Here is a 115,343-nt window from a genome sequence, read left to right on the forward strand (position 1 = left end):
CGTGATCGTGGTGACCGCAGGCGTCGTGCTCGGCACCAGGTTTTCAAAGTTGCCGCCAGTCGCGCCGGTAATCGTAGTGCTGACGGTGGAACCGTTGTTGTAGACGTCGTTGGCCGGAGTATCCACGACCACGGTGCCGGTGGATTCGCCGGCCTTGATGGTGATCACCGAGCCGTTGCTCAAGGTGACGGTCACTGGCGTCTGCGCCGGGTTGGTCAGTGTGGCGGTGTAAGTGATGGCGCCGCCTTCCGTGACCGTGTTGCCCGCCGTCAATGTAACGGTGGTGGTGTCGATGGTGTCGGTGACTTGGGTCACCGCCGGCGTGGTATCGATGTTCAGCACCAGGTTATTGCCACCGGTGGTGCCGGTGACGTTGACGCTGATCTGGCTAGGATCGATGTACGGACTGTCATTCGCGGCCAGGGGCACGCTGACGGTACCGGTGAGTTGGCCCGACGGGATGGTGATTACCGCGCCATTGGACAAGGTAATGGTGAGGTTGCCGATTGGCGCCTGGGTCACGGTGGCGGTGTAGGTCAGCACGCCACCGGCTTCGGTGATGGTCGGCGTGGCGCCCAATGTCAGCGTGGCGGTTTGCAGAGCCAGGCCACCGCTATTGCCGCCAGGCTGAGCACCGACGTTCTGGGTCAGCGTCGAATTGGCCTGGCCCAGGCCAGCGGTTGGGAAGCCAATGGTCGGGTCAACGCGGCCGGCGGTCGCGTCCAGCACAACAAAACTGTGACCACCGCCTGCCGCGCCATTACCGGCAGCGGTTGGGCCTGCGGCAGTGGCTTCCAGGTCGGTGGTCGGGTCCGCGCCTGCGGCGATGGCTTGTTGCAACTCGGCAACCGACGGCGCCGCGTTCTGGGCGGCAGCTGCCAGGTCGAGGGTGGAGTCCGGCAGGTCGGCGCTCCATTGGGTATCCCGGCCCAGGTCCAGCGTGCGGCCATCGGCCAGTTCAAGGCTGACTGCACCCGACATGCCGGTGTCGACTTGGTCGCCCGCAAACAGGCGATCACCTTCTACCAGAACACGGCGCGTTCCTTCCGGAGAAATAACGAAAACTTGACCAACAATGCTTTTGACAATGGCAACAACACTGCTCATTAAATTTTCTCCGGCGATCCGTTTCTGATGAATTCCATGTGGCCGCTCGGAAGAGGGCCAAACAGGAGGGGCGTAGTCTGTAAGGGTGACTTCGTCAAATAATTGGCTAGATTTATTCGCTATCTAGTTTATGCCAAACTATTGACCTTATGGGCGCCATCCTAAACAATCGCCCCCATAATGTCACATTGATATTTACGCGGCGAACCGTCCTACATGTGTGAAGCAGTTCCGCTTTTTGAACTTTCCGACGTACGGTCATTACGGTAGCCATTATCCGACGCAGCGACGTGAATCGCTGTGATTTGAGACAAGAAGTCCTGGGGAATTTTTAAATGCGTCTGCACCTGTTCAAGGCAATACCGTTCGTTCTCGCCGCCGGTTTCGTTCAAGCCCAGACATTACCCCAAGCCATGCAGCAGGCATTGGATGTGCACCCTGAAATTCAGGCCGGTGTGAACAGCCGTATCGCCGCCGATTACCAACTGCGCGCCGCCCAGGGGGGTTACCTGCCACGCGTTGACCTGAATGCCGGCTATGGCCGCGAAGGTACCGACAACTCCACTACCCGCGCCGCCAACGGTCCGAATGGCAACCACTGGGACACTCTCAACCGCGGTGAGTCCAGCCTGCGCCTGCAACAGATGATTTTTGACGGCTTTGCCACTTCCAGCGAAGTCGGCCGCCAGCAAGCCAACGTCAACTCCCGCGCCTACTCCCTGCTCGGCACCTCCGAGCGCACTGCCTTGACCGTCGCTCAGGTGTACCTGGATGTACTGACCCGTCGTGAATTCGTGCGCCTGGCCGAAGAAAACCTGCGCAACCACGAACGCATCTACGATCAGATCAAATTGCGCACCCAGCGCGGCGTCGGCAACGGTGCCGACCAGGATCAGGCCGAAGCGCGTCTGGCCCAGGCTCGCAACAACCTGATCACCGAGCAGACCAACCTGGCCGACGCTCAGGTCAACTACCTCAGCGCCGTCGGCCAGATGCCCGACCAACTGGAGCGCCCGGCGCCGTTCATGGCCATGCTGCCGGCAGACCTGAATGAAGCGCGCCGCCAGATGCTCGACAACAGCCCGGTCCTGCGCTCGGCCGAATCGGACATCTCCGCCGCCGAGAAGCAGTACGAAGCCGCCAAGTCCACCTTCTACCCACGCTTTGATGCCGAGCTTGGCACCAACGCGGACAACAATGTCTCGGGTGACGCCAGCCACAATAATGGTTGGGAAGCCATGGTGCGTATGCGCTTCAACCTGTTTGCCGGTGGCAGCAATAAAGCCGACCTGCAGTCCAAGTCGTACCAGGCCAACCAGGCCCTGGACATCCGCAACAACGCCCTGCGCCAACTCAACGAAGAACTGGGCCTGGCCTGGAACGCCCTGAACAACGCCAGCGCGCAGTTGCCGGTGGCCCAGCAGTACGTGGATCACAGCACCCGCGTGCGCACTTCCTACCAGCAGCAGTTCAGCCTTGGCCAACGGACCCTGCTCGACTTGCTCGACAGTGAGAACGAATTGTTCACCGCTTCCCGTCGTCTGGAAGAGATCAAGAACATTCAGTTATTTACTCAGTATCGAATCAAGGCGACCATGGGCGAATTGCTCAAAAGCCAGGGAGTGGTCGCACCGATGGCCTCCGTCGTGCAAACCGACGTGAAGCCTAAAGTCCAACTGCCCGGGATGAATTGAGCCACCCCTATAGCCCCATCTGTTAGTCGAGAGTGCACCGCGTGGAATCCGAAGTCAGTCGAGTTCATCTCAGCCATGATCCCCGCACGCTGCACGACGACCCGTTACTTGACGGGCTGCTTGCGCTCTGCGCCCTGCATCAGAAGCCGGCCAGCGCGGCCATGCTCACCACTGGCCTGCCGCTGCCTTCGCAGCGGTTGAGTGCCGAGCTGCTGCCCCGTGCAGCTGCGCGGGCCGGGCTGCAAGGGCGGGTGCTGCAACGCAAACTGGAACAGATCCCCACGATAGCCCTGCCGGCGTTGCTGCTGCTCAAAGAGGGGCGCAGTGCCGTGCTGGTCGGCTGGCAGGGCGATGATGAAGCCCGCATCCTGCTCAGCGAAAGCGACGGCGGTGAAGTCATCGTCAAGCGCGAGTTGCTGGCTGACGACTATGTCGGCAAAGTTTTCTTCGCCCAACCGCAGCACAAATTCGACGTCAACCACGGCACCCTGATTCCCCGGGCGCGTTCGTGGTTCCGGGACACGCTCAAGCGTTCGCGCTGGCTCTATACCGACGCCATCGCCGCCAGCTTCCTGATCAATATCATCGCGATGGCCGCGCCGTTGTTCGTGATGAATGTGTACGACCGTGTGGTGCCGAACCAGGCCACCGCCACCCTTTGGGTGCTGGCAGTGGGCATCTGCGGTGCCTATCTGTTCGACCTGATCCTCAAAAGCCTGCGCAGCCTGTGCCTGGACCTGGCCGGTAAAAAGACCGACCTGATCATCTCGGCCACGCTGTTCGAGCGCATTGTTGGCATGTCCATGAAGTACCGCCCGGCACGGGTCGGCAGCTTCGCGCAGAACATCCACGAGTTTCAGAGCCTGCGTGACTTCCTTGCGTCGTTGACTCTCACCAGTCTGATCGACCTGCCATTTACCCTGCTGATATTCCTGGTCATCGCCATCCTCGGCGGGCACCTGGTGTGGATTCCGGTGCTGGCGTTCCCGATTGCCCTGGGCATCGGCTATGCCCTGCAGAAACCGCTCGTTGCGACCATGGAGCGCACCATGGCGCTGGCCGCCGAGCGCCAGTCGAGCCTGATCGAAACCCTCGCCGGCCTGGATGCGGTCAAGGTCAATAACGCCGAGAGCGAGCGCCAGTACGGTTGGGAACAGACCATCGGCACCTTGAGCCGCCTTGAGCTGCGGGTGAAGTTGCTGTCGGGCCTGTCGATGAACATGACCCTGCTTATCCAGCAACTGGCCGGCGTGATCATGATCGTGTTCGGTGTGTACCAGATCATCGACGGCAACCTCAGCATGGGTGGCCTGATCGCCTGCTACATGCTCAGTGGCCGCGCCTTGAGCCCACTGGCTTCGCTGTCGGGCCTGCTGACCCGTTACCAGCAAGCCAAGGTCACCATGATGTCGACGGACCAGATGATGGAGCTGCCCCAGGAGCGTAATTTCGAAGAACGCCCCATGAGCCGCCGCACCCTGCAAGGCGCCATCGAGTGCCGGGGCCTTAGCTTTACTTACCCCAATCAACAGAACGCCGCGCTGAAAAACATCAACCTGATGATCAAGCCCGGCGAGAAAATCGGCATCATCGGCCGCAGCGGCTCGGGCAAAAGCTCCCTTGCCAAACTGATCGTCGGCCTTTATCAGCCAGACTCCGGCGCCTTGCTGGTGGATGGCGTGGATGTGCGCCAGATCGATGTCAGTGAACTGCGCCACAACATCGGCTACGTTGCCCAGGACATTCAACTGCTCGCGGGTACGCTACGCGACAACCTGGTGTCCGGTGCGCGTTATGTCGAAGACGAAATGGTCCTGCAGGCCGCTGAACTGGCCGGCGTGCACGAATTCGCCCGCCTGCACCCGCAAGGCTATGAGCTGCAAGTCGGTGAACGTGGGCAGAACCTCTCCGGCGGCCAGCGCCAGAACGTCGCCCTGGCCCGCGCGCTGCTGCTCAACCCGCCTATCCTGCTGTTGGACGAACCCACCAGCGCCATGGACAACACGGGTGAAGAGCGCTTGAAACAACGCCTGCAGGCCGTGGTGCAAAACAAAACCATCGTGCTGGTCACCCACCGTGCCTCACTGCTCTCGCTGGTGGACCGCCTGCTGGTGGTCGACCGTGGGCAGATCCTAGCAGACGGCCCGAAAGCCGTGGTCATGGAAGCGTTGAAAAAGGGGCAGATCAGTGTTGCTTAACTCCATCAAAAGCGCGGTTGGCCGCTATTTCAAAGGTTCCGATTCGCTGCAGGGCCAGCCCCTGCCCGAGGTCAACAAAGCACTGATCGAAGATGCACCGCGGGTTATCCGCCTGACCATCTGGGCGATCATTGCGTTCTTCATATTCCTGGTGACGTGGGCGGGCTTCTCCAGCATCGACGAAGTCACCCGTGGCGACGGCAAGGCGATCCCTTCGTCCAAGCTGCAGAAAATCCAGAACCTGGAAGGCGGTATCGTCTCCGAGTTGTACGTCAAGGAAGGCCAGGTGGTGGAAGCCGGCGCGCCGTTGATTCGCCTCGACGACACACGTTTCGTTTCCAATGCCGGCGAAACCGAGGCCCTGCGCCTGGCCATGCAATTGCGTGTCGAGCGCCTCAGTGCCCAGGTGGATGACCGCCCGCTGAACATCCCCGACGACGTGCTAAAGGCCGCGCCGAGCCAAGCCGCCAGTGAGCGCTCGTTGTATGACAGCCGCCGCCAGCAGTTGAAAGACGAAGTCGGTGGCCTGCAGGAGCAACTGGTGCAGCGTCAGCAGGAACTGCGTGAGTTCACCTCTAAACAAAGCCAGTACCGCAGCCAGTTGTCCCTGCAACGCCAGGAAATCAACATGTCCGAACCACTGGTGGCCCAGGGTGCGGTGTCGCCTGTGGAAGTGTTGCGCCTCAAGCGGGCCGAGATGGAAACCCGTGGCCAATTGGACGCCACCACCCTGGCGATTCCCCGTGCCGAATCGGCGATCAAGGAAGTGCAACGCAAGATCGACGAAACCCGTGGCAAGTTCCGCAGCGAAGCGCTGACCCAGCTCAACGAAGCCCGCACTGAACTGAATAAGGCCGAGTCCACTGGCCGTGCCCTGGAAGACCGGGTCAGCCGTACACTGGTTACCTCGCCAGTGCGCGGGATCGTCAAGCAATTGCTGGTCAACACCGTCGGCGGTGTGATCCAGCCGGGCAGCGACATGGTAGAAATAGTGCCGCTGAACGACACCCTGCTGGTGGAAGCCAAGATCCGCCCGCAAGACATTGCCTTCCTGCACCCAGGTCAGGAAGCGATCGTCAAATTCACCGCCTATGACTACACCATCTACGGCGGCCTGAAAGCCAAGCTCGAACGCATCGGTGCCGACACCATCACCGACGAAGACAAAAAAACCACCTACTACATGATCACCCTGCGCACCGATCGCAGCCACTTGGGCACAGACGAGAAGCCGTTGCTGATCATCCCCGGCATGGTCGCCTCGGTGGATATCATCACCGGCAAGAAGAGCATCCTGAGCTACTTGCTCAAGCCGATCATCAAGGCACGCGCCGAGGCGTTGCACGAGCGGTAATCTTCAGTGCCTGTCCCGGCCTCATCGGGGCAAGTCTCCTCCCGCATTTTGAATGTATTCGCAGATCAAAATGTAGGAGAGGGCTTGCTCCCGATGGGGTCATCAGCCTCCCCACGGATTCCACTTTCAAAGCATATGTATATTCATTAACGGTATTTAATGGCCGGTTCTTATAGCTATAAAGTCACTCTCCTGTCCGACCGGGAGTGCCCAAATGTCCGTCACCTCTACTGTTCCAACAGCGACCTCATCCACCCAGGTCTTCGACGTTCGCCCACTCCCCGGCAGCGTCGGCGCCGAGATCATCGGCCTGGACTTGTCGCGTCCGGTCAACGACCACGACTTCGCCCGCATCCACCGTGCGCACCTGGACCATCACGTTGTGGTGTTCCGTGACCAACGCATCACCCCCGAGCAGCAGATCGCCTTCAGCCGCCGCTTCGGTGTGTTGCAGATCCATGTGCTCAAGCAGTTCCTGTTGGCCAACCACCCGGAAATCCTGATCGTCTCCAACATCATCGAAAACGGCCAATCCATCGGCCTGGGCGATGCGGGTAAGTTCTGGCACTCGGACCTGTCGTACAAAGAACTGCCCAGCCTGGGCTCTATGCTGCACGCCCAGGAGTTGCCCTCCGAAGGTGGCGACACGCTCTTTGCCGACATGCACAAAGCCTGGGACCAACTGCCTGAACACCTGCGCAAAGCCGTGGAAGGCCGCAGCGCCGCTCACTCATACACGGCGCGTTACAGCGAAACCAAATTCGAAGGCAACTGGCGCCCGACCCTGACCCCCGAGCAGCTCGCTCAGGTCGCCGAAGTGGTGCACCCCATTGTGCGCACCCACCCGGAAAACGGGCGCAAGGCGCTGTTTGTCAGCGAAGGCTTCACCACGCGCATTGTCGGCTTGCCGGAAGACGAAAGCCGCGATCTGCTGGCCCAGTTGTACGCCCACAGCGTGCTGCCGCAGAACATCTACCGCCACCAGTGGCAGCCTCACGACCTGGTGTTCTGGGACAACCGCTCGCTGATCCACCTGGCCGCCGGGTGCCCAAGCCACCTGCGACGCAAGCTGTTTCGCACCACCATCCAGGGCGATGCGCCGTTCTGAAACCCATACCCGGCAAGAGAGACGAAATGAACGCGCCCCTGCAAGGCCACGCGGCCAGCACCCAGAGTACGGCCCAACCGTTGTTGGCGGTGGACAACGTCAGCCTCGAATACCGCACGCCTGAACGTGTGGTGCGGGCCACTCACCAAGTCAGTTTCGAAATTGACCCGGCCGACCGCTACGTGCTGCTCGGCCCATCGGGTTGCGGTAAATCGACGTTGCTCAAGTCCATCGCCGGGTTTATCAAACCCTGCGAAGGCGAGATCCGCCTGTTGGGGCAGAGAGTCGAACAACCAGGCCCGGACCGTATCGTGGTGTTCCAGGAGTTCGACCAGTTGCCGCCCTGGAAAACCGTCAAGCAAAACGTGATGTTCCCGCTGCTGGCGTCGAAAACCCTGAAGCGCCGCGAAGCCGAAGCACGGGCCCTGCATTACCTCGACAAAGTCGGTCTCAGTGCCTTCGCCGATGTTTATCCGCACACCTTGTCCGGTGGCATGAAAGCCCGTGTGGCCATCGCTCGCGCCTTGGCCATGCAGCCGAAGATCCTGCTGATGGACGAACCCTTCGCCGCCCTCGACGCCCTGACCCGACGCAAGATGCAGGAGGAGCTGTTGCGGCTCTGGGAAGAGGTGCGCTTCACCCTGCTGTTCGTCACCCATTCCATCGAAGAAGCGTTGGTGCTGGGTAATCGCATCCTGTTGCTGTCGCCTCATCCCGGACGGGTGCGCGCTGAAATCCACAGCCATCAATACGACCTGCACAGCCTTGGCGGTACAGAGTTCCAGGCCTCGGCGCGGCGCATTCATCGCCTGCTGTTCGACGAAGCGCCTGAGGCCGAACGTGAGTTGGGTTTCGCCGATATCCGCATCGCTTATTGAAAGGGGCCGTTCATGCGCCAGGAATTTGAAGTCAACCTCGAACCGCTGCTCAGCGTCCCCGTGGAACGCGAGCTGCCCTTGCGCCACCGCCTTTGGCAACAAGGTTGGCTGCGCAAGGGCTTGATCCTGATCGTGCTCGCCATTCTCTGGGAAGCCGTTGCGCGCTATCAGAACAATGACTTGCTGCTGCCGAGCGTTCTGCAAACCGCTCAGGCGCTGTTCGACGGCCTGCTCAGCGGCGAACTGCTCAGTAAGGTCAGCATCTCGCTGGCGGTGCTGATCAAGGGGTACCTGATCGGCATCGTGCTGGCGTTTGCCCTGACCACGCTGGCGGTGTCGACCCAGCTGGGCCGCGACCTGCTGAGCACCCTGACCTCGATGTTCAACCCGCTGCCGGCGATTGCGCTGCTGCCGCTGGCGTTGCTGTGGTTCGGCCTGGGGCAGAACAGCCTGATTTTCGTACTGGTGCATTCGGTGTTGTGGGCCTTGGCGCTGAACACTTACTCCGGTTTTCTCGGGGTGTCCGAAACCCTGCGCATGGCCGGCCGCAACTATGGCCTCAAGGGCATGCGCTTCGTGCTGTTTATCCTGATCCCGGCGGCGCTCCCCTCGATCCTGGCCGGCCTGAAGATCGGCTGGGCATTTGCCTGGCGTACCCTGATCGCCGCCGAACTGGTGTTCGGCGCCACCAGCGGCAAGGGCGGGTTGGGGTGGTACATCTTCCAGAACCGCAATGAGCTGTACACCGACAAGGTGTTTGCCGGGCTGGCCGTGGTGATCCTGATTGGTTTGTTAGTGGAGAACCTGGTGTTCAACACCTTCGAACGGCTTACGGTGAAGCGCTGGGGCATGCAGCGTTCGTAACCCTGCTACGATTGCACCCCATTCACTCCCCACTGATCATGAGTGCTTGGCATGCAACTACCGGACATGAACCTGCTGGTCGCCCTCGACGCCTTGCTCGACGAGGGCAGTGTGGTCGGCGCTGCGCGACGCATGAATTTAAGCCCGGCGGCCATGAGCCGCACCCTCACGCGCATTCGCGAAGCGGTGGGCGATCCGATTCTGGTGCGCGCCGGCCGCGGCCTGGTGCCCACACCCAAGGCCCTTCAACTGCAAGGCCAAGTGCGCAATGTGGTCGAGCAGGCGGCGTTGCTGTTTCGTTCGGCGGATCAAGTGGATTTGAGTACCTTGCGCCGTCGTTTCAGTGTGCGGGCCAACGACTTCTTTATCGGTGTGTATGGCGGTCGCCTGTTCGACACCATGGAGCGCATGGCCCCGCTGTGCGAGCTGTGTTTCGTGCCCGAAGGCGACACCGACGACGAAGCGCTGCGTGAGGGGCGGTTGGATCTGCGCGTAAGCAACACCCAGCCCGCAAGCCCTGAAGTGAAAGTGCAGAACCTGTTTTCGACCACCTTCATCGGTCTGGCGCGCAAAGGCCATCCGTTGTTTGACGAAGACATCACCGCCGCGCGCTTTGCCAGTTATTCCCACATTAGTATTTCGCGGCGCGGTATCTCCCGTGGCCCGATCGATACAGCGCTGAATGCCCAGGGCCTGGAGCGACGCGTGGCGATGATCGCCCCAGGCTTTCACGGTGCAATGTTCATGTTGCCCGACTCCGACCTGATCCTGCCGGTACCCAAGGAAGCGCTCTACAGTGCCAATCGCTTGAACCTGCCGTTGCGTGCATTCCCGCTGCCGATTTCGCTCCCGACACTGGTGCTGGCCCAGTCCTGGCACCCGCGCTTCGACAAAGACCCCGCCCACAAGTGGCTGCGCGAGATCATGCGCGAGAGTTGCCACGCCACCTGGCTGGAAGCCCAGCCGACCTAGTTTCAACGCGCGCCACAATGTAGGACAGAGCTTGCTCCCGATGGCGGTAGGTCAGGTGCAAATTCATCGCTGACACAGTCGGGGAAGCTTCCACAGTGGATTGCGTTTGGCGCACTTATAACTTGCCGATAAGTAACTTTTTGTCATGGATATGCCTGATTAAACTGCTCGGGTACTTTCATTTTCGAGTTAAGTGTCCATGACTTCCCTCGCTGCCCCGGCTCTCCAGGCTGCAGCCAAACCTACTGCGCTCAACCCGCCGGTGTTCGGCCCGCGCATCGTCATTGGCCTGGTCGGCGTGTTGCTGGCGGTGCTGGTGTCGGGACTCAACGAAATGGTCACCAAAGTCGCACTCGCTGATATCCGCGGTGCGCTGTACATCGGTTTTGACGAAGGCACCTGGTTGGTGGCGGCCTACACCGCTACCTCCGTGGCGGCGATGGCCTTTGCACCTTGGTGTTCGGTGACCTTTTCCCTGCGCCGTTTCACGCTGTGTGCCATTGCGTTGTTCACCGTGTTGGGCATCCTGTGCCCGTTCGCGCCGAACTACGAAAGCCTGCTGCTGCTGCGCACTGTGCAAGGCCTGGCCGGTGGGGCGTTGCCGCCGATGTTGATGACCGTGGCGCTGCGTTTCCTGCCGGCCAACGTCAAGCTGTACGGCCTGGCCGGCTACGCGCTGACCGCCACTTTCGGTCCGAGCCTGGGCACGCCGCTGGCGGCGTTGTGGACCGAATATGTCGGCTGGCAGTGGGCGTTCTGGCAAATTGTTGCACCGTGCCTGTTGGCGATGGCGGCGGTGGCCTACGGCTTGCCGCAAGACCCGCTGCGCCTGGAGCGTTTCAAGCAGTTCAACTGGTGCGGTTTGCTGCTTGGGTTCCCGGCGATCTGCATGCTGGTGATCGGCCTGTTGCAGGGCAATCGCCTGGACTGGTTCGAGTCCGGCCTGATTACGTTCCTGCTGAGTGGCGGCAGCCTGTTACTGGTGCTGTTCATGCTCAACGAATGGTCGCACCCGCTGCCATTCTTCAAGTTGCAGATGCTTGGCCTGCGCAACCTGGCGTTTGCCCTCATCGTGCTGGCCGGCGTGCTGATGGTGCTGACCTCGGTGATCATCATCCCCTCGAGTTTCCTGGCTCAGGTCCAGGGTTATCGCCCTCTGCAGACCGCACCGGTGATGCTGCTGATGGCGCTGCCGCAACTGATCGCTCTGCCGTTGGTGGCGGCGCTGTGCAACTTGCGCTGGATCGACTGCCGTTGGGTGTTGGGCGTTGGTTTGAGCATGTTGGTGCTGTGTTGCATCGGCAGCTCGCACCTGACTTCAGCGTGGATTCGCGACGATTTCTTTGGTTGGTACCTGCTGCAAATCTTTGCTCAGCCGATGGCCGTATTGCCGCTGCTGATGCTCTCCACCGGCAGTATCCAGCCGACGGACGGGCCGTTCGCCTCGGCCTGGTTCAACACCGTCAAGGGCCTCGCCGCGGTGGTTGCCACCGCCGTGCTGGATACCCTGACCACCCAGCGCCTGCACTTTCACTCGACCATGCTGGTGGACCGCCTGGGCAATTCTCCCCTGGCCGACGCTGACGCGCCTGGCTTGGCCCGCCGCCTGCACGAGCAGGCGGTGGTACTCACTTCTGCGGATCTCTACTGCGTCATGGCAGGTATCGCGGTGGCGTTGATCCTGCTGATTTTCTGGATGCCCACGCGGATCTTTCCGCCTCGCGCACCGACATAGCCCAAGGACTTTTCATGAAACGCAAAGACAAAATTGCCGTCTCCGTTATTGCCGTGTTCGCCGTTGGCGTACTGGTATACCTGGTCGCGCCGGGTATGTTGGGCAGCAAGCGCCAGACCACCAACGACGCCTTCATCGCGGCCGACTTCACGTTGGTCGCGCCGCGTGTTGCCGGTTTTATCAAGGAAGTGCTGGTGGAGGACAACCAGCGCGTCAAGGCCGGCCAATTATTGGCATTGATCGACGACCGTGATTTTCGCGCCGCCGCCCAGGCTGCCGACGCTGACACCCTGGTGGCCCGGGCTCAATTGAAAAATGCCAATGCAACGCTGGAGCGCCAAAGCTCGGTGATCGCCCAGGCCCAGGCTACCGTAGCGGCGGATCGCGCCGAAATGGCCTTCGCCGAGCACGAACTGAACCGCTACAACCACCTTGCCGGTGTTGGCGCAGGCACGGTGCAGAACGCCCAGCAAGCCAAGACCCGCATTGACCAGGCCACTGCGCGCCTGGCCAATGCCACCGCCGTGCTGGCGGCCGAACGCAAGCAGGTGGAGATCCTCACCGCCCAACGCGACGCCGCCGAAGGTGGGCTCAAGCGCGCCCAGGCCGCGCTGGAAATGGCCAGTTATCAGCTGTCCTACACGCGCATCGTCGCGCCGGTAGATGGCATGGTCGGCGAGCGTGCGGTGCGCGTCGGCGCTTACGTGACGCCGGGCAGTAAGATCCTCGCGGTGGTGCCGCTGGCCGACGCCTATGTGGTGGCCAATTTCCAGGAAACCCAGCTGTCCCACATGCATGCCGGCCAAGCCGTGCAAGTGCGTGTGGACAGCTTCGATGGCGAATCGCTCAATGGTCATCTGGAAAGCCTGGCGCCAGCCACCGGAGTGACGTTTGCTTCGGTCAAGCCGGATAACGCCACCGGCAACTTCACCAAGGTGGTGCAGCGGATCCCGGTGAAGATCATCCTCGAACCCAACCAGCCGCTGACCGAGCGCCTGCGCGTCGGCATGTCGGTAGAGGCCAGCGTAGACACCCGGGCTATTGCGCCGCCGCGTGAGGTGGCCCAGCAATGAGAAAAATTGCCTGGCTCACCTTGAGCCTTATCAGCCTGAGCGCCTGTACCGTAGGCCCGGACTTTCAGCGGCCTCAGGGCTCGCAAGTCGCTCAATGGAACGAACCCCAAGGGCGCCAGGCTGCCAGCCGCGCTGTAAGCGAGCCCTTGCAGGAGCGCTGGTGGGACGTGTTCCACGACGCGCAACTGTCGGCGCTTACGCGCCGCGCTCTGACCGATAACCTCGACCTGAAACTCGCCAGCAGCCGCTTGCAACAAAGCCGCGCCGTGCGCCAGGTGAGTACTGCCGAGCGTTATCCGAACCTTGATGCAACGGGTGGCTACCAGCGCAAACGCAACAGCGGCAAAGGGTTGAACGACCCCTCCGGCGAGAATGGCCGCTCGGCTTACAGCCAATGGGACGTGGGCTTCTCTGCCGCGTGGGAGCTGGACTTCTGGGGCCGGGTCAGGCGTGAAACCGAAGCCGCCGACGCCACGTTGCAAGTCGCCGAAGACGACCGCCGTGCCGTGTTGTTGTCGGTGCTCGCCGAGACGGCTCAGGACTACATCCAACTGCGCGGCGTGCAGAACACCCGCGCCGTTACCGAGCAAAATCTCGAAGTCGCCCGTCACAGCCTCAAGCTCTCGCAACTGCGCCTGGCCGATGGCGTGGCCACGGACCTTGACGTGGCCGAAGCCGCGGCCCAGGTGGCGACCATCGAGGCGCGCCTGCCGGACTTGCAGCAACGCCAGGACCAATTGATCAACGCCCTGAGCCTGCTGGTGGGTGAGCCGCCCCAAGCGTTGCACGCGCAATTGTCCAAGGACGCCGCCGTGCCGCAAACCCAGCGCCAGGTTGCGATTGGCCTGCCGTCGCAACTGGCCGAGCGCCGCCCCGATATCCGTCGGGCCGAGGCACGTCTGCACGCGGCTACCGCCAGCATTGGCGTGGCCAAGGGCGACTTCTACCCGCGTATCACCCTGTCCGGCAGCGTCGGTTCCCAGGCCATGCAACTGTCGGATTTCGGTTCCTGGGGCTCCCGCGCGTTTTCCATCGGCCCGCAATTGAGCCTGCCGCTGTTCAATGGTGGGCGCCTGCAAGGCATGTTGAATTTGCGCGAGGCCCAGCAGCAGGAAGCGGCGCTGGCTTACCAGCAAACCGTGCTGCGCGCCTGGCATGAAATCGACGATCAGTTGACCCGCTACAACGCCAGCCAATTGCGTCGCGACAGCCTCGCCGAAGCGGTGCGCCAGAACCAGATCGCCCTGGCCACCGCGCAACATCAGTACGTGGAAGGGGTGGTGGATTTCGTCAATGTGCTCACCGTGCAAAGCGCGTTGCTGGCGACGCAGGAACAGTGGGTTGAAAGTTCCACGGGCGTGTCGTTGGCCATGGTGGGCTTGTACAAAGCCTTGGGCGGTGGCTGGGAATCGGTGTACCCGTTGCAAACCGCCGGGCGCTGAACCACAAAGAGTTTTGTCAGTCGCGAAATAAGGTGTAATGATAATTGCTCTCAATAGTGTATCTGAGCTTTTCATGGACACCGCGACTGACGGCCAGCAACAGCTTCACCTCCTGTACCGCGACCATCACGGCTGGCTGCAAGGCTGGCTGCGCAAGCGCCTGGGCGACCGCGAGCAGGCTGCTGACGTGGCCCAGGACACCTTTTTGCGTCTGTTGGTGTCCGGGCGCTTTCCTGGAGACAAGGAAAGTCGAAGTTATTTAGCGCAGATCGCACGCAACCTGGTGATCGACCAATGGCGCCGTCTGCGTATCGAGCGCGCCTATCTGGAGAGCATCGCGCATCTGCCTGAACCTGAATCGCCGTCACCGGAAACCCGCGCGCTGATCCTGGAAACCCTGTTGCACATCGACGCCATGCTCGACCGCATGCCCGACAACGTGCGCCGGGCGTTTCTGTTGTCGCAATTCGAAGGCTTGAGCTACGCGCAGATCGCTGAGCGCCTGGAGGTCACGGTCAGTTCGGTGCAGAAGTACATGACCCGCGCCATCGTCGCTTGTTACCAGGTGGCCTACGCCGAATGAAGCAGGACGCCCCGATTGCCGAGGAAGTTGTCGAGCAGGCCAGCGAGTGGCTGATGCTGCAGTGGGGCGGCGACCTGCACGGTGAGCAACACCAGGCATTTGCCCGATGGCAGGCCGCCGACCCGGAACACCGCCGCGCCTGGCAACGCTTGCAGCAACTGCAACAGACCCTCGGCGGCGTGCCTGCCGAGAGCGCTCGCGCGGTGCTGCGCGACACGCCGGATACCCAACGCCGTGCGGCCCTCAAGTTGCTCGGCTTGCTATTGGTCGCCGGTGGCAGCGGTTATCTGGTGCAGCGTAGCGAACCTTGGCAAGTGGCCTTCGCCGCGCACCGCACCACCACGGGCGAGATTCGCCGCGTGATCCTCAGCGACGGCACGCGGGTGGACCTCAACAGTGACAGTGCGTTTGACCTGCATTTCAACGGCAGTGAGCGGCGCATTCGCCTGATCCGTGGCGAGATCCTGCTGACCAGCGGCCATGACCCCTTGCGCCCGTTGATCGTCGAGACCCCGGCCGGTGACGTGCAGGCGCTGGGTACCCGCTTTGCGGTGCGCGAACTGCCCGATGGCAGCCGCGTCGACCTCTTCGAAGGCCGCGTGCGCGTCAGCCCGCTGCAGGGGGCGGCGGTGCAGATGAGTGCCGGCGAGAGTTTATGGTTCAACGCACGCGAAAGCTCGGCATTGCCTGCGGTAAACGCCAATGCCAGCAGTTGGACCGAGCACCGCCTGGTCGCCGAGCGCCAGCCGCTGGGTGAGTTTGTCGCGCAGTTGAGCCGCTATCGACCAGGCGTGCTGCGGTGCGACCCGGCAGTGGCCGACTTGCTGCTGACTGGTGTGTTTCCACTGCGCAACACCAACGCGATCCTCGCGGCACTGGAGCGTACGCTGCCGGTGCAGGTCCAGACGGTGACGCGCTTCTGGGTGACGATCAAGGCCAGGGTCTGAAAATATTTTTGCCGGTGCTTGTCGGTTTGCGCACTTCGCTCGGGTTAGCTCTTGAAAGCCAATCAAGAAGCGTTCTCACGGGGAGCCCAGCGATGTCGCACCACCCAATCCAACCCTTGGCCCGCGCTCTGCGCCGGGGCCTGTTCGTCAGCCTGTTGGCCACGGTACCGATGGTGCCGGCGCTGGTTCAGGCCCAAGAGAGCAGCGAGGCCCTGCGCGCCTACAGCATTCCTGCAGGCAGTCTCGATCAGGCATTGAACCGCTTTGCCAGCGCTTCCGGGATTTTGCTGTCGGTCGATGCCTCGCTCACTCAGGGTAAGCGCAGCGCGGGCCTGCAGGGCCGTTACGGCGTGGCGACCGGCCTGGAACGGCTGCTGGCGGGCAGCGGTTTGACGGCAGTGCAAGCCCAGGGTGGTTGGTCGTTGCAGGCAATGCCCGAGGGCGGCCCGTTGCAATTGGGCGCGACGCAAATCAGCGCCGAGCAGGCCCGGGAAAGTGCCTGGGGGCCTGTGGAGGGTATTGTCGCCACGCGCAGTGCGTCCGGCAGCAAGACCGATTCGGCACTGGTGGAGATCCCCCAGACCATCAACGTGATCAGCGCCGCCGAAATCAAGGCGCGCGGAGCCCAGAGCGTTACCCAGGCGTTGCTCTACACGCCGGGCATGACGGCGGGCGGTTTCTCTGACCGGGTCAAGTTGTTCGATGAACCGACCTCTCGCGGGTTCTCGCCCACGCCGCTGTACCTCGATGGTTTGCACCTGCCCTACGGTGGCGGCAGCACCGGCGGTGCGTTGCAGATCGAGCCTTATGGGCTGGAGCGCATCGAAGTGCTCAAGGGCCCGGCCTCGGTGCTGTATGGGCAGAATCAGCCCGGCGGTATCGTCAACATGGTCAGCAAGCGCCCCAGCGAAACGCCGATTCATCAGGTGGTGCTGGAGGCCGGTACTTACGAACATAAAAGCGCGGCCATCGACCTGGGTGGACCGCTGGATGAGCAAGGGCAATTTCTCTACCGCCTGACCGGCCTGGCCAATGACGGGCAGGACGAAATCAACTACGTCCAGAACAAACGTCAGTTCATCGCCCCCAGCCTCACCTGGCGCCCCGACGACGACACCCACGTGACCATGTTTGCCCAATACCAGAAAGACAAAGGCGTACCCGAAGCCCAAGGCTTGCCGGCGTCCGGCACGTTGTGGGCCAACCCCAACGGCAAGATCAAGCGCGACCTGTTCCTCGGCGAGCCCGGCGTGAACCAGTACAACCGCGAGCAATATGTGCTGGGCTACGAGGTCTCTCATCGCCTGAACGACACCTGGACGCTCAAGCAAAACGCACGCTACGCCGAAGTGGATGACCGCTACACCGCGCCTCTGCACGGCTACGCTTTCGTCGCCAACCCGGTGACCGGCGTGAAGGACCAACGCTACCTGCAACGCTTTGGCGTGGACTGGGCGCAAGACAACAAAGTGTTCGGCGTGGACAGCATCGCTCAGGCCGAATTCGACACCGGCGCGTTGGCCCACACCTTGATCGTCGGCCTGGATTACTACCATTCCAACTCACAGTTCCACGGCCTGTACGACCGTAACCCGCCGATCATCGACCTGTTCAAACCGGTCTACGGCCAGCGCCTGAATTTTGGTCAACCTTACCGTTGGGACCGCTCCATCACCCAGACCGGTTTATACCTGCAGGACCAGATCAAACTGGATAAATGGGCATTGGTACTGGGTGGGCGTTACGACTGGGCCACTGTGGTGAACAAGGAGCCGCTGGCCGATACCCGCTTTGCCAGCAAGGACCAGGCGTTCACCGGCCGTGCGGGGTTGGTGTACCTGTTCGATAGCGGTGTGGCGCCGTTTGTCAGTTATTCCGAATCCTTCCTGCCGCTGGCTGGCACCGACGCCAACAGCAAACCTTTTGAGCCGTCGACCGGCAAGCAGTACGAAGTCGGCGTGAAGTACCAGCCGCCGGGGCAGAAGAGTTTTGTGCAGGTCTCGGTGTACCAGTTGGATCAGGAAAACGTGCTGACCACCAACCCGGTGGACACCACGTTCAGCACACAAAGCGGCGCCATGCGTTCGCGAGGAGTAGAGCTGGAAGCCAAGGCCGCGCTCAGCGATGCTTGGGACGTTGTCGCCTCGGCTGCACGTAACGACATCAAATACACCAAGGACAACGACGGTCGCCAAGGCCGCCACCCCGCTGGCATCTCGCCGCTGACGGCGTCGATGTGGGTCAACTACACCGTGCTGGGCGATACGCCGCTGGTCGGCCTGGGCGCCGGCCTGGGTGTACGCTATGCGCGCCAGAGCCTGGGCGACTACTACGAGGGCGCCTTCAGCGTACCTTCGTACAGCGTCTACGACGCCAGCCTGAGCTATGACCTGGGCAAGTCGCCGCTGAAACTCAAGGGTGTGAAGCTGGCGATGAACGTGCAGAACCTCACCAACAAAACCTACGTATCGCAGTGCACCAGTAACCTGGACTGCTACTACGGGGCAGGGCGCACGGCGGTATCGAGCCTGACGTATGACTGGTAAGCGCAAAGCGGGCTGTTGTGGTGAGCGGGTTTGAGCCGCTCACTAAAGATCGGCCCGGCCTCTCAGGGGTTCTGCAAAAAAACCACATACCCCCGAAACCACTCACTCCCCTGCAGATACCCCGGCGCTTCCCAAGCCCCTCCCTGGATCAGCCCTACCTTGAACGGCAGCCCCAGCCGGTTCATCCGTGGCAGATACGCGGCGTAATCCGGGATGCTGTGGCGTCCTTGATAGGTCTGCACCACTACCTCGTCCACCACGCCCTTGAGCTGGGCGATGGCGGCCGGGTCGGCGTTGCTGCTCCAGTCCATCAGGCCGGTAATACTCAGGCGCAGGTCGGCGGGCAGGCGTTGGCGCAGGTCACGCAGGAAGGCGGTGTATTCGTGCAGGTATTGGGTGCGCGCATCGAAGTCGATCTGGATGCCCACCACCGGGTTGCCCGCGTCGCGCCAGCGTTGCACCTGGCCGAACACTTGGGCGTAGATTCGCTCCGGCCAGTGCAGGGTGTGGGCGCGGTAGACCACCCAGACCTCGCCCTGGGTCAGGCGCGGTACGCTGATGCCCTGGGCGATCAGTTGCACGCCGCGCTGGGGTGCGCGGCGGGTCGAGTTGATCTGTCCCTGGAGGATATACAGGGTTTTAGCCTGCTTGAGCACCGGCTGCGGCGAGACGCCGCTCCACAGCCAGAAGGCGTCATAGTCCCGGGCATCGACCGCGCCGAAGGCTGGGCTTGCCAACAACAGCAAACCGAGCCACAGGTGCTTCACCAGTAGTACTGCAACGACGTGCCCCATTGGGTGTCGGCGAAAGCGGTTTTCAGCTGGCGGAACCACGCCTTGCGCACGGCCGGTTCAACGTCATCGCCGCCGCAACTGTTATAGCCCGAGGGTGCATAGCAGTTGATGGCACGGAACAGGGCATAGGCCTTGTCGTTCTTCGGTGCCTTGGCGTTGGCGATAACGCGTTTGTAGCCCTCGAGCCGCGAGAAGGTTTCACCTTTGAAGTCCGACGCCGTGCTGCCCAGGCTACCGGCGGCACGCGCTTGTTCCAGCGGCATGCCGTCCAGGCCGTTACGCAGGATGAACTCACCGAAGCAGTTCAGGCCCTGTGGGTTTTTCGCGTCGTTTTGCAAGGTCGCGGCGGTTTGCGCGATGCTTGGGCACGCATAGCCGGATTCGGCTTTTTCACCATTCCACTGGAACAGTTTCAGGCTCTGACCGGAGCTATAGACATAGCCCAGGCTGGTGCCCAACTTGTCTTCGGGCGCCGGGGCCGGCAGTTGTTTGAGGTCGTCGGCGAAGTTGGCGAACTCGCTGTGCAGCAGGTCTTTGTAGAGCAGCACGAATTGTGCGGTGTTGCGCTCCACGGGGTCGTTGGCCTTGGCAAGTTGCTGGCGCAGCAAGTCCGGTCCGGCTACGTTGCGCAGCAGGATATAACGCACTTGCTGGGCGCTGATCGGCGAGTCGGCGGTAAACACCTTGGCCAGTTGGCCGCTGCGTTCGTAGTTCATGGCCAGGGCCAGTTCCAACTGGTCGCGTTGCAGTGGCAGCTTGGCCAGCGGCAGCAGTTTCAGCCACAACGCTTCGGCGGCTTGCCAGTCCTTTTTCTCTTCCAGGGCCAATGCGCGCAGGGTTTGTTGGCTGAAGGCGAAATAATCCAGGTTCGAGGGCACCTGCTCGGGCAACAGCTTCAAGGCGCTGTCTGGCTGATGTTCGACGTACAGCGCATAAGCGGCCTTTGCGTAGTCGAACAGTGCCGGTTCATTGGCAAATACGCTTTTTTGCTCGTCGAGGTCTTCGCGAGTGAGTTCCGGCGGGGTATGGGCACGCATCGACATCAGGTCGGTGACCAACTGGATCATCGGGTTTTGCACGGTGCTGCGATTGATCATCAACAGTTTGAGGTCAGCTTCTTCCACCAGCTCTTCTACCGACGCATTGCGCTGTGCATCCGTCGCCTGGGTCAGTTGCCAGGCGTAGGCCTGGGCCAGTTTATCGACGTCGTCCGCCAGCCAGTAAACCCGACGCAGCAGGCCATGGGCAGATGCTGCGTACGCGCCCTGTGGATAAGTTTTCAGGTAACCGAGGAAGCCTTCTTCGGCGCTGCTCAGGGCTGACTTATCCACACGCTCGAGTTTCGGCATGCCGTACTCGTCAAACGCCTCGGCCTGCGCCTGGTTCAGCGAAGTACGTGCAGTCATGTACAGCGCGGTTTCTTTGAGCCAGGGCTGGGCGCTGCTGCTTGCAGCGGCAAAGCCGCGTTCGGCGTCACTGAAGCGCCCGCTGTAGAAGTCGGCGGCGGCTTGCAGATAGGTGCGCAGCAGTTGGCCTTCGGGCGACTGAATCTGTTGCGCGTCCACGACTTGGCCATTCCAGTCGCACGTTGTGAGCAACTGCAAGCGGGCTTTTACCAGCAATTCGCGCTCAGCCGCCGGTATGTCGGCCTTGACGACCTGGGCGATAAACGCAGCGGCGCTGTCGTCATCATTGCTGCGGCAGCGGCTGCCTTCACCGCTGAGGAAGGCTTGGCCGGCGGTCTTGGTATCGCCGCGCGGGATGCCCAAGGGGGCGAGCAGTTCGTCAAGGCCGGGCGCCGATGAGTCGTCTACTTCTGCGGGCGGGGTGTCATTTGAGGTCAGGCGATACACCGGGAACGGCACTGGGCCGAAGCCTTGTTCCAGGTCGGTTTCATTCAGTGCGTTCGGTGTCAGGGGCGCTACCTGTTTGTCTGCCAGCAACAAGCGCAGGTTCACCCGGCTGTCATTGCCCGGGCTCAGGAAGGGCAGGTTGCTACAACTTTCAAGGCTGTCGCGTGATACCCGCCAGTCGGGGTAGCAAAAGTCATCACTGCTGGCCTGGGCTTGAAAGGAAAGGCCGGCGAGCAGCGCCAGTCCCAGAGGTTGCAGAAAGCCGATACGCATGACGTGTCCTTTGATCCTGGATCCTTGGAAGGTCGCAATCATAACGTACGTCTGCGAAGACGTCGGCAGCGCCCTACAATAAATTCAGATTTGTCCGTTTTGGGTAGTGGCATTTTGAATTCTCTGCCCTAGACTGCCGACACCATCAGGGAGTAGTCGTTATATGGAGCAGTTGCGTAGTTGGGTGTTTGGAGTTTCGTGCCTGATGGGCATGGCGCAACTGGCGATGGCCGATGACCCGTTGCTGGATCATCCTCCTGCGGCGGCCGCGAGTGCCAACGAGGCGCGCGGCGTGTTGCGCGCCCGCGACCAGGCGATGCTGGCCAGCGAGTTGTCAGGGCGAATCGTCGAGTTGCCTTTCAGCGAGGGTGAATCGTTCAAGAAGGGTGACACGCTGGCGCGCTTCGATTGTTCGGCCTACCAGGCCCAGTTGAATGCCGCCCAGGCCGCCAGTCGTGGCGCCGGTGAGGAGCTTGCGCACAACAAACAGCTGGCGGCACTCAACTCCGTCGGGCGTTTTGAAGTGGCCCGCGCTGAAGCCAAGCTCACTGAAACCCAGGCCCAGTCCCAGGTCTATCAAGTACAGGTCAAACGCTGCAGTGTGCTGGCGCCGTATGACGGCCAGGTGGTGCAGCGCAAGGTCCAGCGCTATGAAAGCGTCTCGGCCGGCGCGCCGTTGCTGGAGATCGTCGACAACCATAGCCTGGAAATCCACTTGCTGGTGCCGTCACGCTGGATGGGCAAGCTCAAGCCCGGTCAGACGTTCAACTTCACTCCCGACGAGACCGGCCAGGCGTTCACGGCCACGGTCAAACGCCTCGGGGCCCGTATCGATGAAGGCAGCCAGACGCTGCTGCTGGTCGCCACCTTGCCGAACGCCTCCGGGCTGCTGGCAGGCATGAGCGGTACCGCTCACTTTGCGCAATTGCAATGAACGCACCGATGCCGGGCCACGCCGAACGTGTGTTTGCGCAGTTTCTCGACCTTGAGCGTCAGATCCGTGCTGCGCGTACTACCGAACAACTGGCCTACAGCCTGGTCAACGATGGTCAACCGCTGTTCGGCTATCGTCATGCCGCACTGTTGATCGCCGGCAAGGTACGGGCGGTGACGGCGGTGAGCAGCGTCGACCCCAACGCGCCGTTCGTGGCCTTTGTCGAGCAAGCGGTGGCGCAGTTGCACAAGCTGGCGTTGAGCCAAACCGCACGCGCGGTGCCCGCTGAACAATTGAGTGGCGCGGTGCAGGCTGATTGGCAGAGCCTGTCCGCCGGGCACGTGTTCTGGTTGCCGCTGATCGATCCCCAAGGCCGAGTGTTCGGCGGCCTGTGGCTGGCACGAGATACGCCGTGGAATCCGGCCGAGCAAGTGCTGCTGGCGCAATTGGGCGACACCTGCAGCCATGCCTGGCATGCATTGCAACCGCGTCAGCCGTGGCGCTTGCGGCTGACCCGCAAGCGCCAGATAGCGGCGTTGGTGGCGTTGCTGCTGATGTTGCTGATCCCGGTGCGCCAATCGGTGCTGGCGCCGGCCGAAGTGGTGCCGCTGGCGGGGCAGGTCGTTGCGGCGCCGTTGGACGGGGTCATCGCCGAATTCCTGGTCAAACCCAACCAGACGGTGAAAACCGGCGATCTGTTGTTGCGCTTTGAGAGCACCACGCTGACGGCCCAGGCGGACGTGGCGGCGCGGGCTTTGGGCGTGGCCGAGGCCGAATTGAAGGCCAATTCCCAGCGTGCCTTTGCCGATGCCGAGTCCAATTCGAAGATTGACCTGCTGGCCGCGCGCGTCGAGCAAAAACGCGCTGAACGTGACTATGCGCGTGAGCTGCTCAAACGCAGCGAAGTGCGCGCCGAACGCGACGGTATTGCCGTTTTCGCTGACGCCGACCGCTGGACCGGCAAACCGGTGCAAACCGGCGAACGTTTGTTGCAGATCGCCGACCCCGCCCAGGCCGAGTTGCGCATTGAGCTGGCGGTGGGCGATGCGATTGCCCTGGAGCCCAACGCCCAAGTCGCAATGTTTCTCGACAGCGACCCGCTGCAACGCCACCTCGCCACCCTGCAGCGGGCTGCCTATGAAGCGCAACCTACGCCGGGTGGTCAGTTGGCCTATCGCCTGGATGCGCAATTCGATGATGCGCCGCCCCGTATCGGTTTGCGCGGCACGGCGAAGCTCTATGGCGACCGTGCACCGCTGGCCCTGTACCTGCTGCGCCGGCCGCTGGCGGGCCTGCGCCAGAGCGTTGGCCTCTGATGAGCCTGCCCAAGCTGCGCGAAGACCTGCAACTGTCGAATGCTGGCGCGGCGTTGGACGGCTCGCCACGCTGGACCCTGGCCGACCCCGTGCGTGGGCGCTATTTCAAGCTCGGCGCCACCGCGATTCGTTTGCTGCGCCACTGGTCACTGGGCGATCCGGAAAAAGTCCTGCAAGCCGCCAACCGAGAACCGGGTTTGCCCTTGGGCGGCAGTGAAGTTGAGGAGCTGCTGAGCTTCTTGCGCGCCCATGACCTGATCGCCGCCCTCGACCCGCAGCAGCGCGCGAGCTATCTCTATAAAGCGGCCGCGCAAAAGCAGAGCCTGTGGCAGGTGCTGCTGCATCAGTACCTGTTTTTCCGCATTCCGCTGTGGCGCCCGGATGCGTTTCTCAACCGCGTGTGGCCATGGCTGGCGCGCTTTGGCCCGGGGTTGCTGCGTTACGGCTTGCCGATCATCCTGGGCTTGGGCGTGTTTCTGGTCGCGCGCGACTGGCAGCGCTTTTTGGCGACGTTTCCGCACCTGTTCAGCCTCGGCGGCGCCTTGGCGTTTGGTGTGGCGCTGTTTTTCGCCAAACTGTGCCATGAGTTCGGCCATGCCTTCATGGCCAAGCGCGCCGGCTGCCGGGTGCAGAGCATGGGCGTGGCATTCATGGTGCTGCTGCCGATGTTCTACACCGACGTGAGCGATGCCTGGCGGGTCAATGACCGCCGTGCGCGGTTGATGATCGGCGCAGGTGGAGTGATGGCAGAGTTGCTGCTGGCATGCATCGCCTTGCTTGCGTGGTCATTGTTGCCGGATGGCCCGGCGCGCACGGCGGCGTTCATGTTGGCCAGCGCCACTTGGTTGACCACGTTGGCGATCAACCTCAACCCGTTCATGCGTTTTGATGGCTACTTTTTGATCAGCGATTGGTGGGGTGTGGATAACTTGCAAGGGCGCGCTTTTGCCCTGTGCCGCTGGCGCCTGCGCGAACTGTTGTTCGGCTATGGCGAGCCGGCGCCGGAGCCGTGGTCGCCGACAATGCAACGACGCTTGTTAGGGTGGGGTTACCTGGCGTGGTTATGGCGGGCGGCACTGTTCCTGGGGATTGCGTTGGCGGTGTATCACCTGTTCTTCAAGCTGCTCGGGATCTTCCTGATGCTGGTGGAGTTGGTGTGGTTCATCTTCTTGCCGATTTTCAAGGAGTGGCGCGAATGGTGGAGCCGCCGCGCCCAGGCCCATGGCTCGCGGGTGTTGCTCAGCGGTCTGGGCCTGCTGTTGATACTGCTGGCGCTGGTGGTGCCGTGGCGCAGTGCCGTGGAGTTGCCGGCCATGCTCGAAGCCGGACGTGCCAGTGCGCTGCATGCGCCGGTGGCGGCGCGGATCAAGCAGGTGCGGGTGGTCGATGGGCAGGCCGTCACTCAGGGCCAGGTAGTGTTCGAATTGGAGTCGCCGGATTTGGACGCGCGACAAAGCATCGTGCGCCGCGAAGTGGAGATTTTGCAGTTGCAGATGCGCCGTCAGGCCGGGCGCAGTGAAACGGCGGCGGATGCGGGGATCAACGATCAGCGTCTGGCCCAGGCCCTGGCCGAATACCGGGGCCTGGCCGCCCAACGTGAGCGGCTGCTGTTGCGTGCACCTCATGCCGGCACGGTGCGCGACGTGTTACCGCAATTGAGTGCAGGTCGTTGGCTGTCGCCCAAGGACGCGCTGGCACAAGTAGTGGAAGAGGGGGCACGTCTGCGTGGTTACCTGGCCGAGGCAGAGTTGTGGCGGGTGGCACCGGGCTCTACCGGACGCTTTATTGCCGACGACCCGATGCATGCGGCTGTCCCCGTTGAATTAACCGATATCGATGCCAACGGCGTGGCCTACCTGGACCAGGAGGCGCTGACCTCCGACCACCATGGGCCAATCGCCGTGCGCCGTGATGAAAACCAGCGCCCGGAGCCGGTTCAGGCCCAGTACGGCGCGCGGTTGAAAACTGCGCAACCGATCGAGACACCTCGTCAGCCCCTGCGCGGCGTGGTGGTGTTGCAAGGGCGCAGCGAGTCGGTACTGGGTGTTGCCTGGCGTCGGGCGGCAGCGTTGGGGGTACGGGAAAGCGGGTTCTGACAGGAGTTGGATATGTTGAACAAGGATGGCGCCTTGGCGCAGGGCTTGGTGGTGCGCCCGTCACGTGGCACTGATGGGCCGTTTTTGCAGAGCCTTTACCGTTCGGCGCGCGCGGATCTGCAGTGGATCGATGGCGAGCAGGCGCTGGTAGAGGCCGTGATTGCCCAGCAGTTCCAGATCCAGGAACAAGGCATGGACGAGCATTTTCCCGGCGCCCTGCATTACGTGATCGAAAAATTGGCCACGCCCATCGGTGCATTGAGTGCTGACTTCGGGCCTAACGAAATCCGAGTGTTGTACCTGGCATTTGTCCCCGCTGCCCGGGGTCAGGGTTTTGGGCGCGCGGTGTTGCAAGGGGTGCAGCAGGCCGCCGCCCAGGTGTGTTGCCCGGTGGCGACTGTGGTGTGGGCGAGCAACCCCCATGCGCGCCAGCATTACCTGGCGCTGGGGTTTCAGGTGGAAGAAGAGACGCCTGCCGCGCAGCGGTTGGTGTGGTACCCGTCTCAGTTGAACACGATGCAGAAGTAACCGCGCTGAGTGTCGCGGCCCATGGCCGGCTCGCGGGACACGAAGACGTTTTCAAGGCACGTGTCCGCCAGAGGCAGGCGGCACAAACCATCGACGAAATCGGTCGGTACAAGGCTTTCGAGCAGCACGCTGAACGCTGCGCGTGGGCTACCGGGCAGGCTGGCCTTGGGGGCGTAGGTGAGTTGTTGGATCTGGATTGGCAATGCGCAACCATCGGGCAGGTGAAGCACGCTGGTCTGGTTCAACAAGGGCTGGAAATGTTCGGGGGTTATCAGGTTCAACATAAGAAGAGGCTCCGTTTAAGCAAAGCCGAGGCCCGTGGGCCTCGGCCAGGGGCTTAGCTGCGAGATGGAAAGATGCCGTTCAGCGCTATGCTGAAGTTGATCACCAGGAACGGGTTCATTGTGGCCATGGCCTGGCCTTGGCCCGCGGGGTCGGTGGTGCCGGCCAGGGTGGTACTCACACCCTTGAGCGACACCGGGTTGGTACCCTGTTGGTCGGAGTAGATTGTCGCGCTGCCCGGGCCAGAGCCGGAAGCGCCGATAAACGAGTTGGCGGCGGTGGGTGCAGTGACTGGATTGCTGATGACGCTGGCCAGTTGCACCGTGGTGGTGGCGGTGAATGTTGTGGTGCCATGGGTGTGGATAGGCAGGTTGGCGAGGGTGGGCGTGACGCTCTCGGCGCCGGCGAACGCGCCGATGACCCGCTGCGACAAGTTGGCGCCGTTGCCTTGACCGATGGGCAGTCGTCCCTGCAAATCCGGCAGCTTGAAGGACTGCACCCCGTCGCCGCCGTACGTGGTTGTAATCAGGGCGAACAGCGCCTGGTACTGGTTGACGGACAAGGTCTGACCGGCGCACAAGGCCCAGTCTCTGGGGGCGAAATTAAACGCGAACGGTTGAATAGTGCCGATGAATACTTCCATGGATCGTTCATCCTTGCTGATGGCTCTATGGGGTGTGACGCAAATTGATCTGGCGTCATCGCAGAGCGTAGACGCTGCTTTTGTGCTGTGTCTGGCAGTTGCGAAACCGCGGGCGAAACCATGGCTTTTGGCCTAGAGTGACGCATGTTGACGCCGGTGCGGGGTTTGCCCGGGAAGCCGGCAGTTTCAGGGGAATTGAGGTGCGACGGTCTGTGGTAGAGCAAGACGATAAAGTTGGGGTTTTTCCCGCAGTCAATCGCCTCTCGGCGGCCTGGGAAGGTGCCGGTTGGCTCAGCCGTTTATGGTGGGTGCCGATTCTGGCGCTGGCCATGGCCGTGCGCTTTTATGGCCTCACAGCCTCGGCGATCTGGGGCGACGAAGGTTCGAGCCTGCTGCTCAGTGAATACGCCATCGACGACCTGTGGTTTCACGCGGCCCATGATGTGCACCCGCCCCTGTACTTTTTCATGTTGCGCGGCTGGATCGGGCTGTTCGGCGACGGCATCTGGTCGATTCGTGGCATGAGTGCGATTCCCGGCGTGGTCGCGGTGGGCCTGGGTATCTGGCTGACGCGGCAACTGTCCACCCGTCGCGCTGCCGTGCTGGCGGGTGTGCTGCTGGCGCTGTACCCCACTGCCGTGCGTTACAGCCAGGAAGTGCGCATGTACTCGCTGCTGGCCGTATGGCTGCTCGCCGCCACGCTGGCGCTGGTGTACTGGGTGCGCCGGCCCGAGCGCATGCGCTACCTGGCGGCCTACGTGCTGTTGATGGCGGCCGGTTTCTATACCCATTACTTCACAGCCTTGTGTGTGTTGGTGCATTGGGCCTACCTGGGGCTGTTGTGCACGTCCCAGGCGCCGGGCCGGCGTTTGATCCTGCGCCCCTCGTGGTGGTGCGCCAATGCTCTGATCGTGGCGTTGTACCTGCCCTGGCTGCCGAACCTGCTGGACCTGACCCAACATGTCGAACAGCTCAAAGTGGGCGGCGATATTGGCTGGGAAGACCCGGTCACGCTGATCTCCGTACCGTCGATGGTCTGGCAGTTCATGCTCCAGGATGAGGGCATCGGCTTCTGGATGCCGTTGTTCTGGCTGTTCCCGCTGTTGCTGATTGGCGTCGTGGGTGTGACCGCCTGGTATGACCGTGAGGCCCATCGGCCGGCCGGCATGCTGGCGCTGTTTTTCCTGTTGCCGCTGTTGCTGGTGTATGCGGTGTCGTTTATTTCGCCGGTATTCATCGAGCGCTACCTCACGGTGTATGCCCTTGGCCTGCCGATCCTGGTGGCCCTGGCCATTGACCGCCTGCCCAAACGCTTGTCGCGTTGGGGTACCGCATTCCTGGTGCTGTTCATCAGCGTGGAACTGCTGGGCGTGAAGAACAACGCCACCGTAGACGAGCACGACCAGTTCAACGTGCCGGTGGAGTTCGTCAACCGTAACTATCAGGAAGATGACCGCATCGTCCTCAGTGACATGCTGTGGTACCTCAGCTACGTCTATTACGACCAGACCGACGCCCAGCTACAGCTCTACACACCACCCAAACCCGACGGTACGCCGACCCGGCCGACCGCCTACGGCTTTGGCACCTTGGTGGACCAGGACGGTGGGCGCATTTATCTCGACCGCCTGTCGGCATTGCCCGCTGATACCCGCCGCGTCTGGTTGATCAGTGGCGCTGAACCGCCGGATGAGTTCGCACCGATACCTGCCGATTGGCGCGAGCTTTTACGTCAGGATGGCGGCGGGGCAAGAGCGCGTCTGTTTGTAGTGTGTCGCGGGCCAGAGCCTTTGCAGCCTGAGAGTTGCCGCTGAGTGTGAATAGACATCAAGAAAACGTTGAAATAGTGGCAAATAACCACTAGTCGCTCCTGCATTCCTCAGCTACGCTTTGTGCATAAATGGATTTGTCCTGCAAAGTGGTGAAGGGATTGCGGTATCACTTTATTTCCGGTCTGCCGCGTTCCGGCTCGACCTTGCTCTCTGCGATCCTGTTGCAGAACCCACGTTTTCGCGCGGGCATGAGCAGCCCCGTAGGGACGTTGTTCAATGGCGTGCTGGCGCAGTGCAGCGCCGGCAGCGAGTTTGGCTCGGTCATTGATCCGGACACCCGCCGCCGTCTTTTGCGCGGCCTGTTTGATGCTTACTACGGCGACAAGCCCTCCACCCCTGTGGTGTTCGACACCAATCGCCAGTGGTGCGCGCGCATGCCTGCACTGCACGACCTGTTCCCACAGGCCAAAGTCATTGCCTGTGTGCGTAACGTCGCGTGGATCATGGACAGCCTGGAGCGCCTTTACCGCGCCAACCCGTTTGAGAACACCAAGCTGTTCAACGACGATATCGAGCGCAACACCGTGTACAGCCGCGTCGAAACCCTCGGGCAGCGCAATCGCCTCGTGGGTTATGCCTGGTCGGCCCTCAAAGAGGCTTACTACGGCGAAAACGCCGGCTCCATGCTGATCGTCGACTATGACCTGCTGTCCCAGGCGCCCGAGCGCGTGATGCGGCTGATCTACGAATTTATCGGCGAACCGTGGTTCGAGCATGACTTCGACAACCTCAGCTATGACGCACCGGACTTCGACGAGGCGCTGGGCGTCAGCGGTTTGCATCGGGTCAAGCCAAAAGTCGCGCTGCAACCTCGGCGTACGATCCTGCCGCCGGACCTCTTCGAGCAATTTGCACAGATGGAATTCTGGCGGGATGGAACCCTGAGCGCCGCCAACGTGATTCGCACCAAAGCCGACGCCGTGATCAATTGATCGCGGTTTTTTCATAGCGGATATTTGCATTCGACAAGCGGGTGAGCAGCATGTGGTGGAGTAAAGGCAAGGCACGGCAGGCAGCGACAGGCGCCAACACTCTGGCGACGCCGATGATCATGTTCCTGGAACCACGCATGTTGTTTGACGGCGCGGTCGCCGCCACCGTGGTTGATGCCGCGCAGGTTGACAGCCACGCCACCGCCGATGCGGCAGCCAAGGCGCCCGCGGCCGAACATCCCTCCGCCAGTAAAGACACCCATGGGCAAACCGACGCGCCGGCGACATCGGCACCCGTGGCCGTACCGGGGCAGACCGTGGTGTTCGTCGACGCCCGGGTCAAAGACTCCGCCGAGCTGCTCAAGGGTGCAGCTCCCGGCACGCAGGTGGTGCAACTGGATGCCAGCAAGGACGGTCTGCAGCAGATTGCCGATTACCTGGGCAGCCATCAAGGCGTGAGCTCGGTGCAGCTCATCGCTCACGGCAACACCGGTGACTTGTGGCTGGGCAGTACCTATTTGTCGGCGGACAACGTCTCTGCCCGCAGCGAAGTGTTGGCGCAGATCGGCCAGGACATGAATGTGGGCGGCGACATTCTGATCTATGCCTGTAACACGGCAGAGGGCACCCGCGGATTGGCCTTTGTCGATTCCCTGGCGCAACTGACGGGCCGTGATATCGCCGCGTCGAGCAACCGCACCGGCGGGGGCGGCGACTGGACGCTGGAAATAGCCACGGGCTCCATCGAGAGCCATACCGCGTTGTCGTACCAGGCCATGTCGGCTTACCAGTACGGGCTGGCCACGATTACGGTGACCAATAACAGCGACATCGGCGCCGGCTCATTGCGCCAGGCCCTGAGCGATTCGGTAGCGGGTGACACCGTCACTTTCAGCTCAAGCATGACGGTGAACCTGAACTCACAACTGATCATCACGAAGAACGTCACGGTCGAAGGTGATCTGAACCGCGACGGCGCGGCGGACGTGACCCTCAGCGGGCAGTACAAAACCCAGGTACTGAGAGTGAACAGCGGGGTTACCGCGACACTGGATGGCCTGGTCATCACCCAGGGACTGGTGGCCGGTAATGGCGCCCAGGCCGGTGTCGACGGCACCGCGGCGATGGGCGGCGGTATCGCCAACTTCGGTAACCTGACCTTGAATAACGTCACGGTGACCAGCAACGCCGCCTCGGGTGGCGGTGGTGGCGGCGGGGTGACTGCGCCATACGCCGGTGGTGCCGTCGGCGGTGGTGGCGGCGGCGGTGGCGCTCTCGGCGGACAAAATGGTGGTCGTGGCGGTAGCTCCGGCATGGGCACAGGGGTGTATGCCGGTACTGCCGGCAGCTCCAACCACGGCGGCACGGGCGGCTCCTATAACCCCAGTTATATGGGCGGCAAGGGTGGCAGTAACGTGGGCGGCGCAGGCGGTATGGGGGTTGCTGGTTACAGTAACGGGGGGAGCGGCGGTACGGCGAACAACGGCATTATTGCCATTGGTGGCGGAGGTGGTGGTTCCGGATGGGACAGGCCCGGCCGTGCCGGTGCCTCCGCCAGCGGCGGGATCTACAACGCTACCACCGGCACCCTGACCGTTGTCGGCACCTCGGTGATCTCCAATAACATCGCGGCCGGTGGTGGTGGCGGCGGCGGCGGGGGAAGTGGTGGTGGGAGTGCCGACCCAGGCGGTGCGGCCGGCAAAGGCGTCGGCGCAATCTGGAACAAAGGCACGCTGTTGATGACCGCCGCCAACTTTGCGGCCATGAGCGGCAACATTGGCGGCAGCGGCTCCGGCGGCCAGGCGGCGGGCGGAGGTGCCACAGGTGCTTCCGTGGCGGCCACGAACAATATCTTCAACGACGGCGGCACATTGAACACCGCCTACGCGCCTGCGCCGACCGCGACCATCGTGGTGAGCAACGCTGCACAGCACCTCGGCAGCACCTCGCTGGTAACCATTACCTTTAACCAGGCGGTGACGGGTTTCACCAACGCCGACCTGACGGTCGCCAACGGTACCCTGTCTGCTGTCAGTTCCAGTGACGGTGGCACCACCTGGACCGCCACCTTCACCCCGAGCTCAAGCACTACCAGCGCGACCAACCATATCGTCCTCGACAACACCGGGGTGGCCAGTGTGTCGACAGGCACGGTGGGCAGCGGCACCACCGCATCGAATAACTACAGCATTGATACCGTGCGCCCCACCGCCACCGTCTCGGTGGTCGCGCCTACGCTGAGCACCACGGTCAACTCGACGGTGAACATCACTTTCAGCGAAGCGGTGAGCGGTTTCACCCTGTCCGACATGACGGCGTCCAATGGCACGCTCAGTAACCTGGCTACCAGCGACAATATCCACTGGACCGCGACCCTGACGCCGACGGCCTCTAATAGCAGCACTGGCAACGTCATCACCCTGGATAACACCCTCTATACCGATACCGCGACCAACACGGGTACCGGCACGACCACGTCCAATACCTATGCGATCGACACCCAACGGCCCACCGCGACCATCGTAGTCGCCGACCCCGTGCTGTCTGCCGGTGAAACCACCCTGGTGACTATCACCTTCAGTGAGGCGGTCACCGGTTTCACCAACAGCGACCTGAGTGTGCCCAATGGCATCCTGAGCACGGTGAGCAGCAGCGATGGTGGCGTCACCTGGACCGCTACCTTCACCCCGACAGCCGGCATCAACGATGCCACCAACGTCATTACCCTGGCCAACACTGGCGTCGCCGACCTGGCCGGCAACGCAGGTTCGGGCACCACCAGTTCAGCCAATTACACGATAGATACCGTGCAACCGACGGCGACCATCGTGGTCGGCGACAACGCGTTGAAAGTTGGCGAAACTTCGTTGGTGACCATAACGTTCAGCGAAGCGGTGTCAGGTTTTACCAATGCCGACCTGACGATTGCCAACGGCACATTGAGCGCGGTGAGCAGCAGCGATGGTGGCGTCACTTGGACGGCGACTTTCACGCCGACCAACAACATCACCGACGCCAGCAACCTGATCACGCTGGATAACGGCGGCGTACAGAATGCCTCGGGCAACACCGGCAGTGGCACCACCACGTCCAACAACTACGCCATCGACACCCAGCGGCCAACAGCGAACATTGTGGTGGCGGATACCGCGCTGGGCATCGGGCAGACTTCACTGGTCACCATTACCTTCTCCGAGGCGGTCACCGGTTTTACCAATGCCGACCTGACGATTGCCAACGGCACATTGAGCGCGGTGAGCAGCAGCGATGGTGGCATTACCTGGACAGCGACGTTTACACCAGCGGCCGGTATCACCGATACCAGCAATGTCATCACCCTGGATAACACCGGCACCACCGATTTGGCTGGTAACGCCGGCAGCGGCACCACCGACTCCAATAACTACGCCGTCGACAGCCAACGCCCGACCGCGACCATCGTGGTGGCTGATTCGGCGCTGACAGCCGGTGAAACGTCACTGGTGACTATTACCTTCAGTGAAGCCGTGACCGGCTTCACTAACGCCGACCTGACTGTCGCCAACGGCACTTTGACAGCGGTGAGCAGCAGCGATGGCGGCATCACCTGGACCGCTACCTTCACCCCGACAGCCGGCATCAACGATGCCACCAACGTCATTACCCTGGCGAACACTGGCGTCGCCGACCTGGCCGGCAATGCAGGTTCGGGCACCACCAATTCAGCCAATTACACGATAGATACCGTGCAACCGACGGCGACCATTGTGGTCGGCGACAACGCATTGAAAGCTGGCGAAACTTCGTTGGTGACCATAACGTTCAGCGAAGCGGTGACAGGTTTTACCAATGCCGACTTGACGATTGCCAACGGCACATTGAGCGCGGTGAGCAGCAGCGATGGTGGCGTCACCTGGACGGCGACTTTCACGCCGACCAACAACATCACCGACTCCAGCAACCTGATCACGCTGGATAACGGCGGCGTACAGAATGCCTCGGGCAACACCGGCAGTGGTACCACCACGTCCAACAATTACGCCATCGACACCCAGCGGCCTACAGCGACCATTGTTGTGGCGGATACCGCCCTGGGTATCGGCCAGACCTCGCTGGTGACGGTGACGTTTTCCGAAGCGGTGAGCGGCTTCAGCAACGCCGACCTGATTGTCGCCAACGGCACCTTGAGCGGGCTGGGCAGCAGTGATGGTGGCATTACCTGGACAGCGACGTTTACACCGGAGGCCGGTATCACTGATACCAGCAATACCGTGCGTCTGAACAATAGCGGTGTTCAGGATGCCGCCGGCAACAGCGGTATAGGTACGACTGATTCCAACAGCTACGCCATCGACACGCAACGCCCGACGGCGACCATTGTGATTGCCAACCCTGATTTGAACGTTGGTAGAACCAGCCTGGTGACGGTTACTTTTTCGGAGCCGGTGACGGGGTTCGACAATCGCGACTTGCTAATCAGCAATGGGACGCTCACTGCCTTGGCCTCCGCCGATGGTGGACGCACCTGGACCGGTGTGCTTACGCCCTATGCTGGCTTCGATACAACCGACAATGTCATTTCTCTCAATAACGGAGGTATTCAAGACCTTGCGGGGAATACAGGGGTTGGTTCGACCCTTTCAAATACGTACGACGTCCACACCTCAAGGCCCATTGCAACGATCGAGATCAGTGACCCGGTGCTGGGCAAATTCGAGCGGCAGTTTGTCACGATTAGGTTCTCTACGCCGGTGTTCGGGTTCAACCTCGCCAGCTTGCAAGCCGCCAATGGCACGTTCAGCGAACTGACCCAATATGGCTCCACGCTGTATTCGGTGTTGTTCACGCCCAACGCTGATACAACCGTCGCTAACAATGTAATCACCCTGGACACCAGCACTGTTCGTGATGCCCACGGTAATGCAGGCGTCGGCACAGCGGTGTCGCCAGCTTTCGCAGTGGACACAGTACTGCCCACCGCCACCCTGACGCTTTCCGATACCTTGCTGGAACCTGGTGAAACCGCCATTGTGACCGTGACGTTCTCGGAGCAGGTCACCGGGTTCGACAACAATGCGATCATCAATTTGCGGTCAGCCACGCTGAGTACGTTTTATAGCCCGGATGGCGGCATGACGTGGCGAGCAACGCTTACACCTACTCCGGGGGCTGGTTCTTCGGGAAGCTACCTGATCGGCTTGTCTATGGCATATGTCCAGGACTTGGCCGGCAACTCCAACTACGGCCTCCCTATGCCGATGGTCTCCTACCAGGTCGACCATGCGCCGCTGACGTCCAGCGTCTACGTGGACTCCCAACGTTTGACGAGCAACGGACCGACCACTGTTCACATCTACTTCAACAAGCCCGTGACTAACTTTGACCTGAGCGATCTCAGCGCGGATAACGGTGTGCTCTCCAACCTTCGCAGCAGCGATGGTGGTGTCAGTTGGCAGGCAACGTTGACCCCGTTCGCGAACATCACCAGTGATCAGAACGTAGTTCGGCTCAACAACGTGGGCGTGACCTATAACGGCGGCAGCATCGGCTTGGGCATTACCACTTCGGGCAACTACACGGTCGACACCCAGCGCCCTACCTCAACCATTGTCATCGACAAAACAAGCCTGGCCCTTGGAGACCAGGCGACGGTGACCATCACCTTCAGTGAGGCGGTTGAGTTCTATAACAACCCGCAAGCCCAGAACGCTTGGCTGAGTGGCCTGAAAACCGTTGACGGCGGCATCACCTGGACCGCGACCCTCACGCCTCAGGGCTACATCGAAGACACCAGCAATATCGTGACCCTGGACAATACCCGCGTTCATGATCTCAACGGCAACGCGGGGCTGGGTACCAGCACGTCAAACAACTACACCATCGACACCCGACCACCCACCGCGACGATTGTGGTCGATAAAGACACGCTCGCCGGCGGCGACACGGCCAACGTCACCATCACCTTCAGTGAGGCGGTTTCCGGCCTGAAGCTGGATAACCTGCGGGTCTCCAGCGGTGTTCTGAGCAACTTGAAAAGCGTCGATGGTGGTGTGACCTGGACAGCCACCTTGACTCCAGAGGCTCATCTGCAGAGTTGGATGGACCTGGTGGTGTTGGATGGTCAAGGGGTGAAGGATGCTGCCGGCAATACAGGCCAGTCGTATACGTACTCCAATTATTTTCATGTCGATACCCAAGGCCCACAGGTCTACATCGAGGTGTCGGATACCCAGCTCAAGGCCGGGCAGGGTACCGAGGTGTTTATCTGGTTCAGTGAGCCCGTGCGCGGCTTCGACCTGTCCAGCCTGAGAGTACAGAACGGCACCTTGTCCAACCTGCAAAGTGGCGAGGGCGGCTATTACTGGACCGCGACCTTGACGCCGAACAACAACGTGAATGCCGGCAGCAACGTCATCTCCGTCGATAACAGCACGATTCGCGACCTGGCCGGCAACGCCGGCGCAGGCGTCAGCGAGTCCAACAGCTACGCCATCAACAGCATCAGTGTCACGGCCGATCCATTGACCCTTACCGGCGGTATTGCAAGGCCAGTGATCGACCCGCCGCACCTGCCATTGCAACCGGGTGTCTTTGCCCCGCCAACCGGCAACCTCGGTTCACCACTGACGTTCGCGCCGCTGTTTGAACAACGTGTCCTCGGCGACGGTATCCGCCCGCTGGGGGACATTTTCATTAACAACGGTGCTACCAGCCCAAGTTTTATCGCTCAGGTGTTTACCAGCAGCGATAACGTCGGGGACGGCTCCGGCGAAGGCTTCCTCGGTTTCGGCGGCGGCGATGGCGGGATCTTCGGCTCAAGCACCCTGTCGAGCCTGTTCAACCGTGAAACCCACGGCGATGACAGTGCCCTCAAAGCGTTCGACGGCAAGCCGATCAACGGCCAGGGCGACCCGGCCCAGGGGCTGCGCGGCGTGTTTGGCGCGCCGAGCCTCGGGCAGCAACTGCAGCAACTCAAAGACACAGAACAGCGCCAGGTGATGGACCTGGCGCACGCACTGCAACAAGTCGGCATCAGCGAAATGCAGGCTTGAATACACTTAACTCCAGGCGCAGTAACAGGGGCAGTCCAAGGATGAAAACAGGTCATAAGTTGTTCGGCGCCAGCTTGCTGGCGCTGGCGATCAGCGGTTGTGCGGTCACCAGTGAGCCGATTGAGCGCAGCGTCAGTGAGCAGCGAGCCCGTAGCGATCTGCAAGGGATGTACAAGGATCAGGAGCCGTTGAACGGCCCGTTGACACTGCACCAGGCCATGGCCCGCGCTGTCAAATACAACCTCGAAGGCCGCTTGAAGGTGATGGAAGAGGCGCTGGCCAAACGCCAATCGGACCTCTCCAGCTTCGACATGCTGCCGCGCATGGCCTTGTCCGCAGGCTATGCCGGGCGCAATAACACCAACGCTTCCAGCAGCCAGAGTGTGCGCACCGGCACCCAGTCCCTGGAGCCGTCGACCTCCCAGGACCGCGACCGCCGCGTAGCCGACCTGACCATGGTGTGGAACGTGCTCGACTTTGGCGTCAGCTACATCAGCGCCAAGCAGCAAGGCGACCAGCGCCTGATCATCCAGGAGCGTCGGCGCAAGGTAATCAACACCATCGTGCAGGACGTACGCTCGGCCTATTGGCGCGCGGTGGCGGCCGAACGCTTGCTGACCCAGATCGATAGCCTGATGGCCCGGGTCGACCAGGCCCAGACGAATAGCCAGAGCATGAGCGAACAACGCATCGGCGACCCGGTGCAGGCGCTGGGTTACCAACGCTCGCTGATCGAAGCCACGCGCCAGTTGCAAGAGCAGCGCCGCGCGTTGTCCCTGGCCAAGACCGAACTGGCCACGCTGATCAACCTGCCCATGGGCAGCGAACTCAAGCTGGCCACGCCGGATGACTACAGTGTGCCGCAGTTGAAGGTCAACCTGGCCAGTCTGGAACAGGAAGCCCTGGCGAACCGTCCGGAACTGCGCGAGCAGGACTATCAGACCCGCATCAGCGCCGCCGAAACCCGCAAAGCCATGCTGCGCTTGCTGCCCGGCCTGGAGTTTTCGGCCGGTGGGCATTACGACAGCAACTCGTTCCTGACCGACAACCGCTGGGCTGACTACGGCGCCAAGGTCACCTGGAACCTGTTCAATGTGATCTCCGCACCCGCCGCCATCGATGTGGCCAAGGCCGGTGAAGAAGTCGCCACTGCACGGCGCCAGGCGATGTCCATCGCGGTGCTGGCGCAGATCTACGTGGCCAATGCCAACTATCAGGACGCGGTACGCCAGTTCAAGACCAACGAACAGCTGGCCAATATCGACGGGCAAATCCTCACCCAACTGCGTAATCGGCACCAGGCCGCAGGGTTGGGTGAACTGGACCTGATCCAGGGTGAACTCAACACCTTGCAAGCGGACCTGCGCCGCGACCTGGCCTACGCTGACCTGCGCAACGCCTACGGCCAGATCTTCGCCAGCGCCGGGCTTGACCCGTTGCCTGAACAACTGGATTCCGACCGCGTGCAAGCCATCGCTACGGCGCTGGCCAGTCGTGAATCGGCGTGGGCTGCGGGCAATATCACGGCGCCGGTGCCGCGTGCCGTCGCTCAATAACCTGGTGGCGCCGACGGCGAGCATCACTCGTCGTCAGCGCGAGGCGCGTAATGGGCACCGAGGCGTAGCGATCCTGCTCACTGGCTTGCCTGCATCGGGTAAATCCACCCTGGCCCAGGGCCTGCAAGCGGCGCTGTTCGAACAAGGCAAGCAAAGCCTGGTGCTCGACGGCGATGCCTTGCGTGGTGGCCTCAACAAAGACCTGGGCTTTGCTGACAGCGACCGGCTGGAAAACATCCGCCGGGCCAGCGAACTCGCGGCATTGCTGGTGGAAAACGGGCAAATCGTGATCCTCGCGATGATCGCGCCGCTGGTCGAACTGCGCGCGGTGTTTGCCGAACGCCTGGCTGCCGACTATCGGGAAGTCTGGTGCAGCGCCTCGCTGGCGGTGTGCGAAGGGCGCGACCCCAAGGGGCATTACGCCCGTGCACGACGTGGGGAGTTGCCGGGGTTTACCGGGGTTGGCTCACCGTACGAACAACCGCTGCACGCATCCTTGGTGCTGGATACCGGCGTCCTGTCGGCGCATCAGTGCGTCGAGCGGTTATTGGTATGGCTTTCGCCTGAACTAGACTCTGGGGAGTGATCTTTTCAGGAGTCGCCCATGGAACCGCCTGTGCATAGTTTGCCTTCGTTGTTCAAACAGCTTGGGCTGCCGGATGACCCGGTGAGTATCGAGAAGTTCGTAGCGGTGCATTCGCCGCTCAAGCGCGACCAGAAGCTGGAAGAGGCGTTTTTCTGGACAGACAGCCAGAAGAAATTCTTGCGCAGTGAAATCCTCGAAGATGCGGATTGGGCCGAGGTGGTGGATGAGCTCAATCTGCTGCTGCACGGCTTGCCGCGATGATCGAGCCCGCCACCCATCCGCAAATTTGTATCAAAACTTGACGGCATTCGAATGATCCACCATATTGATAGTTAGCAAACTAACAGTATGCGAACTATCCCGTGTCCCAAGCCCTCGAACAACTCCAGATGAACCTCAGCAGCAGCATGGTGGTGGGCGCCCGTAATTGGCGCAAAATCTGCCAGACCACGCTGGTGAGCTATGGCATCTCCGAAGCCTGCGCCGTGCCACTGTTGATGATCGGCCGCCTGGGTGACGGTGTGCATCAGGTCAAAGTGGCCCAGGCTTCCGGGATGGAAAGCCCGTCGCTGGTGCGTCTGCTCGACCAGTTGTGCAGCGGCGGCTATGTGTGCCGCACCGAAGACATCCACGACCGCCGCGCCAAGGCGTTGAGCCTCACCGAGCGTGGCCGTGAGCTGGTAGAAGCGGTGGAAGTGCAACTGGTGCGCCTGCGCCGGGAAGTGCTGGCAGACATTCCCCACAGTGACTTGGAAGCCGCGCTGCGTGTGCTGCGCGCCTTCGAGGCGGCGTCGCTTTGAACGGATTTTTTTCCGGCATGCCGCCGGCCCGCGATTGGTTCTATGGGGTCCGTACGTTCGCGGCATCGATGATCGCGCTGTATATCGCCATGCTCATGCAAATGCCGCGTCCGTATTGGGCGATGGCTACCGTGTATATCGTCTCCAGCCCGTTTGTCGGCCCTACCAGCTCCAAAGCGTTGTACCGCGCCATCGGCACCTTTATGGGGGCGGCGGCGGCCGTGTTTTTTGTGCCGATGTTCGTGCAGTCGCCCTATGTGCTGGTAGTGGTGATTGCGTTGTGGACGGGCATTTTGCTGTTCCTGTCCATGCACCTGCGTACCGCGAATAACTACGCGTTGATGCTCGCCGGCTACACCTTGCCGCTGATCGCCTTGCCGGTGGTGGATAACCCGCTGGCGGTGTGGGACGTGGCCGAGGCGCGTACCGAAGAAATCTTCCTCGGTATCGCCGTGGCGGCGGTGGTGGGCGCGATGTTCTGGCCGCGCCGCCTGATGCCGGTGTTCGACGGCTCGGTGGCCAAGTGGTTTGCCGACGCCCAGGTCTACAGCCAGCGCTTTCTTGCGCGCAACGTCGACCCTGAGCAGATCAGCACATTGCGCAGCGGTATGGTCGCTACCTTCAACACCCTTGAGTTGATGATCGGCCAGTTGCCCCACGAAGGCGCGCGGCCGCAGACGGTGCGCAACACCAAGGAGCTGCGCGGGCGCATGATTCACCTGTTGCCGGTGGTGGATGCCCTGGACGACGCGCTGTATGCCATCGAACATCGCGCACCGGAGTTTCTCGACCGCATCACGCCCGTGCTTGAGGCTGCCCGCCAATGGCTGGAAAACACCCAGGAAAGCGCGCCCATGGAAAGCTGGCGTGCCCTGCGTGATCAGGTCGACGCCCAGCAACCTCAAGGCGAAGCCCTGGACGACCGTCACACGTTGTTGTTCTCCAACGCCCTGTATCGCCTGGCCGAGTGGATCGACCTGTGGCAGGACTGCCGCAGCCTGCAAGCCGCCATCCAGTGCGAAAGCCAGGACGCCTGGCGTGCCGTGTACCGCCATTGGCGCCTGGGCCGACTTACGCCGTTTCTCGACCGTGGCCTGATGTTCTACTCGGCATTCTCCACCGTCACCGCGATCATCGTCGCTTCGGTGCTGTGGATTCTGCTGGGTTGGACCGACGGCGGCAGCGCGGTGATTCTGGCCGCCGTGGCGTGCAGCTTTTTCGCCTCGATGGACGACCCCGCGCCGCAGATCTACCGGTTCTTTTTCTGGACGGCGATGTCGGTGTTGTTCGCCAGCCTCTATCTGTTTCTGGTACTGCCCAACCTGCACGATTTCCCGATGCTGGTGCTGGCGTTTGCCGTGCCGTTCATCTGCATCGGCACACTGACGGTGCAGCCGCGTTTTTACTTGGGCATGTTGCTGACGCTGGTGAACACCTCGTCGTTCATCAGTATCCAGGGTGCCTATGACGCAGACTTCCTCAACTTCGCCAACGTCAACCTGGCCGGGCCTGTGGGCCTGCTGTTCGCCTTTGTGTGGACGCTGATCGCACGGCCTTTCGGCGCCGAACTGGCGGCCAAACGCCTGACCCGTTTCAGCTGGCGCGATATTGTCAGCCTGACCGAGCCTGCGACCCTGGCCGAACACCGCCACATGGCCGTGCAAATGCTTGATCGCCTGATGCAGCACCTGCCACGCCTGGCCCTGATCAACCAGGACACCGGCACCGCCCTGCGCGATTTGCGCGTGGCCCTCAACCTGCTCGACCTGCTGGCCTACGCGCCGCGCATCTATGGTGTGCCCCGGGTGTTGCTCAACCAGGTGGTGGAAGGCGTGGGTGGTTACTTCAAGGCGTGCCTCAAGGCCGGTGAACGCTTGCCCGCGCCCAGCGGTCTGCTGATGACCCTGGACCGCACGCGCCGCGCCCTCAACGGCCAGGGCCTGCAAGACGAAGACGACACTCGCCTGCATCTGCTGCACGCACTGGCCGGCTTGCGCCTGTCGTTGCTGCCCGGCGTGGAATTTATTGGCGGCACCGAAATGGAAGCGCCGCTGCCTGATGGAGCGCCTTTATGATCGGTGATCTGGATATCAGCGGGGTGTTCCTGCCCACGCTGCTGGTGCTGATGGGCATTACGTATGTGTTGTTCCTGGTGGTGCACGGGCTGTTGACCCGCATCCACTTCTATCGCCTGGTCTGGCACCGGGCATTGTTCAATGTGGGGCTCTACGCGCTGTTGCTGGGCGCGGTGGACTCACTCAGTCGATACCTGATGACATGAAAAAACCTTTTTTGACCATCGGCCGTGTAGTCCTGACGTTGTTGATCGTATCGTTCGCGGTCGTCGTTGTGTGGCGTATGGTCATGTACTACATGTTTGCGCCCTGGACCCGTGACGGGCATATCCGTGCCGACATCGTGCAGATCGCGCCGGACGTGTCCGGGCTGATCCAGCAAGTCGACGTGCGCGACAACCAATTGGTGACCAAGGGCCAGGTGCTGTTCGCTGTCGACCAGGACCGCTTCAAGCTGGCTCTGCGCCAGGCCCAGGCAGCCGTGGCTGATCGCCAGGAGACCCTGGCCCAGGCCCAGCGTGAGTACAAGCGTAACCGGGGCCTGGGTAACCTGGTGCCGAGCGAGCAGTTGGAAGAAAGCCAGTCCCGCGTCGCCCGTGCCCAATCGGCCTTGGCCGAAGCACAGGTGACTGTGGACGCTGCCCAGCTCAACCTTGACCGCTCGGTGATCCGCAGCCCGGTGGACGGCTATGTCAACGACCGTGCGCCACGCACCCAAGAGTTCGTGACCGCCGGGCGCCCGGTGCTGTCGGTGGTGGACAGCAATTCCTTCCATATCGATGGCTATTTCGAAGAGACCAAGCTCGATGGCATTCACGTCGGCATGGGCGTGGATATCCGCGTGATCGGCGACAATGCCCGCCTGCACGGGCATGTTCAGAGCATTGTCGCCGGCATCGAGGACCGTGACCGTAGCAGCGGCTCCAACCTGCTGCCCAACGTCAACCCGGCGTTCAGCTGGGTGCGCCTGGCGCAGCGGATTCCGGTGCGGATCGCCTTTGATGACGTGCCGGCGGACTTTCGTATGATCGCCGGGCGCACGGCGACGGTGTCGATCATCGGTGACAAGCCTCAAGATCAAGATGGAGCCAAGCCATGAAGCAGCTTCTGGCAACCGCTGCGCTGGGGGTGCTGTTGTCGGCCTGCCAAGCGGTAGGCCCGGATTACAAGCTGCCGGAACAATCGGCGATCAACCGTAGCGACCTGCAAGGGACCCTCGCAGGAGAGGGGAGCAACGTGGTGTCGGCGCCGGTGCCGGCCGACTGGTGGAAGCTCTACAAAGACCCGCGTCTGGATGAGCTGGTGCGCCAGGCCATGGCCTCCAACACCGACCTGCGGGTGGCCGCCGCCAACCTGCAACGGGCGCGCTACCAGACCCAGGAGGCTGAGTCCGCCGGTGGCTGGAACGCCGGGGTCAAGGCCGAAGCGCAGCGCTTGCAGGAGTCCGGCGAGGCATTTCTGCTCACGGAAAAAGTCCCGGTGGCGAACATCGGCAGCGTCGGTATCACCACCTCGTATCAGTTCGATCTGTTCGGCACCTTGCAGCGCGGCATAGAAAGCGCCCAAGCCAGCGCCGACGCCGCGCAAGCTGCCGCCGATATCGCACGCATCACCCTGGTGGCCGATGTGGTGCGCTCCTACACCCAGGTGTGCGCCGCCAACGAAGAGCTGGCGATTGCCAACGAGTCTCTCGACCTGCAAGGCCAGAGCACCCGGCTGACCCAGCGCCTGCGCGATGCCGGGCGTGGCGATGAAACCCAGGTGACCCGTTCGCAAACCCAATACAAATCGTTGCGCGCTGACATGCCACGCTACACCGCCGCACGCCAGGCGGGCTTGTTCCGTTTGTCGATGTTGCTGGCCAAGCCGGTGGACCAACTCCCGGCCGGCACCGCCACGTGCGCCGAGCTGCCGCATATCGCCCAGTTACTGCCGGTAGGCGACGGCGCCGCGCTGCTCAAGCGTCGCCCCGACGTGCGCCAGGCCGAACGCCAGTTGGCCGCCGCCACCGCCCGGATCGGCGTGGCTACCGGCGCGCTGTACCCGGACATCAGCATCGGTGCCACCGTAGGTACCGTGGGTATTCTGGACGACCTGGGTACGGCGCCCACCAACCGCTGGGGGTTTGGCCCGCTGATCAGTTGGACGGTGCCGACCAACGGTGCGCGTGCGCGTATCCACGAAGCTGAAGCCGCGACCCAGGGCGCCCTGGCGCACTTCGACGGTGTGGTGCTTAACGCGATTCGCGAAACCCAGACGGGCCTCGCGCAATACACCGCACAGTTGCAACGCCGCGATGCGTTGGCCGATGCCGGCGCGTCGGCCAAGCAGGCTTCGGAGCAGACACACCGTTTCTTCCAGGCCGGCCGCGCGTCGTTCCTGGCCGATCTGCAAGCCACCCGTACCTACACCGATGTGCGTGCGCAACTGGCGGCGGCGAACACTCAGGTTGCCATGAGCCAGATCGACCTGTTCCTGGCCTTGGGCGGGGGTTGGGAAAGCGGACGAACGCAAGCGGCGCCAGCCAGCAAACCCTGAGCAAATAGCTATGCTTTGACAGGCGGGCTCCGGTGGTTTTCCAGCCACAGGTGCCCGCGAGTCACTGCTCGCGTTTGCTCATGGGGATTCCAATAATGAAAAACCCTTATGCTCCCGCTTTCTGGTGCGTGGTCTTCGCGCTGGTGCTGTTATCGGCTGCCTATTTCTACGGTGTCATGCTCGCTCATCAACTCGACAAGGCGATGGTGTTCCTCGACAGCGCCTGCCTGGTGATCGGCACCTTGTCCATCGGCGTGGTGGCCTGGGCGTCTTACCAGAACCAACGGGTGAAGCGAAAACTTCTCGAACAAGGCAAGACCCGCGTGGCGATCTGGGACACCAAAGTGGCCCTGCGTCGCGTCGAAACCGTGTTCGACCGCTATTTCTGGGGCAGCTACTGGCAACCTGGACGCACCTTCCAGGAAGTCATGGGCGAACTCACCGGCACGCCCCTGGAAAAAAGCCTCGAAGCCCTGAAAAAACAATGCGTGGTACTTGACCGGCAGGTCGCCGACGGCAGGCACTGGCTGAATAACGCGCGTGAGTTGTCGGATGTGGCCAACCAGATGGCCCGCGAACGCTACCAGTTGGACTTCTGTGATCCCAAGGCCGACACCCCGGGCAATGCCGTGATCCACCGAGAATTCGAGGTGTTGGTATACACCTGGACGGCGCGCCTGAAGAGTTTCGACCACCAGCTCGACGAGATCGACACGGAGTATTCCTGAACCAAGTGCTGACTTGATCGTTCTGAGAAAACTGGGCCGTACGCGGCCGCCAGTGCTAATCTTCCCCCGTTTTCGGCGGGCTTGAGCCAACCCTGCGGGGTTCAAGGAAGACAGCCCACTTCTCACAGGATTTGATCAGGTCACTTCATGAATAAGCCAGCTGTTGTTTTCTTGGGATTTGTTGTCGCTATTGGTGCTGTCAGTGCAGGCGGTGCCTGGTACACCGGTAAGCAATTGGAACCGGTGCTGCAAACCGCAATCCAGAACGCCAACAAGGAACTGCAGACCTCCATGGCCGGCGTCGACGGTAGCGTGAGCCTGGAGCTGGTGTCCCTGGAGCGCGGCGTGTTCAGCAGCACCGCGCATTACCGCCTCAAGGGGCAGGGCACGGTATTCGGCCAGGACAACCCGAACCCCGAGCTGCTGTTCGTCGACCATATCGAACACGGCCCGTTGCCGTTCTCGCGGCTGGTCACGCTGAAGTGGCTGCCGGTCATGGCGACCAGTCACTACATGCTGGAAAAGAACGCCACCACTGAAAAATGGTTCGCTGCCAGCAAAGACGTGTCGCCGCTCAAAGGTGTGGCCAATATCGGCTACAGCCGCTCGGTCAACGGCAACGTTGAGTTGCTGCCGCTGGAGCTCAAGGACGACAAATCCTCGGTGAGCTTCTCCGGCGCCAACCTGGACTTCGACAGCACTGCCGAAGGGCAGAAGGTCAAGGCCAACGGCTACATGAACAGCCTCAAGGTCAGCGCCATCGATGGTAATGGCGAGGCGTTCGAAGCCGAGCTGGCTGGCCTGACTGTGGCCAGTAACCTGGCAAAGTCCACCTTCGGTTTCTACACCGGGCAAAACACCGTTGAGCTGACCGATGCCAAAGTCACCTTCGGCCCGCAGAAAGCCGTGCTGACCCTCAAGGGTTTCGAGCAGAAAGACACCAGCGAGGCCAAGGACAACAACCTGGCAGGCCGTGTCGACTACAAGATCGACGAGATCGGTTACCAGGGTAAACCGGTGGGTTCGGCGGCCATGGCGCTGAGTATGAAGAACGTCGATATCCCGGCGATGCTGGTACTGACCAAGCTTTACCAGGACAAGATGCAACCGGTACAAGCCGCAGCCGCCACCGGCCAGCCAGTGCCTGAGCTGCAGTTGACCGAAGCCGAGCAGACCTTGGCTGAAACCAACGTCAACCAGGTATTGGCTGCCAAGCCACAGTTGGCGGTGGAAAACCTGTCGCTGAAAACCACCCACGGCGAAAGCAAATTCAATCTGGTCCTGGACCTGACCAAACCGACCTCCATGGAGTTGCCGCCGGTTGAGCTGGGCAAGCAAATGGTTGCCTTGCTGGATGCCAATCTGACCCTGTCCAAGCCGATGATCAGCGATGTCGCGGCGTTGCAGGCCCAGGTGAGCGGGGTCACTGATCCGAAAGCCATCGAGCAGCAATCTCAGATGGAGGCCGAAATGGTCAGCGGCATGGGCGTTGGCACTCAGTTGGCGACCCTGGTCGGTACCGATGTAGTCTCCAAGCTGCATTACGCCAACAATGAAGTGACCTTCAACGGCCAGAAGATGACCGTCGAGCAGTTCATTGGTTTTGTCATGGCTAAGGTCGGGACCGTCAGCCACGCGCAGTAAGACTGCTGACATCAGCAACACATAAATAGGGGGAGCGAGGCTGCGCGGGATAAGCGTCAAACTCTCGGCGTAGCCGCCGTAGAGCGCTCGTTATCGCGGTAACCCCTTTCCCCCGTTGGTTTTTGGCGGTCAGGGCAATTCTGAACAATTGTTCCTGATTGCCCTTTCTCCTACATTCCTAATGGATAGTTCCTACAGGAAAGCTAGGTCGGGTCACTAGACGCCGACACCCCTGATGCAAACTGCTCAGGACCACCTATCGTTGTAGCTTTCCGTGTGTAAGGAAGCTCACGACATGCTGCGAACCCTCCCTCTCAGTGCGCCAGGCCGGCTGCGCCTGCTCATCGGTGCCGCTCTGTGCAGCCAGTTGCTGATCCCGGCCTTCGCTTTGGCCGATCCAGCCTACGACGCCCTGATCATCCAGGCGCGTAACGGCAACTTCGCGCCCGCCCTGACCCAACTGCGCCAACTGCCCGCCGAGCGCCAGACGCCTGGGCAGATCAGCGATCACTTGGTAATAGCCGGTTGGGCCGGGCAAGACGCCGAAGTGCTGAAGGTGTACGAAGCCCAAGGCAAACATCGCAACCTGACGACCCAGGCGCTGGCCACGGTGGCCCGTACTTATCGCAACCAGAAGCAGTGGCCGCAGGCCTTGGCGGTCTACCGGCAGGCGCTGCTGCGGGAGCCGAATAACGTCGACCTGCAACTGGGCGAGGCCCTGACCCAGGCTGACGGTGGCCAAATCAACGAAGCGGTGTCGCGCACCCGCGCGCTGGTGGCCGCCAAGCCGGATGACGCCAACCGGCGCATGGCCTTGGGCTACGCGTTGACCCGCGCCGGCTTGAACTACGATGCCCTGAATGAATTCGACAAGGCATTTGTGCTGGCAGGCGACAAGCCTGAGGTAGTGCGCGAGTACATTGTCGCCCTGCAAAAGGCCCGTCTGCCGGAGCCTGCGTTGCGCCTGTCGGCCAAACATCCGGGTGCGCTGGACGCCGTGACCCAGCGCCGCCTGGAAGGCGATCTTGCGGCCGAGCGCGTGCGTATGGCCGAGTTCGCCACGCGCAGCGAGAAAGAGCGCTATGTGATCGCCGACCGCGCGCTCAACGACTACGACCAACTGCTTGCCCGCTGGACGCCGGACGCAAGCGCCCATGATGACGTGGTGCGCTGGCGCATCGACCGCCTGGGCGCCCTCAAGGCGCGGGCACGCACCGCCGAGGTGATCCGCGAGTACCAGACCCTGCAAGGTGAAGGCGTGCAGTTGCCGACGTACGCCATCCGGTGGGTCGCCGCCGCTTACCTTGACCAGCGCCTGCCGGAAAAAGCCGAGCCGCTCTACCGACAAGCGCTGGCCGCGCCGGATGCCGACCCAGCCGACCGTGTGGAAGACAGCACCGCGCTGTTCTATGCCCTGGTGGAAAGTGACAAAGCCCTGGATGCCCGCGAGGTCGCCAGCAATCTGGCCAAGAGCCAGAACCCCCGCGAAGAACTCAAGGGCTTGCCCATCGGCAACCCCAACGACAACTGGATGGACGCGCAACTGCTGGCCGCCCAGGCCGACACCTTCGCCGGCGACCTGCCAGGCAGCGAAGCCGGCCTTGAAGCGCTGGTGCGCAAAGCCCCGGGCAATGTCGGCCTGCAACTGGCCCAAGCCAATATGTACCGCGCCCGCGATTGGCCGCGCCGCTCCGAGGGCGCGCTCAAGGAAACCGAAGCCCAGGCGCCGCGGGATATCAGCCTGGAAGTGTCCCAGGCCTATACCGCCATGGACCTGCAAGAGTGGCGGCAGATGGACACGCTCACCGACGACGTGTTGGCCCGCAACCCGGACAACCGCCAGGTACAACGCCTTAACCGCCTGCGTAATGTGCATGACATGGCCGAACTGCGGGTCGAAGCCTACACCGGTAAAAGCTATGGCGGCGGCAACAATGGCGACGTCGGCGCCGTGGCCGGCAGCCGCGACTGGGGCATCGAAAGCGTGCTCTACAGCCCGCCCATCGACGAAGATTGGCGCGTGTTCGCCGGCCTTGGCTACGCCACTGCCGACTTCAGCGAAGGCACCGGCCAGCACCGTTGGCAACGTGTCGGCGTGGAGCGGCGCACGCGCGACATGACCCTGCAGGCCGAAGTCTCCAACCACTCCTACGGTTTTGGCTCCAAGCAAGGGGCGAGCGTGTCGATCGCTCGCGACATCAACGACAACTGGCAATACGGCGGCAGCCTCGGCTACCTCCTGGCCACTACGCCGCTGCGGGCGCTGAATGCCGACATTACGGCCAATGGCGGCAGCGGTTTCATTCGCTGGCGCGCCAATGAAAGCCGTGAGTGGAAGCTGGCATTGAGCCCGTCCCATTTCAGCGACGGCAATGATCGTCTCGAAGCGTTGCTCACCGGCCGCGAGGGCATCTACAGCTCGCCCCATGTGCAAGTCGACCTGGGCCTGGAAGTCGGCGCCAGCCGCAACACCAAGAACGACACGGTGTACTTCAACCCCAAGTCGGACTTCACCGTGTTGCCCACCGTCACGGTCAATCACGTGCTCTACCACCGCTACGAGACCCAGTGGAGTCAGCAGTTCCAGCTCGGTGCCGGTACCTACAGCCAGCGGGATTATTCCACGGGCGGTATCGGTTTGATCGGCTACGGCCAGCGCCTGCTCTGGAACGATGTGCTGGAGGTGGGTGCCAACCTGAGCCTGATCAGCCGCCCTTACGACGGCGACCGAGAGCGCGATCTGCGTCTGCTCGTCGACCTCACTTACCGATTCTAAAAAGAGCCTGACCATGACTGTCCTCCGCCATTGCTTGTTGGTCCTGGGTGTAGTGCTGGCCGGCGCCTGCGCCCAGCAACCCGCGCCCTATACCCCACCCGCCGAGCGGCCGACGCCGCTCAACGAAGCGCCGTGGCCGAAAAACCACTTCCTGGGCATTGCCTACCACGACGTGGAGGACCGTGACCCCGACCAGGCCGTGGTGGCGGTGCGTACCGAGCGTTTGATCGAACAGTTGGCGTGGTTGCGTGAGAACGGCTACCAGCCGGTTTCCGTCGACCAGATCCTGGCGGCGCGTCGGGGCGGCCCCGAGTTGCCGCCCAAGGCCATCATGCTCAGCTTCGATGATGGTTATTCCAGCTTTTACACGCGGGTGATGCCGATACTGCGCGCCTACCATTGGCCGGCGTTGCTGGCACCGGTGGGCAGTTGGATCGATACCCCGCTCAACCAACCGGTGGACTTCGCCGGGATGCCGCGGCCGCGTGGGGAATTCCTCACCTGGCAGCAGATTCGCGAAGTGTCCCAATCCGGCTTGGTGGAGATTGCCGCGCACACCGATGCCAGCCACAAAGGCGTGCTGGCCAACCCTCAAGGCAACCTGGAGCCGGCCGCGACCAGCCTGCGTTTTGATCCGGCCACCGGCCGCTATGAGAGCCAGGCGCAGTTCGATGCGCGGATGCGTGCCGATGTCGCGTCGATCTCGAAGAAAATCCAGGCCGTCACCGGCAAGGCGCCACGGGTATGGGTGTGGCCGTACGGTGCGGCCAAAGGCACCAGTTTGGCGATCGTCGGCGAGCAGGGTTACCAGATGGCGCTGACCCTGGACGACGGCATTGATGACCTCGGCAAGCTGATGAACAGCCCGCGCTTCCTGGTGGCCTCCGACCCCGATGGCGAACATTTCGCCAACAGCATCGTCGCGGTGCAAACCCCGGCGCCGCTGCGCGTGCTGCATGTGGACCTGGATAACGTTTATGACCCGGACCCGGCGCAGCAAGCGCGCAACCTCGACCAGTTGGTGCAGCGCGTGGTGGACATGGGCGCGGGCACCGTCTTCCTGCAAGCCTTTGCCGACCCCAAGGGAGACGGCCTGGTGCATTCGCTGTACTTCCCCAACCGTCACCTGCCGGTGCGCGCCGACTTGTTCAACCGCGTTTCCTGGCAACTGCACACCCGTGCCCACGCGAGCGTCTACGCGTGGATGCCGGTACTCAGCTTCGCCCTTGACCCCAAGCTGCCTCGCGTAACGCGGTGGGACCCACAGACCGGCAAGGTCGCGCTCGACCCGGATCAATACCAACGCCTGTCGCCGTTTGACCCCCAGGTGCGCAAGATCATCGGTGAGATCTACGAAGACCTGGCGCGCAACAGTGCCATCGACGGCGTGCTGTACCACGATGATGCTGTGCTGTCGGATTTCGAAGACGCCGGTCCCGTTGCGCTCAAGGCCTACGCCGCCAATGGCTTGCCCGGCAGCATCGCGGCCCTGCGCGCCGATCCTGCGGTGATGCAACGCTGGACCCGTTTCAAGAGCCGCTACCTGATCGACTTCACCCATGAGTTGACTGCCAAGGTCCGCGCCATCGGCGGCCCGCAGGTGCTGACGGCGCGCAATATCTTTGCCGAGCCGATGCTCAACCCGGGCAGCGAAGCCTGGTTTGCGCAGAACCTCGACGACTTCCTCCAGAGCTATGACTGGACCGCGCCAATGGCCATGCCGTTGATGGAAGGCGAAACGCTGAAAAACTCCAATGCCTGGTTGGAGAAACTGGTCGCCAAGGTCAAAGCCCGCCCCGGCGCGCTTGAACACACGGTGTTCGAGCTGCAAGCCAAAGACTGGCGCACTAAAGAAGCGACCGATATCAACGGTGCGCAGATGGCTGAATGGATGGGGGTACTCAAACGCCAGGGGGTCAAGAGCTTCGGCTACTACCCGGACAACTTCCTGGAAAACTCACCGGACCTGAACACCGTGCGTCCGGCCCTTTCCAACCAGTGGAACCCTTGATCATGTTCGACAGAATCCTGGCTCTATTCGTCCTGGCACTGGTATTGGGCGTGCCCCTGGGCCTGATCTTCCTGGTCACCGGGCAGTTCCTGATGGACTTTGTGTTTTTCTACCCCTTGTTTATGTCGGGCCTGTGGATTGCCGGCGGCCTGTACTTCTGGCTGCATTGGGAACGCCACTGGCCGTGGGAAGAAGACACCCCGGCGCCGACCCTGGCGGGCAACCCGATGATCTCGATCATCATCCCTTGCTACAACGAAGGCGATAACGCTGCCGAGACCATTCACGCGGCGCTGAACCAGTTGTACCCGAATATCGAAGTGATCGCGGTCAACGACGGCTCCTCAGACAACACCGCCGCTGTGCTTGACGCCCTCGCCCTGGAAAACCCGCGCCTGCGCGTGCTGCACCTGGCGCAGAACCAGGGCAAGGCCGTGGCCCTGCGCATGGGCGCCGTGGCCGCCCGCAGTGAATACCTGGTGTGCATCGACGGCGATGCGTTGCTCGACAAAAACGCCGCCGCCTACATGGTTGCGCCGATGCTCGACAACCCGCGTCTGGGCGCCGTGACCGGCAACCCACGCATCCGCACACGCTCCACCTTGATTGGCCGGGTGCAGGTGGGCGAGTTTTCTTCGATCATCGGCTTGATCAAGCGCACCCAGCGTGTGTTCGGCCGGATCTTCACTGTGTCGGGGGTGGTGGTGGCGTTCCGTAAAAAGGCGCTGGACCGCATCGACTATTGGAGCACCGACATGATCACCGAAGACATCGATGTCAGTTGGAAGCTGCAACTCGATCACTGGGCCATCTTCTACGAACCCCGTGCCCTGTGCTGGATCTTGATGCCTGAAACCGTCGGCGGCCTGTGGAAACAGCGTTTGCGCTGGGCCCAGGGCGGTGCCGAAGTGCTGTTCAAGAACATCCGTGGCATCTGGCAATGGCGCCATCGTTACCTGTGGCCACTGCTGTTCGAATACTGCCTGTCCACCGGTTGGGCCTTTACTTTCCTGTTGTCGGTGATCTTCTGGGCCGTGGGCAAGTTCATCGTGCTGCCACCGGCGATTGCCGTGGACTCCCTGGTGCCACCGGCGTTTACCGGCCTGGTGCTGGCGATGGTGTGCCTGTTGCAGTTTGCGGTGAGCATCCTGATCGACCGGCGTTATGAAAAAGACCTGTGGAAAACCCTGTTCTGGACCGTGTGGTACCCGATGGTGTTTTGGCTGGTCAGCTTGTTTACCACCTTGGTCAGCTTCCCCAGGGTGCTGTTCAAGCAACATCAGAAGCGCGCACGCTGGGTCAGCCCGGATCGCGGTATCAAACCAAGCGAAGAGGAGGCGTGATCATGAAACTGGTCAGAACTCGTCAAAACGCCGTGATGTGGATCATCGATGTGCTGCTGACCCTGTTGGCCTGGTTCGGGCTGATCTGGCTGCTGGCGCGCGGCATGAGCGCGATGCTCGAAACCCATGGCGGTCCACGCCTGGAGGCGCCGATCTTTGCCGCACTCAACACCCTGCAGACATACCTCTGGATCGCCGTGTTCAACGCGGTGATCCTGATCGGTTGGGCGCGTTACCAACAACGCAAAGGCCGCAAGTTCGCCCAGCGCCGCGCCGAGGCCAATGCCCTCAGCGATAAGCGCCTGAGTGAGAGTTTCAACTTGGGCGAAGGCGACCTGGAGCAATTGCGCCGGCCGGGTGTGCTGGTGATCCACAACGACGAAGAGGGCGGGGTGGGGGAAGTGAAGTCCCATGTGTCCCGGGACGTGGAGCGCCCGCCGCTGACCCTGGTGCCCGGCCAGCCAAAAGGCAACGACGCCGGCAGCCTGTAGGCGCGGGCTCGCTCGTGAAAGCGTCAACGATAACGCGTGCTACCTGAACGGGCGCGGCGCCTGTGAGTTTTTCGCGAGCCAGCTCGCTTCTACAGAGAATTAACCGACGGGTACCGGGGCCAGTCGGTGGATGGATCCGATAAATGGGATCCAATTCACACAATACCTGCGAACTTTTCCCCGATCCCCGGTACTAACCTAACTCGGCAAGAGCTTGATGGCCTAATAATGGCCCTTGAGCCGTACTTAGCCTTATTGCCGTCAAAAATGTCGCCACCTGTCGGAATAATCATGCATGACATCGGCGTACTTTATTTTTGATGGTTTTTAATTGTTATTAATCAATGGGTTATTGGTTTAACTAGTCCGAACGCGCAACTAAGCCAGTTTCTTTGAACGCTGGAAGTTCGATGTTAGTTTGCCGCCCTTGATTTTTCGATGGATCGAACATGTCTTTGTTATCACGGACTCGGTATTTACTGTGCACTGTCCTGCTCGCATACCTGGGCCTGAACAGCGCCATCGCTGCGCCTACGCCAGGGGATCAGGACTTGATCCGCGACCGGCAGAACCGCCTGCTCGAAGAGCAGCAGCGACGCCTTGAAGAGCTCAAGGACCTGCCCGGCAAAGAGGCCAAGCCCCAGGCCCCGGCCACGCCGGCGGACACCCGTTGCTTCCCGATCAAAGACATCGAACTCAAGGGTGCCGACAGCCTGCCGGCCTCCGACCGCGAACGCCTGCTCAAGCCGTATGTAGGCCAATGCCTGGGCGTCTCGCAGCTCAATGAACTGCTCAAGGTCATCACCGATTACTACATCGCCAAAGGCCGCGTCACCAGCCGTGCCTACTTGCCGCAGCAGGACCTTTCCAGCGGCCATCTCCAAGTATTGGTGGTAGAAGGCAAACTCGAAGCGGTGAGAAGCGCAGAAGGCGGCAACGTCACCGATCGCGAACTGGCCATGGCATTTCCCGGCAAGGTCGGCGAAGCGCTGAACCTGCGTGAAGTCGAGCAACTGGTGGACCAGCTCAACCGCCTGCCGTCGAAACAGGCGCAAATGGAGCTGACCCCCGGCCAGCAGATCGGCGGCAGCGACGTGGTGGTCAAGAACACCCCGCAAAAGCCCTGGCGCGCCAGCCTGTCGCGCAATAACGACGGGCAACGCAGCACCGGTGAACAGCAATGGGGCGCGGGTCTGGAGTGGGACAGCCCGCTGGGCCTGGCTGACCAACTGGTGCTGCGCGGTGGCCACGACGCCATCAGCGACCACCAGAAAACCTCGAAAAACAGCATGCTTTATTACAACGTGCCGTGGGGATGGTGGAACTTCAGTTACACCTATAGCGAGAGTGATTACCGCACGCTGGGCTACACCGACACCTTCAAGTTCAAGCAGTCGGGCGACAACCAGAACCATCAGTTGCGGGCCGAGCGTGTGATCCACCGCGATGACGTCAGCAAGACCTCGCTCAACGTCGGCCTGGCCCACCTGCGCACCAACAACTACGTCCTCGACAGCCGTGTCGACGTCAGCAGCAACCGCCTCAGTGAGTTGCAGTTTGGCATCAACCACGGTCGCCGTATCGGCAGTGCTTTCGTCAACGTCGACTTGGGCGTGCAGAACGGTATCGGCGCCTTTGATGCTCAGCGCGACGACCAGCATCGCGATCAGTTCGGCAACCTGACGCCCACCCCGGATTACCGTAAATACACCGCCACCGTCAGCTATCTGCAGCCATTCACCCTGTGGGGCGAGTCGTTCAGCTTCACCAGCCTGGCCACCGGGCAGCGCAGTGAAGACGTGCTGTTCTCGCCGCAACGCATCAGCCTCGGCGGCTCATCGTCGGTGCGCGGTTTCAAGGACCAGCAACTGTCCGGCGACAGCGGCGGCTACTGGCGCAACGAAGTGCGCTGGGCGCGCCCGGTCACCCTGGAATGGTTGCGCCCAGCCTTCGCCGAATACGGCACCAGCCTTGGTTACGACCAGGGTGTGATTCGCAACGACCGTTACAACGGCGACAACCACGGCCGAGTCTCAAGCAACTCCGTAGAACTGTTCGCCCGCGGCAAATACGTCAGCACCAGCGTGACCTTTGCCCATTCGTTGGAAAGACCGGGGGTGGTGACCGAGCGCGAAGCGCCGATCTACTTCCGCATGGATTTCTTCCTGTAATTCAACGCCCGTTACATCGAGAATTTGACAATGGATGTTCGCCAATTTGCCTTTCTGGCCCGTCAACCTTCCGCTGCGCTGAAGCCACGGGACTCGTTCTTCGGCCTGCCTAAGCGCGGCCTGGTACTGATCCTGGCCAACGCACTGTTCTGGCAGCCGCTGCTGGCCCAGGCCGAAGGCATTGTGGTCAGCAACCCGGCCACCACCGTCGGCCAGGCCGGCAATGGCGTGCCTGTGGTGAACATCGCCACGCCCAATGGCGCAGGCTTGTCGCATAACCAATTCAAGGACTACAACGTCGGCCCCAACGGCGTGATCCTCAACAACGCCACCGGCGCGGTGCAAAACACCCAACTGGGCGGCTACATCGTCGGCAACCCCAACCTCAAGGGCGGCGCGGCGAACGTCATCCTCAACGAAGTCAACGGCGGCAGCCCGAGCCAGTTGCGCGGTTATACCGAAGTGGCGGGGCAGTCGGCCAAGGTCATCGTGGCCAACCCGTACGGTATTACGTGCAGCGGTTGCGGCTTTATCAACACGCCCAACGTTACGCTGACTACCGGCAAACCCGTGCTCGACGCGAGCGGTCAGCTGCAGCGCTACCAGGTCGACGGCGGCGCCGTGACCATCGACGGCCAGGGCCTGAATGCCAGTAACGTCGACCGCTTCGAAATCATCACCCGCTCGGCCAAGATCAACGCGCAGATCAACGCCCGCGAACTGACCGTGATCGCCGGTCGCAACGACGTCGACGCCCAAAGCCTGAAAACCACCGCGCGTGCCGACGACGGCAGCGCCAAACCCGAGCTGGCGATTGACTCCTCGGCCCTGGGCGGCATGTACGCCGGCGCGATCAAACTGGTGGGCACCGAAGCCGGTGTGGGCGTGAAGCTGGACGGCACGTTGGCGGCCAGTGGTGGGGATATTCAGCTGGATGCCAATGGGCATTTGAGCATGGCGCAGACCGCTGCCAGCGGCGCCGTCAACGTCAAAGCCGCAAGCCTCGACGCTAAGGGGCCGGTGTATGCCGGTACCACCCTGGACGTACAAACCCAAGGTGATCTCACCAACCGTCAAAGCCTGGCCGCCCGTGACCGCATCGCGCTGTCCAGCGGCGGTACCTTGACCAATGGCGACATCATCGAAGCTGGCGTCAACACCGATAACACCCGTAACGCGACGGGTGATGTCAGCCTGCGCGGCAAGGCCGTCAACAACACCGGCACCAGTGTCATCGCCAGCCGCACCTTGAGCGTTGATGCCCAAGCCCTGAACAACCAGGGCGGCACCCTGAGTGCCAAACAACGCACCCAGATTACCGCCGCCACGATCGACAACCAGAACAAAGGCCGCATCCTCAGCAATGCCGGCTTGACCCTCACGGCTGATCGCCTGCAGAACACCCAGGGTGGGCTAGTCACCGGTAATGGCGCGCTGACCGCTTCCGTAGGTGATTTGCAGAACCAAGGGGGTGAAGTCTCCAGCCTGGACACCGCCACGTTGACGGTCGCCACCCTCGACAACGTCGCGGGGCTGGTCACGGCCGGCAAGACGCTGAGCCTGAATATTGGCGCGCTCAACAATCAGAATGGGCTGATCACCAGCCAAGGCAACGTCACCCTCACCGGGAACAGCCTGGATAACCGCCAGAAAGGTCTGGTCGCGGGTATCGGTGGTGTACAGCTGAATGTCGTCAACATCGACAACCGCAACGGCGAACTGTCCAGCCGTGCGGGTGTGCAGGTCACTGGTACGCAACTGGATAACAGCGATGGCGGCCTGGTCATTGCTGGCAGCAGTGCAGGTCTGAATGTCGATCAGTTGCTCAACGGCAACCAAGGGCTGATCAGCAGCGAAGGGCCTCTGAGCGTCATGGCGCGCACCCTGGCCAACAACGGCGGCACGCTTTCCAGCGCCGGCCCGCTGACCCTCAACGCGCTTGGCGCGGTAAACAACCAGGGCGGTCGCGTGGTGACTGACGGCAGCCTGATCCTCAACAGCGCGAGTCTCGACAACAGTCAGAAAGGCACTCTGAGCGCACGCCAGGCCGCGCAGATCGGCACCTCCGACCTGAACAATCAGCAAGGCGGCCAGATCACCAGCGCCGAAGCGCTGACCCTGGACCTCAACCGTGGCCAGTTCAACAACCAGGGCGGGCTGATTAACGCGCCGCTGTTGATGCTCAACAATCTCAAGGATGTGAATAACCAAGGCGGCGAGATCTCCAGCAGCCAAGCGTTCACACTTACCGCCGACAACCTGGACAACAGCGGCGGCAAGCTGCTGAGCAACACCGCGCTGACCTTGCGCATCGGCCAGGCCCTGGCGAACGTCAAAGGTATGATTGCCGCAGCGTCGGTCGACGCTCACGCCGCCAGCCTCGACAACAGTGGCGGCACGCTCACCAGTCGTGGCGACACCCTGCTCAACGTTGATGGCCGCCTGACCAATCGCGACCAAGGCCTGCTCAATGCGGGCACTACCCTGACGCTCAACAGTGCCGAACTGGACAATCAGAACGGCTCACTGCTGGGCAGTGCGATTGCCTTGGACTTCGGCAGCGCCACCGGCGACCTGAACAACACCGGTGGCCTGATCACCACCGCCGGCAACCTGAGCATCAATCATCTGCGCGACCTGAACAACCAGGGTGGCGAACTCTCCAGCGCGCAAACCGTGAACCTCAGCGGCCGCACGCTGAATAACAGCAACGGCAAGCTGATCAGCAATAACCTGCTGGTGCTCAATGCCGACAACCTGGTCAACCAGAATGGCCTGATGTCCGGCTGGCAGGGCCTGACCGTCAGCGGTGCGAACCTCGACAACCGCAACGGCGGCACCTTGTCGAGCCGTTACGGCGACCTGAATGCCACATTAAGCGCCAGCCTGCTCAACATTGGGGGCGGTGCGCTGGTCAGCCAGAAAGCGCTGACCGTCAGCGCCGGCGAACTGGACAACAGCAATAAGGGCGTACTCTCCAGCGCAGCCGGCCAGAACCTCACCGTAGGTGGGTTGTTGAACAACACCCAAGGCGGCGTGATCGACAGCGGCGCAGCCCTGAATCTGAATGCGCAAAACCTGGATAACAGCACCGGCAGCATCAGTGGCGGCACCGCCACCACCCTCGACTTGCTGGCGGCCTTGACCAACACCAACGGTAAATTGGCCAGCGGCGGCCCGCTGTTGATCCGCCGTGCCGCGCAGGTCAACAACCAGGGCGGCCAGATTGCCAGCCAAGGCCTGTTGACCCTGCTGACCGGCGGCCTGGACAACCGCAACCGTGGCACGCTGGCCGCCAACGACCACTTGAGCGTCACCGCCAGCGGCCTGGTGCAGAACGGCAACGACGGTTTGATCTACAGCCAGAACGCTGACCTCAAGCTCAGCGCCAACCGGCTGGACAACGGCCAAGGCGTCGTGCAAAGCCAGACCGGCCTGACCCTCGACGTGGCCGACGCCATCGACAATCAGAGCGGCAAACTGATCGCCCAGAATGGCGACCTGAATGTCAACGCCGCTAGCCTCGACAGCCGGGGCGGCACCCTCGCCAGCCTCAAGGCCTTGCTCCAGACCCGCATCGTCGGCGTGCTGCGCAACGGCTATGACCTCAACAACAATCGCCAGGGCGGCGTGATGCAGGGGCAAACCTTGGATCTGCAAGCCGGCGCCGTGGACAACTATGGTGGACGCATTTCCGCGCAGGGCGGCAACGGCCTGGTCACCACCGGTAATTTCGACAACCGCAATGGCGGGCTGTACGCCAAAGGCCTGATGCGCGTGGTTGGGCACGACTTCGATAACAGCGGCGACAATGATGGCCAAATCGCCGCCCATCAGATTGACCTCGGCCTGAGCGGCGCACTGAACAACCGCCTCGGCATCATCGAAAGCGAATCCACGCTCAAGGTGCGCGCGGCCAGCCTCGACAATCAGACCGGACGCCTGCGTGCACTGGGCGCCGACGGCAGCACGGAGTTCGCCATCGGTGGCGTGTTCGACAACCGCAACGGCGTGCTGGAAACCGCCAACACCAACCTGACTCTCGACGCTGGCAGCCTGCAAAACCTCGGCGGTAATGTATTGCACGTGGGCACCGGTACCTTCGGTATTGCGCCCGCCAACCTCAACGACGTCGGCGGCAGCCTGGTGACGCGGGGTGACCTGACCATCACCCAGGACAACTGGACCAACAGCAGCGTGATCCAGGCCGGGCAACTGACGGTCAACGTCAACACGCTCGGCCAGACAAGCACCGGCCAACTGCTCGGCGCCCGACGCTTCATCGGCAGCGGCGCCAACTGGAACACCCAAGGCCTGATCGCCAGCGACGGCACGCTCGACCTGACATTGAGCGGTGCCCTCAACAGCAGCGGGCGCATCAGCAGCCTGGGCAACCTCAACCTCAGCGCGGCACAGGCCACCCTGAGCGACACGGCAAGCATCGCCGGCGGCGGCATCACCACCGCCAACATCGCCGGCACGCTCAACAACCGTGGGCGCATTACCGCCGCCACCGACCTGGTGCTTAACGCGGGCGCGATCAACAACTACGCGACCCTGGGCAGTGGCCAGCGCCTGACCGCTACCACCGGCACGTTACTCAACGACCATGGCCTGATCTTCAGCGGCGGCGACATGAGCTTGCGTGTCGACGCGTTGAACAACAGCTACGCCGACCTCTACAGCATGGGCAACCTGAGCGTCGATCGCGACGGCAAGGGTGGCCTGGCCAGCAGCATCCTCAACAGTTCATCGACGATCCAGAGTGACGGCAACCTCAGCCTGTCCGCCAACTCGATCAAAAACGAACGGGCGGTACTGACCGTCAACGACGCAGGTGTCTATACCGCGTCCGCCACCGAAGGCACATGCATCAAGTACGTCAATGCCGGTGACTGCCACGCCGGTGGCACGGGGCGCAACTACGTGTGGGAGCTGGTAACCCGCGACAAACTGGAAGTGACCGCCGCCAGTGCCGGCTCGAGCATCACCTCGGGCGGCAACATGACCTTGGCCGGCGGCGACCTGCTCAACAGCAGCAGCTCGATTGCGGCCGGTGGCAACTTCACCGCGCGCCTGAACAACCTGGTCAACACCGGCATCGAAACCGGCGAGACCGAGACCTACCGGCTCTTTACATCTGCGCGCACCGAGCACCCAAGCGGCTGGTTCAATGCGGCGCGCGCACTGACCAATAAATACTGGTATCAAAGCCCTGGCTACAACCCCAATGACCTCGGTGGCCTGGAGGCTGCCGTAGCCAACTTCATCGGGATCATGGAGATCGAGCGCACTCAGTTCGGCAAAGTCACCAAAATCGCCAGTGATGACCAACGCTACGCCGCGGTGATTCAGGCTGCCGGCGCGGTGGACGTCAAGGCGCAAGCCGGTATCGACAACAGCGTGGTGCGCCTGGGCTACAACTACATCGGTGCGGGCGCCAAAACCACGACAGATGCCACGGGCGCCAGTGGCGCCGCCGGTTACTCGACCCGCGTCACCCTCAACCAGCAACTGCCGCCTGACCTGGCCCAACAGCAGATCAACCCGTTGAGCCTGCCCGGCTTCACCTTGCCCAGCGGGCAGGGCGGGCTGTTCCGCCTCAGTGGCGAAAGCGCCAGCGCACCAGCCAACACCGGCCCGCAAGGCTGGACCCTGGGTGGCGGCACCGTAGACCGCGCGCCGGTTTCCGGCCCGGCCGTACCCGGCAGTGGTACCTCGGCAGATGGCGTGGTGGTCAACCGCGTGCAAGGCCTGCCAGACAGCCAGTTCGTCTCCAATCCACAGAAATACCTGATTGAAACCAACCCACTGCTGACCAACCTCAGCCAGTTTTTAAGCTCTGATTATATGCTGTCCAAACTGGGCTTCGACCCGGACCAGGCCCAGAAGCGCCTGGGTGATGGCCTGTATGAACAACGCCTGATCCAGCAGGCCGTGATCGCGCGCACCGGCCAGCGCTTCATCGATGGCCAGACCAGCGATACGGCCATGTTCAAGTACTTGATGGACAACGCCATCGGCACCAAGCAAGCGCTCAACCTCTCGGTAGGCGTGAGCCTCACCGCTGAGCAAGTCGCGGCCCTGACCCACGACATCGTGTGGATGGAAAACGCCACCGTCGCCGGCCAGCAAGTGCTGGTGCCCGTGCTCTACCTGGCCCAGGCCAACAACCGCCTGGCGCCCAACGGCGCACTCATCACCGGCAGCGACCTGAACCTGGTCAGCGGCGCCGACCTCAATAACGTCGGCACCCTGCGCGCCACCAATAACCTGGCTGCCAGCGCCGGGCGCAACATGGTCAACAGCGGCCTCGTTCAAGCCGGCAACCGCCTCGACCTGCTCGCCGGTAACAACCTCACCAACCGCGCCGGCGGCATCATCGCCGGGCGCGACGTGAGCATCAGCGCGGTAAATGGCGATGTGCTCAATGAACGCACCGTCACCAGCCACCAAAGCAGCAGCGGCTATCGCACCGAACGCACCGACTTCGTCGACAACGCCGCCCGCATCGAAGCCGCCAACACCCTGACCCTGCAAGCCGGGCGCGACGTCAACAGCACCGGCGGCGCCTTCAAAAGCGGCGCCGACATGGGCGTTCAAGCCGGGCGCGATGTAAACCTGGCCACCGCCGAACAGCGCAATGCCAACACCGTCAGCACCTACATGCGCAGCAGCAGCGCAAACCAGTACGGCACCGTGATCGAGGCTGGCCGCGACTTCCAATTGGTGGCTGCGCGGGATATCAGCGCCATCGGTAGCCAACTGAATGCCACGCGTGATCTGGCGCTGGCGGCCAAGGGCAATGTGAACCTGGCGTCGGCGGCGAATGAACAGCATTCGGCGTTTAATTCGAAGAAGGTCACCAGCCAGGAGGATCATGTACAACAAGTGGGCACCTCGTTGGTGGCCGGTGACAACCTATCCTTGAGTGCGGGCAACGATCTCGTTGTCAGTGCCAGCCGCGCGAGTGCCGGCAAGGAAGCCTACCTTTACGCCGGCAACGACTTGGCGCTGAACGCCGCGCAGAATAGCGACTACAGCTACTACCGCAAAACAAAGACCAGCAGCGGGCTGCTGTCCAGCAGCCAGAAAACGCGCATCGACAGCAGTAACCAGATCAGCCAGCAGGGTTCTTCCATTAGCGCTGACACCGTGGTTGTGCGTGCTGGTCGGGACATCGGCACTACCGCCAGTGACGTTGTTTCCACCAACGCCACCAGCCTAATTGCCGGGCGCAATGTGGTGATTGATGGGGCGACGGAGACCTTCGAGCAAAGTCATTCGTCCTCCGTCAAAAAGTCGGGCTTGATGAGCAGCGGCGGCATCGGCGTGACGTTGGGCTCAAGCAGCAACCAGAACACCTTTACCAGCAGCACCGAAACCACCCGGGCCAGCAACATCGGCAGTGTGCTGGGCAGTGTGGATATTCAGGCTGGCAAGGACCTGACCATTCGCGGTTCTGACGTGGTTGCCGGTAAGGACATCAGCCTGGTAGGGCAAAATGTCAGCATCCTGGCTTCCGAGAACAACAACCGTAGCGAGCAGACCTCCAAGAGCAAAACCAGTGGTTTGACCCTGGCGCTATCTGGCACCGTGGGTAGTGCGGTGGACGCCGCTTACCGGACTGCCAAGCAAGCCAAGAACGAGGACGACAGTCGTCTCTCGGCGTTGCAAGGTGTTAAGGCGGGTTTGACGGGTGTCCAGGCGTGGCAGGCGGCGCAAAAAGATGGCGGTATGAACAGCGGGAATATTTCGCAGTTTGTGGGTATCAGCCTCTCCCTGGGTTCGCAGAAATCCGACTCCAAACAGACTCAGGAGCAGACACTCAGCCAGGGTAGCAGCCTGACGGCCGGTAACAACCTCACCATCGTGGCAGACGGCAACGGTACGCCCGGAGCCGCAGGTGATATCCATGTTCAAGGCAGCAAGCTGCAGGCCGGCAACGAAATACAGCTGGCGGCGGAGCGCGATATTCGTTTGGAAGCTGCGGCGAATAATCAAAAACTCGATGGCAAAAACAACAGCAGTGGTGGTGCGATAGGCATCAGCATAGGCGTGGGTTCCCAAGAAAGTGGCCTGAGCATTTTCGCCAATGCGAACAAGGGCACTGGCAAGGAGAAGGGCACCGGCACCACTTGGACGGAAACGACCCTAGACGCAGGCAAGCAGGTCAGCCTGGTCAGCGGGCGAGACACCGCCCTGAAGGGCGCGCAGGTCAGCGCAGACAAAATTACCGCCAATGTGGGGCGTGACCTTACGCTGCAAAGTCTGCAAGACACCGATGACTACAAATCCAAGCAGACGGACGTCAGCGGCGGCATCAGCTTCGCCATCATCGGCAGCGGTGGCAGTGCAAACCTGAGCATCAGCAAAAGCAAGATCGACTCCACCTATAAGAGTGTGCAGGAGCAAACCGGGCTGTTCGGCGGTAAGGGCGGCTACCAGATTGAAGTGGGCAACCACACGCAACTCGATGGCAGCGTGATCGCCAGCACGGCCACGCCGGACAAAAACCGCCTGAGCACCGGCACGCTTGGCTGGAGCGTTTTAAAGAACAAGGCTGAGTACACAAGCCAGTTGCAGAGCGCGAGCGTGAGCAGTGGTAGTGGCAGCAATGCCGCCAGTGCTTTCATCAGCAACATGCCCAGCGGCAGCTTGATCGCATTCAATCATGGCGACAGTGACAGCGGCACCACCTCATCGGCGATTTCCAACGGCACCCTCGACATCCGCGACCCCGCCAAACAGCAGCAGGACGTCGCGACGCTGAGCCACGATGTTGAACACGCCAACGGCAGCATCAGCCCCATCTTCGATAAGGAGAAAGAGCAGAAGCGCCTGCGGCAGGTGCAGTTGATTGCGGATATTGGTACTCAGGCAGTAGACATCGTCCGAACCCAAGGCCAGATCGATGCCGATAGAGAGGCACGTGCTGAACTTGATAAGCGTGGCATCAAGGAACCTGGAAAAGATGCCACAACCAAGGATGTCGAAGCTTACAAGGACAAACTGATTGCCACTGACGCTTATCAACGGATCATGGCTGACTACGGGGTCGGCGGCAATTACCCGCGTGTAGCACAGGCGGTGACAGCAGCACTGCAAGGGTTGGTGGGGGGCGATATCGGTTCCGCTATTGCGGGCGCGTCGGCGCCGTACCTGGCACAAGTCATCAAGAAAACCACCGGAAATGACGCTGCACTCAACACCATGGCGCATGCCGTGTTGGGTGCGGTGGTGGCGCAAGTGCAGGGGAACTCGGCGCTGGCAGGCGGTGCTGGGGCTGCGACGGGCGAACTGATCGCCCGCCAGCTCTACCCAGGTAAGGCAACGGCGGATCTGACGCAGGAGCAGAAAGAGACGGTCTCAGCGTTGTCTGGTTTAGCCGCAGGGCTGGCGGGTGGGATTGCTGGCGGTGGCCTGAGCGGGGTAGTGACGGGGGCGCAGGCGGGGACTAATGCTGTTCAGAACAACCTGCTGTCGAACACCTACGGTGTTGATCGATTGGATGAAAAGAGTCTGGTGCTTTATGAAAAGCTTAAAGCCGCCGGAATCGGAAGCATTGATGAGCTGCAGAAGCGGTTTACAGGGTGTGCTGGCAACGGTGAGTGCGAGCGCGGTATTCGCAATGAATATCGACAGCAGGAGAAACAGGCAGGCGAAACGCTGGTAGAGCTCTATAAAACCGGCAAATTGAGTCAGGAAGAATTTGGTGTTCTGGTTACAGACTATTCCATCGCCATGATGGAGGGCGTTAAGAAAGGACAACTGAGTTCCGACTCTTCAGGCTATGGCGATATTTATTCCCTGTCCGGAATCGATTGGACTCCGCTGGGTATGATCAGCAATCCCTATGTTGACGCAATAAAAAACAGTGGGCAAATTGCGGAGTGGAGAAGACAGGGGTTAAGCGACGAAAAAATCAATGAGCTTGCCCTTAAGAGTGGTGTGGTCGACTCGGTTTTAGCGCCGGTGGATGTAGCTGGCGTTTTGAATCTCGTGGACAATGGCGCCTCGAAGGAAGATGTTCTACGATTTGCTGCAGCTATGGCGTTGGGTAGACTTGCGAAAGGGGGCGGTGCAAAAGCAACTGGAGCTGCGTTAGAGAGCGAGGCGACGGGCTTCTTTGGTCAGCAAAGAAAGTATTGGTCTCAAGAGCCAATACAGTTCAATGGTAATAAAGTTTATCAGAGGAACGATTTGGTTGATCCAAGTAGGGTGGATAGCCAAACTGGTCTTACAAATTTGGATCTCATGAAAAATGGATTGGCTCCATATGGACCTGATGGCAAGAAGGTCAATCTGCATCATATGTTGCAAACCCAAGACGGTCCAATTGCTGAGGTTACGCAAAGCTTTCACCAAAAAAACAGTGGCGCTATTCATATAAATTCGGGTTCTGATATTCCTTCTGGAATCAATAGGTCACAGTTTGAGAAGTGGAAAAAAGACTATTGGAGAAGCCGGGCAAATGATTTTTGAATTATGAATTTTAGTTTTGGAGATTGTTATGGATATCGACATAAAAGATGCTGTCGCAGAGCTGAAAAGCGTTCGTATGTCTCTTCCAAATGCACAGCGACTTCCTGATGATGCCTTAATTGTTGCATATGAGCGTGAACTCGGTATTTCATTTTCAGATGAGTATAAGATTTTTGCCAAGGAGGCAAGTGATAGTATCTTTAATGGCAAGGATGCGCTTCGATTAACCGTGGACAGAAATAGCCCGAGAGAGCTTCTGAACGTTGTTGCAGAGGCTCGAGAGCAGGGTGTTCCAAAATCGTGGCTCCCTATTTGCGAGGATAATGGGAACTACTATTGTCTTCTTGAGGATGGCTCTGTCAGTTACTGGGCGCATGATGGACGCTCCAATGAAACTTGGCCCAGTCTCGCTAGTTGGATAAAACATGCATGGATAGATGGTGAATAGCCTTTATAGGAATATTATTAACACCGGCCTTGCGCCGGTGTTTTTGCAACCTATCTGCACCCGTTTTGCTTCCTTTTTGCTATCTATTTGCTTCCTTTTTGCTCCTAGGTTGCATCCTATCTGCACCCACCCTGACGACCTGCGGTCTACCTGCTCAATACGCCCTTTTTCGGCATGATTTTTCGCTCCTTAACAGGAGCAAAATCTCAATACACATCATGCACCTCTCGCGAGGTGGGTATTTTCTATATGTATAAAATAGTTATCCGGTTTCGGGGAAAATAGGAAAATAGGGGTCAGACCAGAATGGCACTTACTTAACATTCTTCGGGTGTCCATTCTTCCTGACCTCGGCCCTTGCTGATCGACGTGTTTTCATCAGCATGGGGTAAGGCTTGGGTCTTCGTTTTATGGCGCGCGGCTCAATCCTGCCTGGACGCTTACCGACACGCTTCTGGGCAATCAGCTCAAGCAGATTCAGCATCTTGTCCTCTTGCTCTTGAGCCCCGAACTGCCTCCACGCAAGGCACAGCTGAAGGCTATGTTTGAAGCTCAGCCCGCGTGGCAGGCAGTCAGCTAACAGTGCGGTGGCGTGATTCGACAGCTCTCTGATCTAGAGACGCCTGGTGCTATCGCACACGTTCCGTCGAATAGTTGTGGGAGAAAATAAAGGTAATTGGCGGTTTGGGCCGGCAGCTGCAACGCAGCGCCAAGGTTGCATAGGCGACAGGCCACTTTACAGCCCAAGCGTGGCCCGTACCTACTCACTGCCTCACCGTTAACAGGGCAACTCGTCAGCCGCCCTGTCGCGGTCAGTTGACGCTGTTAAGCCTGCGAATGATGACATCCAGCAAATCACACCCATCACGCAGCGGAATAGCTAGCAATTGAGCGAAGTCTTGAAGCACCACAGCATCGCTGCTGAGCTGTTCGCGGAAGGTCAGGTTTTCCAGCAGTTGGGTGACGGCTCGAATCCGGTACACGGCGGCGTCGTGGAGGACGTCGAGGGGCGCATTGGTGTCGATGAGTAGAGCGGGGACGGTGGAATCATGGCCCGTGAGAGGCATGTATTGGTTCATTTTCAGTACTCTGTTGGTGGATTAAGCCGCCACTCACTCGTCGCCAAACGAATGGGTGACAGCTGTACGCAGGTTGGCGAACCGGAACAGAGTAACCGGCAGACCAGAAGGTCTCCCGCGCACAGCCGCCATAACATGCACAGCTTTGCGGGTGCAAAAACACCTGCATAGAAGCGGGTTGCTCTTGCACTCTATTGTCAGGTCGCCAAACCTGATCGCCATTTGGGCGACGGGACGGACTATAAGCCCCCCGCCCAAACCCACGCAAGGCACAGCGCCTGACTCAAACCCCGGCTTCATGTCCCCAACCCCAACGCTCCTGCCGTCTGCACGCGGGTATAACGCAAATCCCTAGTGGTTCGGGAATCTTCCTACCGCATAAGGAACCATTTCCTCTAAAATCGGGTCTTTACCCCGCCCACCCGCAACCGGTAGGGCTGCATGGACTGCAGCGTTTTCAAAATACATTAAGGACTAATGTGAACCTCGCCTCCCTATTCTCTTTTCTGCCACCACCGGCTGCGGTGCGTTTGCTCGTGCCTGCGTTTCAGGAAAGCACCTTGGGGGCATGCATACGGATCAAGTGATCCTCTCGCTCAGCACACCTACGGCCGCCGGGCTTATTGGCGGCTTTGACTGTAGTTCATGGAGTTGGAAATGAAGCGTAAGCCGTTCCAGAAAACCCTGTTGGCCCTGATGGTCAGCGCAGGCGCCGCGCACGTTGCTGCGGTGGAATTTGACGTCAGCAGCGGCCAGAACAAGTGGAAAGGCCAGGTGTTCAATGAGCCTGTGACCTTGGTCGGTTCGCGCAATGTGGTGGCCACCCAGCGTTATGTCGATGGGGCGAGTGTTGCCGAGACCGATATTCAGGGCTCGCTGATCAACCGCGCCGACTACACCATCGATGGCAGTGGCCTCAACATCCGCGGGTTCGTGGTGGATGGTGCGATTGACTCAGATCTCAGAGCCCGTGGCGGCATTATCAGCGGCGATGTGGTTCAGTCCGGTGTGATCAGGCTGACCAACCAGACCTGGGCCGAAGGGTTTGAGGTAGGCGCTGCCACCGTGGGTGGCAGCGTGATCAACACTGGCACCATCATCACCGTCGACGTGCCGGGTTCCGGCCCCGAGAGCGACGGCGAGGGGATCTACCTCAACGGCACCACCGTAGGCGGCGATGTCGTCAACTCCGGCCTGGTGGACGTCACGTCCTACTACGGCTTCGGCCTGATCCTGGATACCCACAACAATTTGCCGGTGACCATCGGCGGCAAGATTCTCAACTCCGGTACCATTCGCGTCACCGGTGAAGAGGCGCTGGGCATTGAGGTTGAAACCGACACCAGTGACCTGCGCATTGAAAACAGCGGGTTGGTGACGGTCAATGGCGGCCTTGCCAGAGCGGTTCGGTTCGACTCCGGTACTTACGACTATCTGCTCAACACCGGCACCCTCGAAGCCAATGGCACCAACGCGGTCGCTGTCAGCCTGCGGGGCGCGACCTTCACCCTGAACCCACAGACGGGCGCGCGCGGCATCGTCAACCGTGGCCTGATCAAGGCCGACAGTACGGCGATCCTGGTGGACGCGAAGTACCAAACCTCGCCTTTCGAAATCAACCAGCAAGCCGGCGAAATCCGCAGCAACAGCGGCACCGCCATCGACGCCGCCAACCTCGCCACGCTGAACTGGACCGGCGGCAAAATCACCGGCGACCTGCTCAACCTGAGCGCGGTGAATGTGGCAGGCCAAGCTGATTTCACCGGCAATCGCATCATCGCACCGGTCTCGATCAACTCCGGCTCGCTGAACCTTTCCGCGCCGGGCACTGCCATCACTGGCAACCTCAACGTCGCCAGTGGCGCAGGCATTGATATGCACCTGGCCGACAGCGTGGTGCCGACCACGCCGTACCTGACCGTGAACGGTGCAGCGAATTTCGCCCAGGCCTCGAAGCTGACCGTGAGCGCCAAACCGGGCGACTTCGCCAGCACCAACAGCGGCACGCAGTACACCCTGTTGCAAGCCACCAGCGTGCAAAACAACGGCCTGTCTGTGGCCAGTTCGTCCTCTCTGCTGAACGTGCTGAGCTACTCGGCCGACGCGCAAACGGTCAAGGCCGTGGTGGCGGTTAAAGACAACCAGCAAGTGCAGCAGGAACTCGCGGCAGTGGGCGCAGGCGCCGCTTCAGCGACGGCAGTGAACACTTTCAAGAACGACGTACTGAGCGGTCTCAATCAGAACGACGCGGTGTTCCAGGCCCTGGCTAACACCGGCACGGCGCAGCAGCTTGCCCAGGTCAGCGACCAGCTCAAGCCAGACGTAAACCGTGGTGCCCTGGATGTGGCGTTGTCTGGCCAGAGTGTCGTCAACAGCGCGATCTTCAACCGCCTCACTGGCCAGCGCGACAGCCATCAAACCGGCGGCGTGTGGGTGCAGGGCCTGAGCAGCAACATGGATCAGGATGGGCGCGGCGGCAACAACGGCTATTCGGCCAACAGCAGCGGCATGGCGGTGGGTGTGGATGGTCGCGTGAATGAAACGACCACCTTGGGCGTGGCCTACAGCTACCTCAATTCCAACATCCATTCGGACCTTGGCAACAAGACCGACGTCGAGGGCCATGCGCTGTCGCTTTATGGCAACTGGGCGCTGCAGAACTGGTTCGTCGACGGCAGCCTCAGCTACGGCCATAACGACAACGACAGCAAACGCCATATCGCCGGCACCACGGCCAAGGGCAGCTACGACAGCAATGTGTTGTCGGCCAGTGTAATTGGCGGCTACAGCTTCAAGCCGTCCCAGGCCGTGGTGATCGAACCGCGGGTGGCCGCGCGTTATTCCAACGTGCGCATGGATGGCTATACCGAGAAAGGTTCTTCGGCGGCCCTTAGCGCTTCGTCGCAGCGTTATGAAGTGGGCGAGCTGGGTGCGGGCGTACGCCTGGCCGGCAACTTGCCGATGGGCACCGGCAACCTGCAGCCGGAGGCAACCTTGATGGCCTACCACGACCTGATGGGCGATCGCGTGGCGCAAACCTCCAGCTATGTGCTGGGCGGTTCGGCGTTCACCGTCACCGGTGCTTCGGTGGCGCGTGACAGTTATGAAGCGAGTGTGGGAGTGAATTACCAGGTATCGGACTTCACCGTCGGTGCCAGCTACACCCGCCAGGCGCGTAGTGGTTTCGATGCGGACGGCGTGATGCTCAAGGCGCGCTACGCCTTCTGAGGCATACGACAAAAAAGTGTGGGAGGGGGCAAGCCCCCTCCCACATTTGGTTTGTGTGAAGCCGGAACGTTTGGATCAGAACAACTTGCGCTGCACGGCCTCATCCAGCGTGCTGCGCGTCAGCGCTTCCACCACATCCCGGGTGTTCGCCTGGAACGGAATGCCCACGATCAGCACCAAATGCATCCAGGTGCGTACCGACTCGCTCTTCTTGACCCGACCCAATTCCTTGCCGTCTTTGTCCTTGAACACCGTTTCCAGGGTGAAGGTGTTTTTCGCCGTGGACGGAATGATGAAGAAGGTCGCACCGGTAATGATCGCCGAGGCCATGCTGAACTGTTCGTTGTTGTACAAGGTGGCGTCGGCGTAGATGTCCGAGTCGACCTTGTCGGTGCTCACTCGCGTAAAGCGATTGGACTGGCGGAACCCATCGGCCACGGCCTTTTCCCACAGCGCGGCGGCAGCGCCGGCAGCGGCATTGCCGGGGCCGCCGTTGGTTTGGTTCAGCCCGGTGGTTCGCACGTAAGCGGTAGGCTTTTGCGCAGGCGCGTTGGCGGTCGGTGGCCAGGTTTGAACCGGTGGCAGTTCGTGTTGTGAGTAGGACACGCAGCCGGTCAACAAGACCGCCGCTAGTACCAGGCTGTGTTTGATCAATCCTTTCATGTGTTGCTCCCTGAAACTATGGTTTGGCCAGTTTTGCGGTGGCGGTGTCGAGCAGTTGCGCGACCAGTTCGTTCAGTTGCTTGGCGCCCATGGTCGGGGCCCAGTATTCGCGACCGTATAGGCCGACGTTGCGCTCGAACTTGACCTCTTGTTTGCTGCTGGCCAGCTCCTTGCCGTCACGGTCGACGATCACCAGGTCGCCGGCCAGGTCGAAGGTGTCGACGTAGATCGGGCCGTTGACCCAGATCCAGATCGTCAATGTCAGCAAGGCGCCGGGCACATAACCCGGATGCACGCCGCGGTGGCCCTTGAGGGACGTCATGTTGAATTTGAGCGAAACATCCTGCTCACCCAGGCGTACCGGGTACTCGGTCACCTGCTTGAAGTAACCCGCCGTGCGTACGTACTCGTTGAGCTGGAGTGTCAGCGAACGGCTGATCGCGGTTTTGTTGGCATCGTTGACATCGGCGGCGTTTACCGTCACATCAGCGATTTGCGCGCTGCGTGGGCTGCTGACAGAAGCTGGGTGGAGCGGGGCGCCGATAGGGCCGGTGACGGTGTAGGACACACAGCCTGTCATCGACAGAGCGGCGATCAGGGCCGCAGCCCGCAAGAGGATTTTCAACACGCAATATCCCTATTAATGAATGAACCAGGCAGTGTCTCGACCGATTGGCCGCGAACTTGAGGTGCTTGGATAAATTGAGGCGTCAGGTGCAGTACTGTTTCTCGTACGTCACCTTCATGCATCTGCGGCGATTGCCGGCACGATGGTGGCTTGATGATATCATTTTACCTGGCGTGTATTCGCTGGTCTTTAAGCCCACGCCGGTCCAAATTGCACATTTATGGCCGGCGCGCGCGAATTAACCCGAACCACTATTAACTCGCGTCTGACCTTGTGAACGGATCATTCATTCACGAGGTTCAGCCCATGTCCCACCCTCTGCTCTTCCTGCGCCCTACCGCCCAGGGCTTTGCCATTACCGTGCTGGTGACGCTGGCCGGGTGTGGGGCATCGTCGGCCCCGGAAGTTGCCAAACCGGATGCTTCGGCGCCCCTTTCCGAGTTGCAAAGCGTGGCGCCCCAAGGGGCTCTGGTGAAACACGCGATGGCGCGGGCGCCGATGACCGCCCGCTTGAAGGTGCTGGAGTCGGCGGTGACGGACTATCGCAGCGAACCCCGCGAGCAATACGAAAACCTGCCGCAGAACCCGGTGCATCGCGTCGCCGAAGCGCCGGTTTCCACCTTCAGTGTGGACGTCGATACCGGTAGCTACGCCAACGTACGACGTTTCCTCAACCAAGGCCGTCTGCCGCCCGAAGGCGCCGTGCGATTGGAGGAAATGCTCAATTACTTCCCTTACAACTATGCACTGCCCACCGACGACTCGCCCTTTGGTGTGACCACCGAAGTCGCCGCCACGCCATGGAACCCGCATACCCAACTGCTGCGCATTGGCATCAAAGCGTCCGATAAAGCCATGGCGGAACTGGCGCCCGCCAACCTGGTGTTCCTGGTCGATGTGTCCGGCTCCATGGACCGCCGCGAAGGGTTGCCGCTGGTGAAAAGCACGCTGAAATTATTAGTGGATCAACTGCGCGAGCAGGACCGCGTGTCCCTGGTGGTCTATGCCGGTGAGTCCCGTGTGGTACTCAAACCGACTTCGGGCCGCGACAAGGTGAAGATCCGCAACGCCATCGACCAGCTCACCGCCGGCGGCTCTACCGCAGGTGCCTCGGGTATTGAAATGGCCTACCAGATGGCCCGCGAAGGCTTTATCGACAAGGGCATCAATCGCATCCTGCTGGCCACCGACGGTGACTTCAACGTAGGCGTCAGCGACTTCGACAGCCTCAAGCAGATGGCGGCCGACCAGCGTAAAGGCGGTGTATCACTGACGACGCTCGGCTTTGGTGTGGATAACTACAACGAACACCTGATGGAACAACTGGCCGACGCGGGCGACGGTAACTACGCCTATATCGACAACCTGCGCGAAGCACGCAAGGTGCTGGTGGAGCAGCTCAGCTCGACCCTGGCGGTGGTGGCGCGTGATGTGAAGTTGCAAGTGGAATTCAACCCGGCCCGGGTCAGCGAATACCGTTTGCTTGGCTATGAAAACCGCACGCTCAAGCGTGAGGATTTCAACAACGACAAGGTGGATGCTGGCGAAATCGGTGCGGGGCATACCGTGACCGCGCTGTACGAAGTTGTGCCCAAGGGCGAGCAGGGTTGGCTGGAGCCGTTGCGTTACGCCGCTGCGCCTGCGGCTGAAAGCAAATCCGCTGAACTGGCGATGGTGCGTGTGCGCTATAAGCCTGCGGAGGGCGGTGAAAGCCGGTTGATTGAGCGGGCCGTCGATAGAACCTCCGCCATGCCCAGTGATGACCTGCGCTTCAGCGCCGCCGTGGCCGCGTTCGCGCAACAACTCAAGGGCGATGGCCGCTACACTGGCAGCATGAGTTTGCAAGACACGGCGGCACTGGCACGCTCGGCCCGGGGCGACGATCCGTTCGGACTGCGCAATGAATTCGTGCAACTCGTAGAGCTGGCCCAAAGCCTGAAACACTGATCTGGACCACCCCGACAATTCAATGTGGTAGGGGGCCGAACCCCTGCCACAGTTACCTGCTTCGGCTGACAGAAGGAGTTCGCCACCTACATGGCCGTTCCAGACGATCCCCCCAGCGACGAATCACTGCTGGCCCGCTACCGCGCCGGTGATGCCGCCGCATTCGAAGTGCTATATGCGCGGCACCGTCAAGGGCTGCACCGGTTCCTCGTGTCCTTGAGCAACAAGGCCGAATTGGCCGAAGAAATCTACCAGGACACATGGCTCAGCTTGATCCGCAGCACGACCCAGCCCCAGGGCCGGGCAAGTTTTCGTACGTGGTTGTTCCAGATCGCCCGCAACCGCTTGATCGATTACTGGCGCAAGCACGGCATCCACAACCCGTTGCACGACAGCTACGATGAACAGCTGCACGCCCAGGCCGACGACAGCGCCGGCCCTGAGCAGCAACTGAGCCTGAGCCGCGACCAGGCGCGCCTCGACGCCGCGTTGCAAGACCTGCCCGAAGACCAGCGCGAAGTTTTCCTGCTGCGCCTGCACGGCGACCTCGAGGTGCCGCAAATTGCGATCCTCACCGGCGCCCCGCTGGAAACCGTAAAAAGCCGCCTGCGTTACGCCCAGCAGAAATTGCGTCGGCTGCTGGCCGAGGAGATACCTGTATGACCGACTCCCGACATACCCCAGATTCCGACGACGCGCTGACCCGGCACTTTCGTCAGCACAGCACTGGCGAGCCGCCCGCATCGCTGGATGCCTTCATCCTGGCCACCGCCCGACGCGAGGCGCCTGCGCCCAGGCTCAGCCTATGGCAGCGCTGGGGGCGTGCATGCCGTCAGCCGCGCTGGCAAATGGCATTCGCCACGGTTGCCGGCGTGGCATTGATGCTGGGCGTGGTGATGCGTACCAACGAGCTCGACCCCGGACCACAAGGGCGTCTGGCTGCTCCGGCAACGTTTTCCGCGCCTGCGCCCATGAGCGCACCACCGCAGGCGGAGTCCTACAGTGCTCCGCTGCGCAGTGATGCGTTGCCCCAGGGCAAGTTCGCCAAGCGGGCTGCGCCGCAGTCGTTGGAGCAGGGGCTGCTGGAGGTGGTGCGCTTGCGTGCGGCAGGGGACGAAGCGGCGGCGGCGGCGAAACTGGCGGAGTTGAAGCAACGCTTTCCCTCGCAAAACATCGAGGAGCAGCTAAAGGCCCTGCCGCCTCGCTGAGCTTATGGCGATGGCATCTTTGCATGCCATCGCCGGCCTCCCGGCAACAGGTCATAAGCATATGAATTTATAATTAGTCGCTGCGCTTACAATTGCTGCTAGTTTAATCAGCGAAAGACGTCATTGTTCCTGCTGGCCAACAGAGCGGGTCATGTTTCATCGGATGAAAAGTTGCATGCGGACTTCAAGGGATTAAAGTCTTCTCAGCATTCGCTACATGGCCACTGGGAAATCGCTCTGCCTGTTAGAAGTCCATCAATTGGATTGATAAACGGTGCCTCACATGACGGCTACGCTGAATTACCCGCTGGCAAATACAGTTGTCCCCGAGATTCAACAACCCCTGGATATCTTCGAGCGCAAAGAGTCGAACGTGCGCTCTTATTGCCGGGACTTTACCGACACTTTCCATACGGCTGAAGGCTCGACCCTGACCAGTGAACAAGGTCAGGTATTCATCGATTTCTTCAGCGGTGCCGGGGCCCTGAACTACGGGCATAACAACCCGGTGCTGAAGGCCGCGCTGCTGGAGTACATCGCCGAGAATGGCATCACCCACGGCCTGGACTTCAAGACCACGGCCAAAAAGGCGTTCTTGACCGCGTTCGAGGAGCACATCCTGGCGCCGCGTAACCTGCGCTATAAAGTGCAGTTCCCCGGGCCGACCGGCACCAACTCGGTGGAGGCGGCCATCAAGCTGGCACGCAAGTACACCGGGCGCCAGAACGTCGTGGCGTTCACCAATGCGTTCCATGGCATGTCCCTGGGCAGCCTCGCCTTGACCAGCAACCCACGCAAGCGAGCCGGGGCCGGGGTTACCCTGAGCAACGTGACGTTCATGCCGTACGACCAGTATTTCGGCGACAGCGTGGACACTTCGCAGTACTTGGCCAACATGCTTCGCAGCGGCAGTGGCATCGACAAGCCGGCGGCGATCGTGCTGGAAACCGTGCAGGGCGAGGGCGGTGTGAACAGCGCGTCGGCCGCTTGGGTGCAGGCTGTACAGCATATCGCACGGGCCCACGACATCTTGCTGATCATCGATGACATCCAGGCCGGTTGTGGCCGTACCGGCGACTTTTTCAGTTTCGAAACCCTGGGAGTCACGCCGGATATCGTGACGTTGTCAAAATCCATCAGTGGCTACGGCTTGCCCATGTCCCTGGTGTTGCTGGCACCGCATCTGGACGTGTGGGAGCCCGGCGAGCACAACGGTACGTTCCGGGGCAACAACCTGGCCTTCGTCACGGGCAAGGCGGTGATCGAGCACTATTGGCGCGACACGGGTTTTACCCAGGCGTTGAAGGCCAAGGCTGACTTCCTGCAGGCGTCGCTGACGGCGCTTTCGCAGGATTTCGCCGCCAAGGCGCCCAACCGTCTCAAGGGGCGTGGTTTTTTCAGGGGCATCGAATTCGAAGACAAGACCCTGGCGCAAAGAATCGCGGCCCAGGCCTACCTGCGGGGCTTGATCATTGAAACCTCGGGCATCGACGATCAGGTGCTCAAGTTCCTCCCGGCGCTGACCATCACCCCCGCGCAGATCACCCAAGGGCTGCAGATACTGGAGCAAGCGTTCGCCGAGGTGACTGCATGAGCCAAGCGATTGTTACCCGACATGCGTCCCTGGATGACGCGCCGGCTATTGCGCCGCTGCTGGATAAATACCGTGAGTTTTATGGGGAGGCGCCCGATGTGTCGCGGTCACTGGCCTTTATTCAGCAACGGTTCTTTTTGGGCGAGTCGATCATTATTGTTGCCGAGATAAATAACGAAGTGATTGGTTTTACACAACTCTTCCCGAGTTTTTCCAGTGTGACGCTGGAGCGTCTCTGGATATTGAATGACTTATATGTAGAAGCCTCCAAGCGCAGTGCGGGAGTAGGGTTGGCATTGTTGACGGCGGCGCGCAAGTTCGCGCTGACAACTAACGCCAAACAACTGTTTATCGAAGGTGCTGAGGATAATCCGCGGGCCAGAAACTTATACACGCGCTTTGGCTTTATCGAGAACACGGACTACCACTATTACCATCTTCCACTGGCCCATGCCCAAGGATAGGAGCTTTCCATGTCAGAGACTATTTACGATATCGTCGGGATCGGCTTCGGCCCCTCCAACCTGGCGCTGGCCATCGCGCTGGAAGAAGCCGCGTCACCGTTGACCTACCGCTTCCTGGATGCCAAGCAGAAACCGGATTGGCAGGATGAGATGTTGCTCAGCGGCTCGGACATCCAGAACAACCCCTTGAGGGACCTGGTGACACCGCGCAACCCACGCAGCCGCTATGGCTTCGTCAATTACCTGAAAGAAACCGGCCGCCTGTTCGACTACCTCAACTTGCCGCTGACCTATCCGCTGCGGCGCGAATATGCCGAATACATCAAATGGGTGGCCGGGCATTTTCTGGGCAGTGTCGAGTCATCGGCGTTCGCCAGGCGCGTCGAACCGCTGAACGTCAAGGGCGAGCCGGTGTGGAAGGTCACCTATAACGATCAGCGGGTTATCTACGGGCGTAGCCTGGTGCTGGGCACAGGGCGCACGGCGAATATTCCGGCAGTGTTCGAGGGCCTGCCTGGCCCGCAGGTGTTCCACCTCAATCACTACCTGGAGCGTATTCATGCGCTGCCGCCGACAGCGCAACGTATCGGCGTGGTGGGTTCCAGCCAGAGCGCGGTGGAAATTGTCCTCGACCTGACCGCCAGGTTTCCGGACAAGGAAATCTATTCGTTGCACCGCAGCTTCAGCTTCCGCCTCAAGGACACCAGCCCATTCAGCGATAAGGTGTATTTTCCGGAGTTCATCGACTATTACTTCAACCTGCCGCCCGAAGCCAAGGCACGGGTGGACAAGCAATTGCGTGGGACCAACTACAGCTCGGCCGATGAGGATGTGATCAACGCGCTGTACGTGCGCATTCATGAAGAAAAACTGCAGGGCAAACAACGCATCCACATTCTCAACAATGTTGCTATCGAGCAGGTGTCCATAGCTGCTTCCGGGCAGGTGGAACTGGCGCTCACGGAGGTCAACCAGCTCACGCACTCGACCCTGGCACTGGATGCATTGGTGCTGGCCACCGGCTTCAAGGACATCGCCGCCAAGGAAAACGGCGAGCTTTACCCGCCGCTGCTGGCGCCTTATCACCGGCGGTTTCGCACCGATGCCCAGGGGGCGCTGGTGGTCAACCGCGATTACAGCCTGACCGCGTTGGACGACTTGCCCGCTGTGTACCTCAACGGGTTATGCGAAAGCTCCCACGGTCTGGGGGACGCCGGTTCGTTCAGCCTGATCTCCCTGCGGGTCGAGCATATCCTGTCGGCCCTGGAGGAAACGCTGGCGTTGACCGAGGCGCCGGAGCAGGCACTGGCCTGATCCGACCCGGCAGCAGCCGTTGCCGGCTGCTGCTTCATACAAGGAGTTCTCATGTTTACAGCCGCATTGATCTACATCCTGGCGGTGATCAGCCCCGGGCCCAACTTCATCATCGTCAGCCGGTTTGCGTCGCTGGGGTCAGTCTCCACCGGCATCGGCGCCACCTTGGGCATCTGTACCGTCGGCGTGTTCTTCTCGACCATTTCCCTGCTGGGCCTGGCGGCGTTGCTGCATCAGTATCCGGCGTTTTCCAAGGTGGCCACGCTGTGCGGTTCGGCCTACCTGCTGTACATCGCCTACAGCATTATCAAAAGCGTGCTGGCGAAAAACACCGGCACCGCCGAAAGCTCGGCGCCAGGTGTGACCAGCTTTGCCAAGGCTTATCGGGTGGGGGTCATCACCAACATCAGCAATATGAAAACCATCGCCTTCATGATCAGCATCTATGCGGGTTTTCTCTCTTCGCCGCGTTCGGACCTGGATAAAGTCCTGGTCGTCATGCTGTGTTCAAGCCTGGAAGTCATCTGGTACTCACTGGTGGCGCTGTTGTTTGGCCAAGGCCCGATCAAGGCACTGTTCCTCAAGTACACGCGGCAGATCGACGTTGGGCTCGCGGTATTCCTCGTCGCGTTTTCACTGAATAACGCCATCCCTGTACTGATTGCCAGTCGATGAGGCTTTGCCATGGAATGGAACGAAGTACTCAGGGAGGTGGGTGTGCGCTTCAAACACCGCAGCTGGCTGTTGATCGACCTGTCGCCGGATGAGCTGGCCGTGCGTGAACCCCTGGCCAAACCGGCCAGCGACTATTCGGGCATGGCCCTGCTGCTGGATTGCAGCCTGGAGGGCATGTTCCAGATAGTCGATGGCCTGGGACCAGGCATCAGCTATGCCGCCTCGTTGCAGGCCAGCAAGCGACCGGTGGTGGCGGTACCTGCAAGGAGCGTGCACTTTCAGGATTTTCGTTGGGCGTGCTGAACGGATGCAAAAAAGCCCCAGGTCTTTCGACCTGGGGCTTTTTTGTGTGTGTCTGGTGCACCCGGCGGGATTCGAACCCACGACCCCTGCCTTCGGAGGGCAGTACTCTATCCAGCTGAGCTACGGATGCTTGTGCGGGCGACATCATACCCATGTCGGCCAGATGCGTCCATGCCGGTGTTTTCGCTGGCGATAGTAGGCTGGGTTACCGCAAAAGCGGCTATTTGCCATTATCTTCACAACTCCTCATACCGTACGTCCCTTTGTTTGCTTTGCTCTGGTGGCGCCAGCACCGCTGTGACGCCGCAATTCCCTTCCCCTGGCCAGGTGAACGCATGCATTCCAAAGGAACCGTGATGCTCGATCTCCCGCTGAGACAAACCTTGCTCGCCCGCTCCGATTTATTCCGAGGACTGCCGGAGCCGCTCTTGCGCTACGTCGCCACGCATATGGTGGAGCGCACGCTGGATGATCGTGAACTGCTCTATTTCAAGGACGACTCCCTCGAATTTATCGCATTGGTGGTGGAGGGGCGGATCTATTCGGTGGTTCACGGGCCGGATGGCCGCGAGCAGATCATCGGCAGCATGGGCGCGGGGCAGGTCGTGGGAGAGACGGCGTTGATCGAGGACCATGGCCGTGAGTCTTCGACCTTTGCCGGCGGCCCGACCCGCTTGCTGCAACTGGGGCGTCGACATTTTGCGCTGCTGTTTGAAGAGCCGGTGTTTCTGCGGCGTTTGTTGATGTTGATGATGGTGCGCCTGCTCCATGCCATCGAATTGCTCGAATTGGTGTGCCTGCATCGGCTGGAGTCGCGGCTGGCGCGGTTCCTGCTGGCCAATATGGGCGAGATCGACCTGGCCCTTGCCATGCCCAGCGTCTCACTGCCCGCCAATCAGGGGGTGTTGGCGGCCATGCTCAACACCAGCCGCCCCAAGCTCAATGTTCAACTGCAGTTGTGGCGCCGCAGTGGCCTGATCAGCGGCAGTCTGGAGCGGATGGTGATCAACGATCTGGAGCATTTGCGGCGCAAGGCGTCTGCCTTGAATTAACTTTCACGGTGTTCCCCAGGTAACAGCGGGCGCCTGTTTGTGGCTCGCAAACTGGCCCTTCATCAAGGATGCACAGGAGTGCTTGCGATGGGGATGACTGTTCAGTTCAAGGACCAATGGGTGGCGGACGACCGCTTGTTTGAAGCCAGTTGGCGTGCGGTTCAGGGCGAGCTGAAGCGGCGCGCGCTGCGGCGTGCCAAAGGCAATCAGGATCAGGGCCAGGAGTGGTTATCGGCCACGGCGATCAAGGCCCTGCTGTTTTTTCGGCGCTCGCCCGAGCGTATCCGGGACCCCCAGGGGTTTCTGTTTCTTGTGCTCGACCATGTGTTTCTCGACAGCCTGCGCCGCGGTAAACGTGAGGGGCAGTTGTTCGATGACTCCATCGACCTTGAGCACGATCACCTGGCCGTGCTCGCCGCCCCCTGCGCATCAGTGCTGGAGTGGGTGGAGTGTTATGAGCGCCTGGAACAGCTGGAGGCGCATGTGGCGCGGTTGCCTGTCGCGCAACAGCGTTTGTTTGAGATGCGTTTTGTCGACGACCTGCCTTACCCCCAGATCGCGGCTGAGCTGCAGGTCAAGCTGCCACTGGTGCGTAAGCGGGTGCAATTGCTACGCAGCGCTTTGCGCTGAATTCCTTTCACAAACGTCGGCGCGAGGCGTTCTAGTTTAGGAGCGCGTCACGCCACCACCACCCTGATCGGGTGAATTCCATCAAGGAGAGATGTATGACAGAGGTCAACAGCCAGATCACCGACGCGGTGACCCAAACCAACGTCAAGGTGGTAGCGGAGGCACCGGCCCAGGCCATCGCGTCGTTGTATCAGGTGGCTAGCAGTGCGGCAGGCTTGTCGTTGCAGAACGCGGTCAACAGCCAGCAGGCCATGAACCAGATTTCCAACGCGGTGATCTCCAAGGCCGTTGCGTTGATCATGCAGATTGGCGAGAAGGGTTAAACCCTGGGGAGACTTGCCATGTCATGGTTCAGCAGAAAAAAGCCCAGCCCCGCTCCTGAAACACCCGCTGCGCAGCCCCCGGCGTCCGCCCCGGCAGCACCCCCCGCGCGCTCGATCATGGCGCGCATGAACGAGCATTTGCTCAACCAGGCGAGCACGCCCTCGTCTGACAGCACAGCGGCGCTCAACAGCCAGATTGTCCAGGCTGTGCAGTTCACCAATGCGCAGAATTTCGCCTATGCGCCGGCCCAGATCGCGGTGCCGGCCGACATGATGATCAGCCAAGCGGCAGGGTTGGTCGCGCAATCGGCGGCGGGGTATTTCGATGGGGTCAGCAAGATCGCATTGGCCGCCCAGGCTGTGCTGCTCCAGCAAATGACCGAGAACATCGTCAAGGACAACCTGCCGGCCGCCGCCGAGGATGCCTTGGGCGCCTTGGCCACCGACCTGTTGGTGGGCGCGGCAGCCGCGGTGGCCGCCGCCGCCGGTGCGATGGAAGCCGAGGCCGCCAGCGTGGCCATCGACAAGATCGACCAGAGCATCGCCAAGTACGCCGACACGTTGGCCAACCGGGCTGCGCCAGCGGCCTGAACCGAGCACGGCGTTCCAGCGTTCTGCTGGAACGGTGCAACAGCAACTTGAAAGCAACTTTTCTTAAGTGAGGAGCGACATCATGCAGCCTGGAGATATTGTTTTTTCAGTGGCACAAGTGGATGACAAAGTGTCCACCAGTATTCCCCGTGCGTTTATCCGTGCGGGGCAATGGCTTAAGGCCAAGATTTTTGGAACGGGCGATCCCAATGTGCCAGTGGTACACGCGGCCATTGCGGTGGATGCCACGCATGTCATCGAAAGTGTGGGGGAGGGTATTCAACTGACGGACCTGACCACCGAAGTACCTGCGCGCGGAGCCATGGTGTTCAGTTGCACCCAGGAAGACTTGGCTAATGCGGCAGCCTATGCCGCCGGTCAGTTCCTGGGGGACGTGGCCACCAAGGACATCAGCGGACGCTACAGTAAATGGAACGCGATGTTGTCGATCTTCAAAGTGTCGGCTTATGAGCCCGGCATCATGAGTCGTATCAATGAGTCGGTGTCTATCAGCAATGCCGCATTCTGTTCGCAGTTTGTCGCGAACGCTTATGAAGTCGGCAACCTATATAGCAACGCCAACTTGCTGCCTCCGCCAGCACCGATCTTCGACACTCGACCCACCGCGATGACCCCCTGGGAGCTGGCGTCCAGTTGCGATAACGCCACGGACTTCTATTTTGCCGGTTTCTGGCAGGACAACAATGAGGTGCGGCTTTAGCGGCCCTTCAGCCGGCTACGCAGTGCCCAAGGAGATCGACATGGCTCCCCCCTCCACACCCTCAGTGCTATCCAACGGTGACCGTCAACGGCTGGAAGCGATGCTGCGCAATCCGCAGATGTTCGCCGGAACACCCCAAGCCATCGTCGACGAAACCCTCAAGCGCGCCGCCCAGGTACTTGAGCAATCGAAGGCCAACGAGCAGGCCATCCGCAAGGCCGCCGAGCAGAGTGAAGAAGCGGTACGCAAGGCGTTGAGCGGCACGCCTGACGAAAGCGCCGATCGGGCGCAGCTCAAGCGTGAAGTAGACAGGGAGATCCAGAAGTTGATTGCGCAGATCGAGGCCGCCCTGGCCAAGTCTGCCGGATTCTGAAAGCGCTCACTTCACAGCGCTTGTTTCGCAACGTTCATTCATGAACACGGAATGCGCCGTGTACTAAATAAGGAAATTGATCATGCCACTTGTTAACGAACAAATTACCGACGCGGTCACCCAGACCAACGTCAAGGTCGTTGCCGAATCGCCAGCGATGGCGATGAGCACCATCTATCAATCGATGGCGCAGGCCACGGCGATTCTGTTCCAGAACGCCGTGTCCGCCCAGCAGCAGCAAAACACCCTGGCCCAGGCCGCCACCAACCAGGGCGTGATGCAGATCTACAGCGTCGACACCACTGCCGGCGCGGCGGCTACCGAGAAAGTCGCTCAGGGCGGCGTCTCGGATAACCTCACCAGCCTGTTGACCGTGCTCAAGTCTTTCCAGTCTTAAGCACTGAGCGATAACGGATGTTGTTCTTTCTCAACAAAGGAGTTTCACCCATGAGTACTGTCAGCCCGCAAATCACCGATGCCGTTACCCAGACCAACGTCAAGGTCGTTGCCGAGGCGCCAGCAATGGCGATGAGCACGATCTATCAATCGATGGGCCAGGCCACGGCGATCCTGTTCCAGAACTCGGTTTCGGCGCAGCAGCAGCAAAACACCCTGGCCCAGGCCGCCACCAACCAGGGCGTGATGCAGATCTACAGCGTCGACACCACCGCCGGCGCGTCGGCTACCGAGAAAGTCGCCCAGGGCGGTGTGGCCGACAACCTGACCAGCCTGTTGACCATCCTCAAATCGTTCCAATCCTAAATCGCAGTCGCCCCGACACCCCCGTCGCCCAAAAGGCGCCGGGGGTGTTGTCGTTTGGACGCTTGATCCGAAAGGTGAGCCAAATACGCCGGTTTTCGTTCTTTTTTTCGAACAGACTATTGCCCTGACCCCCCATTGATCCTAGGATTCGTTTGAGATTTCAAACGCTCTGTCTCCCGTGCGCTTTCGCCTATCCTGGCGTGCTGGACTGATTTCCCTGACGGCAGCCCCTGGCTGATGCCGTTCAGTGTAGGAGCGAGCTTGCTTGCGAAACTGTTAACGATGACGCAGCGTTTCTGGTTTTACGCGGCGCCTTTGAATTTTTCGCGAGCAAGCTCGCTCCTACATAAAACATGACTGAACGACATTGCCCACAAGGCGCCTTTCAACAACTCTAATTCGCTCCGCGTGCGCGCGGTGCTGTTAAGGAAAGCCGACATGCAGCTCAAAGATACCCAGTTGTTCCGCCAGCAAGCCTTTATCGATGGCGCTTGGGTCGATGCGGACAATGGCCAGACCATCAAGGTCAACAACCCTGCCACGGGCGAGATTCTCGGTACCGTGCCGAAGATGGGCGCCGCTGAAACCCGCCGCGCTATCGAAGCCGCCGACAAGGCCCTGCCGGCCTGGCGTGCACTGACTGCCAAGGAGCGCGCCAACAAGCTGCGCCGTTGGTTCGAACTGCTGATTGAAAACCAGGACGACCTTGGCCGCCTGATGACCCTCGAACAAGGCAAGCCGCTGGCCGAAGCCAAGGGCGAAATCGTCTACGCCGCGTCCTTTATCGAGTGGTTCGCCGAAGAAGCCAAACGCATCTACGGCGATGTGATTCCTGGCCACCAACCCGACAAGCGCCTGATCGTGATCAAGCAGCCCATCGGCGTGACGGCTGCCATCACCCCGTGGAACTTCCCGGCCGCCATGATCACCCGTAAAGCCGGCCCGGCCCTGGCCGCCGGCTGCACCATGGTGATCAAGCCGGCTTCGCAAACCCCGTTCTCGGCCCTGGCCCTGGTCGAGCTGGCGCACCGCGCCGGCATCCCGAAAGGCGTACTGAGCGTGGTCACCGGCAGCGCCGGCGATATCGGCGGCGAGCTGACCAGTAACCCGATCGTGCGTAAATTGTCTTTCACCGGCTCGACCGAAATCGGTCGCCAACTGATGGCCGAATGCGCCAAGGACATCAAGAAAGTTTCCCTGGAACTGGGCGGCAACGCGCCGTTCATCGTGTTCGACGACGCCGACCTGGATAAGGCCGTCGAAGGCGCGATCATCTCCAAGTACCGCAACAACGGCCAGACCTGCGTCTGCGCCAACCGCTTGTATATCCAGGACTCGGTGTACGACGCGTTCGCGGAAAAACTCAAGGTGGCCGTGGCCAAGCTCAAGATCGGCAACGGTCTCGAAGAAGGCACCACCACCGGCCCGTTGATCGACGAAAAAGCCGTGGCCAAGGTCCAGGAACACATTGCGGATGCCCTGAGCAAAGGCGCCAAGCTGCTGGCCGGTGGCAAGGTGATGGAAGGCAACTTCTTCGAACCGACCATTCTCACCAACGTGCCGAAAGACGCTGCCGTGGCCAAGGAAGAAACCTTCGGCCCGCTGGCGCCGTTGTTCCGCTTCAAAGACGAAGCCGAAGTGATTGCGATGTCCAACGACACCGAGTTCGGCCTGGCTTCCTACTTCTACGCTCGCGACCTGGGCCGTGTGTTCCGTGTGGCCGAGGCCCTGGAATACGGCATGGTCGGCGTGAATACCGGGTTGATCTCCAACGAAGTGGCGCCATTCGGCGGCATCAAGGCTTCGGGCCTGGGCCGCGAAGGCTCCAAGTACGGGATCGAGGATTACCTGGAAATCAAATACCTCTGCCTGGGCATCTAAGCTGCGCGGCAAGGCATTGCTGTAAACGCAAAGGGCACGAGAGCGCTGACCCTTTGCGTGTTTTACCCCGTTATTCGTAGTGGCCGGGAAAGCTGTGGCAGTCGATCATCGCATGCTGCCGTAGTTGCCTCCCGCCACGTATGCCTTGGACCACGCCACCCGATGAGTGGCGAATGAGGACTTTATGAGCAAGACCAACGCATCCCTGATGAAACGCCGCGAAGCCGCTGTACCCCGTGGCGTCGGCCAGATTCACCCGATCTTCGCCGAATTCGCGAAGAACGCCAGCGTGACCGACGTTGAAGGTCGCGAGTTCATCGACTTCGCCGGCGGTATCGCCGTGTTGAACACCGGTCACGTGCACCCGAAAATCATCGCGGCGGTGACCGAACAACTGAACAAGCTGACCCACACCTGCTTCCAGGTTCTGGCCTACGAGCCTTACGTAGAACTGTGTGAAAAAGTGAACGCCAAGGTACCAGGGGATTTCGCCAAGAAAACCCTGCTGGTCACCACCGGTTCCGAAGCCGTTGAGAACGCCGTGAAAATCGCCCGTGCCGCCACTGGCCGTGCCGGCGTGATCGCGTTCACCGGCGCTTACCACGGCCGCACCATGATGACCCTGGGCCTGACCGGCAAAGTCGTGCCGTACTCGGCCGGCATGGGCCTGATGCCAGGCGGTATCTTCCGTGCGCTGTACCCGAATGAACTGCACGGTGTGAGCATCGAGGACTCGATCGCCAGCATCGAACGCATCTTCAAGAACGATGCCGAGCCGCGTGATATCGCTGCCATCATCATCGAACCGGTCCAGGGCGAAGGCGGTTTCTACGTCGCGCCTAAAGCCTTCATGCAGCGCCTGCGCGAACTGTGCGACAAGCACGGCATCCTGCTGATCGCCGACGAAGTGCAAACCGGTGCCGGCCGTACCGGCACCTTCTTCGCCATGGAGCAGATGGGCGTTGCCGCCGACCTGACCACCTTTGCCAAATCCATCGCCGGCGGCTTCCCGCTGGCCGGTGTGTGCGGCAAGGCCGAATACATGGACGCCATCGCTCCAGGCGGCCTGGGCGGCACCTATGCCGGTAGCCCGATCGCATGCGCCGCGGCCCTGGCCGTGATGGAAGTGTTCGAAGAAGAGCACCTGCTGGACCGCTGCAAGGCAGTAGGCGAGCGCCTGGTGACTGGCCTCAAGGCGATCCAGGCCAAGTACCCGGTGATCGGCGAAGTGCGTGCCCTGGGCGCGATGATCGCGGTCGAGCTGTTCGAAGATGGCGACAGCCACAAGCCGAACGCCGCCGCCGTGGCTTCCATCGTGGCCAAGGCGCGTGACAAGGGCCTGATCCTGCTGTCCTGCGGTACCTACGGCAACGTGCTGCGCGTACTGGTCCCGCTGACCTCACCGGACGAGCAACTGGACAAAGGTCTGGCAATCATCGAAGAGTGCTTCTCCGAGCTGTAAGCGCAGGCTCAACTGAAAAGCCCGCTTCGGCGGGTTGATGAGATGGTCATCCCCAACACCCTGCGAGGGCTACGCTTTCGCAGGGTGTTTTGTTTTTGGAGGCCATTATCATGAGCGCGTCAGCACTGATCGGTATCGATCACGGCACACATGATTTCCACCTTCACGGTGAGGATAACTCGGGCTGTGAGGTGTTTCGCAAGAAGCTCTCGCGAGCGCAGACGATGCAGTTATTCGGCCACTTACCGAGCTGCACTGTGGTAATGGAAGCCTGTGCGGGAGCGCGGCTTTGTCGCGCGCCAGTTGGCCTCGGGGCACACGGCCGAACTGGTTTCACCGCAATTCGTTAAGCCTTTCGTCAAGGCAACAAAATGATTTTGTCGATGCTGAAGGGATCTGTGGGGAGTGGACCAGCTCGGTAGCTACCCCGTAACCACACGGTTCTTGCCCTGGCGTTTGGCCTCGTACATTGCGGCATCGGCCCGGGCGAACAGGCTGTCCAACGTTGAGTCGTCTTCGCGCAAGCCGGCCAGGCCCTGGCTGATAGTCACGGTAAACTCCCGGCCCTCATAGCTGAAACTCAACGCCTGGATTTCCTTGCCCAGCCGCTCGGCGACCTGCAACGCCATCTCCGGTGCGCATCCGGGCAGCACCGCAGCGAATTCTTCGCCGCCAATGCGCCCGAACAGATCACCACGGCGCAGTACGCTTCGGCCGCTCTCGGCAATACGCCTTAATACCTGATCGCCCTCCAGATGGCCGTAGGAGTCGTTGATGTCTTTGAAGTCATCAATATCCAGCAACAGGAACGCCAGCGGGGTGCCCTGGGCACAGGCGCTGTCGAACGCCTGGTTGGCACACTCGAAGAAGTGCCGGCGGTTGCTGCTTTGGGTCAGTACGTCGGTGGTGGCCAGGCGGTGCAGCTCCAGCTCCAACTGCTTTTTTTCGGTGATGTCCTCGGCCATGCCGACCACGATCACCGGCTTGCCGGGCTCGGCCTGCTGGTTGATGTAGCACTTGTCGCTCAGCCAGCGAATTTGCCCGTCGGCGGTGATGATGCGGTACTCGCGGTCCTCCACTGCGCCTTGTTCCAGCACACGCGCCAGGCTGTGCTCGGCGTAGTCGAGGTCTTCGGGATGGATGCTGTTGCGCCATTCACGTTGATCGGCCAGCAGCAGGACGGCGGAACGACCGAATATCCGTTCGTAGGCCGGGCTCACGTACAGCACGCGGCGGGTTTCCCAGTCGATGGCCCACAGCACGGCATTCACGCTGACCAGCAGCGAACTGAGCAGCTGCTCGCGCTCACTCAGCCGCTCGACTTCACCCTGGGCATGCATCAGTGCCAACAGGGTTGCCGCCGCAGCCGGGCGAGTGTGTTCGGTCGTCGGAAGGTCAGGTTGAAAGGGCTTTTCGTGAACCATCGGCACAACTCTCTCTGGGCTCGCCGCAAGGGTGGGGCGGCGGTCGCTACAAGGGCCACAATGATGGCGAAGTGTTCATTGAGAGAGGGGAATTGCGGTGAAGTTCCATGATCCGGCTGACTAAGAAATGACGTCAGAAACCGGTGGCGAGCTAAATCCGGGGTGCTGTTAAGTTAAAGGGAACGCTCTACCCGTGGCGAGCGAGCTTGCTCGCGTTGGACTGCGCAGCAGTCCCATTCAAACCAAAGGCTGGGGCCGCTTCGCGGCCCAGCGGGAGCAAGCGCCCTCGCCACAGGAGGGCTTTGAGCTCTGGTCAGGCCGTCGTCGGGCGCAACGAATAGGTCTTCAATTGGTGAGCAAAATCACGCAGGGACTGGATGCCGCTAGCCTCGGCCTCGTGGACCCATTCCTTGATCGCCGCCAGCATGTCGTGGCCATTGGAGCTGGTCTTCAGCCAGATCTGCTGCAACGCCAGGCGCTTTTCGTAGATCACGGTCAGTGCGTGGCTGTGTTCCAGCATGCTCTGGATACGCAGGTGGTGACGGTCGTCCAGCAAGCTGGTTTCCCGCGACAGCAGACGTTTGGCACGGCGGAACTGGTGACGCACCGAGTGATCGACCTTTTCCAGCTCCTGCTTGACCAGCGGGCCGATTACCAGCTTGCGGTACTGGGCCATGATCTGGAAGCGGTTATTGAGGATCGCCATGGCGGTGTCCATGTCCAGGTGGCCCTTGCCCTCGACGCGGTGCGCGATAGGCGCGACACGCTGCACCTTGGCCAGGCGCAGGAAGCTGAACACCTTGATCCACGCCCAGCCCAGGTCGAACTCCCACTTCTTCACCGACAGCTTGGCCGAGTTGGGGTAGGTGTGATGGTTGTTGTGCAGCTCTTCGCCGCCAACGATGATGCCCCACGGCAAAAGGTTGGTAGCCGCGTCACGGCATTCGAAGTTGCGGTAGCCCACGGCGTGCCCCAGACCGTTGATCACGCCGGCGGCCCAGAACGGGATCCACATCATCTGGATCGCCCAGATGGTGATACCGATCGTGCCGAACAGCAGCAGGTCGATCACGCCCATGATCGCCACACCCAGCAGCGGGTAAGGCGTGTAGAGCTTGCGTTCGATCCAGTCGTCCGGGCAGTTCTTGCCGTAGATGCGCAAGGTCTCGGGGTTTTCCGCCTCGGCGCGGTACAGCTCGGCACCTTTGCGCAGCACCGTGGACAAACCTTTGATAACTGGGCTGTGCGGGTCGTCGACGGTTTCGCATTTGGCGTGGTGTTTGCGGTGGATGGCGGTCCACTCGCGGGTGTTCTGCGCCGTGGTCAGCCACAGCCAGAAGCGGAAGAAGTGTTTCAGGCCGGCATTGAGCTCCAGGGAGCGATGGGCCGAATAACGGTGCAGATAGACGGTGACCCCAACAATGGTCACATGGGTCATCAACAGCGTGACTGCCACCAGTTGCCAGGCCGACAGATCAAGAAAACCGTTGTACCACATAGGCTGTATGGCCCTCAGATAAAGTAAAAAACAGCTCATGCATTATCACTAAGCCAACAGAGAAAACCAGCCACCGTTTCAGATAGGAGTGACTGGATGTTTCTTATTCTATAATCCGCAGCCTTTGTAGGGCGATTCTGTTTTTTTGGTAAGGATTACTGATCATATGCTGTTTTCATACCGAGGTGCCCTACGTGCGGGGCTGGTATACCTGCTGGTTTCCATTGTGTGGCTCCAGCTCAGCAACCATTTATTGATCAACTTTCTCGATGACCCTTGGGAGTTGGGACGTTGGCTGCAGGCGCGCGGCTATGTGTGGGTGGCCTTGAGTGCGCTGGCGATTTACCTGATTTGCCTGCGTTTTGCTCGTACGCACCAGGTGCAGCAGCCCTTGAAAGAGAACCGCGAGCGCCTGCAACAGGCTGCCGCGGTGTTCGATTGCACCCGCGAAGGGGTTCTGGTCACTGATGCCCAGGGGTTGATCGTGCACGTCAACCGGGCCTTTATGGCGATCACCGGCTATAGCCGCGAAGACGTCATGGGCAAGCAGCCTAGCCTGTTCAAGTCGGGGCGCCATTCATCGAATTTCTACCAGCAGATGTTCAAGACCCTGGAGCGCACCGACGAATGGAGCGGCGAAATCTGGAACCGGCGTAAAAGTGGTGAGATTTATCCACAGTGGCAAACCATCCGCGTGATCCGTGACGACCACGGCAAAGCCAGTCATTACGTGGCGGTATTTTCCGATATCAGCGCGATCAAGGATTCTGAGCACGAACTGGCCCATCTGGCCCATCACGATCCGCTGACCGGCCTGCCCAACCGCCTGCTCTTCACCGACCGCGCTGAACAGGCATTGGCTTCGGCGCAAATACACAAACGCGGCTGCGCGTTGCTGTTGATGGACCTGGACCACTTCAAAATCATCAACGACAGCCTCGGCCACACGACCGGCGATCAGTTGCTCAAGGCGGTGGGTGAGCGCCTGACAGGCCTGTTCGGCCCCGGCGTGACCTTGGCGCGCCTCGGCGGGGATGAGTTCGCCGTGTTGGCGGAGAGTTGTCCACAGGTGGTCCAGGCGGCTGCATTGGCCCAGAGAATGCTCGAGGCGATGAAAGAGCCGTTCGTGTTTGATGGCAACCAGCTGTTTATCAGTGCCAGCATCGGTATCAGCCTGTTTCCCAGCGACGCCCTCAGCGCCGAACAACTGCTGCGCAATGCCGATTCGGCACTGTTCAAGGCCAAAAGCATTGGGCGCGAAGGCTACGCGCTGTACACCGAAGAACTCACCGCCCACGCTCAGTATCGGGTGGAAATCGCCAGCGAATTGCGCCGCGCCCTTGATCAGCAAGAGTTGCGTGTCTACTACCAACCGGTGCATGACCTGCATAACGGCCGCCTGGTCGGTGTCGAGGCCCTGGTCCGCTGGCAGCATCCGGAGCGCGGCCTTGTGCCGCCGGGGGAGTTTATTCCCATCGCTGAACGTACCGGGCTGATTGCCGAGATCGACGCCTGGGTGATGCACCATGCCTGTCGCCAGATGTGCCAATGGCTGGCCGAGGGGGTGCCGCTGAGTTTTATTGCGGTCAACGTGTCCAGCCGCTTGTTCGCCCGACGCGAACTGTATGAACAAGTCGCCCAGGTCCTGCATACCACCGGCCTGGCCCCGGCGTTCCTGGAGCTGGAAGTCACGGAAAGTGCGGTGATGGATGACCCTGAAGTCGCCCTGGAGCAACTGCACCGCCTGCGCGAGCTGGGCTTGCGCCTGGCCATCGATGATTTTGGCACCGGCTACTCCTCGTTGCTGCGCCTCAAGCGCCTGCCGGTGCAGAAGCTCAAGATTGACCAAGGCTTTGTCGCCGGGTTGCCGTGGGATGAAGACGACGCGGCAATTGTGCGCGTGGTGATCGCCCTGGCGAAAAGCATGGGCATGCAAGTGCATGCCGAAGGGATTGAGCAGGTGGAGCAGGCAAGGTTCTTGTTGGAGCAGGCCTGCGATATGGGGCAGGGGTATTGGTTTGGCCGGCCGATGCCGGCGCAGGAGATTGATTGGGCGAGGGCGCCGACCATTCACATCTGAACTGCAATCAAAGGTGAGAGGGGGTAAGCCCCTCCCATGCTTGGAACTTTGCAGGGCCTTGTTTCGGCGCACAGGCACAAGAAAAACGCGCAACTGCGCGTATCGTCAGAAAATTCTTTCTAGTTATATAAACATTCTTAAATAGTATTTTTAAGAATATCCGCGCTTATCTACTATCGCTCTCACGCCGCAAGCAGTGCCGCCACTGCCAGGCACTATTTATTTCAGGAGCGAAATCATGAGCGCATCTCTACGTAGCGTCGACGGCCAGGACGAAGCAGCCATTTTGCGTGAGATCCAGAGCGCCCTGCGCGATCTGCGGTTTGGCGCGGTAGAAATCACCGTGCATAACGCCCAGGTGGTGCAGATCGAACGCAAGGAAAAATTCCGTCTGCAGAACCCGGGTAACAAACCGAGCTAAGCCAGAACGGCGATAGACCCCGCAACTATAAGAAAAAGCCAACACCCGAATTTCAGGAGCCTTCTATGTCGTCGATTCGCCGTTATGCCCTGGCCGCCTTGGCCAGTGCCGTATTTGCCGGTTCCGCTGTTGCCAAGGACTACGAGTTGCTCAACGTCTCGTACGATCCGACTCGTGAGCTGTACCAGGACTACAACGCTGAGTTCACCCAATTCTGGAAACAGTCCCACCCAGGTGACAACGTCAAGATCCAGCAATCCCACGGTGGTTCGGGCAAGCAAGGCCGGGCGGTGATCGACGGCCTGCGCGCCGACGTGGTGACCCTGGCCCTGGCCGGCGATATCGACGAAATTGCCAAGCTGGGCAAGACCCTGCCGGAGAACTGGCAAACCCGCCTGCCGAACGCCAGCACCCCGTACACCTCGACCATCGTGTTCCTGGTGCGCAAGGGCAACCCTAAAGGCATCAAGGACTGGGGCGACCTGATCAAGAAAGATGTCTCGGTGATCACCCCCAACCCGAAAACCTCCGGCGGTGCACGCTGGAACTTCCTCGCCGCCTGGGCCTACGGCCTCAAATCAGGCGGCAGTGAAGCCAAGGCCCAGGAATATGTGAAGGAGCTGTTCAAGCACGTGCCTGTGTTGGATACCGGCGCGCGCGGTTCGACCATTACCTTCGTCAACAACGGTCAGGGCGATGTGTTGTTGGCCTGGGAAAACGAGGCGTTCCTGGCGTTGAAAGAAGACGGCGGCGCCGACAAGTTCGATATCGTCGTGCCGTCCCTGTCGATCCTCGCGGAGCCGCCGGTGGCCGTGGTCGATAAGAACGCCGAGAAAAAGGGCAACACCGAGATTGCCACCGAGTACCTCAAACACCTGTACAGCCCGGCCGGCCAGGAGATTGCGGCGAAGAACTTCTACCGCCCACGCGATGAAAAAGTCGCCGCCAAATACGCCCAGCAGTTCCCGAAACTGGACCTGGTGACTATCGACAAAGACTTCGGCGGCTGGAAAACTGCCCAACCGAAATTCTTCAACGACGGTGGCGTGTTCGACCAGATCTACACGGCGCAGTAAGCCGAACTCCCCGTAGGAGCTCGCCTTTCCGGCAAGGTTTTTACTGTGGCGAGGGAGCTTGCTCCCGTTGGGTTGCGCAGCAGCCCCAAACCAGGCGACCGAGTTGCATCTGATGCAACGCGCAAACCGATTTGGGAGCGCTTCGCACTCCAACGGGAGCAAGCTCCCTCGCCACAGTTGGCTACTTTTGCAGGCCCGGCTAGCTTCTACAGTGGTTTTTACCCTTTAACCAAGGACTCTTATGTCGCGTCGTATCTCCCCCGTCATACCCGGCTTCGGGCTGACGCTGGGCTACACCGTGGTGTACCTCAGCCTGATCGTACTCATCCCCCTCGCGGCGATGTTTGTACACGCCGCTCAACTCACCTGGGATCAGTTCTGGAACATCATTTCCGCACCGCGCGTGCTGGCGGCGTTGCAACTCAGCTTCAGCACCGCGCTGTACGCCGCATTGATCAACGGCGTGATCGGCACGCTGCTGGCCTGGGTGCTGGTGCGTTACACCTTCCCCGGGCGCAAGATCATCGATGCGATGATCGACCTGCCATTCGCCCTGCCCACCGCCGTGGCCGGTATCGCGCTGACTGCGCTGTACACGCCTAATGGCCTGGTCGGCCAGTTCGCCGCGGACCTTGGCTTCAAGATCGCCTACACCCCGTTGGGTATCACCCTGGCGCTGACCTTCGTCACGTTGCCGTTCGTGGTGCGTACGGTGCAGCCGGTACTGGCCGATATCCCTCGGGAAGTCGAAGAAGCCGCTGCCTGCCTGGGGGCCAAGCCATTGCAGGTGTTCCGTCACATCCTGGTGCCCGCGTTGTTGCCGGCCTGGCTGACCGGTTTCGCGCTGGCGTTTGCCCGTGGCGTCGGCGAGTACGGTTCGGTGATCTTCATTGCCGGCAACATGCCGATGAAAACCGAGATCCTGCCCTTGCTGATCATGGTCAAGCTCGACCAGTACGACTACCGCGGCGCCACCTCCATCGGTGTGCTGATGCTGGTGGTTTCCTTTGTCCTGCTGCTGCTGATCAACTTGTTGCAGCGGCGCATCGAACGTCCATAAGGAGGCGCGGAACATGTCCCAATCGTCTATTTCCGCCGCGTCCTCGGCCAACGCTGCCCGTCGTGGCAGTGCTGCCTCGCGCCGTATCCTGATCGGCCTTGGCTGGCTGGTGTTCGCGCTGTTCTTGCTGTTGCCGCTGTTTATCGTGGTGACCCAGGGCCTGAAAAACGGCCTCGGCGCGTTCTTCACCGCCATCCTCGAACCCGACGCGCTGTCAGCCTTGAAACTCACGGTGATCGCCGTGGTGATTTCGGTGCCGCTCAACCTGGTGTTCGGCGTCAGCGCCGCGTGGTGCGTGAGCAAATACTCGTTCCGTGGCAAGAGCATCCTGGTGACGCTCATCGATTTGCCGTTCTCGGTGTCGCCGGTAATCGCGGGCCTGGTGTATGTGCTGATGTTCGGCGCCCAGGGCTTTTTTGGCCCGTGGTTGCAGGACCACGACATCCAGATTGTGTTCGCCTTGCCCGGCATCGTATTGGCGACCATCTTCGTCACCGTGCCCTTCGTGGCCCGTGAGCTGATCCCGCTGATGCAGGAGCAGGGCACCCAGGAAGAAGAAGCTGCGCGCCTGCTGGGCGCCAATGGCTGGCAGATGTTCTGGCATGTCACCGTGCCGAACATCAAGTGGGGCCTGATCTACGGCGTGGTGCTGTGTACCGCACGGGCCATGGGTGAGTTCGGCGCAGTGTCGGTGGTTTCCGGCCACATTCGCGGCGTGACCAACACCTTGCCGCTGCATGTCGAGATTCTCTACAACGAATACAACCATGTTGCCGCGTTTGCGGTGGCCAGCCTGTTGCTGATCCTGGCGCTCTTTATCCTGCTGCTCAAGCAGTGGAGCGAGAACCGTATCAACCGCCTGCGCAACAGCGCCGGTGAGGAATAAGTCATGTCGATCGAAGTCCGTAATGTCAGCAAGAACTTCAACGCCTTCAAGGCCCTGAACAGCATCAATCTGGACATCCAGAGTGGCGAGCTGGTGGCGTTGCTGGGCCCGTCCGGCTGCGGCAAGACCACCTTGTTGCGCATCATCGCCGGTCTCGAAACCCCGGACGCCGGCAATATCGTGTTTCACGGTGAAGACGTATCCGGCCACGACGTGCGTGATCGCAACGTCGGCTTCGTATTCCAGCACTACGCGTTGTTCCGCCACATGACCGTGTTCGACAACGTCGCCTTCGGCCTGCGCATGAAACCGAAAAACCAGCGCCCGACTGAAAGCCAGATCGCGAGCAAGGTGCACGAACTGCTGAACATGGTGCAGCTGGATTGGCTGTCCGATCGCTACCCGGAACAACTGTCCGGTGGCCAGCGCCAGCGTATCGCCCTGGCCCGCGCCCTGGCGGTGGAGCCCAAGGTGCTGCTGCTGGATGAACCTTTCGGCGCCCTCGACGCCAAGGTGCGCAAGGAGCTGCGCCGCTGGCTGGCGCGTCTGCACGAAGACATCAACCTGACGTCGGTGTTCGTGACCCACGACCAGGAAGAGGCCATGGAAGTCGCCGACCGTATCGTAGTGATGAACAAAGGCGTGATCGAGCAGATCGGCTCACCGGGTGACGTCTACGAAAACCCGGCCAGCGACTTTGTGTACCACTTCCTGGGGGATTCCAACCGCCTGCACCTGGGTGAGGACAAGCACGTGTTGTTCCGCCCGCATGAAGTGTCATTGTCGCGCCATGAACTGGAAGATCACCATGCGGCAGAAGTGCGGGATATCCGCCCGCTCGGCGCGACTACGCGGGTGACGCTGAAAGTGGAAGGCCAGAGTGAGCTGATCGAGGCCGAGGTGGTGAAGGACCACGACAGCCTGACCGGCCTGGCACGGGGCGAGACCTTGTTCTTCAAACCCAAGGTCTGGCAAAAGGCTTAAGCGCAACGCGAAACCCGATGTGAAGTGGAAACAATGTGGGAGGGGGCATGCTCGCCTCCCACATTCAGGCCTCGCCGGGCTTCAGATCACGGCGCGCTACGGGGCCTGAACGCTCTTCGATCTGTTGCTTGAGGCCATGGCGCAGCCCCAGCAGAAACGCCAGCTCCGCCACCACAAACAATGGCCCGACGATCAGCCCTGAAACGTCATCCACAAACGCGGGCTTGCGGCCTTCGTAGTAGTGCCCGACAAACTGAATCACCCAACCCACCACAAACATTCCGACGCCACTGCCCAGCCATACCGCCGTGCTTTGCGCGGCGAGTGCATGCCCGGCCCACACCGACAAGCCCATCAGCACCGTCATCAACAGCCCCAGCGCCAGTTCCAGGCGCAGGTAAAACCATGCCGAGAACAGCGCCAGCAACACGGCTGGCGATAGCCACAGCCCGCCCACGGCCCATTCGGGGCGTGACAGCAGCACGGCAACTGCCACCACAATCAGCGGGATGCCAATAAAGTGGCTGGCGATATTGCGCGGGTCGCGATGGTAGGCGGCGTATTGACTGAGGTGGTCGACGAGGCTTTTCATTATTGTTCCTCCTGTAGGATGTTTGATCATGCCCTGTCAGCCAGCGACTGACTGTCAGTTGGCCGACAATCTTCGGAGTTTGCATGGACACAGCGCAATGGCACTCACGGCTGGCCGGAGGGCATTGGTTCAGCCATCTGCCTGGGTCTTTTCAGCATAGCCTGCTGGCCCATGCCCGGCAGCGACAGCTGGAGGCCGGGCAATACCTGTTCAAGCGCGGCGACCCGCCTTGCGGCCTGTATGCGGTGCTCGATGGCAGCCTGCGCATCAGCGCGGTCAATGAACAGGGCAAGGAGGCCCTCTTGAGCCTGGTGGAGCCGCCCTACTGGTTCGGCGAAATTTGCCTGTTCGACGGCCTGCCGCGCACCCACGATGCCTGCGCCGTCGGGCCTTGCACACTGTTGCAGGTGCCGCAGCAGGCGCTGTTGAATATCCTCGATGAAACACCCCGGTACTGGCGCGACCTGGCCTTGTTGATGAGCCAGAAGCTGCGCCTGAGTTTTATCGGCCTCGAACAACTGAGCCTCATGCCGGCCTCGGTGCGCCTGGCCCACCGTTTATTGATGATCGTTGAAGGGTACGGTGACAACGAGCATTCACGGCGCGTGCTGCAACTGCCCCAGGAAGACCTCGCGGCGATGTTGAGCCTGTCGCGCCAGACGGCCAATGCGCTGCTCAAGGACTTGCAAGCTCAAGGTGTGGTGCGTTTGGGTTACGGTGAAATCGAGGTCCTCGATCTACAGCGGCTGCGTGAGGCAGCGCACACCTAGCGCAAGCTGTCGCGGAACTGCCCCGGCGTCATTCCCGTCCAGCGCTTGAACGCCCGATTGAAACTGCTGGTGTCGGCAAACCCCAGCAAATGGCTGATCTCCGCCAATGAACACTGCGGGTCGCGCAGGTGCAATAACGCCAGGTTCTCGCGGCACTCGTTGAGCAAGGTATCGAACCGACAGCCCTCATCCGCCAGATGGCGCTGCAAGCTGCGCAGGCTCAGGTGCAGCGCTTGGGCGACACGTTCGGCGCTGGGTTCACCGTCGGGCAGTTGCGCCTCGATGGACGCACGTACCTTGCGCTCCCAGGTCAGCGGTTGCAGTTGGGCGAGGGTTCGCTTGAGCACGGTTTCGTTATGCTCGGCCAGCTCGGGGTTGGCATCGTCCAGGTGGCTGTCGAAGTCCTGGGCGGCGAATTCCAGGCGATCTTCTGCTGCACCGAAAAACACCGGTGCGCGAAACACCGTATGCCATGGCTTGGCGTCGGCCGGCTCGGGTCGTCGCAGGTGCACCGCCAGTGGTGCGTATTCACGGCCCAGGCGATTGCGGCAGGTGCGCACGTAGATCGCCGCGAATGCATCAATGGCTTCGAACGCCGGCGCCGGGCTGCCTGGCGGTTGCAACAGACGGAAGCGGTAGCGCTCGCCATCGCCGCTTAACTCAAGCGTCAAGGCGTCGCTGACCACTTGGTGATAGCGCACGATGCGCTCGAATACCTCGCGCAAGCTGCCACTGGCCACCAGTGCATAACCCAGCGCATGAAATGTGGTGGGGCTGACAAACCGCGACACCCGCAAGCCAATCGCTGGGTCGCCGCTGGCCTGCACCGCCAGTTCCCACAAGCGGGTGGTGGCCGACAGTGGGTAGCGCGCATTGGGGTCGTCCATTTGCTGCGGGTCGAGCCCGGCTTCCACGCACAACGCGACGCTGTCGAGGCCCAATGCGTCGAGCTGCTTGCGCAGGGCGCGGATCCAGCTGGCGAGTGAGGTGGGTTCGGTCATGGCGATTGGCGCTTGCGGTCAACAAATTGGCGTGTGGGGCTGATGCCCTGGCGCACCGCTTGGGCCAGGATGCATCTATCCGTACACAAGAGGATGGAAGCATGGACGGTACTTCTGCAAGTCCCCAACAGATGAATGCACAGCAACGGTCGGCGCACATCCGTGAAGTCGTGCTGGCCGAAGGTGCGCGACTGCGTCAGCAGCACCCCTGGTTGCTGCATCAGGATGCACTGGGTGCAGGCATCCTGGCGTTTGCGCTGGTCGGCATGCTGGGTTCGGCGGCGCTCTATATCACCGGGCACATGGCCTGGTGGGTATGCCTGTTGCTCAATGCCTTTCTCGCCTCATTGACCCATGAGCTGGAACACGACCTGATCCACAGCATGTACTTTCGCAAGCAGCGCTTGCCCCACAACCTGATGATGGGCCTGGTGTGGCTGGCCCGGCCGAGCACGATCAACCCGTGGATACGCCGGCACCTGCACCTCAACCACCATAAGGTTTCCGGCACCGAAACCGATATGGAAGAACGCGCGATCACCAACGGCGAGCCCTGGGGACTGGCGCGGTTGCTGATGGTGGGCGATAACGTGATGTCAGCGTTTATCCGCATGCTGCGGGCCAAGACCTGGAGCCATAAACTCAAGATCCTGAAGCGCTCGCTGCTGGTTTACGCACCGCTGGCGCTGCTGCATTGGGGCGCGTGGTATGTGTTCCTGGGTTTCCATGCCGCCAACGGCATTGCCGGCCTGCTGGGCACGCCGATTGAGTGGTCCGGCGGTACTTTGCAGATGATGCAGGTGATCGACATCGCCGCTGTGGTGATCATCGGTCCCAATGTGCTGCGCACCTTCTGCCTGCACTTCGTCAGCTCTAACATGCACTACTACGGTGATGTGGAACTGGGCAATGTGATCCAGCAGACCCAGGTGTTGAACCCGTGGTGGTTATGGCCCTTGCAGGCGTTCTGCTTTAACTTCGGCAGCACCCATGGCATCCACCATTTCGTGGTGAAGGAGCCGTTTTACATCCGCCAGATGACGGCCAAAGTGGCGCACACAGTCATGGCCGAGATGGGCGTGCGCTTCAATGACTTCGGCACGTTTGCCCGGGCCAATCGTTTTGAGCGCCACGAGCAACCCGACGCCGCGCTGTCTTTCAGCAAGCAATAAAGGCCAGGGGCAGGTCGCGAATCTGTTCGCGCACGGGCGGCTGGTAGTGACCGTCGCTGGTCAGTTCATGCAACAGCTCTTCGCGCAGTTGGTGGAATTCGAAGCTGCTGCGCTGGCGTGGATGGGGCAGGGCGATGTCCACCACCCGCTTGATCCGCCCAGGTCGTGGCTCCATTACCACCACGCGGTCGGCGAGGAAAATCGCTTCTTCCACATCGTGGGTCACCAGCACCGTGGTGATTCTGGCGCGGCTGCGGATCGCCAGTAACTCGTCCTGCATCTGTTGGCGGGTCAGTGCATCCAGGGCGCCGAACGGTTCGTCCAGCAACAGGATGCGCGGGCTGGCCACCAGCCCGCGGGCGATGGCGACCCGTTGCGCCATGCCGCCGGACAACTGGTGGGGATAGGCCCGGCTGAAGTCAGCCAGGCCGACCAGCGCGATAAAGTCGCTGATGCGCCGGTTGCGCTCAGCCTCGCTGAGTGCCTCATTGACCAGGCCCAGGCCGATGTTTTGCGCCACGGTCAGCCAGGGGAACAGGCGGTGTTCCTGGAACACGATGCCGCGTTCACCTCCGATGCCGGTCACGGCTTTGCCGTCGACCTGGATCTCGCCGCGAAACTGTGTGTCGAGCCCTACCAGCAGGCGCAGCAGGGTGGACTTGCCGCAACCGCTGGAACCCACAATCGCCACAAACTCGCCTTCGGCAATGTCCAGGTTGAATTCGCGAATGGCTTCCAACTCGAAGCCGTCGACGTCAAAACTCTTGCCCACATGGTTGAAGCTGACGATAGGTGCGTTCATACGTGTCTCCAGCGGGTGGCGCGGGTTTCGATGCGTTGGCCGATCAGGTTGAGAGTGGCGCCGGTGAGGCCGACCAGCAGCATGCCGCTCATGATCAGGTCCATGCGCAGCAGTTGTTGGGCTCCGATCATCAGGCTGCCGATGCCGCCGTTGGAGGGCATGAAATACTCCGCGCCGATGGTGCCCAGCCAGGCGTAAATCAGGCTCAGGCGCAGGCCGGCGAAGATGCCCGTCGCCGCACCCGGCAATACCAGGCGGTGCAGGCGTTGGAACAGGTTCAGGCGCAGCACCTGTGCGGCTTCGCGCAGGTGCGGTGACAGGTTCAGGACGCTGCGTTGAGTGGCAATAAACAGTGGAAAAAATGCCGCCAGGGCGATAAATACCGATTTGGCCCATTCCCCCAGCCCGAACCAGGCGGTAATGAGCGGCACCCAGGCGAAAATCGCGATCTGGCGCAGCGCGGCCAAGGACGGGCCGAGCACCCGTTCACTGCGGTGCGACAAGCCCAGCCAAAGGCCCATTGCAAAGCCCAGTCCGCCGCCCAGCAGCAGCCCGCCCAGCGTGCGCCCCAGGCTTTTGCCCAAGGCTGCGCTCAAGCTGCCATCCAGCACCCCGGCGATTGCGCTGTGCAGCACGGTCCAGGGGCTGACCAGAATGTTCGGGTCTACCCACGCCTGTTGCGTCGCCACTTGCCACAACGCCAGTAACAGGAGCGGCAACAGCCACGGTTGCAAGCGTTGCCAGCCGGTATAACGTGGCCCGCGGCGGATCTGTGCGGTGGCCGGGTGGGGCCAGTGCACCCAGAGGCGGTCCAGCCAGCCGACGCCGCGGTCCATCGCCACGCCCAGCACGCCGATGACCACGATGCATACGAAGACGATATCGAGCATGAACAACTGGCGTGCCCACACCATCAGGTAGCCGATACCTTCGCTGGAGGCCAGTAGCTCTACCGCCAGCAACGACGTCCAGCCGGCGGCCAATGCCAGGCGCACCCCGGCCATGAAGGCCGGCAGCGCGGCGGGCAGGATCAGTCGACGGATCAATAGGTGGGTGGGCAGGCGCAACACACGGGCCGCCTCACGCAACGCGGGTTGGGCATCGCGCACGCCGACCAGGGTATGCAGGGTGACGGGGACCACGATCGCTTTCACCAGCACCACCAGTTTCAAGGTTTCACCGATACCGAAAAACACCATGAACAACGGAATCCAGGCCAGGGTCGGCACCTGCGAAAGCGCACTGAACGTGGGAAACACCAGGCGCTCGGCGTGCGCGCTGAAACCCAGCAGCGCGCCCAGTAGAGCCCCGATGCCGATACCGGCCAGCAACCCCCAGAACAGACGTTGCAAACTGATCGCCAGGTGGCTCCACAACTCGCCACCAGCCAGTTCCACCGCACTGCTCCACACCAGCGAAGGCGGTGGCAGGATCTGTTCGCTCATCCAATGATTGCGGCTGGCCAGCCACCACAGTGCAAACAGGGTCAGCGGCAGCAGCCACGGCAACAGGCGCTCGTCAAGGTTCGGCCAACGCGGTGCGGCGCCTTTGGCGGGGGCTGCGAGGGGCAGGCTCAACAGTGAAGTTCGGACCATGGAGGACCTCCGTTGTCGCCAAGGACGTTATGTGATTTCGATCTTATAAACGCGCAATCAATATGATTGGGGGATAAGAAAAATCATTTAAAGCTTCCCTCCAACACGCATCCAATGCATTTGAAGAATATTTTCGATGCTGTTGATGCATATCCTCCTGGAGCCTGCGTTTTAGCTCGCATAGTCCAAAAAGCTATTAAATTGTGAATTTATAGTATTTAAAGTTTTGATCGGCCTGTGCGTACTTTCTGCTCCCCAGGCGACCCCCGCCCACCAGGAGCTGCGCTTATGAAATTGCCATTCAAACGACTGATCACGCTGTTCGCGGGCACCGCGTTGGCCGGCCTGGTGCATGCCGCCGACCTCAAGGAAATCCGTATCGCCGTGCCCGACCTGAGTGCCGGCAGCCAGCACAGCGGGGGTGGCATCACCGACGTACTGCACAGTCAGCAGATTTTTGAAAAAGCCTTTGCTGACCAAGGCATCACGATCCAGTGGAATTACTTCAAGGGTGCCGGCCCGGTGATCAATGAAGCGTTCGCCAATGGTCAGGTGGATCTGGCTTACCTGGGCGACCTGGCGGCGATCATCGGACGTTCCAATGGTTTGGATACCCGTCTGCTCAGCGCCTCGGCGCGTGGCGTGAAGCACTACCTCGGCGTGGTGCCGGGGTCGGGCATCAAGACCCTGCAAGACCTCAAGGGCAAGCGCGTCGCGGTGTTTCGAGGCACGGCCAGCCAGTTGTCGTTTGACGCAGCATTGGCCAGCCAAGGCTTGAGCGAAAAAGACCTGAAGGTCATCAACCTGGACTTCAACGCCGCCGTGGCTGCGCTGGCGGCCAGGCAGATCGATGCCACCTGGGGCAGCTCGGGCCTCAGCGCGCTGCAGGCCAAGGGCTTGGCCGAGATACCTTTGTCCACCAAGGACCTGGGCGGCGCGGGCAGTGTCCAGGCGGTGCTGGTGGGCAGCGGCAAATTTGTCGACGAGCACCCGCAGGTCGTGGCGACGTTGCTCAAGGCCCAACAACAGGCTGTGCAATGGTTGACCGATGACAACCACAAGCAGGCTTACATCGAGCTGGTGTCGGGGCGCGCGAGTTACCCGTCGGTGATCCTCACCAACGATTTGAAGGACCAGAAGCTCAGCGAGATTTTCCCCTCGACCCTGGACCCGGTGTTCCTTGGGAAATTGCAGGATGCGGTGGACTTGGCATCAAAGGAGCGGCTGATTCGCAAGTCGTTCCAGGTAAGTGATTGGGTTGCGCCGAATGTGGTGGCGGCAGGGCTCTGAGGTCCTGGGCTATTGCCAACGGGAGCAAGCCCCCTCCCCAAGCGGGCGTCGCGGTGCGACGGTTCGACTTGCTTCCGATGAAGCTCTTAGACCGCCACACTTACCTCTTGGCGGTCCACCTCCACCAGCGTCTCGATCATCGCCTTAGCTGCCGGTGATAACCGCGAGCCGGTGCGGCTGACCACGCCGCATCGCGCACTCATGGTTTCCATATTCTGCGGCAGATTGCGCCAGTGCAGCAGCACCAGCGCGCCCCTGGCGATGTCTTCGGCAAACGCTTCCTCGGTGCCCACGCCAATGGCATTGGATTGCAGCACGATCTTCACCAGCGCAGGGAAATGCTCGGTCTGGATACTCGGTGAAAAATCCATGCGCCCACTGAGGTTCGCCAGCAGTTTGCGGATGCCCTGGGAGATCAGCGGGGAGGCGAGCGGGTAGTCGAACATGTCGTTGGTCGACAGGCTGTCCTTGGCCAGCAACGGGTGGCCCGGGCGGCAGAAAAAGACGCCGCGCTTGGGGGTCAGTGCGCGGGTTTGGAAATTCGGGTCGGCTTCGAACTGGCGGATGTCGGCGATAAAGAATTCGATCTCTTCACGGCTCAGGGCGCGGCTGAGTTTTTCCCAGTTATCTACCTGGAAACTGGTGCGGATTTTCGGGTGGGCGGTGATAAAGCGCGCCACTGCATCGGGCACCAGTTTCACCGCCGGTGCCGGGCCGCAACCGAAGCGCAGGTCGCCGGCGTCGAGCTTGGTCATGCGTGTCACTTCACTGCTCAACAGGGCAGCGCCATGCACCAGGCTCAAGGCATGTTGCAGCACTACCTGGCCTTCCGGCGTGGGGCGCAAGTCTTTGTGACCACGGTCCACCAGCACGCAGCCGAACTCTTGCTCCAGCCCCTGGATGCTGCGACTGAACGCCGGTTGGGTGATGCCCATGGCGTCTGCCGCGCGCACGAAACTGCGGTGTTCGTTGAGGGCGATGAAGTACCGAAGTTGGCGAAGATCCATATGCTTTCCCGGCATCTGAAAAATAGGTCGAAGGCATTTGCGACCGTGGGAGCTGAGGTTTTAAATGCAAGCTCTTATTCCGTCAACGAAGCATCTATTAATTTGCTAGACCTAAATAGCATATGGATAGAGCGCACAAGAGGGGCGTCACCATGAGCAATGCCGCATTTGCTGTTCAACCCGTCGTCCAAGCACTGGACATTCACCCGGTCGCCGGTCGTATCGGGGCCGAGATTCGTGGCATCAAACTGTCCGGCGATCTGGATGTTGCAACTGTTGAGGCCATCCAGCAGGCCTTGGTGCAGTACAAAGTGATCTTCTTCCGCGACCAGACCCACCTCGATGACCAGAGCCAGGAAGCCTTCGCTCACCTGCTCGGCGAGCCGATCGCCCACCCGACGGTGCCGGTGCGTGACGGTACGCGCTTTCTGTTGGAGCTGGACGGCACGCGCGGCCAGCGCGCCAATTCCTGGCACACCGACGTGACCTTCGTCGATGCCTACCCGAAAGCCTCGATCCTGCGTTCGGTGCTGGCGCCCAAGGCGGGTGGCGACACGGTGTGGGCCAATACGGCCAGCGCTTACAACGACCTCAGCGTCGAACTGCGTGCATTGGCCGACAACCTGTGGGCAGTGCACAGCAACGAATACGACTACGCCGGACGCAAGCCAGACGTGTCGGCGGAAAAGCTTGAGGAATACCGCAAGGTGTTCACCTCCACGGTGTACGAAACCGAACACCCGGTGGTGCGTGTGCACCCGGTCAACGGTGAGAAAACCTTGTTATTGGGGCACTTCGTCAAACGCCTGAAAGGTTATTCCCAGGCGGATTCGACGCAGCTGTTCAACCTGCTGCAAAGCCATGTCACCCGCCTGGAAAACACCGTGCGCTGGCGTTGGAACACTGGCGACGTAGCAATCTGGGACAACCGCGCCACCCAGCATTACGCGGTAGATGACTATGGGACCCAGGAACGTATCGTGCGCCGGGTGACCCTCAAGGGCGACGTGCCGGTGAGTGTGCAGGGGCAGCGCAGTCAGACGACAAAGGGACGTTGAGCGGCAAGGTTTCAGCGACAAGCTACAAGCTTGTCGCTGAAAACTGAAAGCTTGTAGCTCTCGCAGGGCCTACCAAACGCCGATTTGAACCACTTTTTCCGCCTCCGGCTCACCGTATCTGAACTGCCGGCCACGCACATCGATCTCCGTGTGGCTGATGGTGGTGCGCCGCTTCAAGCCACGCAGCCATTCAAACAGATAACCCAAGTGCGTCTCGCGCACCGCCGCATAGGCCGGATCGGCACCCAGGTCGTGCACTTCCTGCGGGTCGTTTTCCAGGTCGAAGAGCTGTGGGCGAAAGCCGTCGTACGCCAGGTACTTCCAACGTTCGCTGCGCACCATGGTCATGCGGCAGCGGTCGATGGGTTGCGCCAGGCGTTCGCGGGCAGGCGCTTGGAACGCGTAGTCGTATTCGGCGATGGCGTAGTTGCGCCAGGTCAGGGGGGCGCCGTGCAACAGCGGGATCAGCGAGCGGCCTTCGAGGCGATGGTCGGCCGCAGGCAGCCCCAGGGCATCGAGGAAGGTCGGTAGCGCGTCGATGGTTTCCACCAGGCGTTCGTCTACTGACCCCCGGGTGATATCGGCGCTGGCGCGAGGGTCGCGCACAATCAAGGGGACGCCTACCGCCGGCTCCAGCAAGAACTCTTTTTCACCGAGGAAGTGATCGCCGAGAAAATCGCCATGGTCGCTGGTGAACACGATCAAGGTGTCGTCCCAGCGGCCGTTGCTTTGCAAATAATCGAACAGCCGACCCAGTTGATCGTCGATCTGTTTGATCAGGCCCATGTACGTTGGAATGACCGTCAGCCGTACTTCGTCACGAGAAAAATTCACGCTCTCCTGGTGCTGACGGAAAGCCTGGTATACCGGGTGATCGCTGGTGTGCTCCGGCTGGATCGGCGCCTGGATATGCTCGGCGCCGTACAACGCGTGATAGGGCGCCGGGGCAATATAGGGCCAGTGCGGCTTGATGTAGGACAGGTGCAGGCACCACGGCTGCTCGGCTTGCTCGCGAATGAAGTCGATGGCGCGGTCGGTGGTGTAGACCGTTTCCGAATGCGCTTCGGCGACGCGCGCAGGCAGCCCGGCGTTGCGCATCTTCCAGCCGCTGAGCACCTCACCGTTTTCACCGGCGGCGGCATTGGCCCATTCATGCCAAGGGTTGGTGCCGTCGTAACCTTTTTCGCGCAGGTAGTGGGTGTAAGGCGCGGACTCGCGCTTGTCTTCAAATAACGGGCTGTCGGGGTAGATGCCGTCGTGTCGGAAGTAGGCGTCGAAACCGACTTCATTCAGCGGTTCGGCTTGCTCGCTGTCGGGGTCGATATGCAGGCGTTGCAACGCCTCCAGGTTCGGCGTGGCGTGGGTCTTGCCCACCAGCGCGGTGCGGATGCCGTGAGGGCGCAGGTAATCACCGATGGTCAGTTCTTCCAGGGGCAGCGGTACGGCGTTCCACGCTACTTGGTGGCTGCTGACATAGCGCCCGGTGTACGCCGACATCCGCGACGGCCCACAGATGGTGCCCTGGGTGTAGGCCCGGCTGAAACGCACGCCGGCTGCGGCGAGACGGTCGATATTCGGTGTGTGCAGGTGGGCATGGCCGTAGCACGACAGGTAATCGCGACGCAGTTGGTCGCACATGATGTACAGCACGTTGCGCAGGGGTTTTGGCTGAGGCATGGGAAGGGTACCGAACGGAGGAAAGGCTTACGTTTTCGCCGTTCGGCTGGGTGATCGGCAAGTGCATTCGGCGAATGGTTTTTATGCAGCGCACGCATCGTGGTTACTGGAGTTCCGCCGACGCTTCGGATGACAGCGAATCGGGATTGATGCTGTCAACAGCTCGGACTTATTTGCTGTCGGCAACGTGGATTTCTGAGCAAGCAAGTTACATCGGTAATTGAATCAGGGCGGTGTGACACCGCCCTGATTGCTTTACACGCGTTACCGATCAAGCGTCGGGGATGCTTTGCAGGTCGCGGATCATCTGCTCGATGACCTGTTCTGCGTGTTCGCCATAGCTATCGGCGTCCATGTCGATCCGCCCTGAAATAAGCTCGTTATGCTCATCCAGAGTGATCTCGAAAGCGACCCGGCAGGTATCGTTCGGCAATAGCTGCAGGCTCATCCACTGGTTGTCACCCAGATCGATGCGACTGCCTTCGCTGCGTGAGTTCCAGGCGTTGAACAACTGGGGAAACGGCAGTTCGAAGCCGGCGGTACGTGTAGACATACCTTCGGGATACAACGCTGCCGGTTCGATGTGCTGCCGCATCGCGGCATTGATCACCGCCCGCTGCACCCGCTTGACCACTGTTGCCAGCGGTTCGTCGGGTTCATGCCGGGTACTGACCGGGACGGTATTGGACAACGGCCCCACCACAGTCTGAGCGGTAGCATCCGGGCGATTGGCGAAGGGCACTCCCGTCACCACAGTCGAGACTCCACTGACGGCACTGATTGCCCGTTGATAGATGGCCAGCAGCAGCGCAAACGGCGTCACGCGCAAGGTTTTGGCATAGTCCGATACCAGGCTGCGGGCAACGGGGGCGGTGAACTTCAGACTCTGCATGCGCCCCTTGCCGATTGTGTTTTTGCTGCGTACTGCATCAAGTCCGTAGGGGCCTGTTCCCGGGTAGACCTCCAGCTGCTGCGCTGTGCTCACGGGCTGTTCCGGCAGGTGCAGCGCCTGGCAATAGTCGTTCCATTGCGTGGAGGAAACCGGGGGCAGGCCCCGGTAATACCGGGTGATGTCGTCGATCAACAGATCAATCGACGCACCATCGCAGGTATAGATCCAGAAGCCGATCCAGACATGCAGGCCAGCCGCGTCGACCGCCGAGGCGATGCGCAGCCCGGGTTCGCCGGCGTGCCGAGCGCGATAGGCGAGAAAGTCCTGATCGCTGAGCGTGGCCTGCACTTGGCCCAACTGCTCACGCAACGCCTGACGCAATGCCTGCTCAGTGGGGGCTCGGCCGATCAGGTGTTCCTGTTCCAGCTCGAACCGCGCCGCGAGGATTGGATGTCGCGCCAGGGTCTGGGCCACGGCATCGAATACTTGTGCCTGGTCACACCCTGCGCTGAAGTCCAGACGCAGGGCGCCGCAATAGGCGCGCCCTGTCTGGTCAAGCATCGCCCCGGTCCATTTTTCCCGCAGTCCCGCGACGCTGGACAGCGTCGTGAGGGGGCCCTTGAAGGTCGGGATCAGGTAGTTCTGATGCATGACGGTTTCCTAAGGCTGGGGGCTCGACGGGGTTGGCTCGAGCGCCAGGGCATTGCGTCCGGCCCAGATCAGCAAGGCACCCCCGAACATGACCAGCGCCGACACGGCGAAGGCGGCTACGAAACCGTTCGCGGCGATGGTCGGCACGCCACTGTTGTCGGAGACCGCCAGTGCCACGGCTGCCAGCAGGGTGACCCCGAACACCTGGAACAGTTGCTGAAGGGTGGTGGTGATGCCCGACCCTGCACCGGCGTCGGCCTCGCTAAGGTCGCTGGTGGCCAACGACTGGGCGACCGGGGCGACACAGCCGAAGCCGATGGAGGTCACCAGCATCGCCGGAAGCATTCCCAGCCAGTAGCTGTGCAGGGGCACGCCGAAGGCAAACAAGGCGAATCCCAGAGCCGAAACTGCCAGGCCGACCACGGCGGCGGCCTGCGAATTCCAGCGCTGCATGACGAACTGCGAAAGGAAGATCCCAGGGAAGAAACCCAGGCAGAAGGGCAGCCACGCCAGGCCCGTCTGCATCGGCGTCAGGCCGAGATAGTCTTGCAGCAACAGCACGCCCAGATAGAACAGGGCGCCGGAGGTCGCAGCGAGAATAGCGACGATGGCGTAACCAGCCATGCGCGGAGAGCGCGTCATCAGGCGTGCCGGAATAATGCCGTTTTCCGAGCGCTTGCAACGACGCAGTACCACCGCGATGCCCAACACGCCCAGCAGCAGAAGCGCCATGCGCTGGCCAGGAAGATGCTCAATGCCAGAACCCATGACGGCCATGACGGTCGCGGCCACGGCCACGATCAGGATCAGCGCGTTGCCCAGATCCAGAGAGGTGGAGCTGCGGTGGCTGAACTTGGGAATCATGACGGCGGCAGCTACGATCAGGAGCATGACAATCGGTACGTTGATCCCGAAGACCCAGCGCCACGACAGATAGTGCGTCAATACACCGGAGAGCAAAACGCCGATGATCGAGCCCAGGCCGCCCAGTGCTGCCCAGATGCCAAACGCCTTGCCGCGTTCGGGGCCGGAAGGAAACAGCAGTGACACCATTGCCAGTCCGGTGGCTGACGCCAGGGCCTCACCGAGCCCCTGACCGGCACGGCTGATGATCAGCACGGTGGCATCTTGGGCGAAGGTTGCCAGTAAGGAAAATCCGCCAAAAATCACTACGCCGACCTGAAAGGTGCGGCGCACCCCGAAGGCATCGCCGATCCGTCCGCCCAGCAGCAACAGCGAACCTGCGGTAATGAGGTAGGCATTCACAATCCAGGTCAGGGATCCGTCCGTGAGTCCCAGGTCGTGTTTGATCCGTGGCAGGGCGACGTTCACCACGGTGGCATCCAGCAGCAGAATCAACTGGATGATCGAGATGACAGCCAGTGCTTGCCATCGTTTTTCGTGCAGCGTTGTGTTGGTTGGTGTGTGCATCATGTTTATCCAATCCTTAGATTTAAAGAGGTGTCGGCCGGCTTCCGGTCGGCACCCAGGGCTTTCTTCTTGAGCTATCAGCCCATGGCGTGGACGTTGGCCAATGCCAATGAGTTACGGATCATTTTGATCCCGTGGGCGGTGCCGACGCTCTCGGGGTGAAACTGCACGCTTTCGATCGGCCGGGTACGGTGCCGTGCCGCCATGTTGACGCCATCATCCGAGTACGCTGTGGCCACCAATGGGCTTGATGTTTGCGGCTCGGTGATGGCCAGCGAGTGGTAACGCACCACAGTGACGGCCGACGGTACATCCTGGAACACGCCGCGACCGTCATGATGCACCTGGGCGTATTTGCCATGCTGGGTGGTCGGTGCACGGCTGAGCTTCCAGCCGAAATGTTCGCCCAGTGCCTGATGGCCCAGGCAGACACCGAAAATGGCCTGCTGCTCATCCATCGCGCGAATGATCTGCGGGTAGCCATGATCTTCGGGAGTGCCCGGCCCCGGACCCAGAACCAACAACTGGGGTTGCCACTGTCGGTATTGGGCGATCGGATCATCGTTGACCCGAACTACCCGTGTTTCTGCACCCACGGCCGAGTAATACTGCTCGATGACATACACAAAGCTGTCGAAGGCGTCGATCAACATCACTTTCATGCGCAGGCTCCCATCGCTCGGGAAAACGACTTGATCTTCGCTCCCGCTTCATTCCATTCATCCTCGGCCTCGGAGTCAGCGACGACTCCCGCCGCCGACTGCAACACATAGCGTCCGGCGTTGCCGACAATGGTGCGTATCGTCAGTGCCAGCACCGCGCTGTTGGCTCCGGTGATATAGCCGACACAACCGGTGTACAGCCCGCGTGCGGTGCCTTCCAGCTCGGCGATTATTTCCATTGCGCGGACCTTGGGTGCGCCGGTCATGGTTCCCGCCGGGAAATTGGCCACGATCAGATCCCAGACATCGCATTGCTCGCGTACTTTGGTTTCCACAGTGGACACAAGGTGCAGCAAGGACCCGTAAGTGTCCTGCTGCATGAACGAACTCACCTGGACGCCCCCGGGGACCGCGCACCGGGCCAGGTCGTTGCGCGCCAGATCGACGAGCATCAGGTGCTCGGCTGCTTCCTTGGGAATCTTGTCCAGCGGACTGCCGCGCTGATCCTCCCGGCTCATGGTGCCGGCGATAGGCCGGACCTGGGCCACGCCGTCCTGCAGGCGGATCATCAGTTCAGGACTGGATGACACGACATGCAGGTCGGCAAGGTCGAGGTAGTACATGTAGGGCGCCGGATTGACCGTTGCCAGACGTTCGTAAAGATCGACCGGAGCAATCGTCGCGCTGCACACGGCACGCCGGCACAACTGCACCTGATAGATGTCACCGGCGCGGATGTACTCCTTGGCCCGTAAAACGGCGGCACAGAAGTTCTCGCGATCAGTGACGTCTTCGATCACCGCGACTTCAGTGCCGAACCTTGCAACAGGTGCCACCGGCGGATTGCGCAGCACGGTGAACAGGGCATCCAGTTGCGCTGCCGCGTTGTCGCCGGTATTGAGTACGTCGATCCGCGCCGGACCTTCGGGAGCTTCGTAGCGGACGACATGCCGATAGACCCGCACCACTACCTCAGGGACATCTGGCTCGATGGCAATCTCCGGCAGGTTTTCGACAAACCGCGCGGCGCTGTAGCCCAGCGCCAGCACCAGCGGAAAGCCCTCCGGCAGGGCCAGCGTCTGGGTGACGCGTCGCAGGCGTTCGCACAGGCTCGCTTGCGAATTGTTCAGCAACTGCTCGCACGCGGCCTGGGCCCACTGGAACGGGGCACCGGTCGAGATGTGCCAGGTGTCGTTGACCAGTTTCAACTCCAACAACAGGTCGATCATGAAGGTGGTCTGGTTACCGTCGACCGGCAGAAATCCCGCACCGGTCTCGAACAATGCCGGGCACGGATACAGCCCCAGCAGGCCTCGCCGCACCTGGGCAAGCGGCGCGGCATCGCTGATTTCGTGGTGCTCCACGCTCCACAGCGGGATGGGTTGTAATGAGCTCACAGGACGGGCTCCCGTTGATCGCGGATACGTGCATGCTTCCAGGAAATGTAGGCACCGGTCTCGGTCCTCGGGTCGAGGCTCTGCGCCAGTTGCAATTGGACCGAGGTGCCGAAATGGCCGGCCATCTGCTCCTGTACCTCGGCCAGCGAACGTTCACCGATCCCTGCCACCATCGACACCTCGACATAGTCGCTGCCGTCGCTGGCGGAACAGATCCTGACCTCGTAGCCGGAGACCCACTCGGCCGCCGTCAGCACCGCCGACTCGATCAGAGCCGGGAGTACCTGGCGACCGGCCAGGGTCATCACATCACTCACCCGGCCAAAGACCCGCAGGCAACGCGAACGATTGCCGCACCCGCATTCTTCGGCGGAATGCAGGCGCGCCAGGTCGCCGGTGCGGTAGCGGATCAGCGGTTTGGCGCCGGGTACGAGCATCGTCAGGCACAGCTCGCCGATATCGCCGCCCATCCCGGGCACCGGAAGAATCTCCGCCAGATAGTTGGTCTCGGAAAAGTGCAGGTTGCCGTTCGGGCAACCGGTGGCCACTGCGTGGGCTTCCTGAGAGCCATACAGGCCGTGGGTGCAATGCGCATCCCAGACCCGGGCAATATTGCTCAGCATCTGCGGCGTGCACAGTTCGCCCAACACCATGATCTGCCCGACTGCTGTCGCGCGCGGATCAATCCCCTGACTCACATAGAGGCGGGCCAGGGCCAGCGCGACGGCGGGTGAGCAGATCAGCGAGCGGACACCGAGGTCGTTGATCAACTGGGCGGCTTTGACCAGGCCGACCCGAGGGCTTTCCGGCCATAGCCGTACGTAAGGAATGCCCAGATTGCGGCAGACCTCGCCATAGGTATCACCGAACGCGTAGAGCTCCGACGGCCCCATGATCGCGGTGAGGGCATCAGTGGTGCCGAAGGTCGACTGATACAGGTCGGCAACAGCTTTCTGCACATAGGCGCCGCTGGTTTCGACATCGATCGCCGCGCGCGGGCAGGGGGTTGGCAGCCCGGTGGTCCCGGTGGTCTCGTAATACACCGCGATCTGATCGAACGGCAGGCTGCAGACTGCGCGGCCCACGGCGCGCAGGTCGTCCTTGGTGGTGAACGGTACGCCGTCCAGCGCCGGCAAGGCGCTTGGACTGCCCGCTTGCGAGCGCAGGTGATCGGCATAGAACGCCGAGCGTTGCGCGACATAGTGCAAGACTTCCCCGGCCCGTTGCTGCCCGTTGGCCTGCAGCGCCTGCGGCGTCGTGCGTCCATCCAGGTAAGCGTCCACATCATCCAGCCATTGCTGGTGCAGGTTGTCTCTGATCATGACTCGGTCTCCGCGTTCAGGCACTTGGCAAACTCACCGATGGTCTCGGTGAGCATGAGGTCCTCCAGCTCAATGGGCTGTGACAGCCTGGAGCCAAGTTCGACCTTGATCTTCATTGCCGACAGCGAGTCGCCGCCCATGTCGAAGAAGTTGTCGTCGGGCAGTACTGGCTGTCCGAGATGCTGGCTGATCACACCAATCACGATGCGCAGGGTGGATTGCGAAGCCTTGCCATTGGGTTCTTTCATGTCATTTCTCATGGTTTCTCTCAGGGCCAGCACATCCACCTTGCCGTTCTTCGACAGGGGCAAGCGGGGCAACGACTGGACAGTTTTCGGCACCATGTACGCGGGCAGCCGTTGGCTCAAAGTCAACGTGATTGCAGGCGCCAGTCCGGGCTCGCCGACATACACCAGGGCAATTTGTTTGGGATGCCCGTCGGGCCCCGGCAGTGCTATCGCACAGGCCCGCGAGACGCCGGCGCAGGACTCTGCGACGCTCTCGATTTCTCCCAGCTCGATGCGCAGACCATTGAGCTTGATCTGGTTGTCAATACGTCCGAGGATCTCGATTTCGCCGTTAGGCAGGTAACGCCCAAGGTCGCCGGTGCGGTACATGCGCCGCCCGCTGCGCGGGTGCTGGACAAAGGCCTTGCTGGTCAGTTCCGGCTGGCCGATGTAGCCACAGGCCAGGGAAACATCGCTCTCTACCAGCATTTCCCCGGGCACCCAATCCGGGCAATCGGTCCAGTCGTCGGCCACGATGTGGTAGGCAGAGTTACGCATGGGCGCGCCGTAGATCACCGAACGCACTCGCTGGCCTTCTTGTTCGTCGATCTCGTGCAACACCGACCAGTTGGTGGTCTCGGTGGGACCTCCGCAGGAATACAATCGCGCGTTCGGATACAGCGCCCTGGCGCGTGGCAACAGTGGCAGTGGAATCCAGTCGCCTGCCATTACGATGTTGGCCAGCGAATCCACCGCGCAGAAACTCCGTGCAGTTTCCGCAACACTGCACAGCAGGTCCATGA

The 115,343-nt window shown here is 61.1% G+C and carries 88 protein-coding genes, 1 tRNA gene and 2 pseudogenes (1 of these 91 running past the window's edge); 67 read left to right on the plus strand and 24 right to left on the minus strand.

The annotated features are described in order from the left end of the window. Nucleotides 1-1,107, minus strand: a 1,107-nt coding sequence (locus EXW71_RS22795) for a retention module-containing protein (protein ID WP_134660274.1), incomplete at its 3' end; no start/stop codon positions are given. Nucleotides 1,108-1,442: 335 nt separating this feature from the next. On the opposite strand from EXW71_RS22795, the gene EXW71_RS22800 reads away from it, so the two are divergent. The 13 genes from EXW71_RS22800 (at nt 1,443) to EXW71_RS22860 (ending at nt 18,501) form a co-directional block, all read left to right on the plus strand. Further along, on the plus strand, nt 1,443-2,801 hold the full coding sequence (locus EXW71_RS22800) for a TolC family outer membrane protein (RefSeq protein WP_123717508.1): 1,359 nt from the start codon (nt 1,443-1,445) through the stop codon (nt 2,799-2,801). A gap of 41 nt (nt 2,802-2,842) precedes the next feature. Further along, the gene (locus tag EXW71_RS22805; RefSeq protein ID WP_134660275.1) at nt 2,843-4,999 is read left to right on the plus strand and encodes a type I secretion system permease/ATPase; all 2,157 of its coding nucleotides are present in this window, start codon (nt 2,843-2,845) and stop codon (nt 4,997-4,999) included. Then, the gene (locus EXW71_RS22810; protein ID WP_123717507.1) at nt 4,989-6,353 is read left to right on the plus strand and encodes an HlyD family type I secretion periplasmic adaptor subunit; all 1,365 of its coding nucleotides are present in this window, start codon (nt 4,989-4,991) and stop codon (nt 6,351-6,353) included. The genes EXW71_RS22805 and EXW71_RS22810 overlap by 11 nt, the downstream gene beginning before the upstream one ends. Nucleotides 6,354-6,567: 214 nt before the next feature. Next, nucleotides 6,568-7,461 (plus strand): TauD/TfdA family dioxygenase, encoded by an 894-nt coding sequence (locus EXW71_RS22815; RefSeq protein ID WP_134660276.1) that lies wholly within the window; start codon nt 6,568-6,570, stop codon nt 7,459-7,461. A gap of 26 nt (nt 7,462-7,487) precedes the next feature. Beyond that, a complete protein-coding gene (locus EXW71_RS22820) occupies nt 7,488-8,339 on the plus strand; it encodes an ABC transporter ATP-binding protein (protein WP_134660277.1) in 852 nt (283 codons plus the stop codon). A 12-nt stretch (nt 8,340-8,351) separates the two neighbouring features. Further along, nucleotides 8,352-9,203, plus strand: a complete 852-nt coding sequence (locus tag EXW71_RS22825; RefSeq protein ID WP_134660278.1) for an ABC transporter permease — start codon at nt 8,352-8,354, stop codon at nt 9,201-9,203. Nucleotides 9,204-9,254: 51 nt separating this feature from the next. Beyond that, complete coding sequence (locus tag EXW71_RS22830; protein ID WP_123717504.1) at nt 9,255-10,175, plus strand: LysR family transcriptional regulator; 921 nt, start codon at nt 9,255-9,257, stop codon at nt 10,173-10,175. A 199-nt stretch (nt 10,176-10,374) separates the two neighbouring features. Beyond that, the gene (locus EXW71_RS22835) at nt 10,375-11,910 is read left to right on the plus strand and encodes an MFS transporter (RefSeq protein WP_134660279.1); all 1,536 of its coding nucleotides are present in this window, start codon (nt 10,375-10,377) and stop codon (nt 11,908-11,910) included. A 14-nt stretch (nt 11,911-11,924) separates the two neighbouring features. Beyond that, nucleotides 11,925-12,983 carry an HlyD family secretion protein gene (locus tag EXW71_RS22840; RefSeq protein WP_134660280.1) on the plus strand — a complete coding sequence of 353 codons (1,059 nt, stop codon included), beginning with the start codon at nt 11,925-11,927 and terminating at the stop codon, nt 12,981-12,983. After that, nucleotides 12,980-14,425, plus strand: coding sequence for an efflux transporter outer membrane subunit (locus EXW71_RS22845; protein ID WP_134660281.1), 1,446 nt, complete (start codon nt 12,980-12,982; stop codon nt 14,423-14,425). Before EXW71_RS22840 ends, EXW71_RS22845 begins: the two co-directional genes overlap by 4 nt. 73 nt (nt 14,426-14,498) lie before the next feature. Beyond that, on the plus strand, nt 14,499-15,008 hold the full coding sequence (locus EXW71_RS22850) for a sigma-70 family RNA polymerase sigma factor (RefSeq protein ID WP_134660282.1): 510 nt from the start codon (nt 14,499-14,501) through the stop codon (nt 15,006-15,008). Further along, nucleotides 15,005-15,955 (plus strand): FecR domain-containing protein, encoded by a 951-nt coding sequence (locus tag EXW71_RS22855; protein WP_134660283.1) that lies wholly within the window; start codon nt 15,005-15,007, stop codon nt 15,953-15,955. Before EXW71_RS22850 ends, EXW71_RS22855 begins: the two co-directional genes overlap by 4 nt. A gap of 92 nt (nt 15,956-16,047) precedes the next feature. Continuing rightward, a complete protein-coding gene (locus EXW71_RS22860; RefSeq protein ID WP_134660284.1) occupies nt 16,048-18,501 on the plus strand; it encodes a TonB-dependent siderophore receptor in 2,454 nt (817 codons plus the stop codon). A 62-nt stretch (nt 18,502-18,563) separates the two neighbouring features. Here the strand turns inward: EXW71_RS22860 and EXW71_RS22865 are convergent, their stop codons facing one another. Next, complete coding sequence (locus EXW71_RS22865; RefSeq protein ID WP_134660473.1) at nt 18,564-19,268, minus strand: DUF3142 domain-containing protein; 705 nt, start codon at nt 19,266-19,268, stop codon at nt 18,564-18,566. Continuing rightward, nucleotides 19,265-21,421 (minus strand): outer membrane assembly lipoprotein YfiO, encoded by a 2,157-nt coding sequence (locus EXW71_RS22870; RefSeq protein ID WP_134660285.1) that lies wholly within the window; start codon nt 21,419-21,421, stop codon nt 19,265-19,267. Before EXW71_RS22870 ends, EXW71_RS22865 begins: the two co-directional genes overlap by 4 nt. A gap of 163 nt (nt 21,422-21,584) precedes the next feature. Between EXW71_RS22870 and EXW71_RS22875 the strand changes: the two genes are divergently transcribed. Genes EXW71_RS22875 through EXW71_RS22890 form a run of 4 tightly spaced genes read left to right on the plus strand, consistent with a single transcriptional unit; the run spans nt 21,585 to nt 26,295 of the window. Continuing rightward, nucleotides 21,585-22,355 carry an efflux RND transporter periplasmic adaptor subunit gene (locus tag EXW71_RS22875; protein ID WP_134660286.1) on the plus strand — a complete coding sequence of 257 codons (771 nt, stop codon included), beginning with the start codon at nt 21,585-21,587 and terminating at the stop codon, nt 22,353-22,355. Continuing rightward, on the plus strand, nt 22,352-23,671 hold the full coding sequence (locus EXW71_RS22880) for an efflux RND transporter periplasmic adaptor subunit (protein ID WP_134660287.1): 1,320 nt from the start codon (nt 22,352-22,354) through the stop codon (nt 23,669-23,671). The genes EXW71_RS22875 and EXW71_RS22880 overlap by 4 nt, the downstream gene beginning before the upstream one ends. Next, nucleotides 23,671-25,767, plus strand: coding sequence for a biotin/lipoyl-binding protein (locus EXW71_RS22885; protein ID WP_134660288.1), 2,097 nt, complete (start codon nt 23,671-23,673; stop codon nt 25,765-25,767). The genes EXW71_RS22880 and EXW71_RS22885 overlap by 1 nt, the downstream gene beginning before the upstream one ends. A gap of 12 nt (nt 25,768-25,779) precedes the next feature. Beyond that, nucleotides 25,780-26,295: a GNAT family N-acetyltransferase gene (locus tag EXW71_RS22890; protein ID WP_134660289.1), complete on the plus strand. Its 516-nt coding sequence runs from the start codon at nt 25,780-25,782 to the stop codon at nt 26,293-26,295. Here the strand turns inward: EXW71_RS22890 and EXW71_RS22895 are convergent. Then, nucleotides 26,271-26,579: a hypothetical protein gene (locus EXW71_RS22895; RefSeq protein ID WP_134660290.1), complete on the minus strand. Its 309-nt coding sequence runs from the start codon at nt 26,577-26,579 to the stop codon at nt 26,271-26,273. The genes EXW71_RS22890 and EXW71_RS22895 overlap by 25 nt on opposite strands. A gap of 53 nt (nt 26,580-26,632) precedes the next feature. Next, complete coding sequence (locus EXW71_RS22900; protein WP_134660291.1) at nt 26,633-27,220, minus strand: phage tail protein; 588 nt, start codon at nt 27,218-27,220, stop codon at nt 26,633-26,635. A gap of 200 nt (nt 27,221-27,420) precedes the next feature. Here EXW71_RS22900 and EXW71_RS22905 point away from each other — a divergent pair, with 200 nt between their 5' ends. From EXW71_RS22905 to EXW71_RS23015, 20 genes are all read left to right on the plus strand, one after another. Next, nucleotides 27,421-29,034, plus strand: coding sequence for a glycosyltransferase family 39 protein (locus EXW71_RS22905; RefSeq protein ID WP_134660474.1), 1,614 nt, complete (start codon nt 27,421-27,423; stop codon nt 29,032-29,034). An 86-nt stretch (nt 29,035-29,120) separates the two neighbouring features. Beyond that, nucleotides 29,121-29,984, plus strand: coding sequence for a sulfotransferase (locus EXW71_RS22910; protein WP_134660292.1), 864 nt, complete (start codon nt 29,121-29,123; stop codon nt 29,982-29,984). 50 nt (nt 29,985-30,034) lie between these two features. Next, nucleotides 30,035-37,015 (plus strand): Ig-like domain-containing protein, encoded by a 6,981-nt coding sequence (locus EXW71_RS22915; RefSeq protein ID WP_134660293.1) that lies wholly within the window; start codon nt 30,035-30,037, stop codon nt 37,013-37,015. Nucleotides 37,016-37,056: 41 nt separating this feature from the next. Next, the gene (locus EXW71_RS22920) at nt 37,057-38,571 is read left to right on the plus strand and encodes a TolC family protein (RefSeq protein ID WP_134660294.1); all 1,515 of its coding nucleotides are present in this window, start codon (nt 37,057-37,059) and stop codon (nt 38,569-38,571) included. Beyond that, nucleotides 38,555-39,157 (plus strand): adenylyl-sulfate kinase, encoded by a 603-nt coding sequence (gene cysC, locus EXW71_RS22925; RefSeq protein ID WP_134660295.1) that lies wholly within the window; start codon nt 38,555-38,557, stop codon nt 39,155-39,157. The genes EXW71_RS22920 and cysC overlap by 17 nt, the downstream gene beginning before the upstream one ends. Nucleotides 39,158-39,175: 18 nt before the next feature. Beyond that, nucleotides 39,176-39,418, plus strand: a complete 243-nt coding sequence (locus tag EXW71_RS22930; protein WP_123717494.1) for a DUF2789 domain-containing protein — start codon at nt 39,176-39,178, stop codon at nt 39,416-39,418. Nucleotides 39,419-39,546: 128 nt separating this feature from the next. Next, entirely contained in the window at nt 39,547-39,957 is a 411-nt protein-coding gene (locus EXW71_RS22935) for a MarR family winged helix-turn-helix transcriptional regulator (RefSeq protein WP_123717493.1), read from the plus strand. After that, the gene (locus tag EXW71_RS22940; protein ID WP_123717492.1) at nt 39,954-42,032 is read left to right on the plus strand and encodes an FUSC family protein; all 2,079 of its coding nucleotides are present in this window, start codon (nt 39,954-39,956) and stop codon (nt 42,030-42,032) included. Before EXW71_RS22935 ends, EXW71_RS22940 begins: the two co-directional genes overlap by 4 nt. After that, nucleotides 42,029-42,238, plus strand: coding sequence for a DUF1656 domain-containing protein (locus EXW71_RS22945; RefSeq protein WP_016969155.1), 210 nt, complete (start codon nt 42,029-42,031; stop codon nt 42,236-42,238). The genes EXW71_RS22940 and EXW71_RS22945 overlap by 4 nt, the downstream gene beginning before the upstream one ends. After that, complete coding sequence (locus tag EXW71_RS22950) at nt 42,235-43,131, plus strand: efflux RND transporter periplasmic adaptor subunit (protein ID WP_123717491.1); 897 nt, start codon at nt 42,235-42,237, stop codon at nt 43,129-43,131. The genes EXW71_RS22945 and EXW71_RS22950 overlap by 4 nt, the downstream gene beginning before the upstream one ends. Beyond that, the gene (locus EXW71_RS22955; RefSeq protein ID WP_123717490.1) at nt 43,128-44,570 is read left to right on the plus strand and encodes an efflux transporter outer membrane subunit; all 1,443 of its coding nucleotides are present in this window, start codon (nt 43,128-43,130) and stop codon (nt 44,568-44,570) included. Before EXW71_RS22950 ends, EXW71_RS22955 begins: the two co-directional genes overlap by 4 nt. A 95-nt stretch (nt 44,571-44,665) precedes the next feature. Next, nucleotides 44,666-45,298: an NADH:ubiquinone oxidoreductase subunit N gene (locus tag EXW71_RS22960; protein WP_134660296.1), complete on the plus strand. Its 633-nt coding sequence runs from the start codon at nt 44,666-44,668 to the stop codon at nt 45,296-45,298. Between the two features lie 147 nt (nt 45,299-45,445). Next, nucleotides 45,446-46,942: a YdgA family protein gene (locus EXW71_RS22965; RefSeq protein WP_134660297.1), complete on the plus strand. Its 1,497-nt coding sequence runs from the start codon at nt 45,446-45,448 to the stop codon at nt 46,940-46,942. A 295-nt stretch (nt 46,943-47,237) separates the two neighbouring features. Continuing rightward, complete coding sequence (pgaA, locus tag EXW71_RS22970) at nt 47,238-49,718, plus strand: poly-beta-1,6 N-acetyl-D-glucosamine export porin PgaA (protein ID WP_134660298.1); 2,481 nt, start codon at nt 47,238-47,240, stop codon at nt 49,716-49,718. 13 nt (nt 49,719-49,731) lie between these two features. Beyond that, nucleotides 49,732-51,729, plus strand: coding sequence for a poly-beta-1,6-N-acetyl-D-glucosamine N-deacetylase PgaB (pgaB, locus tag EXW71_RS22975; protein WP_134660299.1), 1,998 nt, complete (start codon nt 49,732-49,734; stop codon nt 51,727-51,729). 2 nt (nt 51,730-51,731) lie between these two features. Then, nucleotides 51,732-53,072, plus strand: coding sequence for a poly-beta-1,6-N-acetyl-D-glucosamine synthase (gene pgaC / locus EXW71_RS22980; protein ID WP_134660300.1), 1,341 nt, complete (start codon nt 51,732-51,734; stop codon nt 53,070-53,072). Nucleotides 53,073-53,074: 2 nt separating this feature from the next. Next, nucleotides 53,075-53,563 carry a poly-beta-1,6-N-acetyl-D-glucosamine biosynthesis protein PgaD gene (gene pgaD / locus EXW71_RS22985; protein ID WP_134660301.1) on the plus strand — a complete coding sequence of 163 codons (489 nt, stop codon included), beginning with the start codon at nt 53,075-53,077 and terminating at the stop codon, nt 53,561-53,563. Nucleotides 53,564-54,012: 449 nt separating this feature from the next. Next, on the plus strand, nt 54,013-55,734 hold the full coding sequence (locus EXW71_RS22990) for a ShlB/FhaC/HecB family hemolysin secretion/activation protein (protein ID WP_134660302.1): 1,722 nt from the start codon (nt 54,013-54,015) through the stop codon (nt 55,732-55,734). Between the two features lie 30 nt (nt 55,735-55,764). Further along, nucleotides 55,765-66,219 carry a hemagglutinin repeat-containing protein gene (locus tag EXW71_RS29140; RefSeq protein ID WP_256657105.1) on the plus strand — a complete coding sequence of 3,485 codons (10,455 nt, stop codon included), beginning with the start codon at nt 55,765-55,767 and terminating at the stop codon, nt 66,217-66,219. 28 nt (nt 66,220-66,247) lie between these two features. After that, on the plus strand, nt 66,248-66,667 hold the full coding sequence (locus tag EXW71_RS23015) for an SMI1/KNR4 family protein (protein ID WP_134660303.1): 420 nt from the start codon (nt 66,248-66,250) through the stop codon (nt 66,665-66,667). A 313-nt stretch (nt 66,668-66,980) separates the two neighbouring features. On the opposite strand, the pseudogene EXW71_RS29145 reads toward EXW71_RS23015, so the two are convergent. Next, a pseudogene (locus EXW71_RS29145) lies at nt 66,981-67,256 on the minus strand (IS4 family transposase); the annotation flags it as partial. A 223-nt stretch (nt 67,257-67,479) separates the two neighbouring features. Further along, the gene (locus EXW71_RS23020) at nt 67,480-67,734 is read right to left on the minus strand and encodes a hypothetical protein (RefSeq protein ID WP_134660476.1); all 255 of its coding nucleotides are present in this window, start codon (nt 67,732-67,734) and stop codon (nt 67,480-67,482) included. Nucleotides 67,735-68,403: 669 nt separating this feature from the next. Here EXW71_RS23020 and EXW71_RS23025 point away from each other — a divergent pair. Beyond that, a complete protein-coding gene (locus EXW71_RS23025; RefSeq protein WP_134660304.1) occupies nt 68,404-70,974 on the plus strand; it encodes an autotransporter outer membrane beta-barrel domain-containing protein in 2,571 nt (856 codons plus the stop codon). A 75-nt stretch (nt 70,975-71,049) separates the two neighbouring features. Here EXW71_RS23025 and EXW71_RS23030 read toward each other — a convergent pair whose 3' ends face one another. Beyond that, nucleotides 71,050-71,637 carry a hypothetical protein gene (locus EXW71_RS23030; protein ID WP_134660305.1) on the minus strand — a complete coding sequence of 196 codons (588 nt, stop codon included), beginning with the start codon at nt 71,635-71,637 and terminating at the stop codon, nt 71,050-71,052. Between the two features lie 16 nt (nt 71,638-71,653). Then, entirely contained in the window at nt 71,654-72,265 is a 612-nt protein-coding gene (locus tag EXW71_RS23035; RefSeq protein WP_134660306.1) for a hypothetical protein, read from the minus strand. A 306-nt stretch (nt 72,266-72,571) separates the two neighbouring features. Between EXW71_RS23035 and EXW71_RS23040 the strand changes: the two genes are divergently transcribed. The 8 genes from EXW71_RS23040 to EXW71_RS23075 all read left to right on the plus strand — a co-directional run bounded on the left by EXW71_RS23040 (nt 72,572) and on the right by EXW71_RS23075 (nt 79,770). Continuing rightward, the gene (locus EXW71_RS23040; RefSeq protein ID WP_134660307.1) at nt 72,572-74,212 is read left to right on the plus strand and encodes a VWA domain-containing protein; all 1,641 of its coding nucleotides are present in this window, start codon (nt 72,572-72,574) and stop codon (nt 74,210-74,212) included. 90 nt (nt 74,213-74,302) lie between these two features. Then, on the plus strand, nt 74,303-74,875 hold the full coding sequence (locus EXW71_RS23045) for an RNA polymerase sigma factor (RefSeq protein WP_134660308.1): 573 nt from the start codon (nt 74,303-74,305) through the stop codon (nt 74,873-74,875). After that, nucleotides 74,872-75,420: a hypothetical protein gene (locus EXW71_RS23050; protein ID WP_134660309.1), complete on the plus strand. Its 549-nt coding sequence runs from the start codon at nt 74,872-74,874 to the stop codon at nt 75,418-75,420. Before EXW71_RS23045 ends, EXW71_RS23050 begins: the two co-directional genes overlap by 4 nt. A gap of 283 nt (nt 75,421-75,703) precedes the next feature. Next, on the plus strand, nt 75,704-77,014 hold the full coding sequence (gene ectB / locus EXW71_RS23055) for a diaminobutyrate--2-oxoglutarate transaminase (RefSeq protein ID WP_134660310.1): 1,311 nt from the start codon (nt 75,704-75,706) through the stop codon (nt 77,012-77,014). After that, complete coding sequence (locus tag EXW71_RS23060) at nt 77,011-77,478, plus strand: GNAT family N-acetyltransferase (RefSeq protein ID WP_134660311.1); 468 nt, start codon at nt 77,011-77,013, stop codon at nt 77,476-77,478. The genes ectB and EXW71_RS23060 overlap by 4 nt, the downstream gene beginning before the upstream one ends. Nucleotides 77,479-77,487: 9 nt before the next feature. Beyond that, on the plus strand, nt 77,488-78,792 hold the full coding sequence (locus EXW71_RS23065; protein ID WP_134660312.1) for a SidA/IucD/PvdA family monooxygenase: 1,305 nt from the start codon (nt 77,488-77,490) through the stop codon (nt 78,790-78,792). Between the two features lie 51 nt (nt 78,793-78,843). Continuing rightward, nucleotides 78,844-79,467, plus strand: a complete 624-nt coding sequence (locus EXW71_RS23070) for a LysE family translocator (protein ID WP_134660313.1) — start codon at nt 78,844-78,846, stop codon at nt 79,465-79,467. Between the two features lie 9 nt (nt 79,468-79,476). Next, nucleotides 79,477-79,770 carry a hypothetical protein gene (locus EXW71_RS23075; RefSeq protein WP_123717007.1) on the plus strand — a complete coding sequence of 98 codons (294 nt, stop codon included), beginning with the start codon at nt 79,477-79,479 and terminating at the stop codon, nt 79,768-79,770. 53 nt (nt 79,771-79,823) lie between these two features. Here EXW71_RS23075 and EXW71_RS23080 read toward each other — a convergent pair. Continuing rightward, nucleotides 79,824-79,900 (minus strand) — tRNA-Arg (locus EXW71_RS23080). Between the two features lie 205 nt (nt 79,901-80,105). Here EXW71_RS23080 and EXW71_RS23085 point away from each other — a divergent pair. The 11 genes and pseudogenes from EXW71_RS23085 to EXW71_RS29150 all read left to right on the plus strand — a co-directional run. Further along, nucleotides 80,106-80,822: a Crp/Fnr family transcriptional regulator gene (locus EXW71_RS23085; protein WP_134660314.1), complete on the plus strand. Its 717-nt coding sequence runs from the start codon at nt 80,106-80,108 to the stop codon at nt 80,820-80,822. 87 nt (nt 80,823-80,909) lie between these two features. Beyond that, the gene (locus EXW71_RS23090; RefSeq protein ID WP_177421601.1) at nt 80,910-81,452 is read left to right on the plus strand and encodes an RNA polymerase sigma factor; all 543 of its coding nucleotides are present in this window, start codon (nt 80,910-80,912) and stop codon (nt 81,450-81,452) included. Nucleotides 81,453-81,547: 95 nt separating this feature from the next. Beyond that, nucleotides 81,548-81,775, plus strand: coding sequence for a RebB family R body protein (locus EXW71_RS23095; protein ID WP_003187543.1), 228 nt, complete (start codon nt 81,548-81,550; stop codon nt 81,773-81,775). Nucleotides 81,776-81,793: 18 nt separating this feature from the next. After that, on the plus strand, nt 81,794-82,366 hold the full coding sequence (locus EXW71_RS23100) for a hypothetical protein (RefSeq protein ID WP_134660315.1): 573 nt from the start codon (nt 81,794-81,796) through the stop codon (nt 82,364-82,366). An 82-nt stretch (nt 82,367-82,448) separates the two neighbouring features. Beyond that, nucleotides 82,449-83,087, plus strand: a complete 639-nt coding sequence (locus EXW71_RS23105; RefSeq protein WP_134660316.1) for a hypothetical protein — start codon at nt 82,449-82,451, stop codon at nt 83,085-83,087. A 40-nt stretch (nt 83,088-83,127) separates the two neighbouring features. After that, entirely contained in the window at nt 83,128-83,460 is a 333-nt protein-coding gene (locus EXW71_RS23110) for a hypothetical protein (protein WP_134660317.1), read from the plus strand. Nucleotides 83,461-83,542: 82 nt separating this feature from the next. Then, entirely contained in the window at nt 83,543-83,857 is a 315-nt protein-coding gene (locus EXW71_RS23115; protein ID WP_123717017.1) for a RebB family R body protein, read from the plus strand. A gap of 50 nt (nt 83,858-83,907) precedes the next feature. Further along, complete coding sequence (locus tag EXW71_RS23120; RefSeq protein ID WP_123717018.1) at nt 83,908-84,222, plus strand: RebB family R body protein; 315 nt, start codon at nt 83,908-83,910, stop codon at nt 84,220-84,222. 438 nt (nt 84,223-84,660) lie between these two features. Continuing rightward, on the plus strand, nt 84,661-86,103 hold the full coding sequence (gene gabD, locus EXW71_RS23125; protein ID WP_134660318.1) for an NADP-dependent succinate-semialdehyde dehydrogenase: 1,443 nt from the start codon (nt 84,661-84,663) through the stop codon (nt 86,101-86,103). A gap of 184 nt (nt 86,104-86,287) precedes the next feature. Further along, complete coding sequence (gabT, locus tag EXW71_RS23130; protein WP_134660319.1) at nt 86,288-87,565, plus strand: 4-aminobutyrate--2-oxoglutarate transaminase; 1,278 nt, start codon at nt 86,288-86,290, stop codon at nt 87,563-87,565. Nucleotides 87,566-87,675: 110 nt separating this feature from the next. Beyond that, nucleotides 87,676-87,965 (plus strand): annotated as a pseudogene (locus tag EXW71_RS29150) (IS110 family transposase); the annotation flags it as partial. Nucleotides 87,966-87,987: 22 nt separating this feature from the next. On the opposite strand, the gene EXW71_RS23140 reads toward EXW71_RS29150, so the two are convergent. Together EXW71_RS23140 and desA are read right to left on the minus strand one after the other, a co-directional pair. Further along, a complete protein-coding gene (locus tag EXW71_RS23140; protein WP_134660320.1) occupies nt 87,988-88,989 on the minus strand; it encodes a sensor domain-containing diguanylate cyclase in 1,002 nt (333 codons plus the stop codon). Between the two features lie 313 nt (nt 88,990-89,302). Further along, a complete protein-coding gene (desA, locus tag EXW71_RS23145) occupies nt 89,303-90,487 on the minus strand; it encodes a delta-9 fatty acid desaturase DesA (RefSeq protein WP_134660321.1) in 1,185 nt (394 codons plus the stop codon). 166 nt (nt 90,488-90,653) lie between these two features. On the opposite strand from desA, the gene dibA reads away from it, so the two are divergent. The 6 genes from dibA (at nt 90,654) to EXW71_RS23180 (ending at nt 96,994) form a co-directional block, all read left to right on the plus strand. After that, entirely contained in the window at nt 90,654-92,567 is a 1,914-nt protein-coding gene (gene dibA / locus EXW71_RS23150; RefSeq protein ID WP_123717024.1) for a phosphodiesterase DibA, read from the plus strand. A gap of 238 nt (nt 92,568-92,805) precedes the next feature. Beyond that, the gene (gene oscA / locus EXW71_RS23155) at nt 92,806-92,988 is read left to right on the plus strand and encodes a sulfur starvation response protein OscA (protein WP_003170956.1); all 183 of its coding nucleotides are present in this window, start codon (nt 92,806-92,808) and stop codon (nt 92,986-92,988) included. 65 nt (nt 92,989-93,053) lie between these two features. Then, on the plus strand, nt 93,054-94,064 hold the full coding sequence (locus tag EXW71_RS23160) for a sulfate ABC transporter substrate-binding protein (protein WP_123717025.1): 1,011 nt from the start codon (nt 93,054-93,056) through the stop codon (nt 94,062-94,064). 241 nt (nt 94,065-94,305) lie between these two features. Further along, entirely contained in the window at nt 94,306-95,124 is an 819-nt protein-coding gene (cysT, locus tag EXW71_RS23170) for a sulfate ABC transporter permease subunit CysT (protein ID WP_010214167.1), read from the plus strand. A gap of 13 nt (nt 95,125-95,137) precedes the next feature. Further along, on the plus strand, nt 95,138-96,010 hold the full coding sequence (cysW, locus tag EXW71_RS23175) for a sulfate ABC transporter permease subunit CysW (RefSeq protein WP_123717027.1): 873 nt from the start codon (nt 95,138-95,140) through the stop codon (nt 96,008-96,010). 3 nt (nt 96,011-96,013) lie between these two features. Then, on the plus strand, nt 96,014-96,994 hold the full coding sequence (locus EXW71_RS23180; protein ID WP_123717028.1) for a sulfate/molybdate ABC transporter ATP-binding protein: 981 nt from the start codon (nt 96,014-96,016) through the stop codon (nt 96,992-96,994). Nucleotides 96,995-97,058: 64 nt separating this feature from the next. Here EXW71_RS23180 and EXW71_RS23185 read toward each other — a convergent pair whose 3' ends face one another. Beyond that, nucleotides 97,059-97,586, minus strand: a complete 528-nt coding sequence (locus EXW71_RS23185; protein WP_123717029.1) for a DUF962 domain-containing protein — start codon at nt 97,584-97,586, stop codon at nt 97,059-97,061. Nucleotides 97,587-97,669: 83 nt separating this feature from the next. On the opposite strand from EXW71_RS23185, the gene EXW71_RS23190 reads away from it, so the two are divergent. After that, a complete protein-coding gene (locus EXW71_RS23190) occupies nt 97,670-98,356 on the plus strand; it encodes a Crp/Fnr family transcriptional regulator (protein ID WP_134660322.1) in 687 nt (228 codons plus the stop codon). On the opposite strand, the gene EXW71_RS23195 is transcribed toward EXW71_RS23190, so the two are convergent. Continuing rightward, nucleotides 98,353-99,357, minus strand: a complete 1,005-nt coding sequence (locus EXW71_RS23195; RefSeq protein ID WP_134660323.1) for an AraC family transcriptional regulator — start codon at nt 99,355-99,357, stop codon at nt 98,353-98,355. The two genes, EXW71_RS23190 and EXW71_RS23195, sit on opposite strands and share 4 nt — an antisense overlap. A 101-nt stretch (nt 99,358-99,458) precedes the next feature. Here EXW71_RS23195 and EXW71_RS23200 point away from each other — a divergent pair, with 101 nt between their 5' ends. After that, on the plus strand, nt 99,459-100,529 hold the full coding sequence (locus tag EXW71_RS23200) for a fatty acid desaturase (RefSeq protein ID WP_123717032.1): 1,071 nt from the start codon (nt 99,459-99,461) through the stop codon (nt 100,527-100,529). Here EXW71_RS23200 and EXW71_RS23205 read toward each other — a convergent pair. Next, entirely contained in the window at nt 100,516-101,331 is an 816-nt protein-coding gene (locus tag EXW71_RS23205; RefSeq protein ID WP_134660324.1) for an ABC transporter ATP-binding protein, read from the minus strand. The genes EXW71_RS23200 and EXW71_RS23205 overlap by 14 nt on opposite strands. Next, a complete protein-coding gene (locus tag EXW71_RS23210; RefSeq protein WP_134660325.1) occupies nt 101,328-102,926 on the minus strand; it encodes an ABC transporter permease in 1,599 nt (532 codons plus the stop codon). The genes EXW71_RS23205 and EXW71_RS23210 overlap by 4 nt, the downstream gene beginning before the upstream one ends. A 288-nt stretch (nt 102,927-103,214) precedes the next feature. Here EXW71_RS23210 and EXW71_RS23215 point away from each other — a divergent pair, with 288 nt between their 5' ends. Further along, nucleotides 103,215-104,216, plus strand: a complete 1,002-nt coding sequence (locus tag EXW71_RS23215; RefSeq protein ID WP_123717035.1) for an ABC transporter substrate-binding protein — start codon at nt 103,215-103,217, stop codon at nt 104,214-104,216. Nucleotides 104,217-104,302: 86 nt separating this feature from the next. Here EXW71_RS23215 and EXW71_RS23220 read toward each other — a convergent pair whose 3' ends face one another. After that, a complete protein-coding gene (locus EXW71_RS23220; RefSeq protein WP_134660326.1) occupies nt 104,303-105,223 on the minus strand; it encodes a LysR family transcriptional regulator in 921 nt (306 codons plus the stop codon). A 152-nt stretch (nt 105,224-105,375) separates the two neighbouring features. Between EXW71_RS23220 and EXW71_RS23225 the strand changes: the two genes are divergently transcribed. After that, the gene (locus EXW71_RS23225; RefSeq protein ID WP_134660327.1) at nt 105,376-106,281 is read left to right on the plus strand and encodes a TauD/TfdA family dioxygenase; all 906 of its coding nucleotides are present in this window, start codon (nt 105,376-105,378) and stop codon (nt 106,279-106,281) included. A gap of 69 nt (nt 106,282-106,350) precedes the next feature. Here the strand turns inward: EXW71_RS23225 and EXW71_RS23230 are convergent, their stop codons facing one another. From EXW71_RS23230 to EXW71_RS23260, 7 genes are all read right to left on the minus strand, one after another. Further along, on the minus strand, nt 106,351-107,958 hold the full coding sequence (locus EXW71_RS23230; RefSeq protein ID WP_134660328.1) for an alkaline phosphatase family protein: 1,608 nt from the start codon (nt 107,956-107,958) through the stop codon (nt 106,351-106,353). 271 nt (nt 107,959-108,229) lie between these two features. Continuing rightward, entirely contained in the window at nt 108,230-109,501 is a 1,272-nt protein-coding gene (locus EXW71_RS23235; protein ID WP_134660329.1) for a condensation domain-containing protein, read from the minus strand. Nucleotides 109,502-109,510: 9 nt separating this feature from the next. Then, nucleotides 109,511-110,935 carry an MFS transporter gene (locus EXW71_RS23240; RefSeq protein ID WP_134660330.1) on the minus strand — a complete coding sequence of 475 codons (1,425 nt, stop codon included), beginning with the start codon at nt 110,933-110,935 and terminating at the stop codon, nt 109,511-109,513. 74 nt (nt 110,936-111,009) lie between these two features. Continuing rightward, nucleotides 111,010-111,594 carry an aminodeoxychorismate/anthranilate synthase component II gene (locus tag EXW71_RS23245; RefSeq protein WP_134660331.1) on the minus strand — a complete coding sequence of 195 codons (585 nt, stop codon included), beginning with the start codon at nt 111,592-111,594 and terminating at the stop codon, nt 111,010-111,012. Beyond that, a complete protein-coding gene (locus tag EXW71_RS23250) occupies nt 111,591-112,991 on the minus strand; it encodes an anthranilate synthase component I family protein (protein WP_134660332.1) in 1,401 nt (466 codons plus the stop codon). The genes EXW71_RS23245 and EXW71_RS23250 overlap by 4 nt, the downstream gene beginning before the upstream one ends. Further along, the gene (locus EXW71_RS23255) at nt 112,988-114,313 is read right to left on the minus strand and encodes a phenylacetate--CoA ligase family protein (protein ID WP_134660333.1); all 1,326 of its coding nucleotides are present in this window, start codon (nt 114,311-114,313) and stop codon (nt 112,988-112,990) included. Before EXW71_RS23255 ends, EXW71_RS23250 begins: the two co-directional genes overlap by 4 nt. Continuing rightward, nucleotides 114,310-115,343 carry the 3' end of a non-ribosomal peptide synthetase gene (locus EXW71_RS23260; protein ID WP_256657107.1) on the minus strand. The gene runs 4,465 nt beyond the window's last position, so only the last 1,034 of its 5,499 coding nucleotides appear in the window; its start codon lies beyond the right edge, outside the window; its stop codon occupies nt 114,310-114,312. Before EXW71_RS23260 ends, EXW71_RS23255 begins: the two co-directional genes overlap by 4 nt.

Source organism: Pseudomonas sp. BCA17 (assembly GCF_004519405.1).
Taxonomy (GTDB): Bacteria; Pseudomonadota; Gammaproteobacteria; order Pseudomonadales; family Pseudomonadaceae; genus Aquipseudomonas.

What these genes read in the sequence shown, in the direction of transcription:
- EXW71_RS22890 (WP_134660289.1), top strand. Translation starts at nt 25,780, where the DNA reads ATGTTGAACAAGGATGGCGCCTTGGCGCAGGGCTTGGTGGTGCGCCCG.
- EXW71_RS23030 (WP_134660305.1), bottom strand. Translation starts at nt 71,637, where the DNA reads ATGAAAGGATTGATCAAACACAGCCTGGTACTAGCGGCGGTCTTGTTG.
- cysW (WP_123717027.1), top strand. Translation starts at nt 95,138, where the DNA reads ATGTCCCAATCGTCTATTTCCGCCGCGTCCTCGGCCAACGCTGCCCGT.
- EXW71_RS22935 (WP_123717493.1), top strand. Translation starts at nt 39,547, where the DNA reads ATGAACCTCAGCAGCAGCATGGTGGTGGGCGCCCGTAATTGGCGCAAA.
- EXW71_RS23100 (WP_134660315.1), top strand. Translation starts at nt 81,794, where the DNA reads ATGTCATGGTTCAGCAGAAAAAAGCCCAGCCCCGCTCCTGAAACACCC.
- cysT (WP_010214167.1), top strand. Translation starts at nt 94,306, where the DNA reads ATGTCGCGTCGTATCTCCCCCGTCATACCCGGCTTCGGGCTGACGCTG.
- EXW71_RS22930 (WP_123717494.1), top strand. Translation starts at nt 39,176, where the DNA reads ATGGAACCGCCTGTGCATAGTTTGCCTTCGTTGTTCAAACAGCTTGGG.
- EXW71_RS22945 (WP_016969155.1), top strand. Translation starts at nt 42,029, where the DNA reads ATGATCGGTGATCTGGATATCAGCGGGGTGTTCCTGCCCACGCTGCTG.
- EXW71_RS23185 (WP_123717029.1), bottom strand. Translation starts at nt 97,586, where the DNA reads ATGAAAAGCCTCGTCGACCACCTCAGTCAATACGCCGCCTACCATCGC.
- EXW71_RS22835 (WP_134660279.1), top strand. Translation starts at nt 10,375, where the DNA reads ATGACTTCCCTCGCTGCCCCGGCTCTCCAGGCTGCAGCCAAACCTACT.
- EXW71_RS22910 (WP_134660292.1), top strand. Translation starts at nt 29,121, where the DNA reads ATGGATTTGTCCTGCAAAGTGGTGAAGGGATTGCGGTATCACTTTATT.
- EXW71_RS22850 (WP_134660282.1), top strand. Translation starts at nt 14,499, where the DNA reads ATGGACACCGCGACTGACGGCCAGCAACAGCTTCACCTCCTGTACCGC.
- pgaB (WP_134660299.1), top strand. Translation starts at nt 49,732, where the DNA reads ATGACTGTCCTCCGCCATTGCTTGTTGGTCCTGGGTGTAGTGCTGGCC.
- EXW71_RS23215 (WP_123717035.1), top strand. Translation starts at nt 103,215, where the DNA reads ATGAAATTGCCATTCAAACGACTGATCACGCTGTTCGCGGGCACCGCG.
- gabD (WP_134660318.1), top strand. Translation starts at nt 84,661, where the DNA reads ATGCAGCTCAAAGATACCCAGTTGTTCCGCCAGCAAGCCTTTATCGAT.
- EXW71_RS23065 (WP_134660312.1), top strand. Translation starts at nt 77,488, where the DNA reads ATGTCAGAGACTATTTACGATATCGTCGGGATCGGCTTCGGCCCCTCC.
- EXW71_RS23095 (WP_003187543.1), top strand. Translation starts at nt 81,548, where the DNA reads ATGACAGAGGTCAACAGCCAGATCACCGACGCGGTGACCCAAACCAAC.
- EXW71_RS29140 (WP_256657105.1), top strand. Translation starts at nt 55,765, where the DNA reads ATGGATGTTCGCCAATTTGCCTTTCTGGCCCGTCAACCTTCCGCTGCG.
- EXW71_RS22870 (WP_134660285.1), bottom strand. Translation starts at nt 21,421, where the DNA reads ATGCGTATCGGCTTTCTGCAACCTCTGGGACTGGCGCTGCTCGCCGGC.
- EXW71_RS23120 (WP_123717018.1), top strand. Translation starts at nt 83,908, where the DNA reads ATGAGTACTGTCAGCCCGCAAATCACCGATGCCGTTACCCAGACCAAC.
- EXW71_RS23040 (WP_134660307.1), top strand. Translation starts at nt 72,572, where the DNA reads ATGTCCCACCCTCTGCTCTTCCTGCGCCCTACCGCCCAGGGCTTTGCC.
- EXW71_RS22855 (WP_134660283.1), top strand. Translation starts at nt 15,005, where the DNA reads ATGAAGCAGGACGCCCCGATTGCCGAGGAAGTTGTCGAGCAGGCCAGC.
- EXW71_RS23090 (WP_177421601.1), top strand. Translation starts at nt 80,910, where the DNA reads ATGGGGATGACTGTTCAGTTCAAGGACCAATGGGTGGCGGACGACCGC.
- EXW71_RS22860 (WP_134660284.1), top strand. Translation starts at nt 16,048, where the DNA reads ATGTCGCACCACCCAATCCAACCCTTGGCCCGCGCTCTGCGCCGGGGC.
- EXW71_RS23050 (WP_134660309.1), top strand. Translation starts at nt 74,872, where the DNA reads ATGACCGACTCCCGACATACCCCAGATTCCGACGACGCGCTGACCCGG.
- EXW71_RS22895 (WP_134660290.1), bottom strand. Translation starts at nt 26,579, where the DNA reads ATGTTGAACCTGATAACCCCCGAACATTTCCAGCCCTTGTTGAACCAG.
- EXW71_RS23070 (WP_134660313.1), top strand. Translation starts at nt 78,844, where the DNA reads ATGTTTACAGCCGCATTGATCTACATCCTGGCGGTGATCAGCCCCGGG.
- EXW71_RS23230 (WP_134660328.1), bottom strand. Translation starts at nt 107,958, where the DNA reads ATGCCTCAGCCAAAACCCCTGCGCAACGTGCTGTACATCATGTGCGAC.
- ectB (WP_134660310.1), top strand. Translation starts at nt 75,704, where the DNA reads ATGACGGCTACGCTGAATTACCCGCTGGCAAATACAGTTGTCCCCGAG.
- dibA (WP_123717024.1), top strand. Translation starts at nt 90,654, where the DNA reads ATGCTGTTTTCATACCGAGGTGCCCTACGTGCGGGGCTGGTATACCTG.
- EXW71_RS23255 (WP_134660333.1), bottom strand. Translation starts at nt 114,313, where the DNA reads ATGATCAGAGACAACCTGCACCAGCAATGGCTGGATGATGTGGACGCT.
- EXW71_RS22950 (WP_123717491.1), top strand. Translation starts at nt 42,235, where the DNA reads ATGAAAAAACCTTTTTTGACCATCGGCCGTGTAGTCCTGACGTTGTTG.
- EXW71_RS23020 (WP_134660476.1), bottom strand. Translation starts at nt 67,734, where the DNA reads ATGCCTCTCACGGGCCATGATTCCACCGTCCCCGCTCTACTCATCGAC.
- EXW71_RS23240 (WP_134660330.1), bottom strand. Translation starts at nt 110,935, where the DNA reads ATGATGCACACACCAACCAACACAACGCTGCACGAAAAACGATGGCAA.
- EXW71_RS23110 (WP_134660317.1), top strand. Translation starts at nt 83,128, where the DNA reads ATGGCTCCCCCCTCCACACCCTCAGTGCTATCCAACGGTGACCGTCAA.
- desA (WP_134660321.1), bottom strand. Translation starts at nt 90,487, where the DNA reads ATGTGGTACAACGGTTTTCTTGATCTGTCGGCCTGGCAACTGGTGGCA.
- oscA (WP_003170956.1), top strand. Translation starts at nt 92,806, where the DNA reads ATGAGCGCATCTCTACGTAGCGTCGACGGCCAGGACGAAGCAGCCATT.
- EXW71_RS23180 (WP_123717028.1), top strand. Translation starts at nt 96,014, where the DNA reads ATGTCGATCGAAGTCCGTAATGTCAGCAAGAACTTCAACGCCTTCAAG.
- EXW71_RS22920 (WP_134660294.1), top strand. Translation starts at nt 37,057, where the DNA reads ATGAAAACAGGTCATAAGTTGTTCGGCGCCAGCTTGCTGGCGCTGGCG.
- EXW71_RS23190 (WP_134660322.1), top strand. Translation starts at nt 97,670, where the DNA reads ATGGACACAGCGCAATGGCACTCACGGCTGGCCGGAGGGCATTGGTTC.
- EXW71_RS22820 (WP_134660277.1), top strand. Translation starts at nt 7,488, where the DNA reads ATGAACGCGCCCCTGCAAGGCCACGCGGCCAGCACCCAGAGTACGGCC.
- EXW71_RS23225 (WP_134660327.1), top strand. Translation starts at nt 105,376, where the DNA reads ATGAGCAATGCCGCATTTGCTGTTCAACCCGTCGTCCAAGCACTGGAC.
- EXW71_RS22965 (WP_134660297.1), top strand. Translation starts at nt 45,446, where the DNA reads ATGAATAAGCCAGCTGTTGTTTTCTTGGGATTTGTTGTCGCTATTGGT.
- EXW71_RS22915 (WP_134660293.1), top strand. Translation starts at nt 30,035, where the DNA reads ATGTGGTGGAGTAAAGGCAAGGCACGGCAGGCAGCGACAGGCGCCAAC.
- EXW71_RS23235 (WP_134660329.1), bottom strand. Translation starts at nt 109,501, where the DNA reads ATGCATCAGAACTACCTGATCCCGACCTTCAAGGGCCCCCTCACGACG.
- EXW71_RS22830 (WP_123717504.1), top strand. Translation starts at nt 9,255, where the DNA reads ATGCAACTACCGGACATGAACCTGCTGGTCGCCCTCGACGCCTTGCTC.
- EXW71_RS23115 (WP_123717017.1), top strand. Translation starts at nt 83,543, where the DNA reads ATGCCACTTGTTAACGAACAAATTACCGACGCGGTCACCCAGACCAAC.
- EXW71_RS23210 (WP_134660325.1), bottom strand. Translation starts at nt 102,926, where the DNA reads ATGGTCCGAACTTCACTGTTGAGCCTGCCCCTCGCAGCCCCCGCCAAA.
- EXW71_RS23195 (WP_134660323.1), bottom strand. Translation starts at nt 99,357, where the DNA reads ATGACCGAACCCACCTCACTCGCCAGCTGGATCCGCGCCCTGCGCAAG.
- EXW71_RS22840 (WP_134660280.1), top strand. Translation starts at nt 11,925, where the DNA reads ATGAAACGCAAAGACAAAATTGCCGTCTCCGTTATTGCCGTGTTCGCC.
- EXW71_RS23160 (WP_123717025.1), top strand. Translation starts at nt 93,054, where the DNA reads ATGTCGTCGATTCGCCGTTATGCCCTGGCCGCCTTGGCCAGTGCCGTA.
- EXW71_RS22815 (WP_134660276.1), top strand. Translation starts at nt 6,568, where the DNA reads ATGTCCGTCACCTCTACTGTTCCAACAGCGACCTCATCCACCCAGGTC.
- gabT (WP_134660319.1), top strand. Translation starts at nt 86,288, where the DNA reads ATGAGCAAGACCAACGCATCCCTGATGAAACGCCGCGAAGCCGCTGTA.
- EXW71_RS23025 (WP_134660304.1), top strand. Translation starts at nt 68,404, where the DNA reads ATGAAGCGTAAGCCGTTCCAGAAAACCCTGTTGGCCCTGATGGTCAGC.
- EXW71_RS23075 (WP_123717007.1), top strand. Translation starts at nt 79,477, where the DNA reads ATGGAATGGAACGAAGTACTCAGGGAGGTGGGTGTGCGCTTCAAACAC.
- EXW71_RS22800 (WP_123717508.1), top strand. Translation starts at nt 1,443, where the DNA reads ATGCGTCTGCACCTGTTCAAGGCAATACCGTTCGTTCTCGCCGCCGGT.
- EXW71_RS22960 (WP_134660296.1), top strand. Translation starts at nt 44,666, where the DNA reads ATGAAAAACCCTTATGCTCCCGCTTTCTGGTGCGTGGTCTTCGCGCTG.
- EXW71_RS23085 (WP_134660314.1), top strand. Translation starts at nt 80,106, where the DNA reads ATGCATTCCAAAGGAACCGTGATGCTCGATCTCCCGCTGAGACAAACC.
- EXW71_RS22990 (WP_134660302.1), top strand. Translation starts at nt 54,013, where the DNA reads ATGTCTTTGTTATCACGGACTCGGTATTTACTGTGCACTGTCCTGCTC.
- EXW71_RS23200 (WP_123717032.1), top strand. Translation starts at nt 99,459, where the DNA reads ATGGACGGTACTTCTGCAAGTCCCCAACAGATGAATGCACAGCAACGG.
- EXW71_RS23205 (WP_134660324.1), bottom strand. Translation starts at nt 101,331, where the DNA reads ATGAACGCACCTATCGTCAGCTTCAACCATGTGGGCAAGAGTTTTGAC.
- EXW71_RS22845 (WP_134660281.1), top strand. Translation starts at nt 12,980, where the DNA reads ATGAGAAAAATTGCCTGGCTCACCTTGAGCCTTATCAGCCTGAGCGCC.
- EXW71_RS23045 (WP_134660308.1), top strand. Translation starts at nt 74,303, where the DNA reads ATGGCCGTTCCAGACGATCCCCCCAGCGACGAATCACTGCTGGCCCGC.
- EXW71_RS22885 (WP_134660288.1), top strand. Translation starts at nt 23,671, where the DNA reads ATGAGCCTGCCCAAGCTGCGCGAAGACCTGCAACTGTCGAATGCTGGC.
- pgaA (WP_134660298.1), top strand. Translation starts at nt 47,238, where the DNA reads ATGCTGCGAACCCTCCCTCTCAGTGCGCCAGGCCGGCTGCGCCTGCTC.
- EXW71_RS23015 (WP_134660303.1), top strand. Translation starts at nt 66,248, where the DNA reads ATGGATATCGACATAAAAGATGCTGTCGCAGAGCTGAAAAGCGTTCGT.
- pgaD (WP_134660301.1), top strand. Translation starts at nt 53,075, where the DNA reads ATGAAACTGGTCAGAACTCGTCAAAACGCCGTGATGTGGATCATCGAT.
- EXW71_RS22955 (WP_123717490.1), top strand. Translation starts at nt 43,128, where the DNA reads ATGAAGCAGCTTCTGGCAACCGCTGCGCTGGGGGTGCTGTTGTCGGCC.
- EXW71_RS22880 (WP_134660287.1), top strand. Translation starts at nt 22,352, where the DNA reads ATGAACGCACCGATGCCGGGCCACGCCGAACGTGTGTTTGCGCAGTTT.
- EXW71_RS23140 (WP_134660320.1), bottom strand. Translation starts at nt 88,989, where the DNA reads ATGGTTCACGAAAAGCCCTTTCAACCTGACCTTCCGACGACCGAACAC.
- EXW71_RS23245 (WP_134660331.1), bottom strand. Translation starts at nt 111,594, where the DNA reads ATGAAAGTGATGTTGATCGACGCCTTCGACAGCTTTGTGTATGTCATC.
- EXW71_RS23105 (WP_134660316.1), top strand. Translation starts at nt 82,449, where the DNA reads ATGCAGCCTGGAGATATTGTTTTTTCAGTGGCACAAGTGGATGACAAA.
- pgaC (WP_134660300.1), top strand. Translation starts at nt 51,732, where the DNA reads ATGTTCGACAGAATCCTGGCTCTATTCGTCCTGGCACTGGTATTGGGC.
- EXW71_RS23060 (WP_134660311.1), top strand. Translation starts at nt 77,011, where the DNA reads ATGAGCCAAGCGATTGTTACCCGACATGCGTCCCTGGATGACGCGCCG.
- EXW71_RS22900 (WP_134660291.1), bottom strand. Translation starts at nt 27,220, where the DNA reads ATGGAAGTATTCATCGGCACTATTCAACCGTTCGCGTTTAATTTCGCC.
- EXW71_RS22825 (WP_134660278.1), top strand. Translation starts at nt 8,352, where the DNA reads ATGCGCCAGGAATTTGAAGTCAACCTCGAACCGCTGCTCAGCGTCCCC.
- EXW71_RS23220 (WP_134660326.1), bottom strand. Translation starts at nt 105,223, where the DNA reads ATGGATCTTCGCCAACTTCGGTACTTCATCGCCCTCAACGAACACCGC.
- EXW71_RS22875 (WP_134660286.1), top strand. Translation starts at nt 21,585, where the DNA reads ATGGAGCAGTTGCGTAGTTGGGTGTTTGGAGTTTCGTGCCTGATGGGC.